This window comes from Staphylococcus sp. GW823-FHT05F06 (assembly GCF_058795495.1).
In genome coordinates this window covers 1-96,301 of the sequence record NZ_JBXAHW010000010.1, presented here as the reverse complement: position 1 = coordinate 96,301, position 96,301 = coordinate 1, and the positions used below count along the sequence as shown (strand labels likewise).

Genomic DNA, 96,301 nt, shown 5'->3' with positions numbered 1-96,301 from the left:
TGCGAAAGTAGCGATTCCTGCAGTTGCAATTGTAGCTGTAGCGATTTTTTTCATTGTTAAATATCCTCCTAAAAATTAAACTAGTTTTTTATAATTAATAATCATGTGATCAATGAGTTACAAAATAAATTTTTATTCGTTCTTGTTTAACGACAAGCCATACTCTAACAGAAAAATTGATGTTTGTGTGCATTGTTATTGATTTGTAATTTTTTGCTAATATTGTTACACAATCTCATTTAACCCAATTAATTTATGTAATATGAATAGAAATGATACGCTCAGCTTTTTTAAAGTATTTTATTTTGAGCAACACAAACACTGTTACATGAATGTAAAATTACTGAAAATTCTTTTTGATAATAATTAACATAGCAATGTGAATAAACAGTATTTGAATTTTTGATATTTTACGTTGATTTGATGATATGATTGAGCAATATTTTGAAAAAGCTATATAAATAGAAAAGAAAATTGATATAATTAAAATCTAATTTGTTACTACTAATTTTTTGAGAGTTGTATAATAGACACTGAAAAATAGATGTTGTCTAGTTATATTTAGTTTAGCAATCGGGGAGAAGTTTAATTTAAAATACACACTAGGACATCGTGAGGAAGACATATGAGAGAAAATTATTCGATACGTGTTTTTAATAATTTAGCCATTAATACAGAAAAGGCACTGAGTGTAAAGGTATTTTATTGTTTGAAAGGAAAATGTGAAGTCACTATCAATGTTCAGAAACATATATTAGAGAAAGATGATATAGCATTTGTTGTAATGAATGATACGTATTCACTGTTAAGTAATACAGAGACCATGTGTTGTATTATCGATATACCTATACATCGATATCTTAGTCAGAAGGATACTCAATTTTTAATAAGTGGTACAAAGATTGATGAAAGTAGTAGAGATAGAATAAAATATTGGATATTAAAAATATTAGAGCTCCATTGTTTATCTTATAATGATGTGTCCGAGATACAAAGGTTGATACAATTTTTACTTATTGAATTGAGTTATCTAAAGAAACCAAAACTTGATGTAAATAAAGATTTTTATTTATCTGAAGATATACATCAATATTTAGTGGATCATCATGACAGTAAAATCAACAAACATGAACTAGCTGAAGCTGTTAACCTATCAAATCAAGCACTTACATCAATGTTTAAACAAACGCCATTTCAAACATTTAATCAATATTTAAATCAACTTAGATTAAAATTTTGTCTTATAGATATTTTGACAACCCATAAACCTATCGAAGAAATAGCTATAGATCATGGTTTTCATCATTATTCTCGATTTATACAATTATTCAAAAATACATATGGTTATACACCTAAATTGATTAGAAGAGATTATATAGCGACGTCTATCTTCAAAAATACTGCTGAAGAAATTGATTTAGATAGACATTTTCTTATGAACATTCACGAATTACGAGATTTAGATTCAAAAATAATAAGTAAAAAATATATTGAGATGTCAGATAAAGGAAAAAAATATCGTTCTTATGATATTTATATTGAAGATAACCGAAGTACTATTCTTGATCAGGAACAGATAGTTCATATAAAGCGTAATTTAAGTTTAAGTCAAAAATCAATGCGTTATGTAATAGAACTTAACTACACTTCTATGATTGAAAACAAAGAGTTATGTCGTTATGAGATGTTGAAAATTTTACGTTTTTGTTCCGGTTTGAATTTAATTCCAACATTTAAAATCATTACCGATCGACATGATACTTTTACATCAAAGGAAAAAATGGCTCTGAAGTTAACATTTCAAATGTTATTCATTATGCTTAGGGAATTTAATCAACTTGAGATTGAATTTATAGTAGAGGACATGATGTTAAAACAAGTGGTGCAGTTAAAAAAGATGATTAGCTCTTATTTTGAATATTATAAATTAAATTATCGTATTAAAAATGAGAAAATTGGAAATGTTAATTATCAAAATTTAGAAAAACAAGTGACTCAAATTTTCATTCCTATTGATCAATTACATTTATATATTAAAGAGATGTCATTTGAAAAAGTCATTTTGGAAACCAGCTATTTGACCGATTTAAAAAGTGAGGTTGTAGAATATCCATGGCTTCAACATATTCATACATTAATTAAAATGTGTGGTTTAGTAAGGGGAGTTTTAATACAACCGTCCTTTGATTACGCTACCACATACACATATCATTCAAATTTAAAACCGCATCATATCTTGTCTTATGTAATAAGAATGTTTAACCAATTAAGGGGTACAATCGTCTATAAAGATGATGCAATCATTATGACTAAATATAAGTATGAATATCAGGCCATTGCTATCTTTTTAAAAAATACGATTAAGGAAAATGTAAACCATCAACAATTAATTTTTTCAGATATTCAATCACTCAACCATGCAGAATATGAATATATAGAAATGATGCCACTTTTAATGAATGAGAATAATGAGCTAGATAGTCATATATCATACCCACATCAATATTGGTTAGCAAAGTTGAAGAGTAAAGAAAGCCAACAAGCAATAGTTGATCTTCCTAAAATGAGTATTGCTCATTTAACATTTCTTTGTTCGTAGTCGTGCAAGGTTGTTGACTAAGAAAGGATTATCATCAAATGCAACAACAGAAGATTAAACGATTCTTAGCCCATTTTGTATTAGATCACGTCACAATAGAATATTTGAAATATGGCCACCAGTTGACAATTGAACAGCTTAAATTATTAATATTTATATTACATTTCACTGAAAATCATAAAGAAGATTTAAGTTTAAATATGATCATCTTTTACAAAAATTATCAAAAAAACCAATTGTTAAAAAGTATTACACATCTATATGAATTTAATTGGATTTCAAAAAAACGACATCCATACGACCAACGTAGACTAGTTATTACATTAACTCAAAATCAATGTAGTAAAATAACTCAATTAATTGAAGAATTAGAACACTTCTTAGAGGTGAAATCTACATTAATAAACGAAATTAATCATTCAACTTTATTATCGTATTATTTAAAGTGCCATAGTCAATTTAGAGTGATTGAACAATCTTGCACCTCTCAACATTTAACATTAGAAGAATTATACCTTCTTGGGTTACTTATCATTAGTGATAACAAGACTACATTTAAAAGCATAAAAGTACATGCTTTAAAGGGAATCATTGCAATGGGACCTATTATTAAGACCTTACAGTCAAAAGGTTATCTCATTAAAAGTCGGAGTAGAGATGATGAACGCTATATTGTATTAACACTTAGAAAAGAAAAAGTTAATGTGATTCAGTCAGAAATCGAGGAATGTTACAATAAATTAGAACAGGGAATACAGCATGTGTAAAATAAAATTTATATTAAACAAAAGGAGCTGAAAGAATGATTTTAGACAATGTGAATCCTGATGATTTATTTCCTACCGAGAAAAAAGGGCCTTCTGTATTAGGTATGATTGAGTATAACGTGCAGGGTCAGACTAAATTTGAAGGTGCCTTCATAGCTACAAATGAACGGTTAATTATGAATGTTGATATGAATGGACAATTTTATTATCGTAATATACGTTATGATGAAATTAATCAAATTCATTGTGATGGTTCAGATATTATATTTGAGTTCAATATTGGAACAGTTCCAATGCGTGAAATTAAGACAGAAGATGTACAAGCTTTTGTTGATTATATAAAACAACAAATTCAATAAATATACTAGTTTATTATGTGATATTTACAATGAACTTAAAATTTTGAATTGTAAAAGATTTGATACCTTTAAAATTCCTTATGTAAAATAATTGACTGCTCTTTTGATGTATACGAATCAATCCCAATTAAACAGATATGTTATATTAAAATTTTAAAAAATACGATGACTTAATTAGTGATATATTATTAGGATTAATATTTTTAATTACATCAATTTCACTATTATAAATGTTTTGGTTAAGAAATAAATGTATAAATGCATTTTGTAGTTATAAAAATATTGAATTCTTATACTTATTTGTTTAAAATGTACCTTGTAACATGGGCGGAGAAATTTTCGGTTAGATAAAATACATGTGAACCTTGCTACAACAAGATGTGCATCAGAGGAGTGGTTTTATAATGGGAAAAATTAAAGACATCAATGATTTGGTTAATGCGACATTTCAAGTAAAAAAATTTTTTAGAGATACTAAAAAGCAATATAATTTAAATTATGAAGAAATTTATATTCTTAATCACATTTTGAAAAGTGAATCTAACGAAATATCTTCAAAAGAAATTGCTACATGTTCAGAGTTTAAACCGTATTATTTAACTAAAGCATTACAAAAATTAAAAGATTTAAATTTACTATCTAAAAAGAGAAGCGTGCATGATGAAAGAACAGTAATTGTATTTGTATCAGATGAACAACGAGAAAAAATAGAAAAATTGATTTTAGAATTAGAAAACTATATCAAATAATACTAAGACACTGGCGTTTCATGTGTGTTTTTAAGATGAAGATTTCTAAAAAAGACTAGGTATCCCACTTTAAAGTGAGTACCTAGTCTTTTTATTTGAAAAAATTAATATTTTCTTAAGAAGTTAATTTGTCGATGATAAATCGTTTGATTGATATATGATTGAACACGAGTCAAAATTTCTTCTATTATTTGAGTTCTTTTAGTCAAAATACGAACGGCCAATCCATGAGTAGGTAATTGTGAGATACCTATTCTACAGTCGTATTGTTTTTGAAAATCAGCAACTGCCACGTAAATATCGTCTATGAAACTTTGGTTTACATCTGGATGAATAAAATAAGCTGATCCTAAGTGTGTATAATTTTCCATATACCCAATACCGTCAAGTCGGCTTTTATCAGGACTTAACATCATGTTATCGAAAACAACTAATTGATTGTCAATGTAAATTTCATTAATAAGATGCATATAATTATACGTGAAATCTTGGCCATTAGATGAATAGCCGGGAGTCAATATATCTGTGTAAAATATAGCACTATCTTCTTTAAGATTAAACGTATTATGTTGGAAAAATTTAGCGTTTTCATAGGCAATAATAGGATCTGCTACAAATTCCATATACGATTGATTTGATAAATTAAACGTTTGATACTGTTCTACATGGTCATTAGGCGTTTTATATATTTTAGTTGCACCTTGAGAAGTAAGCGTCACTTGTGCATTATCTTCTAAGTTGACATTGACACGGTATCTATCTCCATCTAGATAACCTCCACCCACATTGACAATATAGAAAGTTGGCACAGGAGATTGTTCTAAATATATAGGTCGTAATACTTTGAGCGCCTTTTCAAAAAATATATTTCGTGCTTTCGAACTTTCACCATTATTGAAAACTGTTAAATCTAATTGACCGGTCCAATGTTGCTCAGCCATTAAGTTAACCCTTTCAGTAAGACGTCGTGCTCAATCCACTCAATAACTTTTTCTAAACCTTCATCAGTTTTTAAATTTGTAAAAGCGAATGGATGATTTCCACGAAATACTTCAGTATCTTTAGCCATTTGATCTAATGAAGCACCCACATATGGTGCAAGGTCAGTTTTATTAATAATGAAGAAATCAGATTTAATCATACCTTGTCCACCTTTACGTGGAATCTTTTCGCCCTGAGCAACATCAATGATATAAATTGAAAAGTCAACGAGTTCTGGACTAAAAGTAGCCGCTAAGTTATCGCCACCTGATTCAATAAAAATAAGTTCAATATCATCATTACGTTCTAATAATTCATCTATGGCTGCGAAGTTCATTGAGGCGTCTTCACGAATAGCTGTATGAGGACAACCTCCAGTTTCCACACCGATAATTCTATCTTCTGGTAAAACACCTGTATTAACTAGTATTTTTTCATCTTCTTTAGTATAGATATCATTAGTAATAACGCCAATACTCATTTTTTTCGCAAGGCGTTTAACCACTTTTTCTATTAATTGGGTTTTACCTGCACCAACAGGCCCCCCGATACCAATTTTAATTGGGTTTGACATCTCATATGCCTCCTATGAAATAAAGATTCGAACATGAACATTTTCATGTTCCATTTGATTAAGTTCCAAGCCGGGAGCAGTCATACCAAAATCGATTTCGTCCAATTCTAGTATGTGATTTCGTGTCTTCTCAATATGGGCTATCATTTCAGTTACGACTTGCTGTCCAGCTGTTTGTCCTAAAGGAATCGCTCTTACTGCATTTTGGGTAAGGCTAGAGATATTTTGATATAAATAATAATCAATGATGGATTCCACATCTACACCTAAAAAATGTCCTAGCATAGTAAAGCACACAGCAGGATGAAGCTTAATTTTATTGTTTTTCATTTGATTATAATACCATTGAATCCATTCACTATCATAAAGATCTAAAGCTAATTTTACCATGCGTGTACCCATTTGCTTAGCGCCAATACGCGTTTCTTTAGGTAGATTTTGTACGAAGAGTTTTTGGTTAATATCTAAAATTTTATCTTTGTCATTGTTAATTAATGCGTGGTAGACAATTCTCATAGCTATCCCATCTGAATAAGTTAATTGTTCGTTTATAAACAAATGTAACCATTTAATAAATGTCTCAGTATCATATACAGTTTCTCGTTGAATATATGTTTCAAGTCCAAAAGAATGACTAAATGCACCTGTAGGAAACTGAGAATCACAGAACTGAAAAAGTCTTAAATGTTGGTGATCAATCATGCGAATGTCCTATATGTCGAAATGCTTGATTGACCTTTCTGTCTTCATGTGAGTAGGGGATACCCAACTCTTTTAATAAATCTTCAACAAGATAGTCATATTGAATAAGCATTTCAGTTTCTGTAAATTGGGCAGGTAGATGGCGATTACCTAGTTGATGAGCAATGTCTCCCATTTCCTTTAAATTTCTAGGTTTAATAACTAATAAGTCTTCGCTATTAACATCGACAATAATCATGTTTGTATCGTCTTGATATAAAATATCACCATATTGTAGGTCAATAGGTTGTTTAAGACGTATCCCTATTTCATTACCGTGATCTGTTTTAACACGTTGTATACGTTTAACCAAATCTGAGTTTTCAAGATAAACTTTTTCGACATGTTTTTGCTTTTCATCTTGAGATAAATTAGCAATATTTCCCTGAATTTCTTCTATAATCATGACTTATGTCCTCCTAGAATAAGAAGTATCTTTGTGTTAATGGTAATTCTGTTGCTGCTTCACTTGTGATTTTATTACCATCAACGAATACCTCATATGTTTGTGGATCTACATCTATTTTAGGTGTAGCATTATTATTTTTCATATCTGCCTTAGTTAAATTTCTAATATTTCTAACTGGTCGAACCATTCGTTTTAGATTGAGTTGACGATAAATACCGTTTTCATATGCAGTGTTAGAAACAAAAGTCATAGCAGTATGTGTAATGTTACCACCAAATTGACCATACATTTTGCGATATTTCAAAGGCTCTGATGTTGGTATGGAGCCATTAGCATCACCATTTACTGCTGAGTTAATCATGCCCCCTTTAACAACAAGATCGGGTTTGGCACCGAAGAATTCTGGTTCCCACATTACTAAATCGGCAAGTTTACCCGCTTCTACAGATCCAACATAGTCAGAAATACCATGTGTAATGGCAGGATTGATTGTATATTTTGCAATGTAACGTTTAATACGATTATTATCGTGATATTCAAAGTCACCATCTAATGGTCCGCGTTGTTCTTTCATACGGTGTGCAACTTGCCAAGTACGTGTTACAACTTCACCGACACGTCCCATTGCTTGTGAATCTGAACTTACCATACTAAATACGCCCATATCTTGTAATACGTCTTCTGCTGCTATAGTTTCCTTACGTATACGAGAATCTGCAAATGCAATGTCTTCTGGTATTGAAGCATTAAGATGGTGAGTAATCATAACCATGTCTAAATGTTCATCTACAGTGTTGTGAGTGTAAGGTAATGTTGGGTTTGTAGAAGAAGGTAAGATGTTTGAATATGCAGCTGATTTGATTAAGTCAGGTGCATGACCACCACCAGCTCCTTCAGTATGATACATATGCAATACACGATCTTTCACAGCAGCCATTGTATCTTCCATAAATCCAGCTTCATTTAATGTATCTGCATGTAAAGCGACTTGAACATCAAACTCATCTGCAACGTCTAATGCATGACTTAATGCTGAAGGTGTAGCTCCCCAATCTTCATGTACTTTAAGACCTATAGCGCCTGCATGAATTTGTTCAATAAGTGCAGTATGATTGACAGCTTGACCTTTACCAGTAAAACCTACATTAATAGGCATCTCTTCTGCTGCTTCTAACATGCGATGAATATGCCAAGGTCCTGGTGTTACAGTAGTCGCTTTAGCACCTTCAGAAGCACCAGTTCCTCCACCGATATGCGTTGTAATACCACTCTCAAGTGCAACTTCAGCTTGTTCAGGATTGATGAAGTGCACGTGTGTATCGATACCGCCGGCAGTAACAATTTTACCTTCAGCAGCAATAATATCAGTTGTTGCACCAATGATGATGTCAACATTATCCATTATATCTGGGTTTCCAGCTTTACCGATCTTAAAAATATAACCATTTTTAATTCCGATATCTGCTTTAACAATCTTGTCATAATCAATAATTAATGCGTTAGTTAAAACTAAATCGGCTACATTTTTATCATCTCTTGTCACATTAGGATTTTGAGCCATACCATCACGAATTGATTTTCCTCCACCGAAAGTAGCTTCATCGCCATAATTTGCATAGTCTTTTTCAACTTGTGCAAACAAGTTCGTATCTCCTAATCTCACAGAGTCTCCTACAGTTGGTCCATAAAGACTTGTGTATTGAGATTGTGTCATTTTAAAACTCATGCTTATTTACCACCTTTTTTATTCGCATTGTCTTCGCCTGCATCGTTTTTAACGGCAGCGTTTTGATTTGAATCATTTGGACGGAATACGCGTTCTTCGTCAATATCGCCATCGACTAAACCACGGAATCCATAAATTTTACGTCGTCCAGAATATTCGACAAGTTGTACTTTTTTTTCATCTCCAGGTTCAAATCTCACTGCAGCTCCTGCAGGAATATCCAAATGTTTACCATATGCTTTCTCACGATCAAATTCTAATGCCTTATTTGCTTCGAAAAAGTGGAAATGTGAACCTACTTGTATAGGTCTATCGCCTGTATTTTTTACTTCAATCACCGTTTCGGGATGATGTTTATTGACTTCTATTTCAGTATTTTTAACAATAATTTCACCAGGAATCATTGATATAGCCTCCTTAAACGATTGGGTGATGGACTGTTATTAACTTAGTACCATCTGGAAAAGTTGCTTCAATTTCAAGTTCTGTAATCATGTTAGCTACGCCATCCATGACATCTTCCTCGTTTAAAATTGTTTTTCCATAGCTCATGAGTTCAGCTACCGTTTTACCATCACGCGCGCCTTCTAATAATTCATCACTGATTAAAGCAAGTGCTTCAGGATGATTAAGTTTAAGTCCTCTTGCTTTTCTACGACGTGCAACCTCAGCAGCTACAACTATCATCAATTTGTCTTGTTCACGTTGTGTAAAGTGCAAAACTATCCCTTCTTTCATATTAATTTGTCTTGCGAATTTTATATTAAAACTATTTAATGAAGTATACAAGTATAATACTTTGATAATTTTATCTAATTAACAATGTTTTTTTAAAATTAAGTGTATAAAGTTGAATAAATATGAAAAATATCCAGCGTACATAAATATTATTTTAGTAAAATGTAATTGATATGAGGAATATTTAATGGTAATTTGAAAATTGTCTTTATTAAATAATTAATGTAGTGAATAAAAGGAGGCTATAAAATTGAAATTGATAAAAGTAATTTTAAGTAGTATCTCTCAAGTGGTTTTAATTAATAATCCATATACTGGGTTATTCATTTTAATTGGACTGTTCGCAGTGAATTGGAAAGTAGGAATCAGTGCAATGATTGCAAGTGTAATGACTTGGATATTGGCACCATATATGAATTACACAAAAGAAGAAATCGAAAGTGGATTAGCCGGATTTAACCCTGTATTAACCGCAATTGCACTTACTTTATTTTTGGATTGCAATTGGAGCGGTATATTAATCACATTCGTAGCCACTATTTTAACGCTACCGATTGGAGCAGCGGTTAGAGAAGTATTGAAACCACATAAAATAGCGTTTCTAACTAGTCCGTATGTTATTATGACGTGGATTACTTTATTAATACCTAATCAACTTAAAACGTTACATACTCAGATTGATATTATTCCGGAGCATATAGAAAAGGTATCTTTAAATAATGACCACACCCGTGTTCATTTTTTTCAATCAGTTTTAGATGGATTTGGACAAATATTTTTAATGCCCAGCATAATAGGTGGTTTATTAATTCTAATAGGGATTTTTATAGGTTCTAAAAAAGCTGGAATTGTTTCTATAATTGCAAACATTATTGGGTTCCTAATAATTATATTACTGGGTGGAGACTATAGTAGTATAAATGAAGGCATATTTGGCTATAATGTAGTTTTATCTGCGATTGCGCTAGGTGTCACTTTTGAGACAGCAATCCATAGTTATCTCGCAATGATTTTAGGAATAGTACTCACTGCATTCATACATTTAGGTTTGAGCACATTGCTCGCACCATTAGGTTTACCAACTTTAACATGGCCATTTATTTTTGCTACATGGATTATGTTGTTTGCAGGAATTAAAAATCAATCTGTATAAATAATGCATAAAAAATGAAAATATTAAAATTTAAAAATTGAGTTAACCTTAATTGATACATTGTGATTATTTTTAAATTTATAGTCGCAACTGTTTTAGATCAGATTTTTAATTCAATGAGTTTTATGTCCGAAATTTTAGCATTACTCTATAAAGTTTAAACGTATTTGAAAATCAAAATTCTACTAAAAAGCATCTGTCTACATTATGAATGTGGCGATGCTTTTTATATTTAAAATTTATAAAAGAAATAAAATTGACTATCTAGATACATTCATAGATTAAGTTATGTATATATTAATTGTTAACTTTTCAATATCAGAGGGAAATGCGTATGAAGTACAATTAGTAAATTTTGAAAAAATAAAGTCGAGTGTTAAACTATGAATAATTAAATTTAAAATAAAACGAGTCATAGGGGGCGTAAATGTGATGGAGTCTTTTTTAATTCACACTGACATTCAAAAAAAGTGGATTCGTAAATTTAAAAAGATTGAAAGTGAATTCAAAGCACGCGCAGCTGAAAATGATATTCAATCTAGATTTCCATATGAAAATATTGAGTGGCTGATAAAGGAAGGATATACTAAACTAACTTTGCCTGTAGAGTATGGGGGTGAAGGTGCTACTATTGAAGATATGGTGATTTTACAAAGTTATTTGGGTACTATTGATGGAGCAACTGCTTTATCTATAGGGTGGCATTTAAGTGTAATTGGTCAATTGTACGAGCAACATATGTGGTCACTATCAATGTTAGATTCCTTTGCTAAAGAAGTTGTTCATGGTGCACTGATCAATAGAGCAGTCAGTGAAGCGGAAACTGGTAGTCCTACTAGAGGTGGTCGCCCATCTACACATGCTGTTAAAGCTGAAAATGGTTATGTTATAAACGGTGTTAAAACCTTTACATCTATGAGTAAGGCGTTGACACATTATATTGTTGGTGCGTATGTTGAAGAAACTAAATCAATGGGATTCTTTTTAATTCCTCAGTCAACTAAAGGTGTAAGTATTGCTGACAACTGGGATATGGTTGGTATGAGAGCGACTGAGAGCCATGATTTAATTCTTGATGATGTTTATGTTCCTAATGAAAATTTTGTAGAATCAAAACGTGAATCAAGACCTAATGGTTGGCTTCTTCATATACCGAGCTGTTATCTAGGTATTGCACAAGCAGCTCGTGACTATGCAGTAGATTTTGCAAAAAATTATCGTCCTAATAGTATTACAGGTACGATTGATAGTTTACCTACAGTGCAACAAAATTTAGGGAAAATGGAAAGTTTATTACTTTCTGCAAGACATTTTCTATGGAGTACAGCTAGAGGGTATCAATCATATACAGAGGATGCACAAATATGGAATGAAACCTCAGCAAGTAAAGTGGTGGTAATGAACCAAGGTATAGAAATCGTTGATTTAGCTATGAGAATAGTTGGAGCTAAGAGTCTAGAAATGAGCAGACCTCTTCAACGGTACTATAGAGATATACGTGCTGGATTACATAATCCACCAATGGAAGATATGGCTTACACTAATATTGCTAAAAGTATTACAAACAAACTTTAATGTCATATTGATATTCTTTAAAGGAATGAGATGGAATTTAACGTTTTTCATTGCAATGCATATAAAGTATAAAAAAGCGCGATGTACATCAACAATTTAATTCAGTCATCGATTGACTTCAAGTTAAGTATGCCTGTGACAACTTTTTTGTCACAGGCTTTTCTAATGCAACCATAATGAAATCGCTGTGTAACTGCTAAAAATTTTTAATAATTATAGGTTGCCATGTATTCAATGATTAACTTTAAATTATTTGGTGTCACGAAAGGTTTCAAATATAATTAAGTTATTCATTAAAAAACGTTAGGAGTATCAACTATGACCAAAGTATATTTTAATCATGATGGTGGCGTTGATGATCTAGTGTCACTATTTTTATTATTACAAATGGAAAATATAGAACTTGTTGGCGTAAGTACGATTGGTGCAGACTGCTATTTAGAGCCTTCATTAAGTGCTTCATTAAAGATTATAAATCGTTTTTCAGACGTTGAAATTAATGTAGCACCATCATATGAAAGAGGGAAAAATCCTTTTCCAAAAGAATGGAGAATGCATGCTTTCTTTATGGATGCCTTACCAGTGCTAAATGAGTCTTGTATACCCAAAAGATGCAAGGCTAGTGAGGACGAGGCGTATATAGATATTATTCGTAAAGTGAAGAGTTGTGATGAGAAAGTTACATTGTTATTTACTGGACCGCTTACAGATTTAGCTAAAGCTATAAAATATGACAACTCAATTTTAAAAAATATAGAGAAATTAGTTTGGATGGGTGGAACGTTTTTAGACAAAGGAAATGTTGAAGAACCAGAACATGATGGTACAGCTGAATGGAATGCATTTTGGGATCCTGAGGCTGTAAAAGTTGTATTAGATAGTGATATGAATGTCGATATTGTTGCTTTAGAAAGTACAAATCAAGTCCCTCTAACAATGGAAGTTCGTCAAATGTGGGCAGATAAAAGACAATATTTAGGCGTTGATTTTCTGGGCACAAGTTACGCAGCAGTACCACCACTCACACATTTTGTGACCAATTCAACATACTTTTTATGGGATGTATTAACTACTGCTTATGTGGGTTCTCCAAATTTAGTTGAATCAACGAAATTGAAAATTGATGTAGTCAGTCAAGGACCTAGTCAAGGGAGAACATTCCAATCTGAATATGGACGTGAAGTTCAAGTCATTACGGATGTAAATAAACAAGCATTTTTTAACTACATAACGGATTTAGCAAAGAAAATCGAGTCCTAAGTTTTATTTGTTAATAAAAAGGTTCATCTACTTCAACTTATTGTAAACTTTCCATTCATAAAAGTTTACAAGGGTGCTATAATAAAATCTATGTAAGGAGGATGAACAAGTGACTACAAAACATTTAGTATATACAGCTTTAATGACTGCTATCATTTGTATTTTAGGTATAGTACCAAGTGTACCTCTGCCATTTATGCCAGTCCCTATTGTATTACAGAATATAGGAATCTTTTTGGCAGGAATTATTTTAGGGCGAAAGCTTGGTACTACTAGTGTTATTGTCTTTTTACTATTGGTAGCTACAGGTTTGCCAGTGCTTTCTGGAGGCCGTGGGGGAATTGGCGTATTTGCAGGACCTTCGGCAGGATTCTTATTCTTATATCCTGTTGTAGCTTACTTTATAGGCATTATTCGTGATGCATATTTGCATAAAATTAATTTCTTAGTGATTTTTATAGCTACACTAGTTATCGGTGTATTAGGATTAGATATATTAGGTACTATCATTATGGGCTTTATTATACATATACCTATCTCTAAGGCATTTATATTATCATTTACATTTATGCCAGGTGATATCATTAAGGCTATTATTGCAAGTTTAATAGGTGCAGCAATTTTAAATCATTCACGTTTCAAGACTCTTATTCAATAACTAAAAAATAATAATAAAGTTGATGAGGCGATATTTATGTCGAAAATAACTTTTAAAGATATTTATATTGATGGAAATAAAATAACTGAAGATTCTAGAAAGGCGATTTATCTCTTACCTCCTCAACCATTAAAATATGCTAGTAACACGTGGATTTATAAAACGATGCCAACAATGAACCAGTGGCTTAAAGACATTGAAGTTCAAAAGAAAATGCATCTAAATCAATCATCCTATCATCTTTCATTTTCATTTCCAGCTAATGAAAAGATAGATGAAGTATTGTTGGAAAAAATACGTGAACTAGGTTTTCAGATAGGAGTACTTGAGCTCTATGTCATTGAAGCTAAAGCGTTAAAAGAGCTCTCCCGCAAAAGAGACGTAGATATTCAACTTGTATCAAGCAATAATATCAATGATTACCTTCATGTTTATGATGCGTTTGCACGGCCTTTTGGTGATAGCTATGCCAACATGGTTAAACAACATATTTATAGCTCATATAACTTGGACGATATTGAACGTTTAGTTGCATATGTTAACCATCAACCAGTTGGAATAGTCGATATTATAATGACGGATAAAACAATAGAAATAGATGGTTTTGGGGTTTTAGAAGAATTCCAACATCAAGGTATCGGTTCTGAAATACAAGCTTACGTTGGACGTATGGCTAATGAGCGACCTGTTATTCTTGTTGCAGATGGAAAAGATACTGCTAAAGATATGTATCTAAGACAAGGATATGTATATCAAGGTTTTAAGTATCATATTTTAAAAGAAAATATTTAAGTTAATTGAAATTTTATATCGAAATGATAACCTAAGATGGATTGTTAAATCAATTCATCTTGGGTATTTTTTATGAGTTGAAAAGGTGATCGTAAATGAAATGTTAATCTTAAAATTCATTTAATTTATGATTCTTTCTGGGTGACTATTAAAATGATTTTCTCGAATAAACTCAATTGCGGTAATGTATAAATCTTTTGCAAGTTGTATTGCAAGTGAAGTAGGGGCAGATTTAGATAATATAATTTCTACATCGATTTTAGCTGCTTTGATTAAAATTTCAGATGAAATACGATCGCTAAAAATTAAAACCTTATCTCTCACCGGTATATGTCGTTGAATACAATAACTGTATAATTTATCAAGAGCGTTATGACGTCAGATTTCGTAGCGATGTTCAAAAAATTTTTTCCATCACTGATGGCAGCATTATGGAGACCACCCATTTGTTTGAAAATAATACTTGCATCCTGTAATTGCGTCATCATATTAATAACTTGTTAGGGTTGAAGTTAAATGGTTGTCATTGATGTTTTGGCAATAGCTGCATCATTTTGAAAATAAAAGGCTCTGCTTTTACCACAACAGGAAGCAAGCACACGTTTTGTAGGATGTTCGAAGTGATGGCCTACTGATTGAGTTAGTTTCACATGAGCGAATCCTTTACTTTCGTCGATATGAATGGATTGTAAGTCATTTCTCTTTAAGAATATACCTTCAGATGCAAGAAAACCTAAAGTCAATTCTTCTAAATAGTTTCGACTACAAATAATAGTTGCAAACTTAAATTCGTTGACTTTAATTGTTAATGGCATCTCTGTTATACATGAATCCGATGCTGTATATAAGTGTCCATTTTCAAATTTGATTATAGTTTGTTTTTGCGTCACATCTTTTTTCATTTTTTACCCCTTGAATCATAACTACTTATTATCATAAAAGAAACTCAATTCTCACTCTTTTGTATATCATATTATTAGGAAAGGACTTTTAAGAAGATTTTGTAAAGTAAATTGAAGTACATATAGTTGTATAAATAATGACATAATTTATCACATTTTATTTCTTTTTCAAATAATATTTAAAGCGTATAATAAAGGTTAAATGGAGGTAGGCTATCATGAAAATTAAACATATTTTTGTTATCATTTTAACATTGTGTGTAGTGTTAGCAGGTTGTACCAACGAGAAAGGTCAGAATAAAGAACAGAATGAAAAACAACCGACAAAAGGTGATAAACAAGAACTTCAAGTTTCTGCTGCAGCAAGTTTGACTGAAGTCAGTAAAGCATTAGGAAATGAATTTAAAAAGGACCATCCAAATGTAGAAATTAAATTTAACTATGGCGGATCAGGTGCGTTAAGACAACAGATAGAAGCGGGTGCTCCGGCAGATGTCATGATGTCAGCTAACACTAAAGATATAGACCTGTTGAAGAAAAAAAACAAAGCACATGACACTTATAATTATGCAAAGAATCAACTTGTATTAATTGGCGATAAAAATAAAAGTTATACCTCTGTAAAAGATTTAAATCAAAACGACAAACTCGCACTAGGACAAATAAAAACAGTGCCTGCTGGTAAATATGCAAAACAATATTTAGATGATCAACATTTATATGGTGATGTTAAAGATAAAATTATTTTTGCTAAAGACGTAAAACAAGTATTAAATTATGTGGAAAAAGGAAATGCACAGGAAGGATTCGTTTACAAAACAGACTTATATCAACAAAAGAAAAAAGCAAATAAAGTTAAAGTCATCGAAGAAATTAAATTAAGCAAACCAATTACTTATAAAGCAGGTGCAACTTCAGATAAAAAATTAGCTAAAGAATGGATTAACTTCTTAAAATCTAATAAAGCTAAACAAATTCTTAAAGAATATCAATTTTCTGTATAAGGAGTTCAGAGCTATGCCTGATTTAACGTCCTTTTGGATTTCTTTTCGTGTTGCTTTAATCAGTACAATGATAGTTACTATTTTTGGCATTTTGATTTCTAAATGGCTATACAATAAAAAAAGATATTGGGTAAATCTATTAGAAAGTTTTATCATTTTACCAATTGTGTTACCACCTACTGTCCTTGGTTTTATACTATTAATTATATTTTCAACAAGAAGTCCTGTAGGAGAATTCTTTACTAATATCTTACACTTACCAGTTGTATTTACATTGACAGGTGCAGTGATTGCATCTGTCATTGTTAGTTTTCCCCTTATGTATCAACATACAGTGAATGGTTTTCGAAGTATAGATTCAAAGATGTTAAATACTGCAAGAACGATGGGAGCAAGTGAAACAAAAATATTTCTTAAATTGGTGTTACCATTATCTAAACGTTCTATTCTTGCAGGTATTATGATGAGCTTTGCAAGAGCAATAGGTGAATTTGGTGCTACTTTGATGGTTGCTGGCTATATCCCAGACAAAACAAATACATTGCCTTTAGAAATTTATTTTTTAGTGGAGCAAGGGAAAGAAAATGAAGCATGGTTATGGGTGCTTGTATTAGTTGCGTTTGCGGTAACTGTCATAGCGACCATAAATCTGGTTAATCGTGATACGTTTAGGGAGGTTGATTAAATGCTCACAATTAAAGTGAATGGTGTTCTTAATCAGACGAAAATTAATATAAATATAAAGGATCAACACCCTAAGATATATGCGATACAGGGACCATCTGGAATTGGAAAGACAACAATTTTAAATATAATTGCCGGTTTGAAAGCTATAAATTATTCATATATAAAGGTTGGTAAACGTGTATTAACTGATTCACGACACCATTTGAATGTTAAGGTTCAACAACGTCGTATAGGATATCTATTTCAAGATTATCAACTTTTCCCCAATATGAATGTTTATAACAACATAACGTTTATGACTAAACCTTCTGAACATATCAATGAACTTATTCATACTCTAAAAATAGAGCATTTACTTGAAAAGTATCCTGTGACCTTATCAGGAGGTGAAGCTCAGCGCGTCGCTTTAGCAAGGGCGCTAAGTACGAAACCCGATTTGATTTTGCTTGATGAGCCTTTTTCAAGTTTAGATGATAAAACAAAAAAAGAAGGTATCAAATTAATTTTAAAAATATTCGAAGCATGGCAAATTCCTATTATATTTGTAACGCATTCAAATTATGAAGCGCAACAAATGGCGCATAAGATTATAACAATTGAAGATTGTATACAAATATAGTAAGAAGTGCTATTTATCTGTTAATTTTAACAATAATTTGTATATTCAAAATATAAAGAGAGGTTTAGGGATCTGATGCAAGAAAGATACTCGAGACAAGTGTTGTTTAAGGAAATTGGTTTAAAAGGTCAAAGTCTACTTGAGAAAAAACATGTGCTTATAGTAGGTATGGGGGCGTTAGGAACACACTTAGCTGAGGGATTAGTGAGAGCGGGAATAAATAAGTTAACTATTGTTGATAGAGACTACATTGAATTTAGCAATTTACAACGACAAACGCTCTTTATAGAGCGTGATGCAGAAGATGTACTACCAAAAGTGATCGCTGCACAGAAAGTTTTAAAAGAGATACGTAAAGATGTAGAGATAGATGCTTATATTGAGCATGTTAATTACAATTTCTTAGAGCAACATGGCATGCATGTCGATATCATATTAGATGCAACTGATAATTTTGATACACGTCAGTTAATTAATGACTTTGCTTATAAACATCAGATTCCTTGGATATATGGTGGTGTTGTACAAAGTACATATGTTCAGGCAACGTTTATTCCTGGTGAAACACCGTGTTTTAATTGCTTAATGCCTCAATTACCATCTATTAATTTAACATGTGATACGGTTGGAGTTATTCAACCAGCTGTAACAATGACAACCAGTTTACAACTCAGTGATGCATTGAAGTTGTTGACTGGTAATAAGGTTAATACACACTTCACTTACGGGGGATATTTGGGAAGGAGATCATTATACATTTGGTTTTAGTCGTATGCAAAATGAAGATTGTAAAACTTGTGGTAATGCTCCAACATATCCACACCTTAATCAACATCAACAAGATTACGCGATCTTATGTGGAAGAGACACTGTTCAATATAAAAATGCTGATATTTCTCAGGAAATATTACTATCATTTCTCGAGCGAAATCATATTCAATATCGCACGAATTTATATATGACAATGTTTAGGTTTAGAGAACATCGAATTGTTGCATTTTCTGGAGGTAGATTTTTGATACATGGAACGACAGAACCTAAAAAAGCAATTCAATTAATGCATCAACTATTTGGTTAAATATAAGGGAGTGAATAAACATGCACAAACATCAACATCAGAATATTCATTTAAACAGACCGATTCATGTAGCAATTTTGACTGTATCGGATACGAGAGATTATGATTCTGATAAAGGTGGTCAACTGATTCAATCTTTGATAAATCAACATGAGAATCATGTTGATATTAACCACTATCGAATTGTTAAAGATGATATAGAAGCTATTACACACCAACTTAAGCTTTGGTTAACTTCGTCAAATCAACTAGATGTCATTATTACAACGGGAGGAACAGGTATCTCACAAAGAGATGTGACAATAGAAGCTGTTCGCCCATTGTTAACTAAAGAATTAGAAGGTTTTGGTGAATTATTTAGATACTTAAGTTATACCGAAGATGTTGGTACAAGAGCATTATTAACTCGAGCTATTGCAGGTACCTGTGATAGCACCTTAATTTTTGCACTTCCTGGCTCAACTGGTGCAATTAAACTTGCAATAGAAAAATTAATTAAACCTGAATTGAGTCACTTAGTGTTTGAATTAAATAAAGACATTAGGAATTAAGTAATTTCAAGATATTAGATATAATGTACGAATCTTTAATTTATACAATAAATAGAATTATCAATTTTTTCTGTGGAAGTCGCCAGATTTACCACCAGATTTAGATTCTAAGTACGTTTCTCCAATTATCATGCCTTTGTCTATAGCTTTTGTCATATCATAGATTGTAAGTGCTGTAACTGAAGCAGCAGTCAATGCTTCCATTTCAACACCAGTTTTACCTGTTGTAGACACGACCGCTGTAATATTTAAACGATATGAATCATCATTATTTGAATCCCATTTGAAGGATATATCTATGCCTGTAAGTGGTAATGGATGACACATAGGAATGATTGTAGAAGTGTTTTTAGCTGCCATAATACCAGCAATTTGCGCAGTATTAAGTACATTTCCTTTACTATTAGTATTTTGAGTAATTTGACTATAAATTTTTTCATTAACTATTATACTTGAGTGTGCTTCTGCTACACGTTTTGTAATTTCTTTATTAGAAACATCAACCATTTTAGCATTACCTTGTTTATTAATATGTGTGAAATTAGTCATTTTTTCCCTCCTATTAGGAGTAAGTATATCATGAAAATTAATATTTTTTGGAGATGAGTGTATGTCTGTAGAGAAAAGAACGCCAATATCAGTTAAAGAAGCAATTAAACGTATTATGAAACAACATGTTGAAGTGAAGAATATCAATATTAATTTAGATGAAAGTTTAGGACATATTCTTGCTGAAGATATTGTTGCGACCTATGATATACCAAGATTTAATAAATCACCCTACGATGGGTTTGCAATTAGAAGTGAAGATTCACAAGGTGCAAGTGGCGAAAACCGTATTGAATTTGAAGTAATAGATCATATCGGTGCAGGTTCAGTTTCAGAAAAAACAATTGATAAAAACCAAGCAATTCGAATAATGACTGGTGCTCAAATTCCTTCTGGAGCTGATGCCGTAGTAATGTTTGAACAAACTATTGAATCTGAAACAACTTTTACAATTAGAAAATCCTTTAAACATTTAGAAAATATTTCGCTACAAGGTGAAGAAATAAAAGCTGGTGATATTGTACTACATAAAGGTATGCGTATTAACTCAGGTGTGATAGCAGTCTTAGCTACATACGGTTATACTAAAGTGCGAGTGGCTCGAAAACCAACTGTTGCAGTAATTGCTACAGGTAGTGAATTGCTTGAAGTAGAAGATGAGCTTGAACCAGGAAAGATACGAAATTCAAACGGACCAATGATTAAAGCATTAGCTAAACAATTTGGAATACAAGTTGGAATGTATAAAGTTCAGCATGATAATCTCGAAAAGAGTATTGAGGTTGTAAAAAAAGCTTTATCAGAGCATGATTTAGTAATTACTACCGGAGGTGTGTCGGTAGGAGATTTTGATTACTTACCAGAAATATACAAGTCCATCCAAGCACAGATACTATTTAACAAAGTGGCTCAAAGACCAGGTAGTGTTACTACGGTTGCATTTGCAGATGGTAAATATTTATTTGGCTTATCTGGAAACCCTTCAGCCTGCTATACAGGATTTGAATTATATGTCAAACCTGCTGTAAATAAGCTCATGGGAGCTAAAGCTTGTTATCCGCAAATAATCAAAGCTACACTTATGGAAGATTTTAATAAAGCTAACCCATTTACACGATTGATTCGTGCTAAGGCAACATTAACAAAAGCTGGAATGACAGTAATACCATCTGGATTTAATAAATCAGGTGCAGTTGTAGCCATTGCGCACGCTAATGCTATGATTATGCTTCCTGGTGGCACACGTGGATTTAAAGCGGGCAACATTGTTGATGTGATTTTGACCGAATCTAATAGTTTTGAAGAGGAATTGATACTATGATTTTACAAATTGTAGGTATGAAAAATTCAGGGAAAACCACATTGATGAACCATGCTATATCATTTTTAAAAGAACGAGGCTATTCAGTAGTAACAATTAAACATCACGGGCATATTGGTGAAGAAATTGAATTACAGTCATCTGATGTTGACCACATGAAACATTTCGCTGCGGGCGCAGACCAAAGTATTGTTCAGGGGCATCATTTACAGCAAACAGTGACACGTAAAAAGAAACAATCGCTTAGAGAAATAATAGAAAATTCTGTTACAATTGATTGTAGTATCATTTTAGTTGAGGGATTTAAAGAAGCAAATTATGATAAAATTATCGTTTATAAAAATAATGATGAATTAAGAAGTCTACAAGGACTTTCTCACGTCATAGGGAAAATAGAAACCAATCATCCACGTGCAAGTAATCAACTTGAGCACTTACTCAATAAATTAATTAAGGATAAGGGAATGAATTAAATGAAGCAATTTGAAATCGTGACTCAACCTATTGAAACAGAACAATATAGGGATTTTACGATTAACGAACGTCAAGGTGCCGTAGTCGTATTTACTGGTCACGTAAGAGAGTGGACTAAAGGTATTCGTACACAACATTTAGAGTATGAAGCTTATATACCAATGGCTGAGAAAAAATTAGCTCAAATTGGTAAAGAAATTGAAGAAAAGTGGCCTGGAACAATAACAACAATTGTACATCGAATTGGTCCATTACAAATATCAGATATTGCAGTTTTAATTGCAGTATCTTCACCGCATAGAAAAGCAGCATATGCAGCGAATGAATACGCCATCGAGCGCATAAAGGAAATTGTTCCAATTTGGAAAAAGGAAATTTGGGAAGATGGTGCTGAATGGCAAGGTCATCAAAAGGGAACATATAATGAAGCAAAAAAGGGGAAAGCAAGATGAAAATTTTATATTTTGCAGAGTTAAAAGAGTTGCTCAATCGATCTACTGAAACAATACATTTAGATACGACATTAACTGTTCAAGAATTCGAGTCATATTTATTAAAACACCATAGTGAACTTAAATCTAAAAAATTTCAAATAGCTGTTAATGAAGAATTCGTCAGACAGGATGATATAGTTCAACCAGGAGATACAATTGCGCTCATTCCACCGGTCAGTGGGGGTTGATCAAGATGAAAGCAATTATTTTAGCAGGTGGAGAATCTAGCCGATTTGGTAAAGCTAAAGCTTTTGCTAAAATTGATAATCAATATTTTTATCAAAAAATTATAGAAACGTTAAAATCTACAAATATGTTTAATCGCATTATCATTAGCACTAATTCCCAATTAGCTTCTCAGTTTGAATATGAATATGTGATTATTGATGACGAACATCATCAAAATAAAGGGCCGCTAACAGGAATTTACTCAGTGATGAAACAATACATGGATGAAGAATTGTTTTTCATTGTATCTGTTGATACACCAATGATTACAAGTAAAGCAGTGAATGGGTTATATCATTTCATGGTATCAAACTTAATTGAATCACGTTTAGATATTGTCGCATTTAAAGAAGGAGAAATATGTATACCGACGATTGGTTTTTATACACTTTCGACGTTTCCTTTTATTGAAAAAGCTTTAAATTCAAATCATTTAAGTCTGAAGCATGTCTTTAAACAATTATCGACAGATTGGTTAGATGTTACTGAAATTGACTCGCCTTATTATTGGTATAAGAATATTAATTTTCAGCATGATTTGGACTCTTTAAAAATGCAGATAAATGAATAAGGAGGTCCAACAATGAAAGAGGTAATACAAGATAAATTAGGCCGTCCAATACGGGATTTAAGAATATCGGTCACTGATCGATGTAATTTCAGATGTGATTATTGTATGCCAAAGGAAATCTTTGGAGATGATTACACTTTCTTACCTAAGAATGAATTGCTTACTTTTGAAGAATTAACACGAATTTCAAAGATTTATGCTCAATTAGGAGTTAAAAAGATAAGAATTACAGGAGGAGAGCCTCTCTTACGACGCAATCTTTATAAACTTGTAGAGCAATTAAATCTCATAGATGGTATAGAGGATATTGGATTGACTACTAATGGCTTGTTATTAAAAAAACATGGAAAAAATTTATATCAAGCTGGTTTACGACGTATTAATGTAAGTTTAGATGCGATTGAGGATAACGTTTTTCAAGAAATTAACAATAGAAATATTAAAGCGTCTACAATCTTAGAACAAATTGATTATGCAGTATCAATAGGTTTTGAAGTTAAAGTAAACGTGGTTATTCAAAAAGGGGTTAATGATAATCAAATTATCCCGATGATTGATTATTTTAAAAATAAAAATATCGAAGTACGTTTTATTGAATTTATGGATGTAGGTAACGATAATGGATGGAATTTCAATAAAGTTGTAACTAAAGAAGAAATGCTTAATATGATAGAACAACATTTTGAGATAAGTCCTGTAGCGCCTAAATATTATGGGGAAGTTGCTAAATATTTTCGACATAAAGATAGTGATGCACAATTTGGTCTAATTACGAGTGTATCTGAATCATTTTGTTCCACATGTACGCGTGCTCGATTGTCTTCAGATGGTAAATTTTATGGTTGTTTATTTGCCTCCTCAGAAGGGTTTGATGTAAAAGCCTTAATACGTAATGGAGCTACAGATGATGATTTAAAAGCACAATTTAAACGATTGTGGAGTATTAGAAACGATCAGTACTCTGATAAGCGTACGATGCAAACTATTGAGAATAATAGAAAGAAAAAAATTAATATGAATTATATAGGTGGATAGGCTTAGTCTAGAATTTTAATACTTATGGTATTTTAAGCATTTAAATTTAGTTTCAAAAGTTTATAATACTAATAAATTATATTAAATAAGCAAGAAACAATTAATACAGTTTTGAGTATTTATAGACAACATATGCTTAAGTCTTCATGTTAAACATTTTAAATCCATAATTTTATACATTTAGTTAGTTAATATAGCTACGACAAAACCTATTTAGATATTTTAAATGCCTTTCAACATATAACTGATTGTTTAAATTGTTTAATTTCAAAACAATATTTAGAGGCAATTTTAATATTTGTTATAGATTAAATGCAAAACCTGTAATATAATAAAAATAAGCAATTGAGTTTTATCGCACAAACACAACATCCAAGAATCAACTTAGGAGGCATATTATTATGAGTAACAAAGTACAACGTTTTATTGAATCAGAGAGAGAATTAAGTCAATTAAAGCATTGGCTTAAAACAACATATCGTATTTCTATTGAAGAATTTGTAGTTCTTTACAAGGTCTATGCAGACACTAAAATTAGTGGTAAAGAGTTACGAGACACATTACATTTCGAGATGTTATGGGATACTAGTAAAATTGATGTGATTATTCGTAAAATCTATAAGAAAGAACTCATTTCTAAATTACGCTCAGAAACCGATGAAAGACAAGTTTACTATTTCTTCGATGCAAAGCAAAAGAAATTATTGGACAAAATGACTGGAGAAATTGAAACAATTAGTATTGCAAATTAAGGACAGTAAATTTTAAATCTAAAAGTGGCTAAATAAATTATAAAATGAGCCTGGGACATAAAGTTCCAGGATAAGTAAATAAAGACAATTTCTATTGAAATAATATAGAAATTGTCTTTTTTATGATTTTTTGATTATTTTCAGCTCGTTGGGTTGTTACTTTTATTATATTAAGTGTCATTAGTACAAATCTTAGTTGTCTTTTGGCTTTATTCATCCCTCGAACGGACATACGAGTGAAAATCCAAAATCAGGCTCCACATCAATTTTACTTTGACTGTAGATGGTTTTGTTTTGGTTCTGAAAGCTTTTTTAATTTGGGCATTGAAATATTCCCAACTATAATTCCTCATTATTTTTTTATTTGTTTTTGAATTGATTAATCGTTTTATAAGAAGGCTTTTGATTTTATGATAGCCACATCATTCGGATATTATCATTAAGTAATTTTTCTATCTTACGTCCTGAAAACACAGATTGTGTGTAGGCATATAGAACTACTTTTAACATCATTTTTGGATGGTATGATATTCCACCACGATGATGTCTGAATTCAGTCTCTAGAATTGTTTCTACAATATGCTGAAGACTACAGGCTGAAGCTGTCGCCTAAGAAAGCGAACCAACAATACGAAGTATTGTAAATAAAGAAGCCAGTAAATGAATTTATGAAAACTCATTTACTGGCTATTTTGCTAGAAATTAGGTCCCAACCACTATTTTTATTATTTTTTATACCCTATATTTTTATTATTTTTTATACCCTAACATAGTGATATAGCAATGTTGGAATAAAATTTACATAAAAGTCATTTTGACATATTTAGGTATGTTAATTTAGACGTTTTTTTTAAATTCTAGTAGTTAATATGAAGTGCTGTAAACCTTACGTCCGTGCACTAAAATATAGATGACTAAAGTTGTAAATCCTAAAATACCCATGATTCCATATAATTGACTATAAGAAATCATATGTGTGAAAAGACCTAGTAAGGATGGTCCAAATCCAATTCCTATATCTAAACCAATAAAGTAAGTTGATGTAGCTAAGCCATATTTATTTGATGGAGATACTTTTATTGCGATAGCTTGCATACAAGATGACAAGTTACCATAACCAATTCCTAATGCGATACCTGCAATAAGTAATACCCATCCGTTAAAACTAAGCATCAGTAGAACAAAAGATAATACTAAAAAGATAAATGCTGGATAAACAACTACATTTTCGTTTTTATCATCCATCAATCTTCCAGCAATAGGTCTTGTTATGAGGGACGCAATAGCATAAAAAATGAAAAAGTAACTTGCTGATGTAACTAGATCTCTTTCAACAGCAAAAGCCTGTAAATAAGTTAAAATTGCAGCGTAAGTAACACCGATTAATAGCATGACGAATGCTACCGGAATGGCTTCTTTGGCTACAAAATGAGCCAAATTGAATCGTTTATGTGTAATTGTGTTTTCTTTAACTGTTGTGAAATTAATTTTAATTAACAGTGATAATAGACCACTTATGACACCTAAAATTACACAAATAGTAAATAAAATATTGATAGAAAAGGAATTCATCAATAACATACCAAAAAATGGGCCAATAGCGGTTCCCAACACCAAACTTAATGAGAATAAACTGATACCTTCACTTTTGCGTGTAGGTGGTGTAATATATGCTGCTATTGTTCCTGTAGCAGTTGTAGCAACCGCTGTTGCTAAGCCGTTCAGTAAACGCACCATCATTAAGAACCAAACAGAACCAGGTATAAAATAAAGTAGCTGTGTTACTACTAAACATATTAAACCAAAAATGAGAATTTTTTTTGGACCAAATCGATTGACGTATTTACCTGTTACAAATCGACCTATTAATGATCCTACTATAAAAAGTCCGACTACGAGTCCAGCAACAGAATCAGAAGCATGGTATTCTGATTTACTATAGCTCGCGATAACGACAATTAATAAATACATACATAGATAAACAAAAAAGTTAATAGCAAAGTTAATATTAAAACTCTTCGTAAAGATGGGGTCTTTAATTATTGTAGACTGATTCATTACTGTTCCTCCTTTATCATTGCTTCATGAATTTGAGACATCGCATTTGTAATATCAAATACTTGCTCATCAGTTAATCCAGTTTTTTTTATAATATCTTGTTGAATGACAGTGATCTTTTTATTAATAGTTTCAAAAAGTCTTTGGCCTTTGTCAGTTAAACTCAATAATTTCTCTCTCTTATCAACTCCTGTTTTTGTCATGACCCAACCATTGTCTAACAACACTTTAATCAACTTTCGTGTTGTAGGCTTTTCTATTGAACGACGATGAGAAATTTTTACAAGGGTAGTAGGTTGATAATTGGCAATATCTCTTAGCACAAGCCATTGGCCAGTATGAATCTGATGCTGATCTAATATAGGTTGTGTAAGTTTAATATAGGGTCTATATATACCTATAAAACTATTGAAAAATTCATTGGTTAAAATATCTAACACCTCATTGTTATATTAGTTAGCTTGGCTAACTATTTAAAAGACAGAGACAATTATATGACTAAAATGTGAATTTTGCAATGGTCTTAGATTCCTTTTTAATATTTAAAGTAATTAAAGTTAGATTTTGTTAAAATGAGCAATAACATGTGGAGGGGGAGAAAGTTGAACTTAAAATTAGACCATATCATTCACTATTTACATCAATTAGAGTCATTTAAGTTTCCCGGAGAAATATTAGAATTGCAAAATGGTGGAAGACATCATCATTTGGGCACCTTTAATCAAATAGCACCGATTAAAAATAGTTATATCGAATTGCTAGATGTTGAAAATGAGTCAAAACTTAGCAATATAGCTAAAACTGAAGAAGGTCGTGTATCAGTTGCTACAAAAATAGTGCAGGATCATTTTAAACAAGGGTTTAAAGGTATTTGTTTTAGAACAAAGGATATAAATCAGGTTAAAAGTACTTTAGAAAATAGAGGCGTTGATGTGATAGGTCCTATTGATATGGAAAGAGAAAATAAAAAAGGTCATCAAATTCGTTGGAGATTGCTATATATTGCTAACCCTGACTATACAGTCAAACCACCTTTCTTTATAGAATGGGATAACAACAAAAAGCAAAACCTATCACAAATACATAATTTCAACTTGTCATCGTTTAAAATTAAAGAGGTGATTATTACTAGCACTCAACGTGAAACAACAGTAAGTCTTTGGAAAGAATGGTATAACCTGAAAATAGTAAATGAAACGGCTACATCTACTGATCTCAAATTAGAAACTGATGAAGTTATCTATAAAATAGAAGACGGCAAAGATTCAGGTTTTCATACATTAATAATGACCGATATCAATGCCACAGCACCATATTCAATATTTATACGTGGTGCTAAATATCGTTTTGAGCCACCCAACTAGTATAAATATAGATAGGCACTGTGAATAATTAAACCGATGTGTATGAAAGCGAAAACGGTAGATAAAATACTTAGAATCAATTCATAGTTTGTGGTACGTAAAAAAATAAAAAAAATGGATATAATAAATATAAATGCTACGAAGATGACACGAAGACTAAAATATGAAATTGTTAGTGGGTGATTGATTGTAATAATGATTGCCACGAGATTTAGGATAATAAATAACAATAAAATAAACTTTCTCATATAAAAACCTCTTTACTAGTTGTTAGTAATCATTATATCAAGGGTAATAGTATTGAAAGAACTAAAACGGTTTGAAAGTGACATCGTCGACATCGTTCTCATTAAGATGTATAATTAAAATTACTGTAAAATAAAGGAGATATTTTAAACCATGGAAAAGATGAACATCACTAATCAACAACATGACGCATTTGTGAAATCTCATCCCAATGGTGATTTATTACAATTATCTAAGTGGGCAGATACGAAAAAATTAACAGGATGGTATTCAAGAAGAATTGCTGTCGGTGAAAATGGTCAAATTAAAGGTGTTGGCCAGCTACTATTCAAAAAAATACCTAAACTTCCATACACTTTATGCTATGTATCTAGGGGATTTGTAGCTGATTATAATAATAAAGAAGTGTTAGAAGCTCTACTTAGCTATGCTAAAGAAGTAGCAAAAGATGAAAAGTCGTATGCTATCAAAATAGATCCCGATGTCGAAGTAGATAAAGGTGCAGAAGCACTTAAAAATCTACGTGAGCTTGGGTTTAAACATAAAGGTTTTAAAGAAGGACTGTCTAAAGACTATATTCAACCAAGAATGACTATGATTACGCCTATTGACAAAACAGATGATGAATTAGTTCAAAGTTTCGAACGTCGAAATCGTTCAAAAGTAAGACTTGCACTGAAGCGTGGAACTAAAGTAGAACGATCAAATCGCGAGGGGCTTAAAATCTTTGCTAATTTAATGAAGATAACTGGGGAGAGAGATGGTTTTTTAACTCGAGATATTAGTTATTTTGAAAATATATATGATGCACTTCATGAAGACGGTGATGCAGAACTCTTCCTTGTTAAATTAGAGCCTAAGCCAGTATTAGATACGGTTAATCAAGATCTTGAAGCACAATTAGCTGAGAAAGAGAAATTACAATCAAAAAAGCAAGATAAAAAGACACTTAATAAACTTAATGATATTGATAATAAAATTAAGAAAACAAATGAATTAAAATCGGATTTAACAGAACTTGAAAAAAGCGAGCCAGAAGGTATTTACTTGTCAGGAGCACTCTTAATGTTTGCAGGAAACAAATCTTACTATCTCTATGGCGCTTCCTCGAATGACTATCGTGATTTCTTACCAAACCATCACATGCAATTTGAAATGATGAAATATGCACGTGAGCATGGTGCAACAACCTATGACTTTGGTGGTACAGATAATGATCCTGATAAAGATTCAGAACATTATGGGTTGTGGGCTTTTAAACGAGTTTGGGGTACATATTTAAGTGAAAAAATTGGAGAATTTGATTATGTATTAAATCAACCGCTATATCATTTAGTTGAGAAAGTGAAACCTCGTTTAACGAAAGCTAAAATTAAAATATCACGTAAACTTAAAGGTAAATAACTACTACATTCAGATCTGAACGCTTCTATAGATAAATTGAGAGCGTTCAGATTTTTTATAAGAAAGGAAAAAATGAATGATTAAAAAATTATTACAATTTTCGTTAGGTAATAAATTCGCTATTTTTTTGATGGTAGTTTTAATTATATTAGGTGGCGTTTATTCAAGCGCCAAATTAAAACTTGAATTATTACCAGATGTTGAAAATCCAGTTATTTCAGTTCAAACTACAATGTCTGGAGCAACACCCCAGTCAACACAAGATGAAATAAGTAGCAAGATTGATAATCAAGTACGCTCGTTGGCCTACGTAAATAGTGTACAGACTGAATCTATACCTAATGCTTCTATAGTAACTGTAGAATACGATAATGGTACAGATATGGATAAAGCTGAAGAACAATTAAAAAAAGAAATCGACAAAATTAAGTTTAAAGATGGCGTTGGTGAACCCGAATTAACAAGGAACTCTATGGATGCTTTTCCAATTGTGGCATATTCTTTTACGAGTAATAATCAAAAGTTAAAAGACGTTACTAAAAAGTTAAATCAACAGCTCGTACCAAAATTACAAACCATTGATGGTGTACAAAATGCACAATTAAACGGTCAAACTAATCGTGAAGTATCGTTAAAGTTTAAACAAAAAAATTTAGATGAAAAAGGTTTAACTGCAAACGATGTTGAGAACTATATAAAAACGGCTACACGTGAAACGCCATTAGGACTTTTCCAATTTAATAAGAGTAATAAATCTATTGTTGTTGATGGTCAATTTAAATCTGTAGACGCTTTTAAAAATCTTAAAATCCCTTTATCTATTTCTGGACAAGCTGCACAAAATGATAGCGATTCCGACAGTGATAGTCTAATGCCAAGTGATAATACTCGCTCGACTAATAGTTCAACTCATATGGCACAGAAAGGCCAAATGCCATCTGTACCACTTAAAGATTTAGCAGATATTAGTGTCGGTGATGAACGTACTTCTATATCCAAGACAAATGGAAAAGATGCTGTTAACTTACAAATTATGAAATCACAAGATGCTAATACTGTGCAAGTTGCGAGAGAAGTTCAGAAAAAAGTAGATGAATTTGTACGTAATGAGAGTGGAATGAAATCTATTAAAACAATGGATACTGCTAAACCTATTGAAGACTCTCTTTATACTATGGTTGAAAAGGCCGCTCTCGGTACGATTGTTGCTATTATCGTTATTCTTCTGTTTTTAAGAAATATAAGAACTACAGCTATTTCAATTGTATCTATACCAATGTCAATATTAATTGCGCTCATAGCATTAAAATTAAGCAACGTATCATTAAATATTCTTACTTTAGGTGCATTAACGGTTGCAATCGGGCGAGTTATAGATGATTCTATAGTTGTCGTTGAGAATATATTTAGAAGATTATCTGATCCGAATGAGAAGCTCAAAGGTGAAAATTTAATTATAAGCGCTACTAGAGAAGTATTTAAACCTATTATGTCATCGACCCTTGTTACTATAGTAGTGTTTTTACCACTAGTGTTTGTGTCAGGTTCAGTAGGTGAAATGTTTAGACCATTTGCGCTAGCCATTACTTTTAGTTTATTAGCTTCACTACTTGTTTCGATTACCCTAGTGCCTTCTTTAGGTGCAACATTTTTTAAAAATGGCGTTAAAAATAGGGAACAAAAAGAAGGTCTAGGAACAGTTGGGAGAGCCTATAGAAGCGCTTTGAATTGGTCACTTAATCATAAATGGATTGTGCTTATAGTTAGTATTTTTATTTTAGTTGGAAGTGTGGTCATAGGCGCAAGAAATCTAGGAACGAGTTATATTTCAACTGGAGATAATAAATTTTTAGCTCTAACATATACTCCAAAACCTGGAGAAACACAGAAATCTGTGACACAACATGCTGAAAAAGTACAAAATTATTTAGATAAAAAAGATAAAGTAGAAACTGTTCAATATTCTATAGGTGGTCCTACACCACAAGATCCTACCGGTAGTACCAACAGCATGGCAATTATGATTAAATATCAATCTGACACGCCTAATTTTGATGAAGAGCCTGATAAAGTACTTAAACATATCGAGACATTTAAACAACCTGGAGAATGGAAAAATCAAGATTTAGGAACAGGAGCAGGTAATAATTCTGTTGAAGTAACTGTCAAAGGACCTAATACAAGTGCAATGAAAGATACAGTCAACCGTGTAGAGAAAATGATGACTGATATTAAAGGCATAACGAATGTTAAATCTGATTTATCACAGACGTATGACCAATATGAAATAAAAGTTGACCAAAATAAAGCTGCAGATAATGGTATTTCTGCTTCACAACTTGCGATGAATCTTAATGAAAACTTACCTGAGAAAACAATTTCTACAGTTAATGAAAAGGGTAAATCTATAGATGTAAAGGTCAAACAAAATAAGCAAACAGATTGGTCTTCTCAAAAAATTAAAAACATTAAACTAAATAAGCCTACGGGCGGTACGATTAAACTTAGTGAAATAGCATCTCTTAAAAAATCATATACACCAAGTAAACTGACTCAAGAAGATGGCGATTATGCTACGACTGTTACAGGTAAAGTGACTGATAAAGATGTGGGTGGTAAATCTCAACAAGTTATGGCTAAAGTGAAAGACCTTGAGAAACCTAGTCATATTAAAATTAATGTCGGCGGTGCAACTGATGACATTGATAAGGCTATTTCTCAGCTTGCTATGGCGATGATAGCAGCAATTATCATTGTTTATTTAATTTTAGTTATTACATTTAGAGGTGGTCTGGCACCATTTACAATCTTGTTCTCATTACCATTTACGGTTATCGGTGTAGTACTTGCACTCATCATTACCGGAGAAACTATTTCAGTTCCAAGTTTAATAGGTATGCTTATGTTAATTGGTATCGTTGTTACGAATGCTATAGTATTAATCGATCGTGTTATTAACAATGAAAAACAAGGTATGCCGATGAAACAGGCATTGATAGAAGCGGGTGGTACACGGATAAGACCTATATTAATGACAGCAATTGCAACAATAGGTGCACTAGTGCCGTTGTTATTTGGTCATGACAGTTCAATATTAATTTCAAAAGGTATGGCTGCAACAGTAATAGGTGGATTAATTTCTTCAACGCTACTCACACTCTTTGTAGTACCGGTTATATACGAAATTTTATTCACTTTAAAAAATAAAATTACTAAAAAGTTTAATATGTAAAAAAAACGACTTAGGTAAGATGATTATACTTACCTAAGTCGTTTTTATTTTTTAATATAGTATAAAAATTAAAATAATAAATATAACAAATAATAAAAGTGATAAGATATTCAAGATACTAACACCTTTTTTATCATCTTTTAATTCTTTAAAACCAGTCACTTCAACATTACCAACTAAAAGCAATAAAACGACAAATACCCACCAATTTTCTTTAGGGAATTGTAACGTTGTCAAAGCAACTACAAATAGTAACAATATGCCCATAACAATTCTCAAGATTCGAGTTATGACAGAATGCATTTTAAAAATACTAATGTACGAAACAATTAAGTATAAAACAGGCAATAAAATAAGATAAAGTTTCATAAAGAGCCACCCTTTCTATTACGAATAATATATTAGCACGATAAAAATCATATGACTAGAATACGAGTAGAGATTAATTGGTTGTCGTAGCTTCATAAGTTGCTTTGCAAACCAAAATTTAAAAATTCTAGATATACGTGTTTATTAAATCAGTTATTGATTGTCAATATGATAACAATGTTTAAAACATTGATTTTTAGATTCTAATGTCATCTACAATTGGCAAAAAATTTTAATAAATTTTGTAGTTTAAATTTATACTTATGGGTTAAACAATCAACGTGCTAAATTTTAAGATTGTTGATTTAATTTTGAACGTATATAGGAGATTTCTTGTTCAATATTTTCAAGTTGTTTAAGTAGAGGGTCAATATCTTGATGAAGCGACTCACGTTTTTCTAAATCGTTTTGTAATCGTGTATAATCATATTTAAGTTCTGATAACTTTGAATTCAAGTCCATCGTATCATTCTCCTCTTCAAAGGGTTAATAGTAGTAATTTTTACATTTAATAAAGATTATATCACGAAATACGATACTTCTAAATAAGTGGGACACGATATCAAAGTACTCATTTGTATAAACTAGAAAGAAGGAATCAATGTGACTGAACAATTTGTCATAATTATATTATTAATAGCACTTGGTTATTTTCTTAAACGTATGAATTACTTGAAAGCAACTGATAGTCAAGTACTTTCAACTTTAGTGTTAAATGTTACATTACCTTCACTCGTTATAGTTAACTTAAATAGTGCAAAATTAGATGTATCTTTTTCAATATTACCTATAATGATGATTATTTACGGTATAGTAGCTAAAATTATTGTAATTTGGTTCTTTAGAAAATATGATAACCATATGCGTGGTTCTGTTGGTATGATGACTGGATCTATGAATATTGGTTTGTTTGCTTATCCGTTGGTTGAAGCGATATGGCCATCTAAAGGTATGATATATTTCGGAATGGTTGATATTGGTGGGGCCATTATCATGTTTGGTATTACTTATTTTGTAGGAAGTTATTTTAGCGAAGGTAGTGACCAATTTAACTTCAAATTTTTAGGAAAAAAATTAGTTCAATCAGTCCCATTAGTAACCTATATGATTATGTTTGGATTGAACATGTCTCATATTCATATATGGCAACCAGCTATTGATTTCTTTAGTGTATTATCAAAGGCGAATATGCCTTTATCCATGATATTATTAGGTGTAATGCTTAATTTTAGTATTGAGAGAGAATACCTCCCTGTAACAATTAAATATCTTTGTTTACATTACGGGTTAGGTATGTTAGCTGGAACACTAGTTCACTTTTTATTACCTGTATCTGATGATATGATTAAAACAACCTTGCTTATAACGTGGTTATTACCAGTAGGAGTAGCAATCATACCATATTCGATTCAATTCAAATATAAGACATTACCATTTGTTGGAATGGTAACTAATTTAACCATTATTATTAGCATTATCATTTTGTATATTTATCAAGCTGTATTTGTATAAAAATTGATTGCATAATCAATATACTTATTTATATAACTAAAAAAGCTATGAAGAAATGTATCATTGTAGATATCTTCATAGCTTTTTTATTATAGTTTGTCACTTATATTCAGTCGATGACTGATACTTTTTAAGACTACTATTCATTACTAATTTATGACATTTTATTTCTAGTTAAAATTGAAAAATGCTACTTAACCTTTACCACCCATAAATGCTGGATAGTTCATCATGCCACCATCAACGTACAATGTTGTACCGTGTATATAACTTGCAAGATCTGAAGATAGGAATAGTACTGCATTAGCTACATCTTGAGCATTTCCAATTTCACGTGCAGGTATCATTTTTATTGTTTCTTCACGCGTCGTTGGGTCAGAAAATTTTTCTTCAGTGTGTTCAGTAACAATTGCCCCAGGAGATATATTATTAATACGAATACCGTATTGGGCATATTCCATTGACATTGTTTCCATCATTAATTTTAAGCCACCTTTACTTGCGGCATAGTGTACATAATTAGGCCATGGAATAGTGTCATGAACACTCGAAATGTTAATAATAGTACCTTTCTTGTTTTCCTTTAAAAATTGATTGATGGCTTCTCTTGAACCCACAAAGGCGCCAGTTAAGTTTATGTCAATAACTTTTTGCCAGTCGTCAATCGACATTTCATGAGTTGGGATTGAATTTTCGAATCCAGCATTATTAATTATAATGTCTAAAGTTCCAAAGTGATTAATTGTTGTTTCAATCATTCGTTTAATATCTTCTTCAATTGAAACATCACCTTGAACCACCAATGTTTGACCACCAAATTTAGCAACAGTTTGTTTAATTTCCTCAATTTCATCATGATGTCGATCAGAACGGTAATTTATAACAACCTTGGCCTTAGCTTTACCAAAATTTTCCGCAATAGATTTGCCAATTCCAGTGGCAGCTCCAGTAATAAGAACCACTTTATTTTCTAATTCTTCAAACACTATGTTACCTCCCTAAAGTTTAAAATTCTATTTTAAGTTGCCTAAAATGATTGAAGCTATAACTATAACGATAATACCTGACCAAATACCAATCATTTGGCGACGATCTTTTTTCTCCCCTAGAATAAAGATACCCCCTAAAGTTGAAACAATAACAAGCAGTTGTGATAATGAGAAACTAGTTGCTACACCAACTTTAGGTTGTGAATAGAACATAAATAAGTTACCGATACCCCAGATAACACCTGGTATAAGATTTAGAGCAGTAGATTTAATTGAAGTATTATGGTTCATTGAAAGGATTAATCCTCCAATTGCCATACCAATTGATTGGAAGAAGAGAGCATCTGTACCACTTACTCCAAAAATATCTCCAAGAACGACATAACCTACGTAACCGATTGTTGATAGAAGTAATATTCCCATTGCTTTTTTAAATTCTGGGTTATCGGATTTGCCTTCGCTTTTGGCTTTAAGTGATGTTAAAGAAATACCTACAACCAATAAGATCATTGCTATAAGTCCCATCACTACTTGAACAATCGTGCTCCATTCACCTAAGAAAATAGCGCTAAATAGAGTGGTACCGACAAGTTGCATACCCGTTGAAATAGGCATCGTTTTAGATACACCTATTAAATGCACTGATTTTAATTGATTACCTTGACCAAAAGCCCATAGAGCTCCTGATACTAAACCGACAATAATTACTGTAAGGTTATCAAACGCTGCGTGTCCAGTAGCAAGTAGAGAAAATCCGATAAAAAGTGTACCTAAAGTTGTACCTCGAATCTGATTATATGGTCCACCACCTACAAAAACATTTATAATGACTACACTACCCCAAAACAGGGCTGGTAAAAGTGCTATCAAAAAATCTACAATTTGCACTTATTACTCACTCTCCTAAGAACAAAATTAAGTGTCCCAATTACACTCGAAATCATTCTATAGTAATTAAAAAAAGAAGTAAAAAACAACACCTTAAAAGTGTTGAAATTTTTAGTAAGTAAATATTCGTATTAAGTGATAATGTGTTTTTGAACTATATGATTGAACAAGATATGTATATATAACTATCTTAATTAATTTTATATATAGTAATTTACAAAAAGATACATGTTACAATGTATGTAATTCTATAACATGATGTATTTTATAAATGTGAAAGGAAAATTAAAATGAAATCTTTAATCTTAGCTGAAAAACCATCTGTCGGAAGAGATATCGCTAATGCTTTGAATCTTCAACAAAAAAGTAATGGTTATATAGAAGGGAAACAGTATATAGTAACTTGGGCATTGGGGCATCTTGTGACAAATGCAACGCCTGAACAATATAACCCTTCATATAAAGAATGGAATTTAGAAGACTTACCTATCATTCCTAAGAAAATGAAAACAGTAGTGATTAGTAAAACAAATAGACAATTTAAAATTGTAAAATCTTTAATTTTAGATAAAAATGTTAAAGAAATTATTATAGCAACAGATGCTGGACGAGAAGGTGAACTAGTAGCTCGTCTTATTTTAGATAAAGTAGGTAATAAAAAACCAATCAAGCGTTTGTGGATTAGTTCGGTTACAAAAAAAGCCATACAAGAAGGATTTAAACAGTTAAAAAATGGAAACGCGTATCAAAATTTATATGAAGCAGCACTTGCACGAAGTGAAGCAGATTGGATAGTAGGGATTAATGCAACACGTGCACTAACGACAAAATATGATGCACAATTATCATTAGGTCGTGTACAAACTCCAACAATACAAATAGTTAAATCAAGACAAGATGAGATTAACTATTTTAAACCAGAAAAATATTACACGTTATCCATTAATGTTGATGGTTACGATTTAAACCTTAAGCAACAAAAGCGATATAAAGATAAAAAAGAATTAGAATTGATTGAACATAAAATTAAACATCAAGAAGGAAAGATATTAGAAGTTAAAGGAAAAAATAAGAAATCTTACGCGCAACCTTTATTTAATTTAACAGATTTACAACAAGAGGCATATAAACGTTACAAGATGGGGCCAAAGGAGACACTAAATACATTACAACATTTATATGAGAGACATAAGTTAGTAACCTATCCCCGTACAGATTCTAATTATTTAACAGATGATATGGTCGATACAATTCAAGAACGGTTAAGAGCAATTTTAGCTACAGATTATAAATCTCATGTTCGAGATTTAATTTCTGAGTCCTTTTCTTCTAAAATGCATATTTTTAATAATCAAAAAGTTTCAGATCATCATGCGATTATTCCCACAGAGGTTAGACCATCTATTGAACAATTGAGTCAACGAGAGTTTAAAATTTATATGCTAATCGCAGAAAGATTTTTAGAAAATTTAATGAATCCTTATTTATATGAAGTTTTAACAATCCATGCACAACTGAAAGATTACAATTTTGTTTTAAAAGAGATAATACCTAAACAATTAGGATATAAAGCTTTAAAAGATCAAACCTCTTCGCATACTTTAACGCATTCTTTTAAAGAAGGTCAGTTATTTAAAGTACATCGTATTGAGATTCATGAACATGAAACAAAGGCACCGGAATATTTTAACGAAGGTTCATTACTTAAAGCCATGGAGAATCCACAAAATCATATTGATTTGAATGATAAAAAGTATGCAAAAACACTCAAACATTCGGGGGGGATTGGAACTGTAGCAACTAGGGCTGATATTATAGAAAAGTTATTTAACATGAATGCTTTAGAGTCGCGAGATGGCAAAATTAAAGTTACATCAAAAGGAAAACAAATTTTAGAATTGTCTCCAAGTGAATTAACCTCACCTATACTAACAGCCCAATGGGAAGAAAAATTAATGCTTATCGAAAAGGGGAAATATAATTCTCAGAAATTCATACAGGAAATGAAAAACTTTACATTTAAAGTAGTAAATAAAATTAAAAGCAGTGAGCAAAAATATAAACATGATAATTTAACAACAACCGAGTGCCCAACATGTGGTAAGTTTATGATAAAAGTCAAAACTAAAAATGGACAGATGCTTGTATGTCAAGATCCCAAATGTAAAACTAAGAAAAATATTCAACGCAAGACTAATGCACGTTGCCCTAATTGTAAGAAAAAAATGACTTTATTCGGTAAAGGGAAAGAAGCTGTTTATAGATGTGTATGTGGCCACACAGAAACTCAATCACAAATGGACAAAAGAATGAGAGATAAAACGAATGGTAAAGTTTCACGTAAAGAAATGAAAAAATATATAAATAAAAAAGAAGAAATCGACAATAATCCATTCAAAGATGCTCTGAAAAATCTCAAATTGTAGATAAATATCGAACTTCTTTGTGACTTTCAACTAAAAAGTTCGTTTTTGGTATTGTTTTTTAAGAAATTTGATATTAAACTATTAAAGTATTTCAAATAAAGGAGCATTCATTGTGAAAAAGTACTTCCAGTTCGATAAGCATGGGACAAGTTATAAAAATGAAATTTTAGGTGGAATTACGACCTTTCTATCAATGGCATATATTCTAGCTGTAAACCCGCAAATTTTAAGTTTAGCTGGTGTAAAAGGTGCAACAAGTGATATGAAGATGGATCAAGGTGCCATCTTTGTAGCGACAGCTTTAGCAGCGTTTGTTGGATCATTATTTATGGGATTAATTGCTAAATATCCAATTGCTTTAGCACCTGGTATGGGGTTAAATGCATTTTTTGCTTTTACAGTAGTATTAACTATGGGAATTCCTTGGCAAGTAGGATTAACAGGTGTTCTATTCTCTGGTATATTTTTTGCATTACTTACTGTTACTGGTTTAAGAGAAGTTATTATCAATGCTATCCCTCATCAAATGAAGCTAGCTGTTTCGGCAGGGATTGGTTTATTTATCACATTTGTGGGGTTACAAAGTTCAGGGATAATAATTAAAAGTGATTCAACTTTAGTAAAATTAGGACATTTGACTGAAGCACCAGTACTTTTAGCGATTTTCGGAATCATTGTTACGGTCATTTTATATGCTATGAAAATTCCTGGTTCAATTTTTATAGGAATGATTGTAACTGCCGTAGCGGGTATGCTAACTGGTCAAATTCATCCACCATCAGGAATAATTGGAGAAGTTCCAAGTATCAAGCCAACCTTTGGTGCGGCATTTGAATCATTTAAAGATCCTGGTCAACTGTTTACTATTCAATTCCTAATTGTTATTTTAACATTCTTGTTTATTGATTTCTTTGATACAGCTGGTACGTTAGTAGCTGTTGCCACGCAAGCAGGATTGATGAAAGATAACAAATTACCGAGAGCTGGAAGAGCGTTATTCTCTGACTCTTTAGCAACTATTGTAGGTTCTGTGTTTGGTACAACTACCACAACATCATATATTGAGTCTACTTCTGGCGTAGCTGTAGGGGCTAGAACAGGATTTGCAAGTATAGTCACGGGTATTTGTTTCTTATTAGCATTATTCTTTAGTCCGTTAATAGAAGTTGTAACAAGTGCAGTAACTACACCTGCTTTAGTCGTAGTAGGTGTATTGATGGCGGCTAATTTTGCTGATATAAATTGGAAGCAATTTGAAGTTGCAGTACCAGCTTTTATTACAATCATTATGATGCCATTGTCTTATTCTATTGCCACTGGTATTGCATGTGGATTTATTTTTTATCCAATAACAATGATTATCACTAAAAAGTATAAAGAAGTTCATCCAATTATGTACTTTTTAATGGCTTTGTTTATATTATATTTTATATTCGTTCATAAATAATGAAAAGGAGTTGAAACGTTGAAGTTTCAGCTCCTTTTTGTATAATAGTATGAATTTTAATCATTATCTCCTTTAATTCGTTTTTTATATTGAGTATAAACGACCCTTGCATTTTTATTAGGGATATAAGTGGGTGCAGCTAAGACAATAAATACGAAGAAAATCATTAAGAAGAATAAAATCCAATGAATTACCATACCTATAACTGGTAAGAACGCAACGAAGGATCCTATTAATCCTAAGAAAGGAATGACAAACATAGGTTTAATTGAGTTCTGTGAATCCACTAATAATATAATGATGAGCACAAGATATAGAAGAGCGTTAAACAACAATGGTTGCCATCCAAAACTTAGAATTACACTGCCACCTAGAAATGGAATACCATAGAAAAATTCACAGACAATAAGAAAGACTCCTATGATTGCCAAAGATATTTTCACTCCATTTTTCATTTTATCACTCCCATTCAACTACTATTATATATAATAATTGAGAATAATAATATTGATTTGATTTAGAATGTTTAACATTAGAAAATAAAAAGTAAAAAAATTTCTCTAAAATGGTTGAACAACATCATCATTTAAAGTACAATTATCAAGTATGTGTTAGACAGTTATATATAAGATTACTGGAAAACCTTGAATTATCAATGTTTTTCATGTATTATATTTAATGTTGGACTTTATGAAAAGCGATGAAGCGAAAGGTTACTGACACACCCGGCCGCTTTGCCATGGCGTTGTGTGAGATAGTTTTCGTGGAGAAGTCTATCACTTAAATGTAGACGAATAAGGAGGGAAAATTATGGCAAAACAAAAAATCAGAATCAGATTAAAAGCTTATGATCATCGTGTGATTGATCAATCAGCAGAAAAAATTGTTGAAACTGCAAAACGTTCTGGTGCAGATGTTTCTGGACCAATTCCATTACCAACAGAAAAATCAGTTTATACAATTATTCGTGCTGTGCATAAGTACAAAGATTCTCGTGAACAATTCGAACAACGTACTCATAAACGTTTAATCGACATTGTTAATCCAACACCTAAAACGGTAGATGCTCTAATGGGCTTAAACTTACCATCAGGTGTAGACATCGAAATTAAATTATAATAGAACAATATAGGAGGTGGACTTTCGATGACCAAAGGAATCTTAGGAAGAAAAATTGGGATGACACAAGTTTTCGGTGAAAATGGTGAATTAATCCCTGTAACAGTTGTAGAAGCTAGTCAAAACGTTGTATTACAAAAGAAAACTGAAGAAGTTGATGGTTATAATGCTATCCAAGTAGGTTTTGAAGATAAACAAGCATATAAGAAAGGTTCTAAATCTAATAAATATGCTAATAAACCAGCTGAAGGTCATGCTAAAAAAGCTGACACAGCACCTAAGCGCTTCATTCGTGAATTCCGCAACGTTAACGTTGACGAATACGAAGTAGGTCAAGAAGTCTCAGTTGATACATTCGAAACTGGTGACATCATTGATGTTACAGGCGTTTCAAAAGGTAAAGGTTTCCAAGGTGCTATTAAACGTCATGGACAAGGTCGTGGACCAATGGCTCACGGTTCTCATTTCCATAGAGCGCCAGGCTCTGTAGGTATGGCATCAGACGCTTCAAAAGTGTTTAAAGGACAAAAAATGCCAGGACGTATGGGTGGAAACACTGTTACTGTTCAAAACTTAGAAGTCGTTCAAGTTGACACTGAAAATAGTGTGATTTTAGTAAAAGGCAATGTACCTGGACCTAAAAAAGGTTTAGTAGAAATCACAACTTCAATAAAAAAAGGTAATAAATAATTAAGAAGCGAAAGGAGGAAATTGCATAATGGCTAATTATGATGTTTTAAAAGTAGACGGATCAAAATCAGGTTCAGTTGAATTAAACGATGCAGTATTTGCTATCGAACCTAATAATAGCGTTCTATTTGAAGCTATTAACTTACAACGTGCGTCATTACGCCAAGGTACTCACGCTGTTAAGAATCGTTCAGCAGTACGTGGTGGTGGACGTAAACCATGGAGACAAAAAGGTACAGGTCGTGCACGTCAAGGTACAATCCGTGCTCCACAATGGCGTGGTGGTGGTGTAGTATTCGGACCAACACCAAGAAGCTATGCATATAAAATGCCAAAGAAAATGCGTCGTTTAGCATTACGTTCTGCATTATCTTTTAAAGTTCAAGAAAATAGCTTTACAATTGTAGATACTTTTGGTTTTGAAGCACCAAAAACAAAAGAATTCAAAAATGTATTAACTACTCTTGAACAACCTAAGAAAGTATTAGTTGTAACAGAAAACGAAGATGTAAATGTTGAATTATCAGCACGTAACATTTCTGGTGTTCAAGTTACAACTGCTCAAGGATTAAATGTACTTGATCTAACAAGCGCTGACAGTGTAATCATTACAGAAGCAGCTGCGAAAAAAGTTGAGGAGGTGCTCGCATAATGGAAGCAAGAGATGTTCTTAAGCGCCCCGTAATCACTGAAAAATCTTCTGAAGCTATGGCAGAAGATAAATACACTTTCGATGTAGATACTCGTGCAAATAAAACACAAGTTAAAATTGCTGTTGAAGAAATCTTCGACGTTAAAGTTGATAGTGTAAATATTATCAACTACAAACCTAAGAAAAAACGTATGGGCCGTTACCAAGGCTATACAAACAAAAGAAGAAAAGCGATTGTTAAACTAAAAGAGGGTTCAATCGATTTATTTAACTAAAAAATTACCAATAAGGAGGTAAGCGACAATGGCTCTTAAAAAATATAAGCCAATTACAAATGGTCGTCGTAATATGACTACTTTAGATTTCGCTGAAATCACAAAAACAACACCTGAAAAGTCATTATTACAACCGCTACCGAAAAGAGCGGGACGCAATAACCAAGGTAAATTGACTGTTCGCCATCATGGTGGTGGACACAAACGTCAATACCGTGTTATCGATTTTAAACGTAACAAAGATGGAATCATTGCTAAAGTTGATTCAATTCAATATGATCCAAACCGTTCAGCAAACATTGCATTGCTAGTTTATGCTGATGGTGAAAAAAGATATATCATCGCACCTAAAGGATTACAAGTAGGTCAAACTGTCGAAAGTGGTGCTGAGGCAGATATCAAAGTTGGTAATGCTTTACCATTACAAAATATTCCAGTTGGGACAGTAATTCATAACATCGAGTTAAAACCTGGTAAAGGTGGACAACTTGCTCGTTCTGCTGGTGCTAGCTCTCAAGTATTAGGTAAAGAAGGTAAATATGTATTAATCAGATTAAGATCTGGTGAAGTACGTATGATTTTATCTACATGTCGTGCAACAATTGGTCAAGTTGGCAACTTACAACATGAATTAGTAAATGTTGGTAAAGCAGGACGCTCTAGATGGAAAGGCGTTCGCCCAACTGTACGTGGTTCTGTAATGAACCCTAATGATCACCCACACGGTGGTGGTGAAGGTCGTGCTCCAATCGGTAGACCATCTCCAATGTCACCATGGGGTAAACCTACGCTTGGTAAGAAAACTCGTCGTGGTAAAAAATCTTCTGACAAACTTATCGTTCGTGGACGTAAGAAAAAATAATATTAAAAACTTATTTGGGTGTGCGGCGTAAAGCTGCACGCACACAATAAGAAGGGAGGCGCCCAAATGGCTCGTAGTATTAAAAAAGGACCTTTCGTCGATGATCACTTAATGAAAAAAGTAGAAGCTCAAGACGGAAGTGAAAAGAAACAAGTGATTAAAACATGGTCTCGTCGTTCTACAATTTTCCCAAATTTCATTGGCCATACTTTTGCAGTATACGATGGACGTAAACATGTACCTGTATATGTCACTGAAGATATGGTAGGTCACAAATTAGGTGAATTTGCTCCTACACGTACTTTTAAAGGACATGCAGCAGACGACAAGAAAACAAGAAGATAATTTTAATAAGTAGAGGAGGAAATCCTGATGGAAGCAAAAGCGGTTGCTAGAACAATAAGAATCGCACCTCGTAAAGTAAGACTTGTTCTTGATTTAATCAGAGGTAAAAATGCTGGAGAAGCTATTGCTATTTTAAAATTAACTAATAAAGCTTCATCACCAGTAATCGAAAAAGTATTAATGTCCGCTTTGGCAAATGCTGAGCACAACTATGATATGAATACAGATGAATTAGTTGTAAAAGAAGCATATGCTAATGAAGGACCAACTTTAAAACGTTTCCGCCCACGTGCACAAGGACGTGCAAGTGCAATTAATAAACGTACAAGCCACATTACAATCGTCGTAAGTGACGGTAAAGAAGAAGCTAAAGAAGCTTAATAACTTTCTAAGGAGGGAATACTGTGGGTCAAAAAATTAATCCAATCGGACTTCGTGTCGGTGTTATCCGTGATTGGGAAGCAAAATGGTATGCTGAAAAAGACTTTGCTTCACTTTTACATGAAGACTTAAAAATCCGTAAATTTATTGATAATGAATTAAAAGAAGCGTCAGTTTCTCACGTAGATATTGAACGTGCAGCAAATCGCATCAATATTGCTATCCATACTGGTAAGCCAGGAATGGTTATTGGTAAAGGCGGTTCAGAAATTGAAAAACTTCGTAACAAATTAAATACCTTAACTGATAAAAAAGTACACATCAACGTAATTGAAATTAAGAAAATTGATATTGATGCACGTTTAGTTGCAGAAAATATTGCACGTCAATTAGAAAATCGTGCTTCATTCCGTCGTGTACAAAAACAAGCTATTACAAGAGCTATGAAAAATGGTGCTAAAGGTATCAAAACTCAAGTATCAGGTCGTTTAGGCGGAGCTGACATCGCTCGTGCTGAACAATACTCAGAAGGAACTGTTCCACTTCATACATTACGTGCTGACATTGATTATGCACACGCTGAAGCCGATACAACATATGGTAAATTAGGCGTTAAAGTATGGATATATCGTGGAGAAGTTCTTCCTACTAAGAACACTAGTGAAGGAGGAAAATAAAAATGTTACTACCAAAACGTGTAAAATATCGTCGTCAGCATCGTCCAAAAACAACTGGTCGTTCTAAAGGCGGTAACTACGTAACATTTGGTGAGTATGGATTACAAGCTACAACTACATCTTGGATCACATCTCGTCAAATCGAATCAGCTCGTATTGCAATGACACGTTACATGAAACGTGGCGGGAAAGTTTGGATTAAAATCTTCCCTCATACACCATATACTAAAAAACCTTTAGAAGTACGTATGGGTGCTGGTAAAGGTGCGGTTGAAGGCTGGATAGCAGTTGTTAAACCTGGTAGAATTTTATTCGAAGTAGCTGGTGTACCTGAAGAAGTTGCTCGTGAAGCATTACGTTTAGCAAGTCACAAACTTCCAGTAAAATCTAAGTTTGTAAAACGTGAAGAATTGGGTGGTGAAACAAATGAAAGCTAAGGAAATTAGAGACTTAACCACTTCAGAAATCGAAGAACAAATCAAATCTTCAAAAGAAGAGCTTTTTAACCTACGCTTTCAGTTAGCTACAGGTCAATTAGAAGAAACGGCACGTATTCGCACAGTAAGAAAAACGATTGCACGTCTAAAAACTGTTGCTCGTGAAAGAGAAATTGAACAAAGCAAGGCTAATCAATAATAATTGAAAGAGGAGGTTACGAAAGTGAGCGAAAGAAACGATCGTAAAGTTTATGTAGGTAGAGTTGTTTCAGATAAAATGGACAAAACAGTCACTGTTCTAGTGGAAACTTACAAAACGCACAAATTATACGGCAAACGAGTAAAATACTCTAAAAAATATAAAACTCATGATGAAAACAATTCAGCTAAATTAGGAGACATTGTTAAAATTCAAGAAACTCGTCCTTTATCAGCAACAAAACGTTTTCGTTTAGTAGAAATTGTTGAAGAGTCAGTAATTATTTAATCAAGATTAGAGATAAGGGAGGTTTAACGAATGATCCAACAAGAAACACGCTTAAAAGTAGCAGACAATTCTGGTGCTCGTGAAGTTCTTACAATTAAAGTATTAGGTGGATCTGGTCGCAAAACAGCGAACATTGGTGATATTATTGTATGTACTGTTAAAAATGCAACACCAGGTGGCGTTGTCAAAAAAGGTGACGTTGTAAAAGCTGTTGTAGTTCGTACAAAATCAGGTGTTCGTCGTGAAGACGGTTCATATATTAAATTTGACGAAAATGCATGTGTTATCATCCGTGATGACAAAGGCCCACGTGGTACTCGTATCTTTGGTCCTGTTGCTCGTGAATTACGTGAAGGAAACTTCATGAAAATTGTATCACTAGCTCCAGAAGTACTATAATACCAATCAAATAAATTCACATAATTTAAGGAGGTGCCCACATGCATATCAAAAAAGGTGACAACGTAAAAGTTATCGCAGGTAAAGACAAAGGTAAAGAAGGTGAAGTAGTAGCTACTGAACCAAAAAAAGACCGTGTCGTTGTGGAAGGTGTTAACGTTATAAAAAAACACCAAAAACCAACTCAATTAAACCCTGAAGGTGGAATTTTAGAAACAGAGGCAGCAATCCATGTTTCTAACGTACAATTATTAGATCCTAAAACAAATGAACCTACACGTGTAGGATATAAAACAGTTGATGGTAAAAAAGTTCGTATCGCTAAAAAATCAGGCGAAGAAATTAAAGCTAATAATTAATAACTAGTTGAAAGGAGGATCCACTTTGAACCGTTTAAAAGAAAAATTTAATACAGAAGTTACTGAAAACTTAGTGAAAAAATTCAATTATAGTTCAGTGATGGAAGTACCAAAAATTGAGAAAATCGTTGTGAATATGGGTGTAGGTGACGCAGTTCAAAATTCTAAAGTTTTAGACAATGCTGTTGAAGAGTTAGAATTAATTACTGGTCAAAAACCATTAGTCACAAAAGCTAAAAAATCAGTTGCAACATTCCGTTTACGTGAAGGTATGCCAATCGGTGCGAAAGTCACTCTTCGCGGAGAAAGAATGTATGAATTCTTAGACAAACTCATTGCAGTTTCATTACCACGTGTACGTGACTTCCAAGGTGTTTCTAAAACAGCTTTTGATGGTCGTGGAAATTACACACTTGGTGTTAAAGAACAATTAATTTTCCCAGAAATTGACTACGATAAAGTAACAAAAGTTAGAGGAATGGATATTGTTATCGTAACAACTGCTAACACTGACGAGGAAGCTCGTGAATTGTTAACAAACTTCGGTATGCCATTTCGTAAATAATCTCTAAAAGGAGGCTAATAAAGTGGCTAAAACTTCAATGGTTGCTAAGCAACAAAAAAAACAAAAATTCGCTGTACGTGAATATACTCGTTGTGAACGCTGTGGTCGTCCACATTCTGTGTATCGTAAATTTAAATTATGCCGTATTTGTTTCCGTGAATTAGCTTACAAAGGTCAGATTCCTGGCGTACGTAAAGCTAGCTGGTAATAATAAGAGTCTGAAAGGAGGCAACAATCAATGACAATGACAGATCCAATCGCAGATATGCTTACTCGTGTAAGAAACGCTAACATGGTTCGCCACGAGAAATTAGAATTACCTGCGTCTAATATTAAAAAAGAAATTGCTGAAATCTTAAAGAGTGAAGGTTTCATTAAAAATGTTGAATATGTAGAAGACGATAAACAAGGTGTTATTCGTTTATTCTTGAAATATGGTCAAAACAATGAACGTGTTATCACAGGTTTAAAACGTATTTCTAAACCAGGTTTACGTGTTTACGCTAAAGCAAATGAAGTGCCAAAAGTATTAAATGGCTTAGGTATTGCATTAGTTTCAACTTCTGAAGGTGTTATCACTGATAAAGAAGCAAGAAAACGTAATGTTGGTGGAGAAATTATCGCATACGTTTGGTAATAAATAATAAGGAGGTGCCATAACATGAGTCGTGTTGGTAAGAAAATTATTGACATTCCTAGTGACGTAACAGTAACTTTTGACGGAAGTCATGTCACTGTAAAAGGTCCAAAAGGTGAATTAGAAAGAACTTTAAATGAAAGAATGACATTTAAACAAGAAGAAAACACTGTTGAAGTTGTAAGACCATCTGATTCTAAAGAAGACAGAACAGATCATGGTACAACTCGTGCTTTATTAAATAATATGGTACTAGGTGTTTCTCAAGGTTACGAAAAAACACTTGAGCTTGTTGGTGTAGGTTACCGTGCACAAATGCAAGGTAAAGATTTAGTACTTAATGTTGGATACTCTCACCCAGTTGAAATTAAAGCAGAAGAAGGCATTACTTTCGCTGTTGAGAAAAATACAACTGTTAAAGTATCTGGTGTTTCTAAAGAACAAGTTGGTGCGATTGCTTCTAACATTCGTTCTGTAAGACCTCCAGAACCTTATAAAGGTAAAGGTATTCGCTACCAAGGTGAATATGTACGCCGTAAAGAAGGTAAAACTGGTAAATAATAGATAACACTCTAAAGAAAGGAGTATTGAAATGATCAGTAAAATTGATAAAAACAAAGTACGTTTGAAAAGACATGCTCGTGTTCGTACTAAATTATCAGGTACAGCTGAAAAGCCACGTTTAAATGTGTATCGTTCAAACAAACACATCTATGCACAAATTATTGATGACGTTAAAGGCGTAACACTTGCTCAAGCATCATCACAAGATAAAGATATTGCAAACACATCAGCTTCAAAAGTTGACTTAGCAACTACTGTTGGTCAAGAAATTGCTAAAAAAGCTAACGATAAAGGTATTAAAGAAATCGTCTTCGATCGCGGAGGATATTTATACCACGGACGTGTTAAAGCTTTAGCTGATGCTGCAAGAGAAAATGGATTAGAATTTTAATTAAAGGAGGGACACATTCATGGCTCGTAGAGAAGAAGAAACTAAAGAATTTGAAGAACGCGTTGTTACGATTAACCGTGTTGCTAAAGTTGTAAAAGGTGGTCGTCGTTTCCGTTTCACTGCATTAGTGGTTGTTGGAGATAAAAATGGTCGTGTAGGTTTCGGTACTGGTAAAGCGCAAGAGGTACCAGAAGCTATCAAAAAAGCTGTTGAAGCAGCTAAAAAAGATTTAGTAGTTGTTCCACGTGTAGAAGGTACGACTCCTCATACTATAACTGGTCAATATGGGTCAGGTAGCGTATTTATGAAACCAGCTGCACCTGGTACAGGAGTTATCGCTGGTGGACCAGTTCGTGCCGTATTAGAGTTAGCAGGAATTACTGATATCTTAAGTAAATCTTTAGGATCAAATACTCCTATTAATATGGTTCGTGCGACTATCAACGGTTTACAAAACTTAAAAAATGCAGAAGATGTTGCTAAATTACGTGGCAAATCTGTAGAAGAATTATACAATTAAGGAGGGAAAATAAGTTATGGCTAAATTACAAATTACCCTCACTCGTAGTGTTATTGGTCGTCCTGAAACACAACGTAAAACTGTTGAAGCTTTAGGTCTTAAAAAGACTAATAGTTCAGTAGTTGTTGAAGATAACCCTGCAATTCGTGGGCAAATCAACAAAGTTAAGCATTTATTAACAATTGAAGAAGAAAAATAATTAAGGAGGTGCCGAAATGAAATTACATGAGTTAAAAGCAGCTGAAGGATCACGTCGTGTACGTAACCGTGTAGGTCGTGGTGCTGCAACTGGTAACGGTAAAACAAGTGGCCGTGGTCAAAAAGGTCAAAAAGCACGTTCAGGTGGTAAACTAAGACCAGGATTTGAAGGTGGACAATTACCTTTATTCCGTCGTTTGCCTAAACGTGGTTTCACTAACATTAACCGTAAAGAATATGCTATTGTTAACTTAGACCAACTCAATAAATTTGAAGATGGTACTGAAGTTACTCCAGCTTTATTAGTAGAATCTGGTGTTGTTAAGAATGAAAAATCTGGTATCAAAGTACTAGGTAACGGTTCACTAGACAAGAAATTAACAGTGAAAGCTCATAAATTCTCAGCTTCAGCAGCAGAAGCTATTGATGCAAAAGGTGGAGCACACGAGGTGATCTAATGTTTCAAACGTTTGTACGTTTCTTTACAACTAAAGAAGTACGAAACAAGATTTTCTTCACTCTAGCAATGTTAGTTATTTTTAAAATAGGAACGTATATTCCTGCTCCAGGAGTTAATCCTGAAGCCTTTAATCATCCACAGGGATCTCAAGGTGCCACTGAGTTATTAAATACTTTTGGTGGCGGTGCCTTGAAACGTTTCTCAATATTTGCGATGGGAATCATGCCTTATATCACTGCATCCATCGTCATGCAATTACTGCAAATGGATATTGTTCCTAAATTTACAGAGTGGGCAAAACAAGGTGAAATGGGTAGAAGAAAAATTAATAACGTAACTCGTTATTTTGCTATAATTTTAGCTTTTATCCAATCTATAGGTATGGCTTTCCAATTTAATAACTATCTCAAAGGACAACTTATTATAGAAAAGTCTGTTATGAGTTATTTATTAATTGCAGTTGTATTAACAGCGGGAACAGCTTTCTTAATTTGGCTTGGTGACCAAATCACACAGTTTGGTGTTGGTAACGGTATTTCTCTTATCATCTTTGCAGGTATATTATCAACTTTACCTTCGAGTCTAGAACAATTTGCACAATCAGTGTTTGTAGGTCAAGACGATACTTCACTTGCTTGGCTGAAAATACTAGGATTGATTGTAGCCTTGATTTTACTAACAGTAGGCGCAATATTTGTTCTTGAAGCTAAACGTAAAATACCTATTCAATATGCAAAGAAACAATCTGCTCAACGATTAGGTTCACAAGCAACTTATCTACCTTTGAAAGTTAACTCTGCCGGTGTTATTCCAGTTATCTTTGCGATGGCGTTTTTCTTGTTACCAAGAACATTGACTTTATTCTTCCCGAAAGCAGAATGGGCACAGAATATTGCTGATACTGCCAACCCATCAAGTAATATTGGAATGATTATTTATGTAGTTTTAATTATTGCATTTGCATATTTTTATGCTTTTGTACAAGTTAATCCTGAAAAAATGGCAGATAACCTTAAAAAGCAAGGTAGTTATGTCCCAGGAATTAGACCTGGTGAACAAACAAAAAAATATATTACTAAAGTACTTTATAGATTGACTTTTGTTGGTTCAATTTTCTTAGCAGCTATAGCTATTTTACCTATAATTGCGACTAAATTTATGGGCTTACCACAATCAATTCAAATTGGTGGTACGAGTCTTTTGATCGTTATTGGTGTAGCTATTGAAACTATGAAAACTTTAGAAGCACAAGTCACTCAAAAAGAATATAAAGGCTTTGGTGGTAGATAATTTGTAGGAGGGCATTTATGAATATCATTTTAATGGGCTTACCTGGTGCAGGTAAAGGGACTCAGGCGAGTGAAATTGTTAAGAAATTCCCAATACCACATATTTCTACTGGTGACATGTTCAGAAAAGCGATTAAAGATGAAACAGATTTAGGAAAAGAAGCTAAATCATATATGGATCGTGGAGAATTAGTTCCTGATGAAGTTACTGTAGGTATCGTTAAAGAAAGAATTTCTGAAGACGATGCAAAAAAAGGATTCTTGTTAGATGGATTCCCAAGAACTATAGATCAAGCTGAGTCATTAAGTCAAATTATGTCTGAGCTTGATAGAGAAATTGATGCTGTCATTAATATCGAAGTTCCTGAGGAAGAATTAATGAATCGTCTTACAGGTCGTCGTATCTGTGAGAAATGTGGTACAACATATCATCTTGTATTTAATCCTCCAAAGGTTGATGGTATATGTGATATCGATGGTGGAAAGTTATATCAACGTGAAGATGACAATCCAGAAACAGTATCTAATCGTTTGAGCGTTAATGTTAAACAATCTAAGCCTATTTTAGAATATTACAACAACAAAGGTGTCTTGAAAAACATTGATGGTTCAAAAGATATTGACGAAGTAACCAACGATGTCATTGATATCTTAGATCATTTATAATAGATCAACACTATACGATCTATGTTTCAGTGAGTATTAGAGTAAATTTAACAGAATGAGTGACAAATAACGATATTTAATTCCCGTATTTTTGTTGAACTTATATTAAACCATCACGAATAGATTCGTATCGTTAAGTTGTCTATTGACGATTACCTTACTATTGCAAAAAGGGGGAAGTTAATCAATGGCTAAACAAGATGTAATTGAATTAGAAGGTACAGTACTAGATACTTTACCAAACGCAATGTTTAAAGTAGAATTAGAAAATGGTCATGAGATTTTAGCTCACGTAAGTGGTAAAATCAGAATGAATTACATTCGTATTCTACCTGGCGACAAAGTAACTGTTGAGATGTCTCCGTATGATTTATCGCGCGGTAGAATTACTTATCGTTATAAATAATCGTCACTCCATAATATAGGGAGGTATAAAAATGAAAGTAAGACCATCAGTAAAACCAATATGCGAAAAATGCAAAGTCATTAAACGTAAAGGTAAAGTAATGGTAATTTGTGATAATCCAAAACACAAACAAAGACAAGGTTAATAAAAGAGAGGTGTAAATTAATATGGCACGTATTGCAGGAGTGGATATTCCACGTGAAAAACGCATTGTTATCTCATTAACATACGTATATGGTATTGGTACTTCAACTGCTAATAAAATTGTAGAAGAAGCTAACGTATCAGCAGATACTCGCGTTAAAGATTTAACTGACGATGAATTAGGTCGTATCCGTGAAGTTGTAGATGGCTACAAAGTAGAAGGTGACTTACGCCGTGAACAAAACTTAAACATTAAACGTTTAATGGAAATTTCATCATACCGCGGAATTCGTCATCGTCGTGGCTTACCAGTTCGTGGACAAAAAACTAAAAACAATGCTCGTACACGTAAAGGTCCAGTTAAAACAGTAGCTAATAAGAAAAAATAATAGGTAAAGGAGGCAAAATTTAATGGCACGTAAACAAGTATCTCGTAAACGTAGAGTGAAAAAGAATATTGAAAATGGTGTAGCTCACATCCGTTCAACATTCAATAATACTATCGTAACTATCACTGATGAATTCGGTAATGCATTATCTTGGTCATCAGCTGGTGCATTAGGATTCAAAGGATCTAAAAAATCAACTCCATTTGCAGCTCAAATGGCTTCAGAAACAGCTTCTAAAACTGCTATGGAACATGGTTTGAAAACAGTAGAAGTAACAGTAAAAGGACCTGGTCCAGGCCGTGAATCTGCTATCCGTGCACTACAATCTGCAGGTTTAGAAGTAACTGCAATCAGAGACGTTACTCCAGTACCACACAACGGTTGTCGTCCACCAAAACGTCGTCGCGTATAATTTTTAAATGTATTGTTACAAGTCACTGAGCAAACAGTTTAAATCTAGTCGACGTATTTAAGGAGGATATTTGTAAATGATAGAAATTGAAAAACCTAGAATTGAGACAATTGAAGTTAGTGAAGATGCTAAATTCGGTAAATTCGTTGTTGAACCACTTGAACGTGGCTATGGTACTACACTAGGAAACTCCTTACGTCGTATCCTACTATCTTCATTACCAGGTGCAGCCGTTAAGTACATCGAGATTGAAGGAGTTTTACACGAATTTTCAGCAGTAGATAATGTAGTAGAAGATGTTTCAACAATCATTATGAACATTAAAAAACTTGCATTAAAAATTTACTCTGAAGAAGATAAAACTTTAGAAATTGATGTTAAAGATGAAGGCGAAGTAACTGCAAGTGACATTACTCACGACAGTGATGTTGAGATTTTAAATCCAGAGCTTAAAATCGCAACAGTGTCTAAAGGTGGACATCTTAAAGTGCGTCTTGTTGCTAATAAGGGTAGAGGTTACGCATTAGCTGAACAAAATAATACTAGTGATTTACCAATTGGTGTAATTCCTGTTGATTCACTATATTCACCTGTTGAACGTGTAAACTATACAGTTGAAAATACACGCGTAGGTCAAAGTAGTGATTTTGATAAATTAACTTTAGATGTTTGGACAAATGGTTCAATCACACCACAAGAGTCAGTATCATTAGCAGCTAAAATAATGACTGAACACTTGAATATCTTTGTAAGTCTAACTGATGAGGCTCAAAACGCTGAAATCATGATTGAAAAAGAAGAAGATCAAAAAGAAAAAGTACTTGAAATGTCTATTGAAGAATTAGACTTATCTGTACGTTCTTATAACTGCTTAAAACGCGCAGGAATCAATTCTGTACAAGAGTTAGCTGATAAATCTGAAGCTGACATGATGAAAGTGCGTAATTTAGGTCGTAAATCTCTAGAAGAAGTAAAATATAAATTAGAAGATTTAGGATTAGGATTAAGAAAAGAAGATTGATAAAGGAGGTTAACTCATGGGTTACAGAAAATTAGGTCGTACTTCTGATCAACGTAAAGCAATGTTACGTGACTTAGCAACTTCATTAATCGTTAGTGAACGTATCGAGACAACTGAAGCTCGTGCTAAAGAAGTTCGTAGTGTAGTAGAGAAATTGATCACACTTGGTAAAAAAGGTGATTTAGCATCTCGTCGTAATGCTGCTAAAACTTTACGTAATGTTGAAATTTTAAATGAAGATGACTCTACACAAACTGCTCTTCAAAAATTATTTGGTGAAATCGCTGAACGTTATAGTGAACGTCAAGGTGGTTACACTCGTATTCTTAAAGTAGGCCCTCGTCGTGGTGACGGCGCTGAATCAGTAATTATTGAATTAGTTTAATCTAATTTTAAGACACAAGTTATAACTTAGTTGTCTAACCTTAATAAATACACATTTACTACTTATATATAAAGCAAATGAGTGCAACGATAATGTTTGCCACATACAAATATTGTCTAGCTCAGAGTACCCCATCCAACTAAATAATTATTTAAGCGTGAACTCAACATTTGATGGGGTGCGCGCTTTTTTATTTAAGCTATAGTTAATAACACTATAGCTTTTTTTATAATTCATATTACAAATGATTAAATTATACATATCTGATATACAGTCAATTTGAATTATTGTAGAATGTTTAGTGATATAAAAATATTAGGAGTGGTTGATGTGAATGGGTCAAATCCTATCATTGAATTTAAAGATGTATCATTTCAATATCAAAGTGACGCTGCTTTCACATTAAATCGCGTTTCATTCTCAATACCAGCTGGACAATGGACTTCTATTGTAGGTCACAATGGTTCAGGAAAATCTACTATTGCTAAACTTATGGTAGGTATAGAAGAACCAAGTGAAGGACAAATTCTATTTCAAAATCTACCAGTAGACTCTCAAAATAAGCGAGAAGTGAGGAAACATATCGGAATTGTTTTTCAAAACCCCGATAATCAATTTGTAGGTTCTATAGTTAAATTTGATGTTGCTTTTGGTCTTGAAAACCAACTTGTTCCTTATAAAGAAATGGTATCTAAAGTTAATCAAGTATTAACTGAAGTAGATATGATAAATAAAGCCGATGATGAACCCCATTCACTTTCAGGAGGGCAGAAACAACGTGTTGCCATTGCTGGGGTACTTGCACTTAATCCTGATGTGCTGATTTTAGATGAAGCGACAACGATGCTAGATCCTCATGGAAAGTCATCTTTACTTAACCTTGTAAATGAAGTTAAAGTAAATAATCATGTTACAATTATTTCAATCACTCATGATTTAGATGAAGCAATGCATGCTGATCAAATCATTGTATTGAATAAAGGAACTGTTTTTAAACAAGGAACACCTCAAGATATTTTTAAGTGCGAAGAGGCACTAATATCGGTTGGATTGGACTTACCATTTCCTTTGAAAATGAATCGACTTTTAGGTTTTGATTCAACTTATGTAACTTATGAAGGGTTGATTAAAAAATTATGAGTATACAATTTAATCAAGTGAGTTATATTTATCAACAAGGGACACCTTATGAATTTGAAGCTATTAAAAACGTTTCACTAACTCTTGAACAGGGCAAGTATTATGCAATTATTGGTCAAACTGGAAGTGGGAAATCCACTCTGATTCAACATTTGAATGCTTTATTAAAGCCCACTACAGGTTCAGTCAACATTAATGGTTTAGAAGTTACAAATAAAACTAAAGACAAGCACTTACGTCACATAAGAAAAGAAGTAGGTATAATATTTCAATTTCCAGAATCCCAATTATTTGAAGATAGCGTTGAAAAAGAAATTGAGTTTGGACCTAAAAATTTTAATATGAACCTAAAAAATGTTAAAGACAAAGCTTTTCAACTTCTTCTTGAATTAGGTTTTTCAAGAAATGTGATGTCATCCTCTCCATTTCAAATGTCGGGAGGACAAATGAGAAAAATAGCCATTGTTTCCATTTTGGCTATGGATCCACAAGTAATTATTCTGGATGAACCGACTGCTGGGTTAGACCCGAATAGTAAACACCAAGTCATGTCTTTAATAAAGAAAATACAAATAGAAGAAAATAAAACGATTATTCTTGTTTCACATGATATGGATGATGTAGCACGTTATTCAGATGAAGTTGTAGTAATGAATAAAGGGACGATAGTAGAAAAATCAAATCCTAGAAATTTATTTAATCAAAAAACGCAATTATTAAAGTGGCATATAGAGTTGCCTAAAGTAGTGAAGTTACAGAAAGATATCGAAAAAAAATATAATATGTTATTTCCAAAGCTTGCCATGAATGAAGAAGAGTTTGTGAAGTTGTATAAGGAGTGGCATCATGAAGAATAAATTAATCATTGGACGATATCTTCCTATGCAATCAATTATTCATCAGCTTGATCCTAGAGCTAAGTTAATATTTGTCTTTTTCTTTATTCTTTTAATTTTTTTCTGTCATTCACTAGGTACATATGCATGGTTGTTTCTTTTTATAATATTATTTATTAAGTTAGCACGTATTCCTTTTGGGTTTTTAATTAAAGGATTAACACCTATCTTTTTCTTCTTGGTTTTCACTTTTTCTATGCATGTGTTATTTACTAATGGAGGTATCGTATTATTTCAATGGAAGTTTATCACTATTGAATCAAATGGTGTTATGGAAGGAATTTATATATCACTAAGATTGATTTTTATAGTTATGATTGCAACAATCATGACACTTTCGACTAGTCCGATTGATTTAACAGATGCTTTTGAAAAATTATTTGTACCTCTTAAAGTGATTAAAGTACCAGTACATCAATTAAGTATGATGATGTCTATTGCTCTAAGGTTTATACCAACATTAATGGACGAATTAGAAAAAATTATACTTGCTCAAAAATCTAGAGGATCAGAAATAAGTTCAGGAAGTTTAATAACACGAATTAGAGCTTTTATACCCATCATGATTCCATTATTTATTTCTGCCTTTCAAAGAGCAGAAGAACTAGCTATAGCAATGGAAGTCAGAGGTTATGATATTAACATCAAACGAACAAGCTATAGGTTATTACATTGGCAATATAAAGACACATTAACAGTCTTACTTTTAATACCTATCGCTACTATATTATTTATTTTAAAATTTTCAGGAGTGTAAATATTGCGTATATTAGTTGAAATTGCTTATCAAGGTAACCAATTTTTAGGTTTTCAAATTCAGCAACAAGGACGAACTGTTCAACAACAATTTGAAAAGATTCTTAAACGAATGCATAAACATCATGTACGAATTCATCCCTCAAGCAGAACAGACAGGGGTGTGCATGCGTATCAGCAATTCTTTCATTTCGATACCGAATTGAATATTGATAACAAACAATGGCAATATGCGATGAATCGAGCTTTACCAGATGATATTTACGTTAAAAATGTACGAAATGTCGACGAGTATTTTCATTGTCGTTATGACTGCGTAGGCAAACGCTATCGTTACAAAGTTTATCAAGGTAATCATCGAAATCCTTTTAAGAGTGGTACTGAAACATTTGTTAATGAAACATTAGACTATGATAAAATGAACAAAGCTGCTCAAGAATTTATAGGTACACATGATTTTACCGGTTTTTGTTCACAGAAAACAGAAGTTGAAAGCAAAGTAAGAACACTATATCAGAGTGAAATTGTTGCTACTAAAGAAGGGTTTGATTATGTCGTAACAGGTTCTGGATTCCTTTATAATATGGTCCGTGTATTGGCAGCTTTCTTAATTGAAGTAGGAAAAGGAAAGCGTGAACCTAATGACGTCCCTAAGCTCTTAGAGGACAAAAATAGAAATAATGTGCCTCTCACAGCTCCACCTGACGGATTATATTTAGAAAAGATTTATTTAAGCCCAGAAGAATTGATACAAGAATATGGGAAAGATGTAAAAATACACTACAAAAAATCGTTGGAAAAACACTAATTGTCATTGACAAAAGTACTGTGAAATTATATGATTATTAACGGTATTGTTTTATATCACCCCACGATAAGCCCCGGAAACTTATTGTGTTACAAGATATATAAGCAAAGCAGAACAACAGTTAATGAAATAAATGAAATCTTACGCTTTTAAATCGTAACAATAATGATAGTTGTTAGTGCAATAAACATAGGTTCGAATGTGATTTATTCGTACTGCAATTAATGAACGAAGCATTTATTTTTAGGAGGACAATTATTATGCGTCAAACATTTATGGCAAATGAATCAAACATTGAGCGCAAATGGTATGTTATTGATGCTGAAGGCCAAACATTAGGTCGTTTATCATCAGAAGTAGCTGCTATATTACGCGGTAAAAATAAAGTAACTTATACACCACATGTTGATACTGGTGATTATGTAATTATCATTAATGCATCTAAAATTGAATTCACTGGTAACAAAGAACAAGACAAAATGTACTACCGTCATTCAAATCACCCAGGCGGTTTAAAATCAATCTCTGCTGGTGAATTAAAAAGAACAAATCCTGAACGTTTATTAGAAACTTCAATTAAAGGTATGTTACCAAGTACACGCTTAGGTGAAAAACAAGGTAAAAAATTATTTGTATATGGTGGCGCTGAACATCCACACGCTGCACAACAACCAGAAAACTACGAGTTACGTGGTTAATTAGAAGGAGGAAATTACATTGGCACAAGTTGAATATAAAGGCACAGGCCGTCGTAAAAACTCAGTAGCACGTGTACGTTTAGTACCTGGCGAAGGTAACATTACTGTTAACGAACGTGATGTACGTGACTACTTACCATTCGAATCATTAATTTTAGACTTAAATCAACCATTTGATGTTACAGAAACTAAAGGTAACTATGATGTTTTAGTTAACGTACACGGTGGCGGATTTACTGGACAAGCTCAAGCAATCCGACATGGAATTGCACGTGCTTTATTAGAAGCAGATCCTGAATACAGAGGTTCTTTAAAACGTGCTGGATTACTTACTCGTGACCCACGTATGAAAGAACGTAAAAAACCAGGTCTTAAAAAAGCACGTCGTTCACCACAATTCTCAAAACGTTAATTTTTGGCGAACAACATTTACACTTCCCGTTTATTGGGAAGTGTTTTTTTTATAATTTAAGACTGAGACAATTAGATGTCCCAGTCTTTATTATTGAGTAGGATTTAGATTATTCATTTAAAAAGCACTTTATTCAAGCTTTTTCAATACTATGCTATGCCCTAAAATTAAGAAAGTTTCATCAAGAAATTCTATGGATTTGACGTGTTTGATTTTGGAGCATGAGTAGTGGATTTTGAACTTAATTTGACTTCTATGTTACTTAACTATTACTATTTACAATTTCTTCTATAACACTAGTCATATCATCGTGTATAACTAAGCTAGCTGTATGATCATATGGAGTTGCATCTCTATTAATGATAACTAGGTTGTCACCTTTAAATTCTGATACAAAACCAGCAGCAGGTTGTACAACAAGTGATGAACCTAATACGATGAGCGTATCTGCATGTTGAATTTTATCTAATGCCTTGAAGACTGTTTTTTGATTTAACATCTCGCCGTATAAAACAATATCAGGTCTGATGACGTTACCACATTTTTCACAATATTTGAGATGATGTGTCATGACATATGATTTTGAGTACTCCTCATAACAGTTAATACAATAAAAGCGATTAAGTGTACCATGTAGCTCATCAATATTGTGACTACCTGCATCTTCGTGTAAACCATCTATATTTTGAGTGATGACGCCAAGTGATTTTTGCTGATTTTCCAGTTGTGCAATCCATTGATGAACAATATTAGGTTTTTTATCGGCAATTAAAAGTCTTTCATGATAAAAGTTTATAAAACTTTCTTTATTATCATGTAAATGATCAATGCTAAGCAAATACTCTGGAGACTGTCCATCTTTTGATATTTCATCATACAAGCCACCCATTGAGCGAAAATCTGGAATTCCGCTTGCAACTGAAACACCAGCTCCTGTAAAGAAAACAATTTGATTAGAGTTGTTTACGATATCTTTTAACTGTTGAATATCTGGTTTTTTCATTTGTTTTCACCTCATTATCATAGATATTATGTAAGTACTTATTTATTATCAACTACAATATAATTTAATATTAAAGAATTCATGTTATGATTTAAAGTAATGATTGAAGTTATTTCTAAATTTTTAATGAAAATCAGTAGTATTTTTGAAAATCAAAATAATCATATAAAAAGTAAAAGTTGATATTGAAAGCTACAATATAAATTTTAAATTCGTAAGATAGTAAATGATAAACTTCTAAAATAATGAATCTGTTTCAATATTATGATATATAGTAATTATAGGAAGTGAATAAATCAATGAACAAATATGATAGGTTAGATGAAATCACAAAATTAGTAAATAAACGAGGTTCTGTAAGAACAAATGAAATCGTCGAAGATCTAAATGTGTCAGATATGACTGTGCGCCGTGATCTCGCAGAGCTTGAAGAAAAAGGTGTTCTCACTAAAATACATGGTGGTGCTCGTAGTAATTCAGCTTTCCAATATAAAGAAATGTCTCATCAAGAAAAACATACACGTTTTATTGAAGAAAAACGATTTATAGCAAAGAATGCAGTAGATTTAATTGAAGATGGAGATACTATTTTCTTAGGTCCTGGTACTACAGTTCAAAAATTAGCTGAAGAAATAAATCATTATTCATTAACAATTATTACTAATTGTTTACCAGTATTTAATATATTAATAAAAAAACAAACGTTACATTTCAGAGTCTATTTATTAGGTGGGGAAATGCGTGATTTAACTGAAGCATTTGTAGGTGAGATGACAAATCAGTTATTAAGTCAACTAAGATTTAGTAAAATGTTTTTTAGTAGTAATGGTGTTAAAGATGGTCTAGCTATGACATCCTCAATAGAAGAGGCTTATACGCAACAAATTGCACTTAGCCATTCGTTGGAAAAATATTTACTGATTGACTCTTCAAAAATTGGTAAGGATGATTTTTCATCATTTTGTGAGCTTCGTGAACTCAATGCAGTTTTAACAGATAATAATGACTTGGAAAAGAAAGAAAAAATAGAATCATATGTTGAGGTTATTAGCTAAAGTCTTTAACATATTGTCTTTAAAGTGAATATAAATATATTTAAGCATCATAATAATGTCAATTAAACATTATTATTAAGCAATAAAATCAGATGATAAGAATTTTAAAATTAAATAAGTAGTTTAAGTAGAAGTAGCAATAAAGTTTTTTAAATTTATTGCTACTTTTTTGTTTAAATAAACATTTTGCATAGAGAAAAACAGCAATTTCTTTTTAAATCAACATATATCAAACAAAAATACGTGACAATTGTTTGTTATATGTTGATTATTTGTTTAAATATGTTTATAATTTAGGTGTAAAGATTTGAAAGCGCTTTTTCAAAAACACATGTGTTTAATCACCTTAATTCAAAAAAGGAGACTTATTATGACGATTATTATTGGTTCAGATGTAGATGGCAAACGCTTAAAAGAATTAATTAAAGATTATTTGGAAGACAACGATTATGATGTTTTAGATGTTACAGAAGGAAAAGATCTAGACTTTGTTGATTCAACAGTCTCTGTAGCTAAAGAAGTTCAAAAGTCCGACGACAATCTAGGTATTGCTATAGATGCCTATGGTGCAGGTAGTTTTATTGTAGCAACTAAAATTAAGGGAATGATTGCGGCTGAGGTTTCAGATGAGCGTTCAGCTTACATGACACGTAGCCATAATAATGCACGCATGATTACTATGGGAGCTGAAATTGTTGGAGATACGCTTGCTAAGAATGTCGCAAAAGAATTTGTCAATGGTCATTACGATGGTGGACGTCATCAAATCCGCGTAGATATGTTAAATAAAATGTGTTAATAGGAGGAATAAAAATGAAAATTGCAATAGGTTGCGATCATATTGTTACTGATACAAAAATGGAAGTTTCACAACACTTAAAATCACAGGGACATGAAGTGATAGATGTTGGAACTTATGATTTCACACGTACACATTATCCGATTTATGGAAAAAAGGTAGGAGAAAAAGTTGCGAGTGGTGAAGCAGATTTAGGTGTATGTATTTGTGGTACTGGTGTAGGAATTAGTAATGCTGCAAACAAAGTACCAGGTGTTAGAACTGCTTTAGTTAGAGATATGACATCAGCGCTTTATTCTAAAGAAGAGTTAAACGCCAATGTTGTAAGTTTTGGCGGTAAAGTAGCAGGTGAATTATTTATTTTCGACATCGTTGATGCATTCATTGAGGCAGAGTACAAACCTACTGAAGAAAATAAAAAATTAATTGCTAAAATCAATCATTTAGAAGCACATAACAATGACCAAGCTGATCCACATTTCTTCGACGAGTTCTTAGAAAAATGGAATAAAGGTGAATATCACGATTAAGGAAGATGTCCAATGATTTTAACATTAACTTTAAATCCCTCAGTTGATATATCTTATCCTTTAGATCAGTTTAATTTAGATACTGTTAATAGGGTATCTCAAACAAGCAAAACAGCAGGCGGTAAAGGATTAAATGTTACTAGAGTATTGTCTGAATTTGGTGAAGACGTAATAGCAAGTGGTTTTTTAGGTGGAGCATTAGGTCAATATATTGAAGAACAAATAGAAACTACTCGTATTAAACAAGCATTTTTCAAAATCAAAGGCGAAACACGAAATTGTATTGCAATACTACATGAGGGACAACAAACTGAAATCCTTGAAAAGGGTCCCACGATTGAACTTAAGGAATCAGAGGAATTCAAGTCACATCTATTAAAACTTTTCAAAGAAACTGATGTGGCTGTTATGTCTGGTAGTCTGCCCAAAGGACTTAATACTGATTATTATACGGATATTGTGAGATTAGCAAAAGAACAAGGAATTTTGACCATTTTAGATAGCTCTGGTCAATCACTTGAGGAAGTTCTTATTAGTAATGAGAAACCTACAGTAATTAAACCAAATATAGATGAATTATCACAACTTTTAAATTACAAAGTAACTAATGATATTAAAGAATTGAAAGTGGCATTAAGTCAGCCAATATTTAATGATATTGAATGGATTATTGTTTCATTGGGCAGTGAAGGTGCTTTTGCAAAACATAATCAAAAATTTTATAAGGTGAATATTCCCAACATTAAAGTAGTTAATCCTGTTGGGTCAGGAGATTCTACTGTAGCAGGTATTGCTTCTGGACTCATTCATCAACAAACCGATGAAGAGTTATTAAAAAAAGCAAATGCATTCGGAATGCTAAATGCAATGGAACAACAAACAGGTCATATTAATACAGATAAATTTGACGAAATATTCAAACAAATAGAAGTTATAGAGGTGTAATTTATGACAAAATCACAACAAAAAGTGTCATCAATTGAGAAATTAAGTAATCAAGAAGGTATTATTTCAGCTTTAGCATTTGATCAACGTGGTGCATTAAAAAGAATGATGGCAGAACATCAATCTGAAACACCAACAGTTGAGCAAATAGAACAATTAAAAGTACTTGTTTCTGAAGAATTAACTCAATATGCGTCTTCAATTTTATTAGATCCAGAATATGGTTTACCAGCATCAGATGCTCGAAATAATGACTGCGGACTATTACTTGCATACGAAAAAACTGGATATGATGTGAATGCGAAAGGTCGTTTGCCAGATTGCTTGGTAGAATGGTCTGCGAAACGTTTGAAAGAGCAAGGGGCCAATGCAGTTAAATTTTTACTTTATTATGATGTAGATGACACAGAAGAAATTAACATACAAAAGAAAGCATATATTGAACGAATTGGTTCAGAATGTGTTGCCGAAGATATTCCTTTCTTCTTGGAAGTTTTAACATATGACGACAATATTCCTGACAATAAAAGTGCAGAATTCGCTAAAGTTAAGCCACGTAAAGTTAATGAAGCAATGAAGTTATTCTCTGAAGATCGTTTTAATGTGGATGTACTTAAAGTTGAAGTACCTGTGAATATGAATTTTGTGGAAGGATTTTCAGAAGGAGAAGTTGTTTATACTAAAGAAGAAGCTGCACAACATTTCCGTGATCAAGATGCAGCTACTCACTTACCATATATTTATTTAAGTGCAGGTGTATCAGCAGAATTGTTCCAAGATACATTAAAATTTGCGCATGATTCTGGTGCGCAATTCAATGGTGTTTTATGTGGACGTGCCACATGGTCAGGAGCAGTTAAGGTATACATTGAAGAAGGAGAGCAAGCTGTCAGAGAATGGTTGCGTACGGTAGGATTTAAGAATATTGATGATTTGAATACAGTATTGAAAACAACAGCTACATCATGGAAAAACAAATAATGTAAGGGAGGATATTCAAATGAATAGAGATGAGGTACAATTACTCGGATTTGAAATTGTTGCCTATGCTGGGGATGCACGTTCAAAATTATTAGAAGCTTTAAATGCTGCTAAAGATAGTGAATTTGATAAAGCAGAACAACTTGTAGAGGAAGCGAATGAATGTATTGCTAATGCACATAAAGCACAAACCAATCTTCTAGCTCAAGAGGCTAAAGGCGAGGATATCGCATATAGTATCACTATGATTCATGGTCAAGACCATTTAATGACAACATTACTTTTAAAAGATTTAATGAAGCATTTAATTGAATTATACAAAAAAGGGAGCTGACCCCTATGAATAAATTAATAGCATGGATAGAAAAAGGAAAGCCATTCTTTGAAAAAATATCACGAAATATTTATTTAAGAGCGATTCGTGATGGATTTATTGCTGCTATTCCAATTATCTTATTCTCAAGTATATTTATTTTAATTACCTATGTACCAAATGTGTTTGGTTTTACTTGGAGTAAAACTATGGAAGGTATATTGATGAAACCCTATAACTATACAATGGGAATAGTTGGTTTGCTTGTAGCAGGAACCACAGCTAAATCTTTAACTGATTCTTACAATCGAAAACTAGATAAAACGAATCAGATTAACTTTATTTCGACAATGATGGCAGCTATTTGTGGATTTTTATTCTTAGCTGCTGATCCTGTTAAAGATGGTGGATTTTCAAGTGCATTTATGGGAACAAAAGGTTTATTGACAGCCTTTATTTCTGCGTTTATTACCGTGATTGTTTATAATTTCTTTGTCAAAAGAAATATTACCATTAAAATGCCTAAAGAAGTACCACCAAATATATCTCAAGTATTTAAAGATATTTTCCCTTTATCAGCCGTAATTTTAATTTTGTATGCTTTAGACTTACTTTCTAGAGCAATAGTCCACACAAATGTAGCAAATGCAGTATTAAAAGTATTTGAGCCACTATTTACTGCGGCAGATGGTTGGATTGGGGTAACACTCATATTCGGTGCGTTTGCGTTCTTCTGGTTTGTAGGTATTCATGGACCTTCTATTGTTGAACCAGCGATTGCAGCAATTACTTATGCGAACCTTGAAACAAATTTACACTTAATACAAGCTGGAGAACATGCTGATAAAGTAATTACACCGGGTACACAGATGTTCGTAGCAACTATGGGAGGAACCGGTGCAACATTAGTTGTTCCATTTATGTTTATGTGGTTAACAAAATCAAAAAGAAATAAAGCGATAGGTAGAGCATCAGTCGTACCTACATTCTTTGGTGTCAATGAACCCATACTTTTTGGTGCACCACTAGTACTAAATCCGGTATTCTTTATACCTTTTATTTTTGCACCTATAGTAAATATATGGATTTTTAAATTTTTTGTTGATGTTTTAAATATGAATAGTTTTAGTATCTTTTTACCTTGGACTACTCCTGGTCCACTCGGTATTGTTATGGGGACTGGATTTGCATTTTGGTCATTTGTGTTAGCAATATTACTTATTGTTGTTGATGTGATTATTTACTATCCATTCTTAAAAGTATACGATGAACAAGTGCTTGAAGAAGAATTAGGAAATAAAGAAGCAAATAATGAATTAAAAGAAAAAGTATCAGCAAACTTTGATACGAAAAAAGCCGATGCTATTTTAGCAACTGCAGGGGCAAGTGAAGCGGATACTGATGATACATCTTCAGTTGATGAAACAACTTCTACATCCTCTACAGATACTATTAGTGAACAAACAAATGTTTTAGTTTTATGTGCAGGTGGAGGTACAAGTGGTTTACTAGCTAATGCTTTAAATAAAGCTGCTGAAGAGTATGAAGTACCAGTAAAAGCAGCAGCAGGTGGTTATGGTGCACATATGGATATTATGAAAGATTATCAATTAATTATCTTAGCACCACAAGTTGCTTCGAATTTTGAAGATATTAAACAAGATACTGATCGCTTAGGAATTAAATTAGCCAAAACTGAAGGCGCTCAATATATCAAGTTAACAAGAGACGGTGAGGCGGCTTTAGAATTTGTAAAACAACAATTTAACAATTAAAAAGGAGTTTTATATATGACTAAGAAATTACCTGATGACTTTATTTTTGGTGGAGCAACCGCTGCTTATCAAGCAGAAGGAGCTACTCAGACTGATGGTAAAGGGCGTGTCGCTTGGGACACGTATTTAGAGGAGAATTATTGGTACACAGCTGAACCAGCAAGTGATTTTTATAACAGATATCCTGTTGACTTGGAATTAAGTGAACGCTTTGGTGTAAATGGTATACGTATCTCAATTGCTTGGTCTCGTATTTTTCCTAAAGGTTACGGTGAAGTGAATCAAAAAGGTGTCGAGTATTATCATAATCTTTTCAAAGAATGTCATAAACGTCATGTTGAACCTTTTGTAACATTACATCACTTTGACACACCAGAGGTACTTCACAAAGATGGAGATTTCTTAAATCGTAAAACAATAGACTATTTTGTAGATTATGCTGAATTTTGTTTTAAAGAATTTCCAGAAGTTAAGTATTGGACAACATTCAATGAAATTGGGCCGATTGGTGATGGTCAATATTTAGTTGGTAAATTCCCTCCAGGTATCAAATATGACTTTGAAAAAGTATTCCAATCTCATCATAATATGATGGTTGCACACGCACGTGCTGTTAAACTTTTTAAAGATGAAAATTATAAGGGAGAAATAGGTGTTGTCCATGCATTACCTACAAAATATCCATATGATCCATCTAATCCTGAAGATGTGAGAGCAGCCGAACTTGAAGACATTATTCATAATAAATTTATTTTAGATGCAACATACCTTGGTAAGTACTCACGTGAAACGATGGAAGGAGTACAACACATCTTATCTGTGAATGGTGGTCAATTAGAGATTTCTGATGAAGACTACAAAATTTTAGATGAAGCTAAGGATTTAAACGATTTCTTAGGTATTAATTATTATATGAGTGACTGGATGCGTGGTTTTGAAGGCGAATCTGAAATAACACATAATGCCACTGGTGATAAAGGTGGATCTAAGTATCAACTTAAAGGTGTAGGACAACGTGAATTTGATGTTGATGTTCCTAGAACCGATTGGGATTGGATGATTTATCCACAAGGTTTATATGACCAAATTATGCGTGTAGTAAAAGATTATCCGAATTATCATAAGATTTATATTACTGAAAATGGATTAGGATATAAAGATGTATTCGACGAAAAAGAAAAAACAGTACATGACGATGCACGAATTGACTATATTAAACAGCATCTAAGTGTGATAGCAGATGCGATTGCAGATGGTGCCAATGTTAAGGGATACTTCTTATGGTCTCTTATGGATGTATTTTCATGGTCAAATGGTTATGAAAAAAGATACGGTTTATTCTACGTTGATTTTGAAACACAGGAAAGATTCCCTAAGAAAAGTGCATATTGGTACAAAGAACTTGCAGAAAGTAAAGAAATTAAATAAAAGCTAAATATTAACTAGTAAATAAGGCATCTAACTAAGCGCACTTATTAAAGTATTTAAAACAAAAACGATTATTTCCAATGAAAATGATTTGGAAATAATCGTTTTTTTAATACGTATATTCATTTTCAAGTAAAGTAGTTTAAAATGAAGTTATGTCTAATTGTGATATATCTTATCGAACCAAGATTATTTTAAAGTAATCCCATAAATCAAATAATTTATTACTAATAATAGTATAATTAATAAATAAACATGAAGAGGGGTAATGATGAAGTCAAAATTCACAATTCTATTATTTACAATCTTTTCTACAACAGTATTAGTTTTGGTTATTATTTATAACAAAACTCAATCCCAATCATACATTTCGACTCACTATTCTAATAATAAAATAAAAACAACAGCAACACTTTTTTACATGGTTATGGTGGTAGCGAACGCTCAGAAACGTTTATGGTCAAACAAGCGTTAAATAAAAATGTAACCAATGAGGTGATAACCGCTAGAGTGAGTAGTGAAGGAAAAGTATATTTTGATAAAAAATTAAGTGAAGATGCAGCAAACCCTATTGTCAAAGTAGAATTTAAAGATAATAAAAATGGAAATTTTAAAGAAAATGCTTATTGGATTAAAGAAGTTCTATCACAACTAAAAAGTCAATTTGGAATTCAACAATTTAATTTTGTAGGACATTCAATGGGGAACATGTCATTTGCTTTTTACATGAAAAATTATGGGGACGATCGACATTTGCCACAACTTAAAAAGGAAGTTAATATAGCGGGAGTTTATAACGGGATTTTGAATATGAATGAGAACGTGAATGAAATTATCGTTGATAAACAGGGGAAACCAAGTAGAATGAATGCCGCATATCGGCAATTGTTATCACTGCATAAGATTTATAGTGGTAAGGAAATAGAAGTTTTAAATATCTACGGAGATTTAGAAGATGGCTCACATTCAGATGGACGTGTGTCAAATAGCTCTTCTCAATCGCTTCAATATTTACTAAGAGGTAGCGCTAAGTCTTATCAAGAAATGAAATTTAAAGGTGCAAAGGCACAACATAGTCAATTACATGAGAATAAAGATGTTGCAAATGAAATCATACAATTCTTATGGGAAACTTAAAAGTAGTAAACAAAACGCACGATTGAATGATAACTTGACTTTCAAGTGAATCAATCGTGCGTCTTTTAGTAATAGTCTAAAATTCATCGCGTGAACAAGATGGAATCAATTCATTCGCAATTAACTCAATTAATTCCATTCTAGCGTCTTCACCAAATACATGAGGTAAGATGAGGATTTCATCCACTTTAAATTGTTGATGAAGTAAGGTAAGTTGTTCCGCAACATCATTTGGCATTCCGTATATGATTTTCGATTTCATCTTTTCAAGCTTTTCTAATTCTCGTTGACTATAATGCTTGTTCTGTGCTGTTTCAATCGATGGATAACTCTTAGGTTGATTTAAATAGTTAATACGCATCAACCAAAGTTGAAGCGCATGTAGCAATTGTTTAACTCTAGATAAATTAGAAGCTGTTACCACAAAAGTTGCTAAAATAACATATGGTTTCGCATTATTAATTTCACCATGATAAGCTTTGAAATATTTTCGATAAGTGCTTATAGCTTCATGAAGGTCTGTCTCAGATTGTCCCATTCGTGCAATAACAAAAGGTAGTCCGCGCTGAGCAGCTAATTTTGCGCTTCTAATACTCATACCTAAAATATATAGCTGAGGAAATGAAGTAACCATAGGTGTAGCTAATAATGATTTAAAACGATGGTCTTGAGATGTATCGTTATTGAAGTATTTAAGCAAGTCAGTAATCTGAGTATTGAATGGTAATTTTTCATTTTTGTTTTCATTTAATGCTTCATTAACATTTTTAAAGCTTGGCGAACGTCCAATAGCCATATCGATACGGTGGGGGTGTCTTGCTTCCATAATTTTAAATTGCTCAGCTACTTTATAAGGACTATAATGTGGTAACATCACACCTCCACTACCAACTCTGATGTGTTGTGTGTGTTCTAAAATCGACATCATTATTATTTCAGGTGCACTCGAAACGACAGAATAAACTTGATGATGTTCTGCAACCCAGTATCGTAAGTACCCAAGTTTCTCAGCGTATTGGGCTAATTTAATACTATGCTTTAGGGCGTCATTTGGGGTACGCCCTTCGAACAACGGGACATAATCAAGTAAACTTAATCTCATGAACACACATCTCCTCTTCATTTATATTCACGATATTATAAATACTATTATACAAATGATATATAATGATTGCGATTGAATTGTTTAGGGTAACACAATAGCATAAACTACTATTATAAGGATGATGATTATATGAATAATAAACAAATAGTATTTAATAAAGTACCAGACGGAATGCCACAAGACGATACATTTAAATATGAAGATATAGATGTTATTGAACCTTCAGAAAATGAATTGCAATTGAAAACATTATATATATCGGTTGATCCATATATGAGAGGACGTATGACAAATGCTGATTCTTATGTAGATCCGTTCAAACAAGGGGAACCGTTCAATGGACATACGGTATCTAAAGTTTTGAAATCCAAGGATAGTAATTTTGATGAAGGTGATATAGTAGTGGGTATGCTACCTTGGAGAAAAATAAATACAGTAAATAGTGAGTATGTTAACAAAGTACCTACTTCTGACGTACCATTACATCTTTATCTTAGTGTGTTGGGGATGCCTGGTCAGACTGCTTATCATGGATTACTTGATATTGGACAACCTAAAGAAGGTGAAACAGTAGTTATTTCAGCAGCTTCAGGTGCAGTTGGTTCAGTTGTGGGCCAAATTGCGAAGCTTAAAGGTTGCAGAGTCGTTGGTATAGCTGGTGGAGATAAAAAAGTGAACTATCTAAAAAATGAACTTCGTTTTGATGCTGGTATCGATTACAAAAAAGATAATTTCCCTGAAGCGTTAAAAGAAGCGGTGCCTAACGGTATAGATGTCTACTTCGAAAATGTAGGTGGATATATTGGCGATGAAGTCTTCAAACATCTCAATACACATGCAAGAATTCCTGTTTGTGGTGCGATTTCATCCTATAATCATCCAGAAAAAGATATTGGACCACGCATTCAGCAAACATTGATTAAAAATCAAGCAATGATGAGAGGTTTCATAGTAGCAGAATTCGCTGATGGTTTTAAAGAAGCGAGCAAACAATTAGCTCAATGGGTTCAAGAGAATAAAATTAAAACACAAGTTTCAGTAGAAGATGGTTTTGATAAAGTGCCGCAAGCCTTTAGAAATCTGCTAACTGGTGATAATTTTGGTAAACAAGTTATTAAAGTGGCAAGTGAATAAAAGCAAAGCATTAATTTACTTGACGATAAAACGTTTACACCATAAGTAGTAAATTGAAGTGATATAATAAAATTAAATAATTTTAAAGAGGTGGCACTATGAAAGCGATAGGATTTAAATCTTCATTCCAATTAGATGAAGGAAATTGTTTTGAGGAATTTAACTTTGATATACCTCATCCATCCGGCCATGAATTATTAGTCAAGGTTCAAAGTATTAGTGTGAATCCTGTTGATACAAAACAGCGTACAATACCAGTTGACAAAGCGCCACGTGTACTTGGCTTTGATGCTGTTGGTGTGATTGAAAAGATAGGAGATCAAGTGTCAATGTTTCAAGAAGGGGACGTCGTTTTTTATTCAGGTTCTCCTAACCAAAATGGTTCGAATGAAGAATACCAATTAATAGAGGAGTATTTAGTAGCTAAAGCACCTACAAATTTGAAAAGTGAACAAGCAGCTAGCCTACCTTTAACTGGGCTAACAGCTTATGAAACGCTTTTCGATGTTTTTGGAATTTCAAAAGAACCATCTGAAAATAAAGGTAAATCATTGTTAATAATTAATGGAGCAGGTGGTGTAGGTAGTATTGCAACACAGATAGCGAAATTTTATGGGTTGAAGGTTATTACAACTGCTTCGAGAGAGGATACTATAAAGTGGTCTGTTAATATGGGTGCTGATGTTGTACTGAATCATAAGAAAGATTTAAGTCAACAATTTAAAGATAATCATATTGAGGGTGTTGACTATATCTTTTGTACATTCGATACAGATATGTATTATGAAATGATGGTTAACTTAGTTAAACCTAGAGGACATATTGCGACAATTGTCGCATTTAATTCGCAACAAGATTTAAATTTATTGAAATCTAAAAGTGTAACATTTACGCATGAATTTATGTTTTCAAGACCATTACACCATACAGATGATGTAATCAAACATCATGAATATCTTAAGGATATAACAGAAAAGGTTGAACAGGGATATTATCAACCAACTACCACGAAAGTTATCAACGGATTAGATGTAGATAGCCTTTATGAAGCGCATCAAATTTTAGAGTCTCATTCTATGATTGGTAAGCTTGTTATCAATCTTAAGTAAAAAACGTCATAAAAATCTTAGTATATGCATGAAAAGGTGATAACATTTAATATCCTAATTCAGTTTGAAGATTTAATATGAAACGTAATCCATACGAGACAAGCGTTTATTTTAACTCAGTGATTAATTATTAATACACTATAAAAGCCTGGATCAATTGATGTTCCAGGCTTTTATATTTGTCATTTGAAATTATTAATCATTTCAAACAGAGTGTGATAGAACATGTATATTTAATCTTTTGATGTAATGTATTAGTAGATTATAACCATGAATTTTAATTTAACCACTTTTACTTTATTTGAATGATGATATTCTTACTTAAGTCTACTATTTGTATCAATCGTGTTTAAATATGTTTAGTTCCTGCCTGGTGATTAATATCATTTTATATAAGTTAGTGTAATATTTTATTCTTATACGCAGTCAACATAAAGTCATTACAATATAGCTTATAGTGACTGTATTACCATTTTCATGAATGGTTATTTCAATTATTCGATTCTAATACAAATATCCAATAAAAGAACAACCTAGACGTTATCAGACATATATAACACCAGACAAGAAAAAACATATATTAAAATTTAAAGCTCTATAATGAAATTAAAATTAATTTGCTTAATTCTGGTTTTCAATTAAAAAAATAGGGAATAATGACTGTAAGCTGTACTTCTTTAAATATATTTTAATTAAGATATCAATTTGAATTATTAATGTTTTAAAAAATATTTATAGGGTACCTAATTGATGTATAATCTAAAATTAACTTTTGCTAAGGAGGTGACGTGCGAGGTGAAAAGACTTAAGAATTTTATTCTCGGCTTACTCATTGTGGCTATAGTTGGCTTCCTATTATTTATGTATATAGATGATAGTCGCATTCAAAGTTATCAAGACTACTTCTTACAATTTAATTGGTTCCAACCACTATTGATTGGGCTTGCAGGATTACTTATATTAATCGGACTTATATTAGTACTTAGTATTTTTAAACCTACGCATCGCAAACCTGGACTTTATAAAAACTTTGATGATGGACATATTTACGTATCACGTAAAGCTGTTGAAAAAACAATTTACGATACAATCGCTAAATATGATCAAGTTAGACAACCAAATGTTGTAAGTAAGCTTTATAACAAAAAGAATAAATCATTTATTGACATCAAAGCAGATTTCTTCGTACCAAACCATGTTCAAGTTAAGAGTTTAACAGAGAGTATCCGTGCTGATATCAAAAGTAATGTTGAACACTTTACTGAAATTCCTGTTAGAAAATTAGAAGTTAACGTACGTGATCAGAAAACATCTGGTCCACGTGTATTGTAAGGGAGGGATACCATGGCTGATAATAACAATCAAAACGGACAAGACGCTACTCAACAATTTATAAATATTTTAAAATCGTTTAAATGGCGTATTATTGGATTTTTAGCATTTTTAATTATAGCTATATTATTCCTAACTCTCGGATTCTGGAAGACAATTTTAATTATAGTGTTATGTTTAATAGGAATCGGTATCGGGTATATTAAAGACCGTACACAAGATTTCTTAAACTTCCTAAATAGATGGAGTTAGACTCAGATATTAAGAAGTTTCTAATCAATTAATTTATGAATAAAACTAATTTAAAAATAAAGGAGAATGTATTATGGCAGTAGATAACAATAAAGCTAAACAAGCATATGATAATCAAACAGGTGTTAATGAACAAGAAAGAAAAGAGCAACAACAAGCTCAAAATAATCAACCTCAATTTGAAAACAAATTAACTTTCTCAGATGAAGTAGTTGAAAAAATTGCAGGTATTGCAGCACGTGAAGTTAAAGGAATTTTAGACATGAAAGGTGGCTTCACAGATAGCTTTACTAACGCTTTCTCAAACGGTAACAATGTAACTACAGGCGTATCTGTAGAAGTTGGAGAAAAACAAGCTGCTGTAGATTTAAAAGTTATTTTAGAATATGGTGAATCTGCACCTAAAATTTTCCGTAAAGTGACAGACTTAGTTAAAGAACAAGTAAAATATATTACTGGTTTAGAAGTTGTTGAAGTTAACATGCAAGTTGACGACGTAATGACAAAAAAAGAATGGCAACAAAAAAATGAAAAAGATAACAAAGAAAACAATGAAAGAGAAGGTTTAAAATAATCAATCTCTTGATGTATACCAAAAAAGCACTTGAGCATGACGCTCAAGTGCTTTTTGATTTTATAAATCATTCTTTCTATGAAGTGGATTATTCACTTTAATATACGTATATTCATGTGCTTGATCCTCTAAACGCATTGTTGTGACACACTTATAATCGATTTCGGATGCGAAAATAGTGCGCTTGATGTTGTTGAGATGTTGTTTTGAAATGTGAGTCATGTGATTAAAAATGTCTTCTACTGTTTGTGAAATAATTTGCCATATTTCTTGTTCAAGGACTTTACTATTAGAATATTTAGCTATTGTAATAACGAGTTCACCTAAATGATTTTGAACTGTTGAATAGAACATTTTATTAAATACTGATGTTTTAGAATTTGTAAGGATTCTAGATTTTTCATGGAAATGTCTAGTGGTAAATCCAGCATTATTCAATTGTTCATTATCAATACGTAATCCTTCAAAGTCCCTGATATAAATCATATTTAGTGAGCCATCTTTATTAAAAGTTGCCACTGAATTTTGTAAATGTGCCTCTAGCGAAATTCCATATTTTGAATAAAGAGGGATAACTAAGCCAAGAAGAGCTTTGCTATAGTCTTTAATCCATTGTTTCGCTGCTTCTTCATAATTTTTATATTGATGCGTATTTTGATACGTTTTGATTAACGTACAGATTGGTGCTTCAGTATTATAGGGATAGGTCGCAACCAAACTTGATGGAATTACTGGCACTGTTTCATTAGATATAAATTGATATAAATTATTTCTAAACAAAGTCCCTAATTGTTCACTTCGATCTGTTTGAATTGCCTCATTGTCGTTTCGATTATAAAAGTGTATCCCTGCATTTTCATCGATATAAGTAGATTGATAATGTGAAAAATCTTCATCTTTTGACATAATCTCTCTTAAAATTTGCGTCACTAATGGTCCATTATATGTCGTCTGTTCAGACAATGTTCGAATCTCACCGGTTATATGTACATTCGTCGATAACTTGATGTGCGGGGATAAATCAGGTTGTTTAGGTACTAACGTTCTAAATGATAGACCGGCATAGTATGGTACCGAATGATTACTTATCAATATTAACTTTTCATTTAGTTCATCCCGATAATCACTTTGTAAAATATGTTTTATTTGCCAAGGGTGAACCATCATTAAATGATAATTTTGTAAATTAAAATCTTCGCCAAATTCTTTTTCTAAGGTTTTAATTAAGTCGGGAAACATTTGCTTTACGGCAACATTGTAATCTACATTCAATGATTGAATACGACTTATACTTTTATGAATAAACACGGCTTTTAGATGAATAACATTACCAAATTCTGATGAATACATAAAGTTTTCCTCAGCATTCATTCCTTTTCTTAACTTAGCACCAGGATGAAGGGGATGACCTTCGATGACAGATTGTTCGGAACGCAAGTAACTATCATTTGCATTTTTAATAAGGTTATATAATGGCGCTCTTTCATTACGCATCGTATAGTGCTGGAAACTTAAAGCAAAAGTCATATTAGCTGCACTATTATTTAAATCATTTCTAAATTGTACGCTAGCCTCGTTATTTAAGTTTTCATCTTCAATTAATATCCAATCTAATATTTGATTAGGATGTAGTACACGTTCAAAATCATCTTCTTTACTTAGATTCTTAAAATAAAAAGGTCCTTCAACATCAATGCGATCGAATGCATGCATTCCAGTTATTGGTGCATACAAATAAATATTAGATATTGGAAAATAGATTTCTAAAATGGCAATCACATTAACTCCGTATCCAGCAAACTGATGTCGATTAAGTATACGACTATGATCGCGACTTTTTACTAAATTCTCCCTATGTAAAGATGTAATTAAACGTTGACTTACTTTATCACGTCCATCTAATAAATGATCAATATAATTAGAAGACCAATTAGGATCATGATGTTTAAGAAAGTCATATACATTATGTTCATCTTCAGTCATTATTATATTTTGTTTATTTATAAATTGATTGAAATTCATAATTCACCTCTAAAAAATATTTTACAAAAATAAATAACATTTGTATAATCCATATTAATGATAATGATAATTATTATCAATGAAAAAGACAGGTGGAATTTGATGGCAAAATATTTCTTTTCCAGTTCTTTTCTGTTATTTTTAGGAAATTGGATTGGTCAAGTGGGTTTAAATTGGTTCGTACTCACAACATATCATAATGCTGTATATTTGGGTTTAGTTAATTTCTGTCGTCTTATACCTATTTTACTATTAAGTGTTTGGGCAGGATCCATAGCTGATAAATATGACAAAGGGCTTCTGTTACGCATCACTATTACTTCATCATTCATAATTACAGCATTATTGTGTTTACTTACTTATAGTCTTAAAAGTATACCGATTTTCATCATTCTTTTATATGCAACATTTAGGGGCATACTAAGTGCTGTAGAAACTCCAGTGAGACAAGCAGTTTTACCTGATTTATCTAGTAAAATTTCTACAACTCAAGCAGTTTCTTTTCATTCGTTCATTATTAATATATGCCGATCAATAGGACCAGCAATAGCAGGTGGATTAATAGCTGTATACCATACACCCACTACATTTTTAGCTCAAGCAGTGTGCTATTTTATCGCAGCAGTTTTATGTATACCTATTCATTTTGAAGTCATATTAAGTCAAAAAGAAGGAAAAGCACTACCACTTAAAGTTGTACTAAATTATTTTAAAAGTAATTTAGAAGGTAGTCAGATATTCATTACGTCTATAATTATTATGGCAACAGGCTTTTCTTACACTACAGTTTTACCAGTATTAACAAACCATATTTTTCCTGGTCAATCGCAAGTGTTTGGTATAGCTATGACTTTTTGTGCGATTGGAGGAATAGTTGCAACAATAGTCTTACCATCAATTTTAAAACACTTGAGTACAGTAAAAATGTATTATCTCAGTTCAATATTATTTGGTATAGCTTTACTAGGTATTATCATACATCATTTAGTAGTTATGTTTATCTGTATTACGTTAATAGGCTTGTTTAGTCAATGGGCTAGAACAACTAATAGAGTTTATTTTCAACATAGTGTAAAGGACTGTGATAGAGGGAAAGTATTAAGTATTATAATGATGGATCGAGGTATGATTCCGTTAGGTAGTTTAATAATGAGCTTTTTCGCGGATATGTTCGGTATTTTAACTACATTTACTATTATGGGAATTAGCACTATCAGTATTTCACTCATTTTTTATATCATACAACGTATTTCGAATATGGAGGAGAGCAATAATGAATCATAAGGAATGGCTTTTAGCTGACAAAAACATCCAATATCGAACGATTAACGCAATGATTAAGGAACATATTGTTTCTGAAGGTATGCGTATTAAAGAAGGTACGTGTAAAGTTGAATTTTTTCTCAATAATCACCTTTTATCGTTAAAAGTAGCGCGAAAAAGTGCCTTAAAAAGATACGTTTTTACTGGTGACATAGTATTAAAAAATAAAAAATTGTCTCAATCAATTGAAAGTTTAGAAGAACTTCTTCAAATACTAACGGAAATATTTCATATCAACATTTCAAAACGATTATACGATGAATTAATACATAGTAGGGATAGTTTGTATGAAACGTACAAACATTTTTATAATAGACAAACACTCATTCATCAGAGTATGAAATTTAGTAAATTACCCGATTCTATAAATTTTATTGCTTGGCTGCAACATTTACAAGATAGTGGTATTACAGATGATTTAAGTTACTCGGAAAGTCTTGTGATAGAAGGGCATCCAACACATCCTTTAACAAAAACTAAATTGCCTCTCAGTACTAATGAATTGAAACTTTATGCACCAGAATTTGAAAAAGTTATTCCATTAAATATTATGCTTATTGAAAAAAATCATGTAGTAACAACAGCAATAAATGATGATCAAAATTTTATTCTAAATCAAGTTATTCCTGAATATCGAGATCGTTTAAAATGCTACCTCGAGCCACTTCGATTAAATCTTAACGATTACAGAGTGATGTTGATACATCCTTGGCAGTATGATCATACTATCGGCGAACAATTTGAAGAATGGATAGCCAAGAAAATCTTACTACCTACACCATTTACTGTTGAGTCCAAAGCTACTTTATCATTTAGAACAATGGATTTAATTCATACACCATATCATGTGAAATTGCCAGTAAATGTTCAAGCTACAAGTGCTGTTAGAACAGTTTCATCAGTTACGACTGTAGATGGTCCTAAGTTAAGCCATGCATTACAAGGATTGCTTCAGGAATTTCCAGAACTTCAAGTCGCGATGGAACCTTATGGAGCTTATGCTCACACGGCATCTGATTTATCAAAACAATTAGCGCTTATCATACGTCAAAAACCTACGATATATGATTATGGTTGTACAGTTGTAACAGCTAGTTTAGTTAATCCTAATCCAATTGATAATCAGGCAGTTGTAGATAGTTATTTAAAATGGATAGAAAATGAAATCACACTTGATCATATTAAGCATTTTATAGCAATTTATACACAAACCTTAGTTACACCGCTTATTGCGTATATTCAAAATTATGGCATAGCACTTGAAGCACATATGCAAAATACGATTGTTAATCTTGGACCTAATTATAAAATGAAATTCATTGTACGTGATTTAGGTGGTTCTCGTATAGATTTAAATACACTTAAACAGAAAGTTCCTCAAATAGATGTTACAAATGAAAGTCTTATTGCAGATACTATTGAAGAGGTTATTGCTAAATTTCAACATGCAGTTATTCAAAATCAACTAGCAGAATTGATTCATCATTTTAATCAGTATGATGAAGTAATAGAAGAAGAATTATTTGAAATTGTGCGTGAAGAAATCGAAATGGCAATCGATAATGACAAGCCACATGCTGAAAAATTGAAAAAAATATTGTTTGGGTCAACTATCACAGTCAAAGCTTTATTAAGTATGAGAATGGAAAATAAAGTGAAAAAATATTTAAATACCAAGTTAGATAATCCAATAAAAAAAGAGGTGTAGTGCATGGCGAATGTTCGTGTCAATTTATCTAAAATTAAATATAATGCCAAAGTACTTCAATCGTTATTAGAACGTAGACATATCCATTTTACACCAGTAATTAAATGTGTCGCAGGGGATAAACGTATTGTATCAAGTATTAAGTCTTTAGGAATTACTCATTTTGCTGAATCAAGACTAGATAACATTGAACAACTCAAAGATTTAGATATTACATTTACATTGTTACGACCTACTGTTGAAGCAGATTTGGAAAAGATGATTTCAAGAGTAGAAATGAGTATCCAAACTGAATTAACCACAATCAAAAAACTTAATACGTTAGCAAAATCACTTGATATTAAACATCAAATCATGCTAATGGTTGACTGGAAAGATGGTAGAGAAGGGGTCTTGACCTATGATGTGGTGCGTTATGTTCAAGAAGTACTTAGATTATCTCACATACAACTTGTTGGCTTGGCATTTAATTTTATGTGCTTTAAATCAGAAGCACCCAATGAAAAAGATGTTCGTATGATAAACAAATTCATACATAATGTAGAAAACGAAACTCATTTTAAGTTTAGAATTATTTCAGGTGGAAATTCGAGTATGTTACCTCAAACACTGTACAATCATTTAGATAAAATCAATGATCTTCGTATAGGGGAGGCATTATTAAGGGGTATAGATACGACGACAAATCATTCAATTAATAGCTTATATCAAAATGCGATAGTATTAGAAGCAGAAATTATAGAGATAAAACCACGTCTATATCAAAAAAATAATCAATCTTATTTACAAGCTATAGTAGATATCGGTTATTTAGATACGTTTATTGAGGGGATAAAACCTCTTGGGAATGATATAAGAATATTAGGTGCATCAAGTGATCATTTGATGATTGATTTAAATAACCAAGATCATTATCAAATCGGTGATAAACTTCAATTTAGCTTGAATTATGAAGCACTGTCTCAGAGCATGTATATGAAAAATTTAACTAAGTTATATAGTAGTGATTCAAAAATAGAATCCCTTGTTCAGAACTTCGATATGCCTATATATTCCCAGTGCTAATAGTTCTTATTTACCTTTAACTCAACGCACCGTCTCAAATTAAATTTGATAGGTTTTACTTATTAAAAACCAGCATTTTTTGTAAACATCATTTGTTCAGAGTTGGATTAATTATGAAAATAATAAAATAAGTTATTGACATTGAGAATCGTTATCAATAAACTAATAATGTAAGCATATACATATTAAGGAGTGGAATCAGTGAGAGGTTTAAAAATTTTAAGTGTAATTGGCTTATTGTTTGTTTTAATTGCAACTGCAGCATGTGGAAATAATAGTTCAAGTAACTCAAGTAAAGAGTCATCAAAAGATGGAGTTGAAATCAAGCACGAAGAAGGTACTACGAAAGTACCTAAACACCCTAAACGTGTTGTTGTTCTTGAGTATTCATTTGTTGATGCGTTAGTTGCTTTAGATGTTAAACCTGTTGGGATAGCGGATGATAACAAAAAAAATCGTATTATTAAACCATTAAGAGATAAAATTGGAAAATACACTTCTGTAGGAACACGTAAGCAACCTAACTTAGAAGAAATCAGTAAACTTAAACCAGATTTAATTATTGCTGATAATAATAGACACAAAGGTATTTATAAAGACTTAAATAAAATTGCTCCTACGATTGAACTGAAAAGTTTCGATGGAGATTATAATGAAAATATTGATGCTTTTAAAACAATTTCAAAAGCTTTAGGTAAAGAAGAAGAAGGTAAAAAACGCTTAGAAGAACACGATAAGAAAATTGAAGAATATAAAAAAGAAATAACTATGGATAAAAATCAAAAGGTATTGCCTGCAGTAGCTGCTAAATCAGGTTTGCTTGCTCATCCAAGCAACTCTTATGTTGGTCAATTCCTAAGTCAACTAGGTTTTAAAGAAGCATTAAGTGATGATGTTACTAAAGGTTTAAGTAAGTATCTTAAAGGACCTTACTTACAAATGAACACTGAAACTTTATCTCAAGTGAATCCTGAGCGTATGTTCATAATGACAAACAAAGCAAGTTCTAACGAACCTTCACTAAAAGAACTAGAAAAAGATCCTGTATGGAAGAAATTAAATGCTGTAAAAAATCAACGTGTTGATATTTTAGACCGTGACTTATGGGCAAGATCACGTGGTTTAATTTCTTCAGAAGAAATGGCAAAAGAACTTGTTGAATTATCTAAGAAAGATAGTAAAAAAGATAATAAGTAAGGTGGAAAACAATGACTATGGTGAATAAAGATAGTCAATCCGCTATTGAACAAAAAAAGAAAAAGCGCACTACACTCACTTTTATTGTGGGTGTGTGCCTTCTTTTTATTTCAGTATATTTGAATTTAGCGATTGGTTCTTCAAAAATACAATTTAATGATATTTTAAGTTATGTAACTGGACACACGAATACAAAGGCAACTTTCTTAATACACAATGTACGTATGCCAAGAATGCTAGCTGGTTTAATTATTGGTGGCGCTTTAGCAATTGCAGGTTTATTGATGCAAGCAATTACCAAAAATCCTTTGGCTTCACCACAGATTTTTGGTGTGAATGCAGGTGCTTCCTTCGTTATTGTACTTATAACTGTACTTATACCATCGCTAGGCTCTTACTCTACAATTTTAGCGATAATTGGTGCCTTCTTAGGAGGTTTTACTGTTTATACATTGTCTGGCTCTACTAAGTCGATTACACCGATTAAATTAGCACTTGCAGGTATGGCTATTCATCTGTTCTTTAGTAGTATGACTCAAGGTATAATTATTCTAAATGAAGATTCTAATGATACAGTGATGTTCTGGTTAGTTGGTTCATTAGCCGGTATAAAATGGCAACAGATTATATTTATCTTACCATTTTTACTCCTTGCTATTTTTGTGACCATATTTATGGGAAGACAATTAACTATATTAGAGTTAGGTGATGATATTGCCAGAGGATTAGGACAAAGAACAGAAATCGTCAGAATGATTGTTGGAATATTGGTCGTTGTTCTTGCTGGTGTTTCTGTTTCTATTGCTGGGCCTATAGGATTTGTAGGTTTGATAGTTCCACACATAGTGAAAAGATATATAAATAAAAATTATGTATTGATGATACCTTTAACATTTATATTCGGCGCTACTTTATTACTTATTTCTGATGTATTGTGTCGCTTAATTACTTATCCATTCGAATCGCCAGTAGGTATTGTTACATCATTTGTTGGTGCTTTTTACTTCTTATTCATAACTGTTAGAGGGGTGAATCGCATATGATTAAACAAAACCTGAAGATGCGCTATACCATTGTCTTACTGTTATTAATTTTTAGTACAATCTTTAGTCTATGTATAGGATCAGTAATGATTAATCCTATTCATGCAGTTACAGGCTTCTTTTTACACAATGACTTTATTTTAAATGAATATCGAATTCCTAGAACACTTTTAGGATTACTTATAGGCAGTAGTTTAGCTATTTCTGGCTCGGTGATACAAGGGGTTATAAGAAATCCACTTGCTTCACCTGATGTTATTGGAATAACAAAAGGGGCAAGTTTAGCAGCAGTAATGATCATAATGATATTTCCATCAGCACCTCTATTTGTTCTTCCTTTAGGTTCATTTATCGGTGCTTTGACAATAAGTATTATTCTTTCAGTTCTTATTTCAAAATTTGATGTAAAGGGATCAAAATTAGCATTGATAGGTTTAGCGATAGGTGCAATTTGTACGGCCATTGTCCAATTCTTGCTTATACGTAATCCTCTTGATGCAAATAATGCGTTATTATGGTTGACTGGTAGTTTATACGGTCATAATATAGTCAATTTTTATAGTTTATTACCATGGTTTATTATCACTGTACCTATAGTATTGTTATTAGGGTATCAACTTGATATTTTAAATTTAGGTGATCATGTAGCCATTGCACTAGGAGCACGTGTAAAAATCTTAAAAATGATTTTACTTGTATTAGCAGTAATGTTAGCAGGTGCTTCCATTGCGGTAGTAGGGGGTATTAGTTTTTTAGGTCTTATAGCACCTCATATTGCACGTCAACTTGTCGGCCATAAAAATATACATGTTATAATCATGTCAGGTTTGGTAGGAGCAATATTATTAACTTTTGGTGATGGTTTAGCAAGAGGTATACAACCTCCTCTTGATATTCCTGTAGGTGTTGTAATAGCAATTATAGGCGCACCTTATTTCTTATTTTTATTACGTAAGATGTAGTAAATTTGATAGTTTCAATATCGTATTTTTTAGTTATAGAGCCTGATACATTACAAATTAATGTACAGGCTCTTATTGATGTCACAATATCATTTTGATGGCCCATTAAAAAATAAAAAAATAAATCATATACGAATAGAACTGCTTAAATGAAAAAGAGTTAAAATGGATTTGCTAAAAGTTAATAAATAGCGTATAGTGTTCTTTACGTAATTATTCAAAATAATGCATATATATAATGTGATATACTTTAAATTACATATGGATATAAAAAGATAGAAATGGATTGAATATATATGAATGGATTTAAAAAAGTTGACATAGTAAGAGGTAGAATTAAATTTATCACTATGTCATTGTTAGGGATTATATTATTTTTAGTTCCTATACCAGTCGTTCAAGATGGAAAGCAGCAAACGACACTTCCTATAGCTTTTTTAGCTGGTTTATTAAAAGATTGGCTTGGTGGTATTATGCCAATTTTAATTGTAACCATCATAACTGTATCAGGTATTTTAACAATATTATGCTCTACAATTTATAAAAATAAATTAAATCCTCAAGGTTTAATGAGCAGTGCTTTCAACGTTAAAATAGGATGGCTTGTTTTGAGAGTATTAGCTGTCTTCTTTTCTTGGTTAACATTTTTAAATATTGGACCTGAAATGATTAAATCTGAAGATACAGGTGGATTAGTATTTTCAAGTTTATTACCTACTCTTGTAGCAGTATTTTTATTTGCTGCAATCTTTTTACCTTTATTAATGGAGTATGGTCTATTAGAATTACTTGGACCCATCTTTAGACCTATCATGCGACCTTTGTTTACTTTACCTGGTAGATCGACAGTTGATAATCTAGCTTCATTTATAGGTGATGGTACAGTTGGTGTTTTAATTACTAGTAGACAATATGGTGAAGGATATTACTCTAGAAGAGAAGCAACAGTAATATCCACAACCTTTAGTGTTGTATCTATTACGTTCGCTATTGTCATTGCCGAAACAATTAGAATGCAAGATCAATTTTTCTATTTTTATTTAACAGTTGTCATTTCATGCTTAATTGCAGCAATGATTATGCCAAGAATTTGGCCACTTAAAAATATTCCTGACGAATATGCTAAAGAAGTAAGTGAAGAGGCTCGTAATGAACAGCTACCAGAAGGCAAAACAGCATTAAAATATGGTTTTGATTTAGCAACTGAAGTTGGAATTAAATCGCCAGGGTTTAAAGAATTTTTAATTTCAGGTTTTAAAACAGTTGTAGATATGTGGTTTGTAATTTTACCAGTTGTTATGAGTATAGGAACAATAGCTACCATTATTGCTAACTACACGCCTGTTTTTGAAATTATAGGAAAACCATTTGTTCCAGTACTAGAATTGTTACAAATTCCAGAAGCACATGAAGCATCACAAACAATTTTAATTGGGTTTGCCGATATGTTCTTACCTTCAATTCTTATTGAAGGGGTTCAAAATGATGTAACACGTTTTGTAATTGGAGCATTGAGTATCTCACAACTTGTGTATTTATCTGAAGTAGGCGGCGTGATTCTTGGTTCTAAAATTCCAGTTAGTATAAGTAAATTATTTATGATTTTTTTAATTCGTACTATCATTACGCTTCCAATAATTGCTTTATTAGCGCATTTATTTATCGGATAAAAGATATACTCATTTTTAATTTAGTGAGAGTGGGGGGAAGAAAATCATAACAACAGTAATATAAATTACTAATGGTTGAAATAAAAATTCTCATATATCAAACTTGTTCTAATTTTTATAATTATAAAAATTAGACAATAAATCATATACGTATTCTAGCCCACTCCCTTTAGATAATTTATCTTCTGTTCAAAGAAGATAAAACATTTGATTTAACAATTTCGCTTTTAATGACTGGTGAATCTTCGGATTTTCCAGTATTTTTATGTGCTTGTTTAAATACATCACTATTCACCCAATTTTTAAAATCTTCTTCAGTTTCCCACCAACTATTTACATACATATCTTCGCTATAATCATCTTTATCAATTTGCCAAACTTCAATACCTTCAAAGCCCTTTAAAGATTCAATAGGTCCTCCTTTAGTAAAATTAGGCGCCATTTGTTTTGCATATCCTTTTTTTACAGTGATTCTATTTGTAACAACGAACATTCTAATTACCTCCAAGTCTATTTTCTTCAATATAATATTTATCATTTAGCTTTGCAATTTTGTAAATATCACATTAAAAAACTGTCGACATTGTATTGAATTATGTCGACAGTCTAATTATAAAGTTATGTTGAAAAATATAAATCTGTAATTTATTTTGTTAACTCATTATATACTTTTTGATCATTTTGAGTGTAAATAATATATAAGTGTTGATCGGTATCAATTAATACGCGATTTGTTTTTCCGAAAGTAGAACCAATACGAGAGATTTCTTTACCATTCTCTTCTGGTACGGCATGAATATCTTGATCTTGAGTAACATTTTTAATTTCATTATTTGGAATTTTGATATCTGCTACTCTCCATTGAATACGAACTTCATTATCGTTTTTCTTAACTGTCATTGCCATTGAAAACACTTCCTTTAATTAATTTATAAACCTATCATAAATGATTGTGTAATCGTTTTCAAGTATTTATGTGATACTTTTTAAAATTATGTCATACTAATAAAATATAAGTACGAAAGTATGTTCGCATTATAGGATGAAATATGCTAAAATATTTTTATAAAGGAGAACAAAACATGACAGGTAAAACACACGCATCATGTGGCTTTTTAGTCGGTGCAATAACCACACAATATTTTCATACAGATATATTTACTTCTATATCAGTGATTGTACTTTCAGTCATTTCAAGTATATTGCCAGATATATGTCATACACAAAGTAAAATAGGAAGACGATTTAGGCTTACTAGTTTTTTTGTCAGAATTTTATTTGGTCATAGAACATTTACGCATTCACTTTTATTTATTATAGGAATTAGTTTTTTACTGTACTTCATACAAACTCCGATGTATTATATGGTTGCAATTGTTATTGGTATGTTTTCGCATGTTATACTTGATATATTAACCCCAAGAGGTGTTAAACTATTATATCCTTTACCATTTAATATCGTATCACCCATTCATTTTAAAACTGGGGGACTAGTAGATGTATCTCTAGCTACTGCATTAAGTGTTGGTGCGATATATACTTTATTTCAACCATATTTAAATACTATGATGCACTATTGGTTAATCAAATAAGATTATTATGAGAAAAATAACAATTAAAATTACGTATACATAAGGAGCGTTATCATGTTAGACAAAAATCAATTGGAAAAGTATAACCAAGAGCATTTGTATGAATATGAAAAATTAATGAGTAGTAATGAAAAGAATGCTTTAGATGAAAAAGTAGATCAGTTAAATCTTGCAGAAATTCAAGATTTATATCAAGATTTATATGTTAATAGAAAAACTATTGATGATGTATCTTCTGTATCTGAAGTCAAATATGAAGTGAAATCGCGACTCAATGAAGAAGAACGACATACATATGAACAAAAAGGTTATGAGGCAATACGAAATGGTGAATTTGCTGTATTATTGATGGCTGGAGGACAAGGTACGCGTTTAGGATATAAAGGGCCTAAAGGTTCTTTTGAAATAGAGGGTACGAGTTTATTTGAACTTCAGGCGCGTCAACTGATTCGTTTAAAAGAAGAAACCGGCCACACAATTAATTGGTATATTATGACAAGTGACATTAATCATAAAGATACAATAGAGTATTTTAAACAACATAAATATTTTAACTATGATGCCAATCATATTCATTTCTTTAAGCAAGATAACATTGTTGCTTTAAGTGAAGAAGGAAAGCTTGTTTTAAATAGAGATGGACATATAATGGAAACACCTAATGGTAATGGGGGTGTATTCAAGTCTCTTAAGAAAGCAGGATATCTTGATAAGATGCAACAAGATCACGTCAAATATATCTTCTTAAATAACATTGATAATGTCTTAGTTAAAGTTTTAGACCCGTTATTTGCCGGTTTTACAGTGACACAAAGTAAAGACATCACATCAAAAACAATTCAACCTAAAGATAGTGAAAGTGTAGGTCGGCTTGTAAATGTTGATTGTAAAGACACTGTGTTGGAGTATTCTGAATTAGATACAGACATAGCAAATCAATTTAACAATGCTAATATAGGTATCCATGCTTTTAAACTAGGTTTCATTACCAGTGCTGTTGATAGAGAATTACCGTATCATTTGGCAATCAAGCAATTAAAGCAATTAGATGAAAATTTTGGTGTGGTTGAACGACCTACATTAAAGTTTGAATTATTTTATTTTGATATATTTAGGTACGGTACAAGCTTTGTAACATTACAAGTTCCAAGAGAGGAAGAATTTTCACCTTTAAAAAATAAAGAAGGTAAGGATAGTGTACATACAGCTACAGAAGATTTAAAACGAATGGGTTTGATTTAACTAAAGGTGGTGGAATAGATGTCTCAATCATCTAAGCGAAAAAACGATTCTGTGGTAGAAACTTTTAAGGACATCATTCCTTTAACATTTGGAGAAGAGATTGGTAATGCAGCATCACATGGTGCTGCTGCATTACTTACATTATTTATTCTTCCATATGCAGCAGTGCATAGTTTTAACAATGGTGGCACATTAGAGTCAATTAGTGTGTCAGTTTATGTGATTAGTATTTTTATGATGTTCATATCATCAACCATTTATCATTCAATGCAAAATAATACGTCTCATAAATATATATTAAGGATTATTGACCATAGTATGATTTATGTGGCTATTTCAGGAACATACACACCTGTTTTGTTAAGTGTTGTCGGCGGTTGGTTAGGTTGGCTCGTGACAATATTATTATGGGGAACGACATTATGGGGGATTTTGTATAAATCAATAGCAACTAAAGTCAATCATAGATTAAGTCTCATTGTTTATTTGGTGATGGGATGGGTAGGTATCATATTTTTACCTATTATTATTATGCGAACATCATGGTGGTTTATTTTCTTTATATTTCTTGGTGGGTTATCTTATACTATCGGAGCATGGTTTTATGCCCAAAAAAATAAACCTTATTTTCATATGATTTGGCATATATTTATTGTTCTTGCTTCTTTCTTACATATGATAGGCATTTTTTATTTTATGTGATTGCAACATTCTGTCATTATAAGTTAGAGAGAAAAATAAGTATTATTTTTAGAAATATCATTATACTTCAAATAAACACATGATTGCGTTGAAATTTTAACTTTATAGACTTTATAAAGGGGTGAGATGTACTGATCTCACTCTTTTTTATTGAAAACAAAAGGTGTATGAGTATCATCATATTAAAAAGTCAATTTTACGTTTCAATAGCTAAATCCAATAAAAAGGGAGTTTTTTTATGAATCTTAAGTCTATCATTACTGTAATGGCACTCATACTAATAATGTTTATGGCAGCTATAGAAACATCTATTATTTCATTAGCATTACCAACAATAAAAAATAGTTTGAATGCCGGTAATCTAGTTTCATTAGTATTTACCGTATATTTTATTGCTTTAGTCATAGCTAACCCTATCGTTGGTGAACTTATGTCTAGATTTAAAATTATTTACATTGCTGTTGTAGGGGTATTATTGTTTGCCTTAGGTAGTTTAATGTCGGGATTAAGTCAGACGTTTACTTTTTTAATTATCTCTCGAACAGTACAAGGTTTTGGAGCAGGAGTTATGATGTCACTCTCACAAATAGTTCCTAAGTTGGCTTTTGAAATTCCTTTGAGATATAAAATTATGGGTATAGTTGGAAGTGTTTGGGGAATTTCGAGTATTATTGGCCCATTATTAGGTGGTGCGATTTTAGAGTTTGCTTCATGGCATTGGCTATTCTATATCAATATTCCTATTGCTATAGTGGCAATAATACTTGTACTTATGACTTTTCATTTTCCTGATGAGACACAAGTACAACAGAGTCGTTTTGATATAAAAGGATTGATTATCTTTTATATCTTTATAGCTTTATTAATGTTTGGTTTACTCAACCAACATCATATTATTTTTAACATATTCTCAATTATTTTAGCTTTAGCTGTTTTATGGCTACTATTTAAAATAGAAAATAGTATCGAACAACCATTTCTTCCAACAAAAGAATTTAACATATCAATAGTTCTAGTTTTTATAACTGATTTACTTATTGCGATAACACTGATGGGATATAATTTATATATACCAGTATATTTACAAGAAAAACTTAGTTTATCACCTTTACAAAGTGGATTTGTAATATTCCCGTTGTCTGTTGCTTGGATTACGCTTAATTTCAATTTAGGTAAAATAGAAGCGCATTTTACTAGAAAAACATTATATATTTGCTCATTTTTTGTTTTATTAGTTAGTAGTCTGATGATAATGTTTGGCTTAAAACTCCCATTGCTTATTGCTTTTGCGGTTGTTTTTGCAGGTTTAAGTTTTGGTTATATTTATACAAAAGATAGTGTTATTGTCCAAGAGGAAACTTCTCCAAAAAATATGAAAAAGATGATGTCATTTTATGCATTGACAAAAAATTTAGGTTCGTCAGTCGGATCTACGATTATGGGCTATATGTATGCACTAAATGTTGGTTTATTTGGTTCTAATTTACACAATGTGTTAGGATTAGTCTTAATAATTGCAGTATGTTTAATTGTAATATGGATGACATTATATAAAAGCAATACTATTCAATCTTAGAAAAAATGCAGAATGATTTTTTAATTATGAGCAAGTAGAAATGCATATACCATATCTACTTGCTTTTTTGTGAAAATAAAATGAAATAAGTTGAGATGAGAAGCAGAAATGTTGTATAACTTAAAATTTTATATGCTCTTATTTACATGATAATATATATGTATACGAAGTGTAGGGGAGGACAAAAGTGATGAAATTTTTAAAAAATAAATCATATCATTTATTAGTAACACTTATTGTTCTCACTATATTTGTTATTTCCGGAGCAATTTTTTTAACATTTTTAGGCTTTGGTTTGTACGGTTTGAGTCGCATCCTTATTTATTTACACTTAGGCGATTTTAGTTACAATAAAGGCTTTTATGATAATTTAATATACTACGGTAGTTATATCGTTTTAGGCTATTTTACTTTATTTTCAATTGAGCATTTAATGGATTATTTTAAAAAGAATCTTCCAAAAAATCCATACTTTCAAGGTATTAACTTTCATCTCATCTCCTATATTGTTACTACAATTATGTTTTATTTTATAGTTCACATACACTATGTACATGTTAATATACATTTTTGGGTAATTATGATTATTATAGGATTTTTATTTGTATGTAAAGAAGTTTTTTATCCTGAAAGTAAAAATTTGAATAATAAAAAGTAAGGCTTTTGTAAAAAAGAGAATTTAATATGGAATAATTGAACTTGACGATAGAAAATAATTTAATTATTTAATAGCAATGATTGATAATGCTATTAAAAATTGCAATTGTATCATGCTTTACCAAGCTGTTCAAAGTTTAAATAATTACACTATAATGGCATCCAAAATAATAAGAAATCTCTATATTATTCTGAGCATTAAGTTTGTATCGGTAATTAAAATTTGGTTGAATATGGAATTATCATTTGAATAAAAAGGAGTATATGTTTATGGCCAGTTATGAATTGTCTAAGACTAAGCGAAATTTAATTGTATCTGTAATGTTAATTAGCGCTTTCGTGGCCATTTTAAATCAAACATTACTTAATACAGCCTTGCCACACATTATGCGTGAGTTAAATATTAATGAGAATACATCGCAGTGGCTGATTACAGGTTTCATGTTAGTGAATGGTGTCATGATTCCACTCACCGCTTATTTAATGGATAAAGTAAAAACAAGACCGCTATATTTAGGTGCAATGGGATCATTTCTGATAGGGTCTATCGTTGCTGCTATTGCACCTAATTTTGGCGTGCTCATGATTGCACGGGTAATTCAAGCTGTCGGTGCAGGTATACTCATGCCATTAATGCAATTTACATTGTTTACATTGTTCTCCAAAGAACACCGTGGATTTGCAATGGGACTTGCAGGATTAGTTATACAATTTGCACCTGCAATTGGACCTACATTTACTGGTTTAATCATTGACAATGCAAGTTGGAGAGTGCCATTTATTGTTATTGTCGGTATAGCATTAGTTACATTTATATTTGGTTTTGTATCGATTTCAAGTTATAACACGACGAAAGAAACAAAACTGGATAAAAAATCCGTTATATACTCTACATTAGGTTTTGGCTTAATGCTTTATGCTTTCAGTAGTGCTGGTAACCTAGGTTTTTCTAACCCAATTGTTCTTTGTTCACTTTTAATAAGTTTAATCATCATTGGCATTTTTGTTAAACGACAAATTACAATTTCTAATCCATTATTAAATTTGAAAATATTTAATAACAAAATATTTTGTTTTTCTACAATTACTTCTATGATCATTATGTTATCTATGGTAGGACCTGCTTTACTTATTCCATTGTATGTTCAAAATGCTTTAGGATTATCTGCGTTGCTATCAGGATTAGTAATTATGCCTGGCGCGATTATCAATGGTATTATGTCTGTGTTTACAGGAAAGTTTTACGATAAATATGGGCCTAGACCGTTAATATTTACTGGGTTTATCTTATTGATTTCTTGTACATTTCTATTATGCTTTCTTAAAGTAGATACATCCTATACGTATTTGATAGTAATCTATGCGATTCGTATGTTTGCAGTGTCTTTACTAATGATGCCTATCAATACGACCGGGATAAATGCATTGAAAACTGAAGACATTTCCCACGGAACGGCAATTATGAACTTTGGTCGTGTTATGGCGGGATCTCTAGGAACTGCTCTAATGGTCACTTTTATGAGTATAGGTGCTCAATGGGTTGTATCATCAAGTGAACACGCTAGTAAAGAAATGATCCAGCGACAAAGTGTTGCTGTGGGAGTTGATGTATCGTTCGCCTTAGTCACTGTTTTTGTGATTATTGCTTTTGTTCTAGCGTTATTTATAAAGGAGCCTAATCATTTAACTCACAATAGTAGGAAAGTATAATAATTAGAGGTTAGTCTATTTTAAAAATGGGCTAACTTCTTTTTTTATATTAGGAAAAGTCTTATACTAAAAAATATAAATGATATATATAAACAGGCAACTATAGTTGCTATGTAGATAAATTAAAAATCAATAAGGGGGATTTACTTTGTTAACGGTAAATCAAGTTAAAGAAATTGTAGGGGCATTAAAGGATCCGATTATTGATGTGCCATTGAGAGAATCTGAAGGTATTGTTGATGTCTCTATTAAGGATAATATTAACCATGTGAGTGTTAAAGTGGCAATGGCGCAATTAGGGGGACAGCCACAATTAGATCTTCAAATGGCTATAGTCAAAGCCTTAAAAGAAAATGGTGCAAATACTGTGGGAATTCGTTTTGAAGAACTTCCTAGCGAAGTAGTCGAAAGATATATAGGAAAAGGTAGTGAAAAGCCCAAAACCATTGAAGAACTATTATCACAAAATAATCCAGTTGAATTCATTTCTATAGCTTCAGGTAAAGGTGGGGTTGGTAAATCGACAGTTGCTGTCAATCTAGCCGTAGCATTAGCAAGAGAAGGTAAGAAAGTAGGATTAGTAGACGCTGATATATACGGTTTTAGTGTGCCTGATATGATGGGAATAGATGAAAGACCAGGTATAGATGGTAAGGAGATTATACCTGTAGAGAGACATGGAGTAAAAGTTATTTCAATGGCATTTTTTGTTGAAGAAAATGCACCGGTTATTTGGAGAGGTCCAATGCTTGGTAAGATGCTTACGAATTTCTTTACAGAAGTACAGTGGGGAGAACTTGATTACTTACTTCTTGATTTACCACCTGGCACAGGAGATGTAGCTTTAGATGTACATTCAATGTTACCATCAAGTAAGGAAATTATAGTAACTACACCGCATCCAACCGCGGCGTTTGTAGCGGCACGAGCAGGTGCAATGGCTAAACATACAGAACATACAATTCTTGGTGTTATAGAAAATATGAGCTATTTTGAAAGTAAAGAAACAGGTAAAAAAGAGTATGTTTTCGGAAAAGGAGGAGGCAAAAAGCTTTCTGATGAACTTGAGACGCAATTATTTGCTGAACTTCCTTTAGAACAACCTACATGGAATCCCAATGACTTTTCGCCTTCGATATATCAATCGGATGATCGTTTAGGAGAATTGTATACTTTAATCGCAAGAAAAGTTATAGCAAGCACCCAAAAACAATAAAATCGAGAATATCTAAATTGGCGTTTAAATCGTGTGAAAAATATTTTCATACGATTTTTCTATTGCAAATTTTAAGAAATGTGTTAGAATGTTTTCTTGTGAGTGAATAAAAGAACTCATACGAATAAAAAATAATTCAATTTAATTGTTGACTTCAAAACATAAAATTGATATTATATAAAAGTCGCTGAAAAGCGGATGTAAAGCGATTGATAATTTTGTTGAGTTGGTGTAAAAATAACCCTTGCAAAGTTAACGAAAAGCTTTTAAAATTAATTAAGTAATATCAATTAGTTATTGACTTTTCTTAAAACAATATAGTACAATGAAAAAGATTGATTTTACTAAATGAACATTGAAAACTGAATGACAATATGTCAACGTTAATTCCAATAAACAGTAACGAAACGTTACAAACTATTT

The 96,301-nt window shown here is 32.1% G+C and carries 108 protein-coding genes and 5 pseudogenes; 90 read left to right on the top strand and 23 right to left on the bottom strand.

From position 1 onward, the window contains the following. The first annotated feature begins 625 nt into the window (after positions 1–625). The 4 genes from AC1Q7N_RS08125 to AC1Q7N_RS08110 all read left to right on the top strand — a co-directional run bounded on the left by AC1Q7N_RS08125 (position 626) and on the right by AC1Q7N_RS08110 (position 4,474). Positions 626–2,599: an AraC family transcriptional regulator gene (locus AC1Q7N_RS08125; RefSeq protein ID WP_002438477.1), complete on the top strand. Its 1,974-nt coding sequence runs from the start codon at positions 626–628 to the stop codon at positions 2,597–2,599. A 38-nt stretch (positions 2,600–2,637) separates the two neighbouring features. Continuing rightward, positions 2,638–3,366 (top strand): transcriptional regulator, SarA/Rot family, encoded by a 729-nt coding sequence (locus AC1Q7N_RS08120; protein WP_002438479.1) that lies wholly within the window; start codon positions 2,638–2,640, stop codon positions 3,364–3,366. Positions 3,367–3,401: 35 nt separating this feature from the next. Next, positions 3,402–3,725, top strand: a complete 324-nt coding sequence (locus AC1Q7N_RS08115; RefSeq protein WP_001832425.1) for a PH domain-containing protein — start codon at positions 3,402–3,404, stop codon at positions 3,723–3,725. 404 nt (positions 3,726–4,129) lie between these two features. Beyond that, complete coding sequence (locus AC1Q7N_RS08110; RefSeq protein ID WP_001832412.1) at positions 4,130–4,474, top strand: SarA family transcriptional regulator; 345 nt, start codon at positions 4,130–4,132, stop codon at positions 4,472–4,474. 104 nt (positions 4,475–4,578) lie between these two features. Here AC1Q7N_RS08110 and AC1Q7N_RS08105 read toward each other — a convergent pair whose 3' ends face one another. Genes AC1Q7N_RS08105 through AC1Q7N_RS08075 form a run of 7 tightly spaced genes read right to left on the bottom strand, consistent with a single transcriptional unit; the run spans position 4,579 to position 9,625 of the window. Further along, complete coding sequence (locus AC1Q7N_RS08105) at positions 4,579–5,415, bottom strand: urease accessory protein UreD (RefSeq protein ID WP_001832418.1); 837 nt, start codon at positions 5,413–5,415, stop codon at positions 4,579–4,581. After that, positions 5,415–6,029: an urease accessory protein UreG gene (gene ureG / locus AC1Q7N_RS08100; protein WP_001832410.1), complete on the bottom strand. Its 615-nt coding sequence runs from the start codon at positions 6,027–6,029 to the stop codon at positions 5,415–5,417. The genes AC1Q7N_RS08105 and ureG overlap by 1 nt, the downstream gene beginning before the upstream one ends. A 12-nt stretch (positions 6,030–6,041) precedes the next feature. Continuing rightward, positions 6,042–6,731: an urease accessory protein UreF gene (locus AC1Q7N_RS08095; protein ID WP_002456972.1), complete on the bottom strand. Its 690-nt coding sequence runs from the start codon at positions 6,729–6,731 to the stop codon at positions 6,042–6,044. After that, a complete protein-coding gene (ureE, locus tag AC1Q7N_RS08090) occupies positions 6,724–7,176 on the bottom strand; it encodes an urease accessory protein UreE (RefSeq protein WP_001832382.1) in 453 nt (150 codons plus the stop codon). The genes AC1Q7N_RS08095 and ureE overlap by 8 nt, the downstream gene beginning before the upstream one ends. A 13-nt stretch (positions 7,177–7,189) precedes the next feature. Then, positions 7,190–8,905 (bottom strand): urease subunit alpha, encoded by a 1,716-nt coding sequence (gene ureC, locus AC1Q7N_RS08085; RefSeq protein WP_001832399.1) that lies wholly within the window; start codon positions 8,903–8,905, stop codon positions 7,190–7,192. A 2-nt stretch (positions 8,906–8,907) separates the two neighbouring features. Then, the gene (locus AC1Q7N_RS08080; protein WP_001832383.1) at positions 8,908–9,309 is read right to left on the bottom strand and encodes an urease subunit beta; all 402 of its coding nucleotides are present in this window, start codon (positions 9,307–9,309) and stop codon (positions 8,908–8,910) included. A gap of 13 nt (positions 9,310–9,322) precedes the next feature. Further along, positions 9,323–9,625, bottom strand: coding sequence for an urease subunit gamma (locus tag AC1Q7N_RS08075; RefSeq protein ID WP_001832402.1), 303 nt, complete (start codon positions 9,623–9,625; stop codon positions 9,323–9,325). A 268-nt stretch (positions 9,626–9,893) separates the two neighbouring features. On the opposite strand from AC1Q7N_RS08075, the gene yut reads away from it, so the two are divergent. The 5 genes from yut to AC1Q7N_RS08050 all read left to right on the top strand — a co-directional run bounded on the left by yut (position 9,894) and on the right by AC1Q7N_RS08050 (position 15,081). Continuing rightward, the gene (gene yut / locus AC1Q7N_RS08070) at positions 9,894–10,796 is read left to right on the top strand and encodes an urea transporter (protein ID WP_002494676.1); all 903 of its coding nucleotides are present in this window, start codon (positions 9,894–9,896) and stop codon (positions 10,794–10,796) included. 432 nt (positions 10,797–11,228) lie between these two features. After that, a complete protein-coding gene (locus tag AC1Q7N_RS08065) occupies positions 11,229–12,371 on the top strand; it encodes an acyl-CoA dehydrogenase family protein (RefSeq protein ID WP_002438492.1) in 1,143 nt (380 codons plus the stop codon). Positions 12,372–12,689: 318 nt separating this feature from the next. Further along, the gene (locus tag AC1Q7N_RS08060; RefSeq protein WP_002438493.1) at positions 12,690–13,631 is read left to right on the top strand and encodes a nucleoside hydrolase; all 942 of its coding nucleotides are present in this window, start codon (positions 12,690–12,692) and stop codon (positions 13,629–13,631) included. Between the two features lie 109 nt (positions 13,632–13,740). Then, positions 13,741–14,289, top strand: coding sequence for a biotin transporter BioY (locus tag AC1Q7N_RS08055; RefSeq protein ID WP_001832423.1), 549 nt, complete (start codon positions 13,741–13,743; stop codon positions 14,287–14,289). A 36-nt stretch (positions 14,290–14,325) separates the two neighbouring features. Further along, entirely contained in the window at positions 14,326–15,081 is a 756-nt protein-coding gene (locus AC1Q7N_RS08050) for a GNAT family N-acetyltransferase (RefSeq protein ID WP_002438495.1), read from the top strand. Between the two features lie 120 nt (positions 15,082–15,201). Here the strand turns inward: AC1Q7N_RS08050 and fdhD are convergent. Beyond that, a pseudogene (gene fdhD / locus AC1Q7N_RS08045) lies at positions 15,202–15,983 on the bottom strand (formate dehydrogenase accessory sulfurtransferase FdhD). 218 nt (positions 15,984–16,201) lie between these two features. On the opposite strand from fdhD, the gene modA reads away from it, so the two are divergent. From modA to AC1Q7N_RS08020, 5 genes and pseudogenes are all read left to right on the top strand, one after another. Then, complete coding sequence (gene modA / locus AC1Q7N_RS08040) at positions 16,202–16,987, top strand: molybdate ABC transporter substrate-binding protein (protein ID WP_002438502.1); 786 nt, start codon at positions 16,202–16,204, stop codon at positions 16,985–16,987. A 13-nt stretch (positions 16,988–17,000) separates the two neighbouring features. Then, positions 17,001–17,672, top strand: coding sequence for a molybdate ABC transporter permease subunit (gene modB / locus AC1Q7N_RS08035; protein ID WP_002438504.1), 672 nt, complete (start codon positions 17,001–17,003; stop codon positions 17,670–17,672). Further along, positions 17,673–18,293, top strand: a complete 621-nt coding sequence (locus AC1Q7N_RS08030) for an ATP-binding cassette domain-containing protein (protein ID WP_002495564.1) — start codon at positions 17,673–17,675, stop codon at positions 18,291–18,293. Between the two features lie 75 nt (positions 18,294–18,368). Beyond that, positions 18,369–19,371: pseudogene (locus tag AC1Q7N_RS08025) on the top strand (ThiF family adenylyltransferase). A 20-nt stretch (positions 19,372–19,391) separates the two neighbouring features. Then, positions 19,392–19,922, top strand: coding sequence for a MogA/MoaB family molybdenum cofactor biosynthesis protein (locus AC1Q7N_RS08020; protein ID WP_002438508.1), 531 nt, complete (start codon positions 19,392–19,394; stop codon positions 19,920–19,922). 60 nt (positions 19,923–19,982) lie between these two features. On the opposite strand, the gene moaC is transcribed toward AC1Q7N_RS08020, so the two are convergent. Beyond that, complete coding sequence (moaC, locus tag AC1Q7N_RS08015) at positions 19,983–20,471, bottom strand: cyclic pyranopterin monophosphate synthase MoaC (protein ID WP_002438509.1); 489 nt, start codon at positions 20,469–20,471, stop codon at positions 19,983–19,985. A gap of 61 nt (positions 20,472–20,532) precedes the next feature. Here moaC and AC1Q7N_RS08010 point away from each other — a divergent pair, with 61 nt between their 5' ends. The 7 genes from AC1Q7N_RS08010 (at position 20,533) to AC1Q7N_RS07980 (ending at position 25,346) form a co-directional block, all read left to right on the top strand. After that, complete coding sequence (locus tag AC1Q7N_RS08010; protein ID WP_002456088.1) at positions 20,533–21,792, top strand: molybdopterin molybdotransferase MoeA; 1,260 nt, start codon at positions 20,533–20,535, stop codon at positions 21,790–21,792. Beyond that, on the top strand, positions 21,789–22,265 hold the full coding sequence (gene mobB, locus AC1Q7N_RS08005; protein WP_002438514.1) for a molybdopterin-guanine dinucleotide biosynthesis protein B: 477 nt from the start codon (positions 21,789–21,791) through the stop codon (positions 22,263–22,265). The genes AC1Q7N_RS08010 and mobB overlap by 4 nt, the downstream gene beginning before the upstream one ends. Beyond that, complete coding sequence (locus tag AC1Q7N_RS08000) at positions 22,266–22,718, top strand: molybdenum cofactor biosynthesis protein MoaE (protein ID WP_002438516.1); 453 nt, start codon at positions 22,266–22,268, stop codon at positions 22,716–22,718. After that, positions 22,715–22,948 carry a molybdopterin converting factor subunit 1 gene (moaD, locus tag AC1Q7N_RS07995; protein ID WP_002438518.1) on the top strand — a complete coding sequence of 78 codons (234 nt, stop codon included), beginning with the start codon at positions 22,715–22,717 and terminating at the stop codon, positions 22,946–22,948. The genes AC1Q7N_RS08000 and moaD overlap by 4 nt, the downstream gene beginning before the upstream one ends. Positions 22,949–22,953: 5 nt before the next feature. Continuing rightward, positions 22,954–23,559, top strand: a complete 606-nt coding sequence (mobA, locus tag AC1Q7N_RS07990) for a molybdenum cofactor guanylyltransferase MobA (protein WP_001832403.1) — start codon at positions 22,954–22,956, stop codon at positions 23,557–23,559. A gap of 12 nt (positions 23,560–23,571) precedes the next feature. Then, positions 23,572–24,594, top strand: a complete 1,023-nt coding sequence (gene moaA / locus AC1Q7N_RS07985; RefSeq protein ID WP_002438521.1) for a GTP 3',8-cyclase MoaA — start codon at positions 23,572–23,574, stop codon at positions 24,592–24,594. A gap of 401 nt (positions 24,595–24,995) precedes the next feature. After that, positions 24,996–25,346, top strand: a complete 351-nt coding sequence (locus AC1Q7N_RS07980) for a SarA family transcriptional regulator (RefSeq protein WP_001832414.1) — start codon at positions 24,996–24,998, stop codon at positions 25,344–25,346. On the opposite strand, the pseudogene AC1Q7N_RS07975 reads toward AC1Q7N_RS07980, so the two are convergent. The 4 genes and pseudogenes from AC1Q7N_RS07975 to AC1Q7N_RS07960 all read right to left on the bottom strand — a co-directional run. Then, a pseudogene (locus tag AC1Q7N_RS07975) lies at positions 25,343–25,723 on the bottom strand (transposase); the annotation flags it as partial. The gene AC1Q7N_RS07980 and the pseudogene AC1Q7N_RS07975 sit on opposite strands and share 4 nt — an antisense overlap. Before the next feature lie 34 nt (positions 25,724–25,757). Next, positions 25,758–25,925 (bottom strand): annotated as a pseudogene (locus tag AC1Q7N_RS07970) (transposase); the annotation flags it as partial. A 285-nt stretch (positions 25,926–26,210) separates the two neighbouring features. Next, positions 26,211–27,404: an MFS transporter gene (locus tag AC1Q7N_RS07965; protein WP_002468894.1), complete on the bottom strand. Its 1,194-nt coding sequence runs from the start codon at positions 27,402–27,404 to the stop codon at positions 26,211–26,213. Continuing rightward, positions 27,404–27,844: a MarR family winged helix-turn-helix transcriptional regulator gene (locus tag AC1Q7N_RS07960; protein WP_001829772.1), complete on the bottom strand. Its 441-nt coding sequence runs from the start codon at positions 27,842–27,844 to the stop codon at positions 27,404–27,406. The genes AC1Q7N_RS07965 and AC1Q7N_RS07960 overlap by 1 nt, the downstream gene beginning before the upstream one ends. Before the next feature lie 162 nt (positions 27,845–28,006). On the opposite strand from AC1Q7N_RS07960, the gene AC1Q7N_RS07955 reads away from it, so the two are divergent. The 3 genes from AC1Q7N_RS07955 to AC1Q7N_RS07945 all read left to right on the top strand — a co-directional run bounded on the left by AC1Q7N_RS07955 (position 28,007) and on the right by AC1Q7N_RS07945 (position 33,650). Further along, positions 28,007–28,768, top strand: a complete 762-nt coding sequence (locus tag AC1Q7N_RS07955) for a VOC family protein (protein WP_002494671.1) — start codon at positions 28,007–28,009, stop codon at positions 28,766–28,768. 399 nt (positions 28,769–29,167) lie between these two features. After that, on the top strand, positions 29,168–30,418 hold the full coding sequence (locus AC1Q7N_RS07950; RefSeq protein WP_002438530.1) for a lipid II:glycine glycyltransferase FemX: 1,251 nt from the start codon (positions 29,168–29,170) through the stop codon (positions 30,416–30,418). 76 nt (positions 30,419–30,494) lie between these two features. Next, entirely contained in the window at positions 30,495–33,650 is a 3,156-nt protein-coding gene (locus AC1Q7N_RS07945) for an efflux RND transporter permease subunit (protein ID WP_002495567.1), read from the top strand. Positions 33,651–33,701: 51 nt separating this feature from the next. On the opposite strand, the gene mspA is transcribed toward AC1Q7N_RS07945, so the two are convergent. After that, positions 33,702–34,019: a membrane stabilizing protein MspA gene (gene mspA, locus AC1Q7N_RS07940; protein WP_002438539.1), complete on the bottom strand. Its 318-nt coding sequence runs from the start codon at positions 34,017–34,019 to the stop codon at positions 33,702–33,704. 291 nt (positions 34,020–34,310) lie between these two features. Further along, positions 34,311–34,481, bottom strand: a complete 171-nt coding sequence (locus tag AC1Q7N_RS07935) for an SE1832 family protein (RefSeq protein WP_001829790.1) — start codon at positions 34,479–34,481, stop codon at positions 34,311–34,313. Between the two features lie 141 nt (positions 34,482–34,622). On the opposite strand from AC1Q7N_RS07935, the gene AC1Q7N_RS07930 reads away from it, so the two are divergent. Next, on the top strand, positions 34,623–35,531 hold the full coding sequence (locus AC1Q7N_RS07930; protein WP_001829745.1) for an AEC family transporter: 909 nt from the start codon (positions 34,623–34,625) through the stop codon (positions 35,529–35,531). A gap of 194 nt (positions 35,532–35,725) precedes the next feature. On the opposite strand, the gene AC1Q7N_RS07925 is transcribed toward AC1Q7N_RS07930, so the two are convergent. Together AC1Q7N_RS07925 and AC1Q7N_RS07920 are read right to left on the bottom strand one after the other, a co-directional pair. Next, on the bottom strand, positions 35,726–36,517 hold the full coding sequence (locus AC1Q7N_RS07925) for a glucose 1-dehydrogenase (protein ID WP_001829726.1): 792 nt from the start codon (positions 36,515–36,517) through the stop codon (positions 35,726–35,728). 27 nt (positions 36,518–36,544) lie between these two features. After that, a complete protein-coding gene (locus AC1Q7N_RS07920; protein WP_001829716.1) occupies positions 36,545–37,408 on the bottom strand; it encodes a GRP family sugar transporter in 864 nt (287 codons plus the stop codon). A 290-nt stretch (positions 37,409–37,698) separates the two neighbouring features. Between AC1Q7N_RS07920 and AC1Q7N_RS07915 the strand changes: the two genes are divergently transcribed. Next, on the top strand, positions 37,699–39,834 hold the full coding sequence (locus tag AC1Q7N_RS07915) for a DNA topoisomerase III (protein WP_001829767.1): 2,136 nt from the start codon (positions 37,699–37,701) through the stop codon (positions 39,832–39,834). Positions 39,835–39,946: 112 nt separating this feature from the next. Beyond that, positions 39,947–41,281, top strand: coding sequence for an NCS2 family permease (locus tag AC1Q7N_RS07910; RefSeq protein WP_001829757.1), 1,335 nt, complete (start codon positions 39,947–39,949; stop codon positions 41,279–41,281). A 56-nt stretch (positions 41,282–41,337) separates the two neighbouring features. Here AC1Q7N_RS07910 and AC1Q7N_RS07905 read toward each other — a convergent pair whose 3' ends face one another. Beyond that, entirely contained in the window at positions 41,338–41,736 is a 399-nt protein-coding gene (locus AC1Q7N_RS07905; protein ID WP_001829776.1) for a hypothetical protein, read from the bottom strand. Positions 41,737–42,091: 355 nt separating this feature from the next. Here AC1Q7N_RS07905 and rpsJ point away from each other — a divergent pair, with 355 nt between their 5' ends. From rpsJ to rpsI, 35 genes are all read left to right on the top strand, one after another. Next, on the top strand, positions 42,092–42,400 hold the full coding sequence (gene rpsJ, locus AC1Q7N_RS07900) for a 30S ribosomal protein S10 (protein ID WP_001118667.1): 309 nt from the start codon (positions 42,092–42,094) through the stop codon (positions 42,398–42,400). 27 nt (positions 42,401–42,427) lie between these two features. Further along, positions 42,428–43,090, top strand: a complete 663-nt coding sequence (rplC, locus tag AC1Q7N_RS07895; protein ID WP_001829727.1) for a 50S ribosomal protein L3 — start codon at positions 42,428–42,430, stop codon at positions 43,088–43,090. 28 nt (positions 43,091–43,118) lie between these two features. Beyond that, positions 43,119–43,742, top strand: coding sequence for a 50S ribosomal protein L4 (gene rplD, locus AC1Q7N_RS07890; protein ID WP_021298828.1), 624 nt, complete (start codon positions 43,119–43,121; stop codon positions 43,740–43,742). After that, complete coding sequence (gene rplW, locus AC1Q7N_RS07885) at positions 43,742–44,017, top strand: 50S ribosomal protein L23 (protein ID WP_001829755.1); 276 nt, start codon at positions 43,742–43,744, stop codon at positions 44,015–44,017. Before rplD ends, rplW begins: the two co-directional genes overlap by 1 nt. A gap of 28 nt (positions 44,018–44,045) precedes the next feature. Continuing rightward, positions 44,046–44,879: a 50S ribosomal protein L2 gene (gene rplB, locus AC1Q7N_RS07880; protein WP_001829788.1), complete on the top strand. Its 834-nt coding sequence runs from the start codon at positions 44,046–44,048 to the stop codon at positions 44,877–44,879. Positions 44,880–44,945: 66 nt separating this feature from the next. Continuing rightward, positions 44,946–45,224, top strand: a complete 279-nt coding sequence (gene rpsS / locus AC1Q7N_RS07875; RefSeq protein ID WP_001829710.1) for a 30S ribosomal protein S19 — start codon at positions 44,946–44,948, stop codon at positions 45,222–45,224. 27 nt (positions 45,225–45,251) lie between these two features. Then, entirely contained in the window at positions 45,252–45,605 is a 354-nt protein-coding gene (rplV, locus tag AC1Q7N_RS07870; protein WP_001829734.1) for a 50S ribosomal protein L22, read from the top strand. A gap of 23 nt (positions 45,606–45,628) precedes the next feature. Then, positions 45,629–46,282: a 30S ribosomal protein S3 gene (gene rpsC, locus AC1Q7N_RS07865; RefSeq protein ID WP_001829791.1), complete on the top strand. Its 654-nt coding sequence runs from the start codon at positions 45,629–45,631 to the stop codon at positions 46,280–46,282. Positions 46,283–46,284: 2 nt separating this feature from the next. Further along, positions 46,285–46,719: a 50S ribosomal protein L16 gene (rplP, locus tag AC1Q7N_RS07860; protein ID WP_001829782.1), complete on the top strand. Its 435-nt coding sequence runs from the start codon at positions 46,285–46,287 to the stop codon at positions 46,717–46,719. Further along, entirely contained in the window at positions 46,709–46,918 is a 210-nt protein-coding gene (gene rpmC, locus AC1Q7N_RS07855; RefSeq protein ID WP_000644737.1) for a 50S ribosomal protein L29, read from the top strand. The genes rplP and rpmC overlap by 11 nt, the downstream gene beginning before the upstream one ends. 24 nt (positions 46,919–46,942) lie before the next feature. Continuing rightward, positions 46,943–47,206, top strand: coding sequence for a 30S ribosomal protein S17 (rpsQ, locus tag AC1Q7N_RS07850; protein WP_001829723.1), 264 nt, complete (start codon positions 46,943–46,945; stop codon positions 47,204–47,206). 30 nt (positions 47,207–47,236) lie between these two features. Beyond that, positions 47,237–47,605: a 50S ribosomal protein L14 gene (gene rplN, locus AC1Q7N_RS07845; RefSeq protein WP_001829742.1), complete on the top strand. Its 369-nt coding sequence runs from the start codon at positions 47,237–47,239 to the stop codon at positions 47,603–47,605. 41 nt (positions 47,606–47,646) lie between these two features. Next, positions 47,647–47,964 carry a 50S ribosomal protein L24 gene (gene rplX, locus AC1Q7N_RS07840; RefSeq protein ID WP_021298830.1) on the top strand — a complete coding sequence of 106 codons (318 nt, stop codon included), beginning with the start codon at positions 47,647–47,649 and terminating at the stop codon, positions 47,962–47,964. A 25-nt stretch (positions 47,965–47,989) separates the two neighbouring features. Beyond that, on the top strand, positions 47,990–48,529 hold the full coding sequence (rplE, locus tag AC1Q7N_RS07835) for a 50S ribosomal protein L5 (protein ID WP_001829778.1): 540 nt from the start codon (positions 47,990–47,992) through the stop codon (positions 48,527–48,529). A gap of 22 nt (positions 48,530–48,551) precedes the next feature. Continuing rightward, entirely contained in the window at positions 48,552–48,737 is a 186-nt protein-coding gene (locus AC1Q7N_RS07830; protein ID WP_001829713.1) for a type Z 30S ribosomal protein S14, read from the top strand. 30 nt (positions 48,738–48,767) lie between these two features. After that, the gene (gene rpsH / locus AC1Q7N_RS07825; protein WP_001829768.1) at positions 48,768–49,166 is read left to right on the top strand and encodes a 30S ribosomal protein S8; all 399 of its coding nucleotides are present in this window, start codon (positions 48,768–48,770) and stop codon (positions 49,164–49,166) included. A 24-nt stretch (positions 49,167–49,190) separates the two neighbouring features. Further along, complete coding sequence (gene rplF / locus AC1Q7N_RS07820; RefSeq protein WP_001829740.1) at positions 49,191–49,727, top strand: 50S ribosomal protein L6; 537 nt, start codon at positions 49,191–49,193, stop codon at positions 49,725–49,727. A gap of 31 nt (positions 49,728–49,758) precedes the next feature. Continuing rightward, the gene (gene rplR / locus AC1Q7N_RS07815) at positions 49,759–50,121 is read left to right on the top strand and encodes a 50S ribosomal protein L18 (protein ID WP_001829747.1); all 363 of its coding nucleotides are present in this window, start codon (positions 49,759–49,761) and stop codon (positions 50,119–50,121) included. Positions 50,122–50,140: 19 nt separating this feature from the next. Continuing rightward, on the top strand, positions 50,141–50,641 hold the full coding sequence (gene rpsE / locus AC1Q7N_RS07810; protein ID WP_001829701.1) for a 30S ribosomal protein S5: 501 nt from the start codon (positions 50,141–50,143) through the stop codon (positions 50,639–50,641). Positions 50,642–50,657: 16 nt separating this feature from the next. Then, the gene (gene rpmD, locus AC1Q7N_RS07805; RefSeq protein WP_001829711.1) at positions 50,658–50,840 is read left to right on the top strand and encodes a 50S ribosomal protein L30; all 183 of its coding nucleotides are present in this window, start codon (positions 50,658–50,660) and stop codon (positions 50,838–50,840) included. A 16-nt stretch (positions 50,841–50,856) separates the two neighbouring features. Continuing rightward, complete coding sequence (gene rplO / locus AC1Q7N_RS07800) at positions 50,857–51,297, top strand: 50S ribosomal protein L15 (RefSeq protein WP_002456985.1); 441 nt, start codon at positions 50,857–50,859, stop codon at positions 51,295–51,297. After that, a complete protein-coding gene (gene secY / locus AC1Q7N_RS07795; RefSeq protein ID WP_001829707.1) occupies positions 51,297–52,589 on the top strand; it encodes a preprotein translocase subunit SecY in 1,293 nt (430 codons plus the stop codon). Before rplO ends, secY begins: the two co-directional genes overlap by 1 nt. A 17-nt stretch (positions 52,590–52,606) precedes the next feature. Then, positions 52,607–53,254 (top strand): adenylate kinase, encoded by a 648-nt coding sequence (locus AC1Q7N_RS07790; RefSeq protein WP_001829774.1) that lies wholly within the window; start codon positions 52,607–52,609, stop codon positions 53,252–53,254. A 187-nt stretch (positions 53,255–53,441) separates the two neighbouring features. Next, positions 53,442–53,660 (top strand): translation initiation factor IF-1, encoded by a 219-nt coding sequence (gene infA, locus AC1Q7N_RS07785; protein WP_001829792.1) that lies wholly within the window; start codon positions 53,442–53,444, stop codon positions 53,658–53,660. A 31-nt stretch (positions 53,661–53,691) separates the two neighbouring features. Beyond that, positions 53,692–53,805, top strand: coding sequence for a 50S ribosomal protein L36 (gene rpmJ / locus AC1Q7N_RS07780; RefSeq protein ID WP_001829709.1), 114 nt, complete (start codon positions 53,692–53,694; stop codon positions 53,803–53,805). Positions 53,806–53,827: 22 nt separating this feature from the next. Further along, positions 53,828–54,193, top strand: a complete 366-nt coding sequence (rpsM, locus tag AC1Q7N_RS07775; RefSeq protein WP_001829703.1) for a 30S ribosomal protein S13 — start codon at positions 53,828–53,830, stop codon at positions 54,191–54,193. 22 nt (positions 54,194–54,215) lie between these two features. Then, complete coding sequence (rpsK, locus tag AC1Q7N_RS07770; protein WP_001829725.1) at positions 54,216–54,605, top strand: 30S ribosomal protein S11; 390 nt, start codon at positions 54,216–54,218, stop codon at positions 54,603–54,605. Positions 54,606–54,681: 76 nt separating this feature from the next. Next, positions 54,682–55,626 carry a DNA-directed RNA polymerase subunit alpha gene (locus tag AC1Q7N_RS07765; protein WP_001829787.1) on the top strand — a complete coding sequence of 315 codons (945 nt, stop codon included), beginning with the start codon at positions 54,682–54,684 and terminating at the stop codon, positions 55,624–55,626. 16 nt (positions 55,627–55,642) lie between these two features. Then, positions 55,643–56,011: a 50S ribosomal protein L17 gene (rplQ, locus tag AC1Q7N_RS07760; protein ID WP_001829718.1), complete on the top strand. Its 369-nt coding sequence runs from the start codon at positions 55,643–55,645 to the stop codon at positions 56,009–56,011. A 330-nt stretch (positions 56,012–56,341) separates the two neighbouring features. Continuing rightward, complete coding sequence (locus tag AC1Q7N_RS07755) at positions 56,342–57,151, top strand: energy-coupling factor transporter ATPase (RefSeq protein WP_002469356.1); 810 nt, start codon at positions 56,342–56,344, stop codon at positions 57,149–57,151. Next, complete coding sequence (locus AC1Q7N_RS07750; protein ID WP_021298833.1) at positions 57,148–58,008, top strand: energy-coupling factor transporter ATPase; 861 nt, start codon at positions 57,148–57,150, stop codon at positions 58,006–58,008. The genes AC1Q7N_RS07755 and AC1Q7N_RS07750 overlap by 4 nt, the downstream gene beginning before the upstream one ends. Continuing rightward, positions 57,998–58,804 carry an energy-coupling factor transporter transmembrane component T family protein gene (locus AC1Q7N_RS07745; protein ID WP_145376479.1) on the top strand — a complete coding sequence of 269 codons (807 nt, stop codon included), beginning with the start codon at positions 57,998–58,000 and terminating at the stop codon, positions 58,802–58,804. The genes AC1Q7N_RS07750 and AC1Q7N_RS07745 overlap by 11 nt, the downstream gene beginning before the upstream one ends. Before the next feature lie 3 nt (positions 58,805–58,807). Continuing rightward, complete coding sequence (gene truA / locus AC1Q7N_RS07740; RefSeq protein ID WP_021298838.1) at positions 58,808–59,611, top strand: tRNA pseudouridine(38-40) synthase TruA; 804 nt, start codon at positions 58,808–58,810, stop codon at positions 59,609–59,611. A gap of 260 nt (positions 59,612–59,871) precedes the next feature. Then, the gene (gene rplM, locus AC1Q7N_RS07735; protein ID WP_002469355.1) at positions 59,872–60,309 is read left to right on the top strand and encodes a 50S ribosomal protein L13; all 438 of its coding nucleotides are present in this window, start codon (positions 59,872–59,874) and stop codon (positions 60,307–60,309) included. 19 nt (positions 60,310–60,328) lie between these two features. Then, complete coding sequence (gene rpsI, locus AC1Q7N_RS07730; protein ID WP_001829714.1) at positions 60,329–60,721, top strand: 30S ribosomal protein S9; 393 nt, start codon at positions 60,329–60,331, stop codon at positions 60,719–60,721. Positions 60,722–60,983: 262 nt separating this feature from the next. On the opposite strand, the gene AC1Q7N_RS07725 is transcribed toward rpsI, so the two are convergent. Next, entirely contained in the window at positions 60,984–61,724 is a 741-nt protein-coding gene (locus tag AC1Q7N_RS07725) for an NAD-dependent protein deacylase (RefSeq protein ID WP_001829706.1), read from the bottom strand. Positions 61,725–62,023: 299 nt separating this feature from the next. On the opposite strand from AC1Q7N_RS07725, the gene AC1Q7N_RS07720 reads away from it, so the two are divergent. From AC1Q7N_RS07720 to AC1Q7N_RS07680, 9 genes and pseudogenes are all read left to right on the top strand, one after another. Then, positions 62,024–62,779, top strand: coding sequence for a DeoR/GlpR family DNA-binding transcription regulator (locus AC1Q7N_RS07720; RefSeq protein WP_001829761.1), 756 nt, complete (start codon positions 62,024–62,026; stop codon positions 62,777–62,779). Between the two features lie 370 nt (positions 62,780–63,149). Then, positions 63,150–63,578, top strand: a complete 429-nt coding sequence (gene lacA, locus AC1Q7N_RS07715) for a galactose-6-phosphate isomerase subunit LacA (protein WP_001829760.1) — start codon at positions 63,150–63,152, stop codon at positions 63,576–63,578. Between the two features lie 14 nt (positions 63,579–63,592). Next, a complete protein-coding gene (lacB, locus tag AC1Q7N_RS07710) occupies positions 63,593–64,108 on the top strand; it encodes a galactose-6-phosphate isomerase subunit LacB (RefSeq protein ID WP_001829777.1) in 516 nt (171 codons plus the stop codon). 12 nt (positions 64,109–64,120) lie between these two features. Next, positions 64,121–65,053 (top strand): tagatose-6-phosphate kinase, encoded by a 933-nt coding sequence (locus AC1Q7N_RS07705; protein WP_021298831.1) that lies wholly within the window; start codon positions 64,121–64,123, stop codon positions 65,051–65,053. A 3-nt stretch (positions 65,054–65,056) separates the two neighbouring features. Beyond that, complete coding sequence (lacD, locus tag AC1Q7N_RS07700) at positions 65,057–66,034, top strand: tagatose-bisphosphate aldolase (protein ID WP_021298836.1); 978 nt, start codon at positions 65,057–65,059, stop codon at positions 66,032–66,034. Positions 66,035–66,053: 19 nt separating this feature from the next. Then, on the top strand, positions 66,054–66,368 hold the full coding sequence (locus AC1Q7N_RS07695) for a PTS lactose/cellobiose transporter subunit IIA (RefSeq protein WP_001829758.1): 315 nt from the start codon (positions 66,054–66,056) through the stop codon (positions 66,366–66,368). 5 nt (positions 66,369–66,373) lie between these two features. Next, complete coding sequence (locus AC1Q7N_RS07690; RefSeq protein ID WP_001829731.1) at positions 66,374–68,122, top strand: lactose-specific PTS transporter subunit EIIC; 1,749 nt, start codon at positions 66,374–66,376, stop codon at positions 68,120–68,122. A 15-nt stretch (positions 68,123–68,137) separates the two neighbouring features. Beyond that, entirely contained in the window at positions 68,138–69,550 is a 1,413-nt protein-coding gene (gene lacG, locus AC1Q7N_RS07685) for a 6-phospho-beta-galactosidase (RefSeq protein ID WP_001832731.1), read from the top strand. A gap of 271 nt (positions 69,551–69,821) precedes the next feature. Beyond that, positions 69,822–70,687 (top strand): annotated as a pseudogene (locus AC1Q7N_RS07680) (alpha/beta hydrolase). Positions 70,688–70,763: 76 nt separating this feature from the next. On the opposite strand, the gene AC1Q7N_RS07675 reads toward AC1Q7N_RS07680, so the two are convergent. Next, on the bottom strand, positions 70,764–71,789 hold the full coding sequence (locus tag AC1Q7N_RS07675; RefSeq protein ID WP_021298835.1) for an LLM class flavin-dependent oxidoreductase: 1,026 nt from the start codon (positions 71,787–71,789) through the stop codon (positions 70,764–70,766). Positions 71,790–71,921: 132 nt separating this feature from the next. On the opposite strand from AC1Q7N_RS07675, the gene AC1Q7N_RS07670 reads away from it, so the two are divergent. From AC1Q7N_RS07670 to AC1Q7N_RS07650, 5 genes are all read left to right on the top strand, one after another. Further along, a complete protein-coding gene (locus AC1Q7N_RS07670; RefSeq protein ID WP_021298834.1) occupies positions 71,922–72,926 on the top strand; it encodes an NADP-dependent oxidoreductase in 1,005 nt (334 codons plus the stop codon). A 98-nt stretch (positions 72,927–73,024) separates the two neighbouring features. Further along, complete coding sequence (locus AC1Q7N_RS07665) at positions 73,025–74,035, top strand: zinc-binding alcohol dehydrogenase family protein (RefSeq protein WP_032605508.1); 1,011 nt, start codon at positions 73,025–73,027, stop codon at positions 74,033–74,035. 795 nt (positions 74,036–74,830) lie between these two features. Further along, positions 74,831–75,367, top strand: a complete 537-nt coding sequence (gene amaP / locus AC1Q7N_RS07660; RefSeq protein ID WP_001829712.1) for an alkaline shock response membrane anchor protein AmaP — start codon at positions 74,831–74,833, stop codon at positions 75,365–75,367. Between the two features lie 12 nt (positions 75,368–75,379). After that, entirely contained in the window at positions 75,380–75,619 is a 240-nt protein-coding gene (locus AC1Q7N_RS07655; protein WP_001829717.1) for a DUF2273 domain-containing protein, read from the top strand. 73 nt (positions 75,620–75,692) lie between these two features. After that, entirely contained in the window at positions 75,693–76,193 is a 501-nt protein-coding gene (locus tag AC1Q7N_RS07650) for an Asp23/Gls24 family envelope stress response protein (RefSeq protein WP_001829780.1), read from the top strand. A gap of 60 nt (positions 76,194–76,253) precedes the next feature. Here the strand turns inward: AC1Q7N_RS07650 and AC1Q7N_RS07645 are convergent, their stop codons facing one another. Further along, positions 76,254–78,215: an IucA/IucC family protein gene (locus tag AC1Q7N_RS07645; RefSeq protein ID WP_002494665.1), complete on the bottom strand. Its 1,962-nt coding sequence runs from the start codon at positions 78,213–78,215 to the stop codon at positions 76,254–76,256. A gap of 102 nt (positions 78,216–78,317) precedes the next feature. Here AC1Q7N_RS07645 and AC1Q7N_RS07640 point away from each other — a divergent pair, with 102 nt between their 5' ends. From AC1Q7N_RS07640 to AC1Q7N_RS07610, 7 genes are all read left to right on the top strand, one after another. After that, complete coding sequence (locus AC1Q7N_RS07640; protein ID WP_002495570.1) at positions 78,318–79,499, top strand: MFS transporter; 1,182 nt, start codon at positions 78,318–78,320, stop codon at positions 79,497–79,499. Beyond that, complete coding sequence (locus AC1Q7N_RS07635; RefSeq protein ID WP_021298826.1) at positions 79,489–81,246, top strand: IucA/IucC family protein; 1,758 nt, start codon at positions 79,489–79,491, stop codon at positions 81,244–81,246. The genes AC1Q7N_RS07640 and AC1Q7N_RS07635 overlap by 11 nt, the downstream gene beginning before the upstream one ends. A 3-nt stretch (positions 81,247–81,249) precedes the next feature. After that, positions 81,250–82,311 (top strand): alanine/ornithine racemase family PLP-dependent enzyme, encoded by a 1,062-nt coding sequence (locus AC1Q7N_RS07630; protein WP_001829764.1) that lies wholly within the window; start codon positions 81,250–81,252, stop codon positions 82,309–82,311. Positions 82,312–82,512: 201 nt separating this feature from the next. Beyond that, the gene (locus AC1Q7N_RS07625) at positions 82,513–83,508 is read left to right on the top strand and encodes an ABC transporter substrate-binding protein (protein WP_001832728.1); all 996 of its coding nucleotides are present in this window, start codon (positions 82,513–82,515) and stop codon (positions 83,506–83,508) included. Positions 83,509–83,519: 11 nt separating this feature from the next. Further along, on the top strand, positions 83,520–84,551 hold the full coding sequence (locus tag AC1Q7N_RS07620; RefSeq protein WP_001832732.1) for a FecCD family ABC transporter permease: 1,032 nt from the start codon (positions 83,520–83,522) through the stop codon (positions 84,549–84,551). Continuing rightward, on the top strand, positions 84,548–85,513 hold the full coding sequence (locus AC1Q7N_RS07615; RefSeq protein WP_001829779.1) for a FecCD family ABC transporter permease: 966 nt from the start codon (positions 84,548–84,550) through the stop codon (positions 85,511–85,513). The genes AC1Q7N_RS07620 and AC1Q7N_RS07615 overlap by 4 nt, the downstream gene beginning before the upstream one ends. Before the next feature lie 296 nt (positions 85,514–85,809). Then, complete coding sequence (locus tag AC1Q7N_RS07610) at positions 85,810–87,183, top strand: YjiH family protein (protein WP_002484860.1); 1,374 nt, start codon at positions 85,810–85,812, stop codon at positions 87,181–87,183. Between the two features lie 178 nt (positions 87,184–87,361). Here AC1Q7N_RS07610 and AC1Q7N_RS07605 read toward each other — a convergent pair whose 3' ends face one another. Continuing rightward, on the bottom strand, positions 87,362–87,676 hold the full coding sequence (locus AC1Q7N_RS07605) for a heme oxygenase (protein ID WP_001829739.1): 315 nt from the start codon (positions 87,674–87,676) through the stop codon (positions 87,362–87,364). Between the two features lie 152 nt (positions 87,677–87,828). Continuing rightward, positions 87,829–88,089, bottom strand: a complete 261-nt coding sequence (locus AC1Q7N_RS07600) for a SunI/YnzG family protein (protein ID WP_001829752.1) — start codon at positions 88,087–88,089, stop codon at positions 87,829–87,831. Between the two features lie 176 nt (positions 88,090–88,265). On the opposite strand from AC1Q7N_RS07600, the gene AC1Q7N_RS07595 reads away from it, so the two are divergent. From AC1Q7N_RS07595 to AC1Q7N_RS07565, 7 genes are all read left to right on the top strand, one after another. Continuing rightward, complete coding sequence (locus AC1Q7N_RS07595; protein WP_001829793.1) at positions 88,266–88,775, top strand: metal-dependent hydrolase; 510 nt, start codon at positions 88,266–88,268, stop codon at positions 88,773–88,775. A gap of 54 nt (positions 88,776–88,829) precedes the next feature. Further along, entirely contained in the window at positions 88,830–90,017 is a 1,188-nt protein-coding gene (locus tag AC1Q7N_RS07590) for a UTP--glucose-1-phosphate uridylyltransferase (RefSeq protein WP_001829743.1), read from the top strand. Between the two features lie 18 nt (positions 90,018–90,035). Then, entirely contained in the window at positions 90,036–90,719 is a 684-nt protein-coding gene (gene trhA / locus AC1Q7N_RS07585) for a PAQR family membrane homeostasis protein TrhA (protein ID WP_001829724.1), read from the top strand. Between the two features lie 238 nt (positions 90,720–90,957). After that, positions 90,958–92,295 carry a multidrug efflux MFS transporter SdrM gene (gene sdrM, locus AC1Q7N_RS07580; protein WP_021298837.1) on the top strand — a complete coding sequence of 446 codons (1,338 nt, stop codon included), beginning with the start codon at positions 90,958–90,960 and terminating at the stop codon, positions 92,293–92,295. Positions 92,296–92,485: 190 nt separating this feature from the next. After that, complete coding sequence (locus AC1Q7N_RS07575) at positions 92,486–92,953, top strand: SepA family multidrug efflux transporter (protein WP_001829729.1); 468 nt, start codon at positions 92,486–92,488, stop codon at positions 92,951–92,953. A 269-nt stretch (positions 92,954–93,222) separates the two neighbouring features. Continuing rightward, positions 93,223–94,662 carry an MDR family MFS transporter gene (locus tag AC1Q7N_RS07570; protein WP_002486258.1) on the top strand — a complete coding sequence of 480 codons (1,440 nt, stop codon included), beginning with the start codon at positions 93,223–93,225 and terminating at the stop codon, positions 94,660–94,662. Between the two features lie 148 nt (positions 94,663–94,810). Further along, positions 94,811–95,878, top strand: coding sequence for a P-loop NTPase (locus AC1Q7N_RS07565; RefSeq protein ID WP_001829773.1), 1,068 nt, complete (start codon positions 94,811–94,813; stop codon positions 95,876–95,878). Positions 95,879–96,301 lie beyond the last annotated feature (423 nt).

Coding starts and splice junctions, on each gene's coding strand:
- AC1Q7N_RS08125 (WP_002438477.1), top strand. CDS start 626: ATGAGAGAAAATTATTCGATACGTGTTTTTAATAATTTAGCCATTAAT.
- AC1Q7N_RS08120 (WP_002438479.1), top strand. CDS start 2,638: ATGCAACAACAGAAGATTAAACGATTCTTAGCCCATTTTGTATTAGAT.
- AC1Q7N_RS08115 (WP_001832425.1), top strand. CDS start 3,402: ATGATTTTAGACAATGTGAATCCTGATGATTTATTTCCTACCGAGAAA.
- AC1Q7N_RS08110 (WP_001832412.1), top strand. CDS start 4,130: ATGGGAAAAATTAAAGACATCAATGATTTGGTTAATGCGACATTTCAA.
- AC1Q7N_RS08105 (WP_001832418.1), bottom strand. CDS start 5,415: ATGGCTGAGCAACATTGGACCGGTCAATTAGATTTAACAGTTTTCAAT.
- ureG (WP_001832410.1), bottom strand. CDS start 6,029: ATGTCAAACCCAATTAAAATTGGTATCGGGGGGCCTGTTGGTGCAGGT.
- AC1Q7N_RS08095 (WP_002456972.1), bottom strand. CDS start 6,731: ATGATTGATCACCAACATTTAAGACTTTTTCAGTTCTGTGATTCTCAG.
- ureE (WP_001832382.1), bottom strand. CDS start 7,176: ATGATTATAGAAGAAATTCAGGGAAATATTGCTAATTTATCTCAAGAT.
- ureC (WP_001832399.1), bottom strand. CDS start 8,905: ATGAGTTTTAAAATGACACAATCTCAATACACAAGTCTTTATGGACCA.
- AC1Q7N_RS08080 (WP_001832383.1), bottom strand. CDS start 9,309: ATGATTCCTGGTGAAATTATTGTTAAAAATACTGAAATAGAAGTCAAT.
- AC1Q7N_RS08065 (WP_002438492.1), top strand. CDS start 11,229: ATGGAGTCTTTTTTAATTCACACTGACATTCAAAAAAAGTGGATTCGT.
- AC1Q7N_RS08060 (WP_002438493.1), top strand. CDS start 12,690: ATGACCAAAGTATATTTTAATCATGATGGTGGCGTTGATGATCTAGTG.
- AC1Q7N_RS08050 (WP_002438495.1), top strand. CDS start 14,326: ATGTCGAAAATAACTTTTAAAGATATTTATATTGATGGAAATAAAATA.
- modA (WP_002438502.1), top strand. CDS start 16,202: ATGAAAATTAAACATATTTTTGTTATCATTTTAACATTGTGTGTAGTG.
- modB (WP_002438504.1), top strand. CDS start 17,001: ATGCCTGATTTAACGTCCTTTTGGATTTCTTTTCGTGTTGCTTTAATC.
- AC1Q7N_RS08030 (WP_002495564.1), top strand. CDS start 17,673: ATGCTCACAATTAAAGTGAATGGTGTTCTTAATCAGACGAAAATTAAT.
- AC1Q7N_RS08020 (WP_002438508.1), top strand. CDS start 19,392: ATGCACAAACATCAACATCAGAATATTCATTTAAACAGACCGATTCAT.
- moaC (WP_002438509.1), bottom strand. CDS start 20,471: ATGACTAATTTCACACATATTAATAAACAAGGTAATGCTAAAATGGTT.
- AC1Q7N_RS08010 (WP_002456088.1), top strand. CDS start 20,533: ATGTCTGTAGAGAAAAGAACGCCAATATCAGTTAAAGAAGCAATTAAA.
- mobB (WP_002438514.1), top strand. CDS start 21,789: ATGATTTTACAAATTGTAGGTATGAAAAATTCAGGGAAAACCACATTG.
- AC1Q7N_RS08000 (WP_002438516.1), top strand. CDS start 22,266: ATGAAGCAATTTGAAATCGTGACTCAACCTATTGAAACAGAACAATAT.
- moaD (WP_002438518.1), top strand. CDS start 22,715: ATGAAAATTTTATATTTTGCAGAGTTAAAAGAGTTGCTCAATCGATCT.
- mobA (WP_001832403.1), top strand. CDS start 22,954: ATGAAAGCAATTATTTTAGCAGGTGGAGAATCTAGCCGATTTGGTAAA.
- moaA (WP_002438521.1), top strand. CDS start 23,572: ATGAAAGAGGTAATACAAGATAAATTAGGCCGTCCAATACGGGATTTA.
- AC1Q7N_RS07980 (WP_001832414.1), top strand. CDS start 24,996: ATGAGTAACAAAGTACAACGTTTTATTGAATCAGAGAGAGAATTAAGT.
- AC1Q7N_RS07965 (WP_002468894.1), bottom strand. CDS start 27,404: ATGAATCAGTCTACAATAATTAAAGACCCCATCTTTACGAAGAGTTTT.
- AC1Q7N_RS07950 (WP_002438530.1), top strand. CDS start 29,168: ATGGAAAAGATGAACATCACTAATCAACAACATGACGCATTTGTGAAA.
- AC1Q7N_RS07945 (WP_002495567.1), top strand. CDS start 30,495: ATGATTAAAAAATTATTACAATTTTCGTTAGGTAATAAATTCGCTATT.
- mspA (WP_002438539.1), bottom strand. CDS start 34,019: ATGAAACTTTATCTTATTTTATTGCCTGTTTTATACTTAATTGTTTCG.
- AC1Q7N_RS07935 (WP_001829790.1), bottom strand. CDS start 34,481: ATGGACTTGAATTCAAAGTTATCAGAACTTAAATATGATTATACACGA.
- AC1Q7N_RS07915 (WP_001829767.1), top strand. CDS start 37,699: ATGAAATCTTTAATCTTAGCTGAAAAACCATCTGTCGGAAGAGATATC.
- AC1Q7N_RS07905 (WP_001829776.1), bottom strand. CDS start 41,736: ATGAAAAATGGAGTGAAAATATCTTTGGCAATCATAGGAGTCTTTCTT.
- rpsJ (WP_001118667.1), top strand. CDS start 42,092: ATGGCAAAACAAAAAATCAGAATCAGATTAAAAGCTTATGATCATCGT.
- rplC (WP_001829727.1), top strand. CDS start 42,428: ATGACCAAAGGAATCTTAGGAAGAAAAATTGGGATGACACAAGTTTTC.
- rplD (WP_021298828.1), top strand. CDS start 43,119: ATGGCTAATTATGATGTTTTAAAAGTAGACGGATCAAAATCAGGTTCA.
- rplW (WP_001829755.1), top strand. CDS start 43,742: ATGGAAGCAAGAGATGTTCTTAAGCGCCCCGTAATCACTGAAAAATCT.
- rplB (WP_001829788.1), top strand. CDS start 44,046: ATGGCTCTTAAAAAATATAAGCCAATTACAAATGGTCGTCGTAATATG.
- rpsS (WP_001829710.1), top strand. CDS start 44,946: ATGGCTCGTAGTATTAAAAAAGGACCTTTCGTCGATGATCACTTAATG.
- rplV (WP_001829734.1), top strand. CDS start 45,252: ATGGAAGCAAAAGCGGTTGCTAGAACAATAAGAATCGCACCTCGTAAA.
- rplP (WP_001829782.1), top strand. CDS start 46,285: ATGTTACTACCAAAACGTGTAAAATATCGTCGTCAGCATCGTCCAAAA.
- rpmC (WP_000644737.1), top strand. CDS start 46,709: ATGAAAGCTAAGGAAATTAGAGACTTAACCACTTCAGAAATCGAAGAA.
- rplN (WP_001829742.1), top strand. CDS start 47,237: ATGATCCAACAAGAAACACGCTTAAAAGTAGCAGACAATTCTGGTGCT.
- rplX (WP_021298830.1), top strand. CDS start 47,647: ATGCATATCAAAAAAGGTGACAACGTAAAAGTTATCGCAGGTAAAGAC.
- rpsH (WP_001829768.1), top strand. CDS start 48,768: ATGACAATGACAGATCCAATCGCAGATATGCTTACTCGTGTAAGAAAC.
- rplF (WP_001829740.1), top strand. CDS start 49,191: ATGAGTCGTGTTGGTAAGAAAATTATTGACATTCCTAGTGACGTAACA.
- rplR (WP_001829747.1), top strand. CDS start 49,759: ATGATCAGTAAAATTGATAAAAACAAAGTACGTTTGAAAAGACATGCT.
- rpsE (WP_001829701.1), top strand. CDS start 50,141: ATGGCTCGTAGAGAAGAAGAAACTAAAGAATTTGAAGAACGCGTTGTT.
- rpmD (WP_001829711.1), top strand. CDS start 50,658: ATGGCTAAATTACAAATTACCCTCACTCGTAGTGTTATTGGTCGTCCT.
- rplO (WP_002456985.1), top strand. CDS start 50,857: ATGAAATTACATGAGTTAAAAGCAGCTGAAGGATCACGTCGTGTACGT.
- secY (WP_001829707.1), top strand. CDS start 51,297: ATGTTTCAAACGTTTGTACGTTTCTTTACAACTAAAGAAGTACGAAAC.
- AC1Q7N_RS07790 (WP_001829774.1), top strand. CDS start 52,607: ATGAATATCATTTTAATGGGCTTACCTGGTGCAGGTAAAGGGACTCAG.
- infA (WP_001829792.1), top strand. CDS start 53,442: ATGGCTAAACAAGATGTAATTGAATTAGAAGGTACAGTACTAGATACT.
- rpmJ (WP_001829709.1), top strand. CDS start 53,692: ATGAAAGTAAGACCATCAGTAAAACCAATATGCGAAAAATGCAAAGTC.
- rpsM (WP_001829703.1), top strand. CDS start 53,828: ATGGCACGTATTGCAGGAGTGGATATTCCACGTGAAAAACGCATTGTT.
- rpsK (WP_001829725.1), top strand. CDS start 54,216: ATGGCACGTAAACAAGTATCTCGTAAACGTAGAGTGAAAAAGAATATT.
- AC1Q7N_RS07765 (WP_001829787.1), top strand. CDS start 54,682: ATGATAGAAATTGAAAAACCTAGAATTGAGACAATTGAAGTTAGTGAA.
- rplQ (WP_001829718.1), top strand. CDS start 55,643: ATGGGTTACAGAAAATTAGGTCGTACTTCTGATCAACGTAAAGCAATG.
- AC1Q7N_RS07750 (WP_021298833.1), top strand. CDS start 57,148: ATGAGTATACAATTTAATCAAGTGAGTTATATTTATCAACAAGGGACA.
- AC1Q7N_RS07745 (WP_145376479.1), top strand. CDS start 57,998: ATGAAGAATAAATTAATCATTGGACGATATCTTCCTATGCAATCAATT.
- rplM (WP_002469355.1), top strand. CDS start 59,872: ATGCGTCAAACATTTATGGCAAATGAATCAAACATTGAGCGCAAATGG.
- AC1Q7N_RS07725 (WP_001829706.1), bottom strand. CDS start 61,724: ATGAAAAAACCAGATATTCAACAGTTAAAAGATATCGTAAACAACTCT.
- AC1Q7N_RS07720 (WP_001829761.1), top strand. CDS start 62,024: ATGAACAAATATGATAGGTTAGATGAAATCACAAAATTAGTAAATAAA.
- lacA (WP_001829760.1), top strand. CDS start 63,150: ATGACGATTATTATTGGTTCAGATGTAGATGGCAAACGCTTAAAAGAA.
- lacB (WP_001829777.1), top strand. CDS start 63,593: ATGAAAATTGCAATAGGTTGCGATCATATTGTTACTGATACAAAAATG.
- AC1Q7N_RS07705 (WP_021298831.1), top strand. CDS start 64,121: ATGATTTTAACATTAACTTTAAATCCCTCAGTTGATATATCTTATCCT.
- lacD (WP_021298836.1), top strand. CDS start 65,057: ATGACAAAATCACAACAAAAAGTGTCATCAATTGAGAAATTAAGTAAT.
- AC1Q7N_RS07695 (WP_001829758.1), top strand. CDS start 66,054: ATGAATAGAGATGAGGTACAATTACTCGGATTTGAAATTGTTGCCTAT.
- AC1Q7N_RS07690 (WP_001829731.1), top strand. CDS start 66,374: ATGAATAAATTAATAGCATGGATAGAAAAAGGAAAGCCATTCTTTGAA.
- lacG (WP_001832731.1), top strand. CDS start 68,138: ATGACTAAGAAATTACCTGATGACTTTATTTTTGGTGGAGCAACCGCT.
- AC1Q7N_RS07675 (WP_021298835.1), bottom strand. CDS start 71,789: ATGAGATTAAGTTTACTTGATTATGTCCCGTTGTTCGAAGGGCGTACC.
- AC1Q7N_RS07670 (WP_021298834.1), top strand. CDS start 71,922: ATGAATAATAAACAAATAGTATTTAATAAAGTACCAGACGGAATGCCA.
- AC1Q7N_RS07665 (WP_032605508.1), top strand. CDS start 73,025: ATGAAAGCGATAGGATTTAAATCTTCATTCCAATTAGATGAAGGAAAT.
- AC1Q7N_RS07655 (WP_001829717.1), top strand. CDS start 75,380: ATGGCTGATAATAACAATCAAAACGGACAAGACGCTACTCAACAATTT.
- AC1Q7N_RS07650 (WP_001829780.1), top strand. CDS start 75,693: ATGGCAGTAGATAACAATAAAGCTAAACAAGCATATGATAATCAAACA.
- AC1Q7N_RS07645 (WP_002494665.1), bottom strand. CDS start 78,215: ATGAATTTCAATCAATTTATAAATAAACAAAATATAATAATGACTGAA.
- AC1Q7N_RS07640 (WP_002495570.1), top strand. CDS start 78,318: ATGGCAAAATATTTCTTTTCCAGTTCTTTTCTGTTATTTTTAGGAAAT.
- AC1Q7N_RS07635 (WP_021298826.1), top strand. CDS start 79,489: ATGAATCATAAGGAATGGCTTTTAGCTGACAAAAACATCCAATATCGA.
- AC1Q7N_RS07630 (WP_001829764.1), top strand. CDS start 81,250: ATGGCGAATGTTCGTGTCAATTTATCTAAAATTAAATATAATGCCAAA.
- AC1Q7N_RS07620 (WP_001832732.1), top strand. CDS start 83,520: ATGACTATGGTGAATAAAGATAGTCAATCCGCTATTGAACAAAAAAAG.
- AC1Q7N_RS07615 (WP_001829779.1), top strand. CDS start 84,548: ATGATTAAACAAAACCTGAAGATGCGCTATACCATTGTCTTACTGTTA.
- AC1Q7N_RS07610 (WP_002484860.1), top strand. CDS start 85,810: ATGAATGGATTTAAAAAAGTTGACATAGTAAGAGGTAGAATTAAATTT.
- AC1Q7N_RS07605 (WP_001829739.1), bottom strand. CDS start 87,676: ATGTTCGTTGTTACAAATAGAATCACTGTAAAAAAAGGATATGCAAAA.
- AC1Q7N_RS07600 (WP_001829752.1), bottom strand. CDS start 88,089: ATGGCAATGACAGTTAAGAAAAACGATAATGAAGTTCGTATTCAATGG.
- AC1Q7N_RS07595 (WP_001829793.1), top strand. CDS start 88,266: ATGACAGGTAAAACACACGCATCATGTGGCTTTTTAGTCGGTGCAATA.
- AC1Q7N_RS07590 (WP_001829743.1), top strand. CDS start 88,830: ATGTTAGACAAAAATCAATTGGAAAAGTATAACCAAGAGCATTTGTAT.
- trhA (WP_001829724.1), top strand. CDS start 90,036: ATGTCTCAATCATCTAAGCGAAAAAACGATTCTGTGGTAGAAACTTTT.
- sdrM (WP_021298837.1), top strand. CDS start 90,958: ATGAATCTTAAGTCTATCATTACTGTAATGGCACTCATACTAATAATG.
- AC1Q7N_RS07575 (WP_001829729.1), top strand. CDS start 92,486: ATGAAATTTTTAAAAAATAAATCATATCATTTATTAGTAACACTTATT.
- AC1Q7N_RS07570 (WP_002486258.1), top strand. CDS start 93,223: ATGGCCAGTTATGAATTGTCTAAGACTAAGCGAAATTTAATTGTATCT.